The organism is Paenacidovorax caeni, from assembly GCF_001298675.1.
Lineage (GTDB): Bacteria > Pseudomonadota > Gammaproteobacteria > Burkholderiales > Burkholderiaceae_C > Paenacidovorax > Paenacidovorax caeni.
Window position 1 is genome coordinate 1 of sequence record NZ_CYIG01000031.1, and the last position, 90,068, is coordinate 90,068.

Here is a 90,068-nt window from a genome sequence, read left to right on the forward strand (position 1 = left end):
ACCGGGGCTCGTTCCCCAGCGACGAGGCGCTGACCAAGCTGTTCTACCTGGCCCTGCGCAACATCAGCCAGAAGTGGACCCTGCCCATCCGGGATTGGAAGGCCGCGCTGACCCGCTTTACCATTCAGTTCGGAGACCGCATCTCCGTCAATTGAGGTCCGACCCGTTTACACAAAAATTCGGACACGCCCGACAAACACACCATCACACCCAAGGGCGAAAAGGCGGGCGTGGAGTTTGTCGCTAAATCGCGCTTCGGCCCCTACTTTTTGTGGCCGCAAGACTTCCATCTGGTCTGACCATGTCGCCGCAGTCCATCCTCCATTTCTGGTTCTCCGAACTCACTCCTCAGCAACACTTCGCCAAAGACGCTGCCCTGGACGAATCCATCCGCACCCGCTTCGGCCCCACGCTGGAGGCCGCTGCCCGCTGTGAACTCTTCCCCTGGCGCGCCACGCCCCAGGGCCGGTTGGCAGAAATCCTGGTGCTGGACCAGTTCTCGCGCAATGTGTACCGCGACACCGCCCGCGCCTTTGCGCAAGACGCGCTGGCCCTTGCCCTGGCGCAAGAGCTGGTGGCCAGCGGGCAGGACCGCCTCCTGCCCACGGCGCAGCGCGTGTTTGCCTACATGCCGTACATGCACAGCGAATCGGCGGTGATTCACGAGCAAGCCCTGGCGCTGTTTGCGCAGCCGGGCATGGAAAACAACCTGGACTTTGAGCGCCGGCACAAGGCCATCATTGACCGCTTTGGCCGCTACCCGCACCGCAACGCCATTCTGTGCCGCCCGTCCACGCCCGAGGAGCTGGCGTTTTTAAGCACACCGGGCTCGTCGTTCTAGGAAGCCAGCCAAACACTATCGAATTCATAGCTGCTAGCGCTTGCCCATAAAGCGCTAGCAGCCTTTTTTATCCATTTTTCAACCGCAAGGGGACGCGGCCTACACTCAGGGCCATGTCATTTACCCGCCGCCCCCTGTTGGGCGCACTGCTGGCCAGTGCAGCGCCCGTGCTTTGGTCCCCGCGCAGTGGGGCGGCCCCGCCGCCCGCCGACAGCGGCCCCTGGCCGCGTGCGCTGGTGGTACCTGGGGGCGTCGCCCGGCTGGCGCTGGGCCCGGCCAACGCAGCGCCCCAGGCGTTTACCGAAGTGGGTGGAGAGCCGGTGCCAGTACTGGTACAGGGCGACGCGATTGCCTGGACGGCGCTGGTGGGCATTCCCCTGGCTGCGCCGCTGGGGCCTGCGCAGCTGCGCGTGGTGCCGGCCGAGGGCAGCGCACACGGCCTGGGCTACACCGTGACACCCAAGAAGTACCAGGAGCAGCGCCTGACGGTGGCGCCGCGCACCGTAGACCTATCGCCCGAGGACAACGCCCGCTACGAGCGCGAGCGCGCCCACCAGCAGCAGGTGATGGCCACCTTCACCACCCCGCTGCCTGCCACGTTGCGCATGCGCGCGCCCGTGCCGGGGCGGCGCTCCAGCTCCTTCGGGCTGCGGCGCGTGTTCAACGGCCAGCCGCGCAATCCGCACAGCGGCATGGACATTGCCGCGCCCACGGGCACGCCCGTGGTGGCGCCGCTGCCGGGCCGGGTCATCGACACGGGGGACTATTTCTTCAACGGCGGCACCGTGTGGCTGGACCACGGTGGCGGGCTGCTGACCATGTACTGCCACCTCAGCCGCGTCGGCGTGCAGGTAGGGCAGGCGCTGGGCACCGGCGAGCCCCTGGGCGATGTGGGTGCCACCGGCCGCGTGACGGGGCCGCACCTGCATTGGGGGGTAATGCTCAACCGCTGCATGGTTGATCCGGCGCTGTTTCTCTGAACTCTGCCGCTCCACCCGAATCGCACCCGCACATGCACACATCCACAGCCAAAACCCTGACCGCCCTGGCCCTTGCCAGCCTGGCTGCAGCCTGCAGCAGCACACCGCCCGCCGCGCCCATGCCCACCGCCTCCCCTGCCGCACCGCAGCTGCAAGCCTACGAATGGGATCTCACGGCCGCCTTCGACGGCAAGAACCAGCCCGCATCCCAATGGCTGCTGCCGGGCCAGAAGCCCGCGCGGCTGCACTTTGCCGGGCAACGCGTAGCGGTGCAGAACCTGTGCAATGCCGCAAGCGCCGCATACCGGATCGACGGTGAACGCCTGCAGGTGGAGCGTCCCATGTCCACCCTGCGCGCCTGCGCCGAGCCCGGTCTGATGCAGCTGGAGCAGCGCGTGCTCCAGCAACTGCCGCAGGTGCAGCGCTACGCCCTGCAAGGCGGCGCCGAAACGCCCCGCCTGGTTCTGCACTTTGCCGATGGCAGCCGCTGGGAAATGGCCGGCACGCCCACGCCCGAAACGCGCTTTGGCGCCGCTGGCGAGCGCGTGTTCCTGGAAGTGGCGCCCCAGCGCGTGGCATGCAACCACCCGCTCATGCCGCAGGCCCAGTGCCTGTCGGTGCGCGACCTGCACTACGGAGACAACGGCGTGCGCCAGTCGGTGGGAGCGTGGCGCGTGTTCCACGGCGAAATCGAGGGCTACCAACACGAGCCCGGCATGCGCAACGTGCTGCGCCTGCAGCGCTACCCCGCCACGCGCCCGGGCCAGCCACAGCCGGCCGATGCACCGCGCCACGTCTATCTGCTGGACATGGTGGTCGAAACCGAGCGCGTGGCCCCTTGATGCGCCAACCGCCACCGCGCCAGCGAACGCGCCCCCCGACGCCGGGGGCACCGCGCCTGATCCGCTTCAACAAGCCCTACGGCGTGCTCAGCCAGTTCACACCCGAAGGGCGCTGGCAGGGGCTCAAGGCCTTCATCGACGTGCCGGGGGTGCACGCGGCCGGTCGGCTTGACGCCGACAGCGAGGGCCTGCTACTGCTCACCGGCGACGGCGCCCTGCAGGCACGCATCGCCGACCCACGCCACAAGATGGAAAAAACCTACTGGGCCCAGGTCGAGGGCATTCCCACGGAAGAAGCACTCGCCCGCCTGCGCGCGGGCGTACTGCTGAACGATGGCCCCACGCGCCCCGCGCAGGCCCGCCTGCTCGACCCGCCCCCGGCGCTGTGGGAGCGCGACCCGCCGATCCGCACACGGCGCGCCATCCCCACGGCCTGGATTGCGCTGACCCTGCGCGAGGGACGCAACCGCCAGGTGCGCCGCATGACCGCCGCCGTGGGCTACCCCACGCTGCGCCTGGTGCGCGCAGCCATCGGCCCCTACACGCTCGACGGGTTGGCGCCCGGCGCATGGGCCGTGGTGGAGGAAGCGGCTTCGCCCGGGTGAACGGACGCCACGCCGGGCGTATAGTGGCGCGCTCCACGCAAGGGCGCCCCCGCCCCTGCGGGTGTTTTCTGATCGTTTCCCGCGTGCCTGCCTCCGTCCTTTTCTGCCTCGTTATCGCCATCGCCGATGGCGATACCCTCACCGCGCGCTGCGGCCCGCCCAGCGCCCCCCGCAAGATGCACGTGCGCATTGCCGCCATCGACGCGCCGGAGCGCCGCCAGGCCTACGGCGAGCGCGCGCGCCAGCACCTGGTGTCGCTGTGCTACCGGCAGCGCGCCGCCATCCAGCCCCTGAACAAAGACGCCTACGGCCGCACCGTGGCCCATGTGCGCTGCCGCAGCACCGACGTAAACGCTGCACAGGTGCGCGCAGGCATGGCCTGGGTGTACACGCCCTACGCCAAGGACTTCCCGCAGCTGGCACCCCTGCAGCGCCAGGCGCGCGCCCAGGGGCGGGGCCTGTGGTCGCAGCGCCGGCCCATGCCGCCGTGGGAGTACCGCCACCGCTACGCCACGGCCCGCTCCAAGCCCTAACGCGGCGCCCCTCCGCCCATGCACGAACCGCTCACCATCCTCTGGCATGACGCGCACGCCATCGCCGTGTACAAGCCCGCAGGCTGGCTGGTGCACCGCACCGGGCTGGACGCGGGCGAGACACGCTTCGTGGTGCAGACGCTGCGCGACCAGATCGGCCAGCACGTGTACCCGGTGCACCGGCTCGACAAGGGCACCTGCGGCGTGTTGCTCCTGGCCCTGCACAGCGCGGCGGCGCGCCAGCTGAGCATGGCGTTCGCGGGGCACGCGGTGCGCAAGCGCTACCTGGCGCTGGTGCGCGGCTGGGCCCCCGACACCGCCGAGGTAGACCACCCGCTGCGGCCTGACGATGCCCTGCCCGACGCCCCGGCCCAGTCCGCGCACACGCGCGTGCAGTGCCTGGCGCGGCTCGACTGGCCCGAGGCGGCTGACCCGCGCTTTCCCAGCACGCGCGTGTCGCTCGCCGAGGCCTGGCCCACCTCGGGCCGGCGCCACCAGGTGCGGCGCCACCTCAAGCACCTGGCCCATCCCATCATTGGCGACGCCACGCACGGCAAAGGCCCGCTGAACCGCTGGTGGGCGCAGCGCCTGGGCCTGCAGCGGCTGTGGCTGCACGCGTGGCAACTGGAGGTGCCCCACCCGGAGACGGGCGCGCCACTGCGGATCGACAGCGGACTGCGCTGGCCCCCGGTTGCGGAGCCCCTCGCTGCGCCAACGCTGCCCCCCAGTGCGCAGGACTGGCAGCGGCTGCTGTGCCTGCCCGGCTGGGAACGCCGGGGCGGCTGAGAACAGGCCCCCCACAATTTGGGTGAAATCGGGCTCCAGCCCTTATCTGGCAAGCGCTAGCAGCTATTCTTTTTGAGTTTCCATCGCCCGCCTGGCGCAGAAGTGCCCCCGCTCGCGGGGCACCTCCAAACCGGGCTACCCGCGCCCGCGGCCCTTGTTCTTGCGCTCGCGGTCGCGCTCGGCCTTGCGGGCCTTGCGCTCGGCTTCCTGGGCTTCGCCCACGGCCAGCCAGGCTTCAAACTCGGGCGGCGTCTCCAGGGTCACGCGGCCGATAGCACCCGCGCGCAGGTCGGTCAGCACCAGCTCGGCGGCCTTCTGGATGTTGACGCGCCCGCCCGACATGACGGCGCCGCGCTTGCGGCCGATGGCGGTGAGCAGTTCGTCGTCGTGCAGCTGCGCCACGTCCTGCGGCGCCATGTCCAGCTTGTAGCGCTCAACCAGGGCTTGCGCATAGTGCCGCTGCAGATAGCCCAGCAGCTCCAGCACCACCAGCTCCTCGTCGTAGGCGTTGCGGCCCACCGCGCCGCTGGCGGCCAGATTGAAGCCGCTCTGCGCCACGATGATGCGTGGCCAGAGCATGCCGGGCGTATCCCAGAGGTAAAAGTCGTCGGCCACGACGATGCGCTGCTCCTGCTTGGTGATGCCCGCCTCGTCGCCCGTCTTGGCCTGCGCGCGGCCGGCCAGGCTGTTGATGAGGGTGGACTTGCCCACGTTCGGAATGCCGCAGGTCAACACGCGCATGGGCCGCGCCAAGCCGCGCCGCTCGGGCGCCAGCTCCTGGCAGGCCGCCAGCAGGCGCCGCGCAGGCGCGCGCTCCGAGGCGTCGAGCGCAATCGCGCGCGTGCCTGGCCGGGCGTTGTACCAGTCCAGCCAGGCGGGGGTGCGGGCGGGGTCGGCCAGGTCCTGCTTGTTCAGGATCTTGAGCGTGGGGCGGTGGCCCGTGAGCTCGGACAGCAGCGGATTGGCGCTGGAGCCGGGCAGCCGCGCGTCGAGCAGTTCGATCACCACGTCGATGTCTTTGATGCGCTCGGCAATCGCCTTGCGCGTGAGGTGCATGTGACCGGGGAACCACTGGATGGCCATGGGAAAAACCGCTTTGTGCTGACGTCAAAGGGCGCAAGGATAATCGCCTGCCCTTGCCCCACGCCACCGCCATGCCATCCGAGCCCCCCTTCGCCACCACTCCCGCCACCGACCGGGCCAGCGCGCGCGTGCTGTTCGCCGCGCTGCAGGCGCAGGCCCAGTCGCGTGGCGTGGCGCTGCGCCCGCCCCCGCCCGAGCCCGCGAGCTGCTGTGGCCGGGGGTGCAACGGCTGCGTGTGGGAGGGCTTCTTCCACGCCGCCGAATACTGGCGCCAGGAAGCCCTGGCCCTGCTGGGGCTGGACGGTCAGGGCGAAACCCTGCCACAGTAAAAAAGGCCTTCAGCGCTCATCCATCAAGCGCTGGCAGCTCCTGATTCAGGAGCATGCACAACGGTTCGCATCGGTGATGCCCGTGCGTGCATGGCATTTTGCGGACCCATGGCGCCGGCAAAGGCCCCGCGCAGGCCATGCTGGCACACAGGTCTGCACCAAGCCGACAACCCCATCGAAGGCTCTGGGAATGCCATCACCCGAGCTGGCTCGGATCCATGTACTGCTGGCGCCACTCCTCAAACCCCAGCGTGTCGGCCGCTTCGATGGCTTTTTGCGCCGCCCAGGATTCATCGGCCAGCGCCATGTAGCGCGCCTGCTGCGCCGCGCTCCAGGGCAGCGCCAGCAGGTGGTCACGCGCGCGCTCGGACTGGGCTTGCGAGAACGCCTGGAAACTGCCGCCATACGCCTGCGTCATGGCGGCCAGCACGCGTGCGGACGGGGCACGCGCCGCGTCGGCCAGCGTGGCCTGTGCATCACGCAGCGCCGCACTGTAGGCCTGGGTGCCGTGCGTGGCGTCCAACGCGGCGGCGATCGGCGTGCACTGCGCCAGCACCTGCGCGGCCCAGTCCACCAGCAGCACGCTCTCGCCCTGGCGCTTGAGCCGCAGGCCGGGCTCGCGCCCGCGTTCGGCCGTCTGGTGCTGGTTGTGCTTGAGTTCGGCAATTTCCGCCGGGGTGTCGGGCGGGCTGTCGGACAGCAGGCAGTGCAGCAGGAACACGTCGAGCAGGCGCATGGTCTGTGCCGTGATGCCCACGGGCTCGAACGGGTCGAGGTCCATCAGGCGCACCTCGACGTACTCCACGCCGCGCTCGCGCAGCGCATGCAGCGGACGCTCGCCACGGTGCACCGTGCGCTTGGGGCGGATGGTGCCGTAGAACTCGTTCTCGATCTGCAGCAGGCTGGTGCCGAGCTGGTTGTAGTCGCCGCCAAGGTTGCGCACGCCAATGGCCTCGTAGGGCGCGTAGGGCCGCGTCAGTGCCTCGTGCAACGAGTTGGCGTAACCCTCCAGGCCGTTGTAGCTCACGTACAGGCTGGCCTGCGCGTCGCTCTGGTAGCCCAGGCGCCCCATGCGCAGCGAAGTGGCGTACGGCAGGTGCAGCGCCTGGCCCTGGCTGCCCAGCGGCTGCAGGCTGTGTTCGCGCCCCTCGACGAAGCACGGGCACAGCGCGGGCGAAGCGCCGAACAGGTACAGCAGCACGAAGGCGTGGCGGCGAAAGTTGCGGATCAGCGCGAAGTATTCCTCGCTGCCCACGCCGGGCAGCGACCAGTTGTAGTGGATGCCCGAGATGGTCTGCATGCGCCGGCCATAGCGGTGGCCCAGGCCCATGCGGTAGATGCTCTTGGCACGGCCAATGTGCGAATTGCCATAGCGGCCCAGCGGAATGGTCTCGTCCGTCGGCAGGCCGCAGGGCATGCTGGACACCCAGAGCATCTCGCCGCCCGCGCCCTGGAGCGTGCGCAGCACGTACTGGTGAACCTCGGTCAACTCGCCCAGGGTCTCGTCCACGCCCCGGTGGGCGCCGGTGATGAGCTCGATCTGCGATTCGCTGTAGTCGGTGGTGATGCTGGGGTGCGTCAGCGCGGCACCCAGCGCCTGCGGGTGCGGGGTGAGCGCCAGGCCGCCCGTTGGCAGGACGCGCAGGCCTTCTTTCTCGATGCCGCGCCGGATACCCGCGAGGCGCCCCGATTCCAGCGCGGCCACGCGCTCGTGCAATGTGTTCATAGGGTCACAACCTGTTTCTTGTTGGAGCCGGAACTTAGCACGGCACGCACCGCCCGCGCTGGAGCGGGGGGACATGCCCGTGATTCATCGCGCTACGCGCCACCCGCAGCACATGCAATCGGCGCGGCCCAAGCGTGGGCAGCCGCGCAAGGGCCGCCCCGCCGCGCTGGCTGCGTCCCCCTCCCACGCGCAGCGTGAGAAAGGGGGAAGGCGACTCAGGGGGGGCTTCCTGTCACCCCCGTGCTGCCAGTGCCTTGCCGACTTCGTTGGTGCCCTGGGCAGCGCCGCTTTGCGGCACCTGTTCGCCCGCACGGTCCGTCACCTCGGCCAGGCGGGCCGCCAGTTGCTCGGGCACGTCCGCGCCGAGGCCCAGGTGGATGCCCTGGGTCAGCGTGATGTGCGCGGCTTCGAAAGTGCCCGCGCCCGCGCACAGGATGGCGCGCGTGGGCGCGCTCTCGTGCGCCAGCACCAGCATGGCGGGCACCACGGCCTCGGGGCGCAGAGCATCAAGCACCTGCGGCGGGAACAGCGCCTCGGTCATGCGCGTGGCCGCCGTGGGCGCCAGGGCGTTGACGTGGATGCCGTGCTTGGCGCCTTCGATGGCCAGGGTCTGCATCAGGCCCACCTGGGCCAGCTTGGCGGCACCGTAGTTGGCCTGGCCGAAGTTGCCGTACAGGCCCGTGGACGAAGTGGTCATGACGATGCGCCCGTACTTCTGCTCCACCATGTGCGGCCACACCGCCTTGCAGCAGTGCGCCGCGCCCATCAGGTGCACCTGCACGACCAGGGCGAAGTCTTCCATGTCCATCTTGGCGAAGGACTTGTCGCGCAAGATGCCGGCGTTGTTCACCAGAATGTCCACGCGGCCCCAGGCATCAACGGCCTGGCGCACCATGGCCTGCACAGCGGCGAAATCGGTCACCGAGGCGCCGTTGGCCAGCGCTTCGCCGCCCGCTGCACGGATTTCGTCGGCCACGGCCTGCGCGGCCGAGGCGGAGCCGCCGCTGCCGTCCAGCGTGCCGCCCAGGTCGTTGACCAGCACCTTGGCGCCGCGCGCCGCCAGCGCCAACGCATGCTGGCGCCCCAGGCCGCCGCCCGCACCCGTCACGATGGCCACGCGGCCCTTGAAGTCCAGTTCCATATGCATTCACTCCTCTTGTCTTGATGTGATGTCGTTGCCACGCGCCGCGCGCGGCAAAGCCCGGCGCGCAGCGGCGCGGGCCACTGTACGCCACGGCGTGGGCCGCGCCAGTTCCGCGCGCGACTCCCGCGCCGCGCGTCAGCCCGCGGGGGGCGCCACGTCCTCCAGCGCCAGGCGGTGGCGCGGGTCTTGGTGCCAGTCCCAGTAGGTCTGCACCATGCGCCGCGTGACCGGGCCCACGGCGCCGTCGCCCACCGGCTGCCCATCGACGCGTGTGACCGGCAGCACGCCGCCGGCCGAGGAAGAGAGGAACACCTCGCGCGCCACGCGCAGCTCGGCCGCGGGCAGCGCGCGCACCTGCAGCGGCAGGCCGGCGGCCTGCGCCATCTCGATCACGGTGCGGCGCGTGATGCCTTCAAGCACGCCCTGCGCCGGCGTCACCAGCACGCCCTGCGCGTTCACGCAAAACACGTTGAAGCCCGGCCCCTCGACCACGTTGCCCGCGCCATCGGTCAGCACCGCGGTGTCGCCCCCGGCATCGAGCGCGCCCAGCAAGCCCATGGTCAGGTCGTTCCAGTGGTAGTTCTTGGCACGCGGATCGACGCTGCTGGCAGGAATGCGCTGCACACTGCTGACCACCAGATCCAGCCCGCGCGCACGTTGTTCGGCGTTGGCGATCCAGACGTAGGGCACGGCGAAAGCGTAGAACTGGTTCACCGCCAGACGCGGGTCGCGCGAGCCCCAGGGCGGCTGCCCGCGCGTGACGACCATCTCCACATAGGCACTGCGCAAGCCCGCCAGGCGCACGCACTGCGCCAGCACCTGCGTGATGCCCTGGGCTGACAACCCCGGGTCCAGGCGAAAACGCGCGCAGCTGGCAAAAAACCGCTCCAGGTGCGCATCAAGGCGGAAGAAGGCACCATCCCACACGGTCACCACGTCGTACGTGGCGTCGGAGCGCAGAAAACCCCAGTCGGTGATGGGAATCGCGGCTTCGCCGATGGGCACGTAGCGGCCACGCACATAGGCGGCGCCCTGGGAAAAATCGGGAAGGGTATTTGTAACCGGCATGCGGTCATTGTGGCAGTGCCAAACCGCCGCAGGTTATCCCGCGCGGGACTGGACAAGCATGTGGACAAGTTTTGACAAGTCCTGTATGAACCATGCAACCTATTGATTTCAAAAGACAATCTTTGTGATGCCCATTTTTTAATCAATCCAACCACGGGTTTTCCCGTGCCTTGTTGGACAATCATGTGGATAAGTTTTGACAAGTCCTGTATGGGTGCGCCAAGTCCTTGATTCAAAAGGAATTGGCTTGCGATGCCTAAAATTTAAGCAAACCCAACCCAATCCTCCAGCGCCCTCCACTGGCTGCCGAACGCTCCTTTTTGTGTAGCTGCTAGCGCTTGCCACATAAGCGCTAGAGCCATTTTTTATTGATTTTTTTCAGAACCTACGATGAATGCACCCCTGATGCCCCCGCTGTACACCGCCCGCCTGCAGGCCAGCGACGCCCAATGCGACGCCTGGGGCGACCAGCCTCTGCTGAACGCCCTCGAATCAGGCGGCATCGCATGGCCCAGCTCCTGCCGTAACGGCACGTGCCGCACCTGCCTGGGCCAGTTGGTACAGGGCAGCGTGCGCTACGCCATTGACTGGCCGGGCCTGTCGCCCGAGGAAAAGGCCCAGGGCTGCGTGTTGCCATGCGTGGCCTACCCCGAGTCCGACGTGGTACTGCAACGCGAAGACTGATACCCCCGCGAACCGCGCGCACTACCCGCGGTGGACTAGAATTTCATTCTTTGGGCGGTCCCCGCCCCCTTTGCGGCAGCGCTGCATCGCATGTTCTTTGGCTCTGGCAACCGTGCCCGTGGAACCTGCATGGCGCGCGCCGCGCAGGCCCCAAGGAAAGCCCCCTCCATGACATCCCCCCTCACCCCCGTGCCCGTCTCCCCCGTCGAGGAGATCGTGGCCGAGATGCGCGCCGGGCGCATGGTCATCCTCGTCGATGAGGAAGACCGCGAGAACGAAGGCGACCTGGTGCTCGCCGCCGACCACGTCACGCCCGAGGCCATCAACTTCATGGCCCGCTTCGGCCGTGGACTGATTTGCCTGACCCTGACCCGCGAGCGCTGCGAGCGCCTGCAGTTGCCTCCCATGGTGGCGCGCAATGGCACCAAGATGGGCACGGCCTTCACCGTCTCCATCGAGGCCGCCGAGGGCGTTACCACCGGCATCAGCGCCGCCGACCGCGCACGCACCGTGCAAGCCGCCGTGGCGCCACATGCCAAGGCCAGCGACCTGGTGCAGCCCGGCCACATCTTCCCGCTGCAGGCCGTGGACGGTGGCGTGCTCATGCGCGCCGGCCACACCGAAGCCGGCTGCGACCTGGCGGCCATGGCCGGCTGCAGCCCCAGCGCCGTGATCTGCGAAGTGATGAAGGACGACGGCACCATGGCGCGCCTGCCCGACCTGCAACTCTTCGCGGCCGAGCACGGCATCAAGATCGGCACCATCGCCGACCTGATCGAATACCGCAGCCGTAACGAATCGCTGGTGGAAAAAGTGGGCTCGCGCAGCGTGCAGACCGCCTGGGGCGAATTCACCGCGCATGCCTTCCGCGACGGCCCGAGCGGCAACGTGCACCTGGCCCTGGTGCGCGGCCAGTGGGACGCGCAGGCCGAGGTGCCGGTGCGCGTGCACGAGCCGCTGTCGGTGCTTGATGCGCTGGAGGTCAACCGCTCCATGCACTCGTGGAGCCTGGACACCAGCCTGGCCTACATCGCCCGCCAGGGCCAGGGCGTGGCGGTGCTGCTGAACTGCGGCGAATCGGGCGCGCAGCTGCTGGAGCAATTCGAGGGCAAGGCGCGCGCCGCGCAGGCGCCCGAGCGCGGCCGCATGGACCTGCGCACCTACGGCGTGGGCGCGCAAATCCTGCGCGACGTGGGCGTGGTGCGCATGCGCCTCATGGGCCAGCCGCGCCGCCTGCCCAGCATGGCCGGTTACGGGCTGGAGATCACCGGCTACATCCCCAAGGAGTGAACCCCTATGCAAAACGCTGACAAAGGCACCGCCGCCAGCCCGCTGGATGGCAAGGAACTGCGCATCGGCATCGTGCAGGCGCGCTTCAACGAAAGCATTACCAACGCGCTGGCCGCCGCCTGCCGCGAAACGCTGCTTGATCTGGGCGTGCAGGCAGAGCACATCACCCAGGTGAGCGTGCCCGGTGCGCTGGAAGTGCCGCTGGCGCTGATGGCGCTGGCCGAGCGCGATGAGTTCGACGCACTGATAGCGCTGGGCTGCATCATCCGCGGCGAAACCTACCACTTCGAGCTGGTGGCCAACGAATCCGGCGCGGGCGTTTCGCGTGTCGGGCTGGACTACGGCATCCCCATCGCCAATGCCATCCTGACCACGGAGAACCTGGACCAGGCCGTGGCGCGCCAGACCGAGAAGGGCCGTGACGCCGCTTACGTGGCCGTGGAAATGGCCAACCTGCTGGGCGGGCTGGCAGCATGAGCAGCGATTTCTCCCCCGCCTCGAAACGCCCGCCGCGCCAGTCGCGCAAGGGCCTGACCAGCACCGGCGCGCGCAAGGCAGCGTCCAAGTCGGCGCGTTCGCGCGCGCGCGAATTCGCGCTGCAGGCGCTGTACCAACACATCGTGGGGCGCAACGAGGCCACCTCCATCGACCTGTTCACGCGCGACCTGGCGGGCTTTCACAAAGCCGATGCCGCGCACTACGATGCGCTGCTGCACGGCTGCGTGCGCACCGAGGCGGACCTGGACGCGCTGATCGTGCCGCAGCTTGACCGCCCGCTGGCCGAAATCTCCCCCATCGAGCACGCCGTGATGTGGATCGGCGTCTACGAATTCATGCACTGCATGGACGTACCTTGGCGCGTGGCGCTCAACGAGTGCATCGAGCTGGCCAAGGAGTTTGGGGGCACCGACGGGCACAAGTATGTCAACGCCGTGCTCGGTGGCCTCGCGCCCAAGCTGCGCGCGAATGAAGTGGCCGCCGACCAGCAGCAGCGCACCCAGCCGCAGGCCGCGCCCGACGCCTGAAAGCACCCGCTTTACCGATGAAACTGTCCACACGCGCCCAGCGCATCGAACCGTTCTACGTGATGGAAGTCGCCAAGGCCGCACAGGCCCTGGCACGCGAAGTGGCTGGAGGCCACGACCCGATGGTCTTCCTGAACATCGGCGAGCCCGACTTCACCGCCCCGCCCCTCGTTCAAGAGGCCGCCGACCGCGCCATACGCGCCGGCCTGTCGCAGTACACCCCGGCGCTGGGCCTGGACGCACTGCGTGAGCACATCAGCGGCTGGTATGCCGAGCGATTTGGCATTGACGTGCCTGCGCGGCGCATCGTCATCACCGCAGGCGCCTCGGCGGCGCTGCAGCTTGCCTGCCTGGCGCTGATCGATGCAGGCGATGAGATCCTGATGCCCGACCCCAGCTACCCGTGCAACCGCCACTTCGTCACGGCGGCGCAGGGCGAGGCAGTGCTCATTCCCACCACGGCCGAGGAGCGCTTTCAGCTCAGCGCCGCCAAGGTCGACGCGGCCTGGGGCGCGCGCACGCGCGGCGTGCTGCTGGCCTCTCCGTCGAACCCCACGGGTACGTCGATCGCACCTGCCGAGCTACGCCGCATCCACGAAGTGGTGCAGGCACGCGGCGGCCTGACCATCATCGACGAGATTTACCTTGGCCTGTCGTACGACGCGGCCTACGGCCAGACGGCGCTGGCCATCGACGACCACGTCATCAGCATCAACAGCTTCAGCAAGTACTTCAACATGACCGGCTGGCGCCTGGGCTGGATGGTAGTGCCCGATGCCCTGGTGCCCGCCGTGGAACGGCTGGCGCAGAACCTGTTCATCTGCGCCAGCACCATCGCGCAGCATGCCGCGCTGGCCTGCTTTGCGCCCGAGAGCATCGCCGAGTACGAGCGCCGGCGCCTGGAGTTCAAGGCGCGGCGCGACTACTTCATTCCCGCGTTGAACCAGCTCGGCCTCACGGTGCCCGTCATGCCCGACGGCGCCTTCTACGCCTGGGCCGACTGCACGCAGGCGGCCGAGAAACTCGGCGTTCAGGGCAGCTGGGACTTCGCCTATGCGCTGATGCAGCGCGCCCACCTGGCCATCACGCCCGGACGCGACTTCGGTACGGCCGAGACGGCGCGCTATGTGCGTTTTTCCACCGCCAACTCCATGGCGCAGCTGCAGGAAAGCGTGGCACGCCTGGCACGGATCCTGGGCTGAACCAAGATAGCAGACCATGGCGGCCTTTGAATTTCCCATCCGCGTGTATTGGGAGGACACCGATGCCGGTGGCATCGTGTTCTACGCCAACTACCTGCGCTTTTTCGAGCGCGCGCGCACCGAATGGCTGCGCGCGCTGGGTCTGTCGCAGCATGCGCTGCGCGAGGAGACCGGCGGCATGTTCGTGGTGACCGCGGCACAGCTGCAGTACCACCGCCCGGCGCGGCTGGACGATGAACTCCTCGTCACCGCCGCTGTCATAGCGCAGGGCCGCGCCTCGCTGACCATGGCGCAGCAGGCGCTGCGCAAGCCCGCCCACGCGAACGAAGCGCCCACGCTGCTGTGCGAGGGCGAGGTGCGCATCGGCTGGGTGGACAGCGCCACGCTGCGCCCCGCCAGGATTCCTAACGCCGTGCTGGAAAGATTTGCATGAATTCCCAAGACATGTCCATCGTCAACCTCGTGCTGCACGCCAGCTGGGTGGTGCAGCTCGTCATGCTGTTGCTGCTCGGTGTCTCGGTCGCGAGCTGGGCAGCCATCTTCCGCAAGCTGTTCGCACTCAAGCGCGTGAAGTCGCTCAATGAGGAGTTCGAGCGCGAGTTCTGGTCCGGTACCAGCCTGAACGAGCTGTTCGCCGCCGCAGCGCAGAACGCCAAGCACGCCGGGCCGATGGAGCGCATCTTCGCCAGCGGCATGCGCGAGTACCAGAAGCTGCGCGAGCGCCGCATCACCGACCCCGGAACGCTGCTTGACGGTGCACGCCGCGCCATGCGCGCCAGCTTCCAGCGCGAGATGGACGTGATCGAGTCCAGCCTGTCCTTCCTCGGCTCGGTGGCCTCGGTGTCGCCCTACGTCGGCCTGTTCGGTACGGTGTGGGGCATCATGCACGCCTTCACGGGGTTTGCCGGCATGGAGCAGGTGACGCTCGCCACGGTGGCGCCAGGCATCGCCGAGGCGCTGGTGGCCACGGCCATCGGCCTGTTCGCGGCCATTCCCGCCGTGATCGCCTACAACCGCTTCGCCCGCGACATTGACCGCGTGGCCACACACCAGGAGACCTTCATCGAGGAGTTCTCCAACATCCTGCAGCGCAACCTGGGCGCGCACCCCGGTTCGCCCTCGGGGCACTGAAGGGAGCACCGTCATGCCCGCCATGGCCTCCCGCAGCGGCAGCCGCCGCCGCTCCATGAACGAAATCAACATGGTGCCCTTCATCGACGTGATGCTGGTGCTGCTGATCATCTTCATGGTCACGGCGCCGATGCTCACGCCCAGTTCCATTGACGTGCCCAGTGTCGGCAAGGGCAAGGCGCAGCCCAAGAGCTTTGCCACGGTCATCGTCGGCAAGGACGGCGACGTCCGCTTCAAGACCCGCGACGCCGAACGCACGCTCAACCTGCGCGAGATCGGCACCACGGCGCGCCAGTGGCAGGAAGGCCAGTCGGCCGAATCTGCCGTCATCATCGCCGCCGACAAGAGTGTGCAGTACGAGGCCGTGGTCAAAGCCATGGACGCGCTGCAGCGCGCTGGCGTGCAGCGCGTGGGCCTGTCGGTCAAGCAAGGGAACCCCTGAGAACGTGTGAAAGTACCCGCCATGCCCGCTCATTCCGCCAAAACACACCCGATCGTCGTTGCAAATGCTCGCCATAGCCCGCGCTATGGCTGCGCTTTGCGCCTAGACCGGGCGCGTTTTCGCGGCCTGCTCGGGCACGCAGGATTCATTCACACGCTCTGAGCGGCCAGGCCCCTCTACCCCGTCCATGCAGGCCTTGAACGAACGCGACCAGTTCGCCCCCCCCCGCCCGCCCGGGCGGCTGCGCGCCATTGCCCTGGCGGTGCTCGCCCACGGCATCCTCATCGGCGCGCTGACCTGGGGCGTGCAGTGGAAAACCAGCGCCGACCAGCCCGCCGTAGAAGCCGAGCTCTGGGCCGCCATCCCGCAACAAGCAGCGCCACGCGAGGTACTCCCGCCACCGCCGCCACCGCCTCCGCCCGTGGCGCCCCCCGAACCTGCGCCCGCCCCCCCGCCGCCGCCGGCCCCACCGCCACGCCAGGCGCAGCCGGACACGCACGAGGCCGACATCGCCCTGGAGCGCCAGAAAAAGCGCGAGGAAGAGAAAAAGAAACGCCTGCACGAGCAGGAGCTGGAGCGCAAGGAACACGAACGCCGCGAACGCCTGGAGCAGGAGAAAAAGGAACGCCTGCAAAAGGAAAAAGAAAAGGAAAAGGCGGCGCACGAAAAAGCCGAGCGGGAGAAGGCCGAGCGCGAAAAAGCCCAACGCGAGAAACAGCTGGCCGAGCAGAAGAAGCTGGAGCAGCAAAAGGCCGAGCAGGAAAAGCAAAAGCGGCTGACCGAGGAAAAACGCAAGGCCGAAGCCGATGCCAAGCACGCCGAGGAATTCCGCAAGGAGCAGATGCGCCGCATCGCAGGCCTGGCGGGTGCCACCGGCGGTGAAAACGCCACGGGCACGGCGCAGCGCAGCGCGGGCCCGTCAGGCAGCTACGGCGGCAAGGTGGCGGCCAAGGTCAAGCCGAACATCGTCTATCCCGACGCGGTGTCAGGCAACCCGCGCACCGAGGTGGAGGTGCGCGCCGCGCCGGACGGCACCATCGTCGGCACGCGCATCCTGCAGTCCAGCGGCAACAAGGCCTGGGACGACGCTGTGGTGCGCGCCCTGCAGAAGACCGAAACCCTGCCGCGCGACGTGGACGGGCGCGTGCCCTCGTCGCTGGTGATCGGCTTCCGCCCGAAGGATTGAGCTACGAAAAAGAGAGCTGCCAGCGCTTGCTGTGCAAGGATTTAAGACGCTTTCATGCATCAAATCCTTGCACAGCAAGCGCTGGCAGCTCCTGATTTCAGAGCATCACACACGCTGCTCGATCAGCCGGTTGATGCGCAGCGCCCCCAGCGTGCACAGCACCCCCGACAACAGGTACAGCGACACAGCCCCGAGGCCGAAGCGTGCCGACAGCCCCAGCGCCACCAGCGGCGCGAAAGCCGCGCCCAGCAGCCAGGCCAGGTCGGCCGACAGCGCGGCGCCGGTGTAGCGGTGGCGCGCCGCAAAGTTGGCCGTGACCGTGCCCGAAGCCTGGCCGTACGACAGCCCCAGCAGCACAAAGCCCAGCAGCAGGAACAGGTTGTGGCCCGCCGCCGTACCGGCGCCCAGCATCCACGGCACAGCCAGACTGAACAGGCCGATGAGCACGGCCATGGTGCCCAGCAGCGTGCGCCGCCCCACCCGGTCGGCCAGCCAGCCCGAGGCCACCATGGCCCCGGCTGCCAGCAGCGCACCGAAGACCTGCACGCCCAGCACCTGCGGCACCGGCTGGTTGGCGTAGAGCACGATCCATGACAGCGGAAACACCGTGACCAAGTGGAACAGCGCAAAGCTGGCCAGCGCCGCGAACGCGCCCAGCAGCACGTTGCCGCCGGCATCGGCCAGCACGCGCGTGGCGGGCACGGGGTGCAGCTCGCGTGCTTGCAGCAGCTCGGCATACGACTGCCCCACCACCAGGCGCAAGCGCGCGAACAGCGCCACCACGTTAATGGCGAAGGCCACGCAGAAGGGGTAGCGCCAGCCCCAGTCGAGGAACTCGTCCGGCGTCAGGCTGGCGTACAGGTAGGCGAACAGACTGGCCGCCAGGGCAAAGCCCAGCGGCGCACCCAGCTGGCCCAGCATGGCGTACCAGCCGCGGCGCTGGCGCGGCGCGGCCAGCGCCAGCAGCGAAGGCAGCCCGTCCCAGCTGCCGCCCAGCGCCAGGCCCTGGCCCAGGCGCAGCAACACCAGCGCCGTGATGGCCGGCGTGCCCGCCTGCGCGTAGCTCGGCAAAAAGGCCATGCCCACGGTACACGCGCCCAGCAGCACCAGCGCCAGCGTGAGCTTGGTGCCGCGCCCCCAGCGCCGCTGCACGGCCATCGACAGCGCGGTGCCGAACGGCCGCGCCACGAAGGCCAGGGCGAAGATGCCGAACGCAGCCAGTGTGCCCTCCAGGCGCGGCAGAAACGGGAACAGCAGGCTGGGAAAGACCAGCACGCTGGCGATACCGAAGACAAAGAAGTCGAAATACTCCGACGACCGCCCGATGACCACGCCCACGGCGATGTCGCCTGGGGCCACGTCTTCGTCGGTATGCGCCTGCGCCAGGGCTTCGCCGCCGCCCCAGGCGGGCACCTGCAGTGCCGCTTGACCATGGTTGCTCATGTGCACGCTCCTTGAAGGACGAACCGTGCCTTTCTACACCCACGGCCCCCACGCCACAAGCGTGACGAACCCCCACTTGTCAAGCGCTAAGAAAGGCCTCATTGCGTCCAGCCAAAACACATGCACGACACCAGTACACAAGGCCATTTCATTGACCTTGGACAAAATGTCCCATACGCGATTGGGATAGCCGCGCTACATTTCCGAGCCTCCGTACCCGCGTTGGCGTGCCAACGCCCACTAAGGCGTCCCTCCCCATGAGAAAACCCAAGGAACCCCGCAGGCTGGCCTGGCCTGCCGCGGCTCTGGCCGCGGCCATGGCCCTTGCCGGCTGCAGCAAAGCCGTCGTGCTCAACCCGGCTGGCGACGTTGCCGCCCAACAGGGCCAGCTGGTCATTACCGCGACGCTGCTGATGCTGGTCATCATCGTCCCGGTCATCGCCCTGACCCTGTTCTTCGCCTGGAAGTACCGCCAGGGCAACACCGAAGCCGAGTACGACCCGGAATGGCACCACTCCACCAAGCTGGAGCTGGTGATCTGGTCGGTGCCGCTGGCCATCATCATCATCCTGGGCGCACTGACCTGGGTGACGACCCACAAGCTCGACCCCTACCGCCCGCTGGACCGCATCGACGCGCAGCGCCCCGTACCAGCCGGCCTGAAGCCGCTGGAAGTCCAGGTGGTGGCCATGGACTGGAAATGGCTCTTCGTCTACCCCGAGCAGGGCATCGCGCTGGTGAACGAGCTGGCGGCGCCTGTGGATCGCCCAATCCACTTCAAGCTCACCGCCACCTCGACCATGAACGCCTTTTACGTACCTGACCTGGCGGGCATGGTCTACGCCATGCCTGGCATGCAGACCGAGTTGCACGGCGTCATCAACAAGGCGGGCGTATTCCCCGGCCTGGCCTCGCACAACAGCGGTGCTGGCTTCTCGGGCATGACGTTCAAGTTCCACGGCCTGTCGGACGCCGGGTTCGCCCAGTGGGTGCAACAGGCCCAGGCCGAGGGCAAGACGCTGGACAAGAGCACCTACCTGCAGCTGGCCAAGCCCAGCGAACGTGACCCCGTGCAGCGCTTCGCACGTGTGGATGCCGACCTGTACGACCGCGTGCTCAACCGCTGCGTCGAAGAAGGCCAGGTGTGCATGCACGAAATGATGGCCATGAACGACCGCGCACGGGCTGCGCTGCCGGCCGACCAGTGCACCCCGGCCAACGCACCGCAAACCATCGCCGCGCTGGAGCGCCCGGCCGCATCCCTGGCCCCGCAGGCCGAGGCCGCACAGTGACCGCGCGCCAGGAGAACCGCTATGACTGAACACACACCTGCCGCCGCGCCCCACTGGCTGCTCGGCCGCATTACCTGGGACTCGATCCCCATGGCGCACGAGCCCATCGTGCTCTACACCTTCCTGGCCACCATGCTGGGGGGGCTGCTTGTGGTTGCCGGCCTGACCAAGTTCCGCCTCTGGGGCCCGCTCTGGAAGGACTGGATTTGCTCGATCGACCACAAGAAGATCGGCATCATGTACATGGTCCTGGGCCTGGTCATGTTCCTGCGCGGCTTCGCCGACGCGGTGATGATGCGCCTGCAGCAGTCCATGGCCTTCGGCGAGAGCATGGGCTACCTGCCGCCGCACCACTACGACCAGATCTTCACGGCCCACGGCGTGATCATGATCTTCTTCGTGGCCATGCCGTTCGTCACGGGGCTGATGAACTACCTGGTGCCACTGCAGATCGGCGCGCGCGACGTGTCGTTCCCGTTCCTGAACAACTTCAGCTTCTGGATGACCGCCGGCGGCGCCGTGCTGGTGATGCTGTCGCTGTTCCTGGGCGAGTTCTCCACCGCCGGCTGGCTGGCGCTGTCCAACCTGGGGGCGCAGAACCCGGGGGTGGGGCTGGACTATTACATCTGGGGCCTGCAGGTTGCCGGGGTGGGCACCACGCTCTCGGGGATCAACCTGATCGTCACCATCGTCAAGATGCGCGCGCCGGGCATGAACCTGATGAAGATGCCCGTGTTCACCTGGACCGCGCTGTGCACCAACGCACTCATCGTGGCCTCGTTCCCCGTGCTGACGGCGGCGCTGGTGCTGATGTCGCTTGACCGCTATGTTGGCACCAACTTCTTCACGAACGACCTGGGCGGCAACGCCATGCTGTACGTGAACCTGATCTGGATCTGGGGCCACCCCGAGGTCTACATCCTGGTGCTGCCCTGCTTCGGCGTGTTCTCCGAAGTGGTGGCAACGTTCAGCCGCAAGCGCCTGTTTGGCTACACCTCGATGGTGTACGCCACGGTGTGTATCACGGTGCTGTCGTACCTGGTGTGGCTGCACCACTTCTTCACCATGGGCTCAGGGGCCACGGTGAACACGTTCTTTGGCATCACCACGATGATCATCTCGATCCCCACGGGCGCGAAGATCTTCAACTGGCTGTTCACCATGTACAAGGGCCGCATCCGCTTCACCGTGCCCATGCTGTGGACGGTGGGCTTCATGTGCACCTTCGCCATCGGCGGCATGACCGGCGTGCTGCTGGCCGTGCCCCCGGCCGACTTCGTGCTGCACAACAGCCTGTTTCTGATCGCGCACTTCCACAACGTGATCATCGGCGGCGTGGTGTTTGCCGTGTTCGCGGCCATCAACTACTGGTACCCCAAGGCCTTCGGCTACAAGCTCGATGAGTTCTGGGGCAAGTGCTCGTTCTGGTTCTGGCTGGTGGGCTTCTGGGTGGCGTTCACCCCGCTGTACATCCTGGGCCTGATGGGCGTGACGCGCCGCGTGAGCCATTTCGAAGACGCCTCGCTGCAGATCTGGTTCGTCATCGCTGCCTTTGGCGCCGCGCTGATCGCGCTGGGCATCGCCAGCTTCTTCATCCAGCTGTTCGTGAGCTACCTCAAGCGCGAGCAGTTGCGCGACGTGACCGGCGACCCCTGGGACGGCCGCACGCTGGAGTGGGCCACTTCCTCGCCCCCGCCCCAGTACAACTTCGCCTTCACGCCCGTGGCACACGAGATCGACGCCTGGTGGGACATGAAGAAGCACGGCTACCAGCGCCCGCTGGCGGGCTTCCAGCCCATCCACATGCCCGCCAACACAGGCGCCGGCATCGTGATCGCGGGCCTGTCCACATTGTTCGGCTTTGCCATGATCTGGCACATGTGGCCACTGGCAGCGGCCTCTTTCGCGGCCACCGTGCTGGCTTCGATCATCCACACCTTCAACTACCAGCGTGACTACTACATCCCGGCCGCCGAAGTGGCGGCCACGGAAGACGCACGCACCCAGCAGCTTGCAGCCGCCCATGTCTGATACGCACACCCTCCCCGCGGGCGGCGCCGCCGCCCTGGCTCCGCGCCAGTACCACCTCGCGCACGAGCCCCACCCCGAGAACGGCACGGCCCTGGGCTTCTGGCTCTACCTGATGAGCGACTGCCTCATCTTTGCCGCGCTGTTCGCCACCTACGGTGTTCTGGGCCGCAGCTACGCGGGCGGCCCCACGGGCGCCGAGCTGTTCGACCTGCCGCTGGTGGCGCTGAACACCGCCTTCCTGCTGCTGTCGTCCATCACCTTTGGTTTCGCCATGCTGCAAAAGCAGCAAGGCAAGGTGGGCGGCACACTCGCCTGGCTGGCCATCACCGGATTGTTCGGCCTGTGCTTTCTGGGGCTGGAACTGTACGAGTTCCAGCATCTGATCCACCAGGGCGCGGGGCCGCAGCGCAGTGCCTTCCTCTCGGCATTCTTCACGCTGGTGGCCACGCACGGCCTGCACGTGACCTTCGGCCTGGTCTGGCTGGTGGTGCTGATGGTGCAGATCGCCAAGCACGGCCTGATCCGCGAGAACCAGCGCCGCCTGATGTGCCTGTCGATGTTCTGGCACTTCCTGGACGTGGTCTGGATCGGCGTTTTCACCTTTGTCTACCTGATGGGAGTGCTGTAAATGAGCGCCTCGCACACACACACGCATGCCGCCCAGGGGCATGACGCGCACCACCACGACGACCACCACCAGGACGCCGGCCCGCACAGCACGCTGTCCGGCTACATGGTTGGTTTCGTGCTGTCGGTCATCCTCACCGCCATTCCTTTCTGGCTGGTGATGGGCAAGGTGATCGCCGACAAAGGCACCATGGCCCTGGTGCTGGGCGCCTTCGCCGTGGCCCAGATCCTGGTGCACATGGTCTGCTTCCTGCACATGAACGGCAAGATCGAAGGCGGCTGGACACTGCTGTCCACGCTGTTCACCGTGGTCTTCGTCGCCGTAGGCATCGCCGGCACGCTGTGGGTCATGTTCCACATGAACGCCAACATGATGCCAACCCACGCCCCCGGCCACATGCCCGCCGTGGAGCAGCGCGCGCCCTGATGACGCGCCCGCACGCGCCCTGGCGCCTGGCGCTGCTTGCAGCGCTGGGCTTGGTCCTGCTGCTGGGCTTTCTCAGCCTGGGGACCTGGCAGGTGGAGCGCCGTGCCTGGAAGCTGGAGCTGATCGCGCGCGTGGCGCAGCGTCTGCATGCGCCCCCCACCGCCCTGCCTGCGGCGGCGCAGTGGCCCGGCCTGGCGGTGGCGGACTACGAATACCTTCCCGTGCAGGCCGAGGGCCGCTGGCTCCCAGCCCACACGGTGCTCACCCAGGCCACGACGGCGCTGGGAGCAGGCTTCTGGGTCGTGACGCCGCTGCAGCTGGACAGTGGCGGCACGCTGCTGGTGAACCGCGGCTTCATTCCCCAAGCGCAGCGCGCACAGTGGCACCCCGACCCCACACAGGCCGGCCCGTCCGTGCGCGTGCAGGGCCTGCTGCGCGCCAGCGAGCCTGGCGGCGGCTTCCTGCGCCGCAACGACCCTGACCAGCAGCGCTGGCACTCACGCGACGTGGCGGCCATCGCGCAGGCACAGGGGCTGGCACAGGTGGCGCCCTTTTTCCTCGATGCGGGCGTGCCCGATGCCCATGCGCCCGCGCTGGCCGAAGGGGTGCTGCCCGCAGGGCCCTGGCCCTACCCGGGGCTGACCGTGGTGCGCTTCTCCAACAGCCACCTGGTCTACGCCTTAACTTGGTATGGGCTTGCGCTGCTGACGGTGGTGGGGTTCGTGCTTGTGGCACGCTACGAGCTTCGGCTGCGTGCGGCCGCAGGCCCCCTCTCCCCCGATGCTGCCCAGCCCTGACCCGTCATCCACCTTCCCTCCCCTGCGCTCGGCCAACGCGCAGGCGGGCCTGACGAACCTCTACCAACTGATTCAATGGCGCTGGCTAGCGCTGGCCGGGCAGGTGTTCACCATCGCCGTGGCGCACTACGGCCTGGGCCTGCCCCTGCCGCTGCAGGAAATGCTCACCGTGGCCGCCTGCCTGGGGGCCTACAACGCCGTGAGCCTGCTGCGCTGGCGCACCGGGCGTGGCGTGCGCAACGTCGAGCTGTTCCTCGCACTGCTGGTGGACGTGGCTGTGCTCACGGCGCAGCTCTACCTCAGCGGTGGCACCAGCAATCCCTTCGTCTTTCTCTACCTGCCGCAGATTGCCGTGGGCGCCATGCTGCTGCGCGGCAGCTACACCTGGTCCATCGTCGCCATCACGGCGGCCTGCGTGGCCCTGCTGGCACGCCACAACCTGCCGCTGCCCTTGGCGCTGGACATGCACCATGGCCTGGCCAGCCCGTATGTTCTGGGCCTGCTGGTGTGCTTCGTGCTCAATGCGGTGCTGCTGGTGGTGTTCATCACGCGCATCAGCGGCAATCTGCGGCAGCGCGATGCACGCCTGGCCGCGGCGCGGCAGCGCGCCGCCGAGGCGGAGCACATCGTGCGCATGGGGCTGCTGGCCTCGGGCGCAGCGCACGAGCTGGGCACGCCGCTGGCCACCATGGCGGTGATCCTGGGCGACTGGCGCCGCGACCCCGCCATCGCCAGCCAGCCCACCCTGTGCGACGACGTGGCCGAAATGCAGGCCCAGGTGCAGCGCTGCAAGAGCATCGTCAGCGGCATTCTGCTGTCGGCGGGCGAGACCCGCGGCGAATCCTCGAACCAGACCACGGTCTGCCGCTTCCTGGATGCGCTGGCCCAAGACTGGCGTGCCACGCGCTCGGTGGAACACTTCGCCTACGACAACCAGGTGCGCACCGACCGCCCCATGGTGGCCGATGCCACCCTGGAGCAAATGGTTTTCAATGTGCTGGACAATGCGCGCGACGCATCGCCGCACTGGGTCGGCATGGCTGCCTGGCAGGACGCGCAAGCGCTGTACATCCGTGTGCAGGACCAGGGGCCGGGCTTCGCGCCCGCCATCCTGGCGCAGCTCGGCCAGCCCTACCAGTCCACCAAGGGGCGGCCCGGTGGTGGCCTGGGCCTGTTCCTGGCGATGAACGTGGCCCGCACCCTGGGCGGCAGCGTCCAGGCGCGCAACAACCCCGAGGGCGGCGCGCAGGTCACCATCACCCTGCCGCTGGCTGCGATTGCACTGGCTGAAACATGACGAGCACCACCCCTGACGACGACCGCTGGCTGCTGATCGTGGAGGACGACGAAGCCTTCGCGCGCACGCTCGCGCGCTCGTTCGAGCGGCGCGGCTACCGCGTGCTGCATGCCGACAGCCTGCCCCGCGTCGAAGAGGTACTGGCCGCGCACACCCCGCGCTACGCCGTGGTCGACCTCAAGCTCAAGGGTGAGGCCACGGGGCTGGCCTGCGTGCGCAGCCTGCACGCGGCCAGCGAAGCCATGCTCATCGTCGTGCTGACGGGCTTCGCCAGCATTGCCACCGCCGTCGAGGCCGTGAAGCTCGGCGCCTGTCACTACCTGGCCAAGCCCTCGAATACCGACGACATCGAGGCCGCGTTTGGTCTCACCGAAGGCAACGCCGAGGTGGAGCTCACCAACCGCGCCAGCTCGATCAAGACGCTGGAGTGGGAGCGCATCCACGAAGTGCTGGCCGAGACGGGTTTCAACATTTCCGAGGCCGCGCGCCGCCTGGGCATGCACCGGCGCACACTGACGCGCAAGCTGGACAAGCGGCAAGTCAGCTGATCCCTAAAGAAAATGGCCTCTAGCGCATACACAGCAAGCGCTAGCAGCTATTTTTTTTGAAGCAAAAATTACCCGTGCGGCCTGCACCGCCATCGGTGCATCAGAGAAAATCACGCCCCATGACCCTGAAAGCCCCCGAACTGCTGTTGCCCGCCGGCTCGCTTGACAAGATGCGCGCAGCGTACGACTTCGGCGCCGATGCCGTGTATGCCGGCCAGCCGCGCTACAGCCTGCGCGCGCGCAACAACGAATTCCGCCTGGAGCAGATCGCCCAAGGCATTGAAGAAGCGCACGCGCGCGGCAAAAAGTTCTTCGTCACGAGCAACCTGATCGCGCACAACGACAAGGTGCGCACCTACCTGCGCGACATCGAGCCGGTGATCGACTGCAAGCCCGACGCCTTCATCATGGCCGACCCCGGGCTGATCATGATGGTCAAGGAAAAGTGGCCCGAGACCGAAATCCATCTCTCGGTGCAGGCCAACACCACCAACTACGCCACGGTGAAGTTCTGGCAGAAGGCGGGCGTGTCGCGCATCATCCTCTCGCGCGAGCTGAGCCTGGACGAGATCGAGAAGATCCGCCAGGAATGCCCCGACATGGAGCTGGAAGTCTTCGTGCACGGTGCGCTGTGCATCGCCTACTCCGGCCGCTGCCTGCTCTCAGGCTACTTCAACCGGCGCGACCCCAACCAGGGCACCTGCACCAACGCCTGCCGCTGGGAATACAAGACGCACGATGCGGCCGTCGATCCCAACACGGGCGAAGCGCTGGCCACCGGCATGGACAAGGGCTTCAACTTCGAGCAGGCGCGCGAGGAAGCCGACAGCCAGTTCACCAGCACCTGCGGCAGTGGCGCACGCCACCCCAAGGCGGACCAGGTCTACCTGATCGAGGAAGTCGGCCGTCCCGGCGAGCTCATGCCCATCATGGAAGATGAGCACGGCACCTACATCATGAACAGCAAGGATCTGCGCGCCGTGGAGCACGTCGAGCGCCTGGTGAAGATCGGCGTCGATTCGCTCAAGATCGAGGGCCGCACCAAGAGCCTGTATTACGTGGCCCGTACCGCCCAGGTCTACCGCCGTGCCATCGACGACGCCGTGGCTGGCCGCCCGTTCAACCCGCACCTGATCACCGAGCTGGAAGGCCTGGCCAACCGCGGCTACACCGGCGGCCTGCTGGAGCGCCGCCCCGCCAACGACTACCAGAACTACGAGACGGGCAACAGCGTGCTGCAACGCGCGCATTTCGTCGGCGAGGTGCGCGGCTATGAAAATGGCATGGCCGAGGTGGAAACGAAGAACCGCTTCCAGGTGGGCGACACGCTGGAGATCATCCACCCGCAGGGCAACCGCCAGGTCAAGCTGGAGACCATGTTCAACCTCGACGGCGCGCCCGTGCAGGTGGCCCAGGGCAGCCCGGTGCGCGTGCGCATTCCGCTCGAAGGGCCCGTGGAGGGCGCGCTGATCGCGCGGCTGCTCTGAGCCCCCGGCCTCCGCCTCCATCCAACCCGCCGCTGGCGGGTTTTTTTGCGCCTGCGACGGCCACTGCATCCATGGGGCTGGCGGGCGCCGAACCGCCCGCGCAGCCGCCTCAGCGCCTTTGTCGCGCCCTTTTCACGCCTGGAACAGTGCCTTGTACTGGTCGCGCAGCAGGTTTTTTTGCACCTTGCCCATGGTGTTGCGCGGCAGCTCGGCCACCACGTAGCACTGCTTGGGCACCTTGAAGTGGGCCAACTGGGCCTTGAGCTGGGCAATGATGGCGGCGCCGTCGAGCTGCGCGCCCGGCCTGGCCGTGACCAGGGCCACGCCGACCTCGCCGAAGTCCGGGTGCGGCACGCCGACCACGGCGCTTTCATCAACGCCGGGCAGCTCGTTGATGAAGCCCTCCACCTCGGCCGGATAGACGTTGTAGCCGCCGCTGATGATCAGGTCCTTGCTGCGCCCGACGATGCTGACGTAGCCGCGCGCGTCCTGCTGGCCCACGTCGCCGGTCTTGAACCATGGGTGCCCCTGCGCATCGACCGTGAACTCCTCGGCGGTTTTCTCGGGCATGCGCCAGTAGCCATGGAATACGTTAGGGCCGCGCACCTGGATGTTGCCAATGGCGCCCACCGCCACCGGCTGGCCCTGGTCGTCCACGATGCGCAGGCCCACGCCCGGCAAGGGAAAGCCCACGGTGCTGCCACGCCGCTCGTCCTGCCCACCGTAGCGCGCATCGGCCGTGTACGGGTTGGAGGTCAGCATGATGGTCTCGCTCATGCCGTAGCGCTCCAGAATGGTGTGGCCGGTGCGCTCCTGCCAGCTGCGAAAGGTTTCGATGAGCAGCGGCGCCGAGCCCGAGATGAACAAGCGCATGGCGCGCGCCGCCTCGCGCGTGAGCGTAGCTTCGCCGAGCATGCGCACGTACAGGGTGGGCACGCCCATGAACACGGTGGCACGCGGCATGGCGGCGATCACGGCACGGGCATCGAACTTGCCGTACCAGAGCATCTTGCTGCCGCCGAGCAGCGCCGCATGGATGGCGACAAACAGCCCGTGCACATGGAAGATAGGCAGTGCGTGGATGAGCACATCGTCCGCGCGCCAGCCCCAGTACTCCTTGAGCACCCGCGCGTTGCTCAGCAAATTGCCGTGCGTGAGCATGGCGCCCTTGCTGCGGCCCGTGGTGCCGCTGGTGTACAGGATGGCGGCCAGGTCATCCGCCTGGCGCGGCAAGGGCTGGTGTTCGTCGCCATGGTGCGCAGCGCGCTCCAGCAGGCTGCCCGTGCGGTCATCGCCGAGCGTGAAAACGTGCTGCGACCCAGCAGTAAAGGCGATCTTCGACACCCAGCCAAAGTTGCCCGGGGTGCACACCACCACGGCAGGTTCGGCATTGCCGATGAAGTATTCGATCTCGGCGCTCTGGTAGGCGGTGTTGAGCGGCAAAAAGACGTAGCCCGCGCGCAGCGTGGCCAGGTACAACAGCATGGCCTCGACCGACTTTTCCACCTGCACGGCGATGCGGCTGCCCTCGGGCAACTGCAGCGCCGCCAGCAGGTTGGCAATGCGCGCGCTGGCCTGGTCCAGGTCGCGCCAGGTGTAGTACAGCGGCGCGCCGTCGGGGCCGGCGGCTTCGATGGCCGTTTGGCCCAGGTCCGCTGGGAATGCGGCGCGCAAGGCGCTGAACAGGTTGCAAGACTCCATGCGCATCACTCCAAAAAGTCAGAAAACCGGGGCTCGCTTGGCCAGGAAGGCGCTGATGCCCTCGCGGTGCTCCGCGCTGTCGGCATAGGCGTAGGGGTCGGCGGCGCCATTCACTATGCTTTCGATAGCTGTTTGCGCTTGCCCTGCTTGGGCTGGAGGCGTTTTCAATGCCCGAAGCGTTTGCTTGTTCAGGCGCGCTGCGCCGGGCGCCAGGGCGGCAATGCGCCGCGCACTGGCCAGCACCTCGGCCTGCAGTGCCTCGGGCGCCACCACGCGGCTGAGGAAGCCCTGCGCCAGCAGGTCGGCGGCACTGAACGTGGCGGCCTCCAGCAGCATCTGCCGCGCAATGGTTTCACCCACGGCACCAGCGACGAGCTCGGCCTCGCGCGGCGCCATGGGAAAGCCCAGCTTGGCGATGGGTGCGCCAAAGCGTGCATTGGCAGCGGCAATGCGGATGTCGCAACAGCTCGCGATCTCCACCCCTGCGCCCATGCAGGCGCCGGCAATGCGCGCGACGATGGGCACGTCACACGCCAGCATGGCGGAGAGGCCGCCCCACACGTCGTTCTCGTGAAAGTCGCGCAGCAACGCGGCATCGAAGCGGAACGCCGGGTACTCGGATATATCGCCCCCGGCGCAGAAGGCCTCGCCCTCGCCTTCGATGAGCACGCAGCGCGCACTGGCGTTGTGCTGGATGCCCTCAAACACCGTGCGCAACTGGCGCCACATGGGGCGCGACATGGCATTGAGCCGTCCGTCGTTACGCAACACCACGCGCACCACACCGGGCTGCGCGCCCCCTTCTTCCACCGCGATCACTTCACCTGCCATGGGTAGCCTTCATTTTTTACGTGCCTGGCGTGCTGCTCAGTCCAGCAGCAGCGCGCTGATTTCTTTCGACACCGGAACTTGCCCCTGCGCCAGTTGGGTGCGGTGCTTGTCCAGCCGCTTGAGGTCGTAGAGGTAGTTGACCATGAGGCCAAACGACTGCTTCAGCCCCTTGGAGGACGGATCGCCCGCCCAGTTGAGCCGCTCCACGCGCGCGCCGTTGCCCAGGTGGAAGCGCGCCACCGGGTCGATCGGCTTGCCCTCGTGCAGCGCCCGGCCCAGGTAATGCGCGGCGCAGTGCAGCAGCACCTGGCGCACGGGCGACTTGGCGTCGAGCGCCTGGGCCTTGTCGGCCGTCTCCACCGCGCTGACGAGCTGCGCCGCCTGCGGCGCGTCGGCCTGCAGCGCGCGGCCCAGCTCGGTGCGCAGCTTGTCTGGCAGCTGCTGCAGCAGCGTGCCGGCGTTCTTGCCCAGCCAGGCGCGAAAGCCCGGAATGGGCGACAAGGTGGCGAAGGTGCGCAGGCGCGGAAACTCGGTCTGCAAGGTTTCCACCACATGCTTGATGAGCGAGTTGCCGAAGCTCACGCCGCGCAGCCCGGTTTGCGCGTTGCTGATGGAATAGAAGATGGCCGTGGTGGCCTTGGCCAGGTCGGCAGGGGCGGCCTGCTCGTCCAGCAACGGGGTGATGCTGCCGCACAGCTGCTCGACCAGCGCCACCTCGACGAAGATCAGCGGCTCGTCGGGCAGGCGCGGGTGGAAGAAGCCGTAGCAGCGCCGGTCGCTGTCCAGGCGGTTCTTCAGGTCGGCCCAGGAACGGATGTCGTGCACCGCCTCGTACTTGATGAGCTTTTCCAGCAGCGAGGCCGGCGAGTCCCACGACAGGCGCCGCAGCTCCAGGAAGGCCACGTCAAACCAGGTGGAAAACAGCTGCTCCAGCTCGGCGTCGAGCGCCAGCAAGCGTTTGTCGCTGCGCAGCAGCGGCAGCAACTCGGCGCGCAAATCCACCAGAAAGCGCATGCCCCCCGCCGGCACGGCAAAGCGCTGCAGCAGCCGCGTGCGCGGCGACACCAGGGCACGGCGCAGGCCGATTTCGGCCTGGCCCTCATCGGCCGTGCCCGCCGCCGCCTCGTAGTGCTGGCGCGCGTGTTTCACGCGCTCGACGTCGGGCGTGAACTGCTCACACATCAGCAGCCACAGGTCGTGCCGCTGCGCCGGGGTGGCCTGGGCGTACCAGTCGATCAGCGTCTGCGCACTGCGCCCGCCCTCCAGTTCGCTCACCTGGGGGGCGGCCACGGCCTGCAGGTCGGTCAGCAGACGGCGCAGCTGGCGCGGGGGCAGCGCCTCGTCGGCACGGCGCAGCGTGGCGGCCAGGCGTTCATGGGTGCTGCGTGGCGGGGGCGCAGGCGCAGCAGCGCCCTGGTCCTTCGCAGCAGAGCGCAGGCGCGACACATTGCGCGCGATCCAGGCAGAGGGGTTCTTCATAGGTGCTTCAATAGTTATAGCTACCTGCGCTTTCCGCAGGCGGGCTAGAGGCATTTTTCTATCAAATCCTGGCCGGCTGGCGCTGGGCCCACAGCCACAGCACCGCACCGCTGGCGATCATGGGCAGGCACAGCCACTGGCCCATGCTCATGCCCAGCGACAACAGGCCCAGAAAGCTGTCGGGCTCGCGGAAATACTCCGCCGTGAAGCGCAACGCGCCATAGCCCACCAGGAACGCCGCTGCCACCTGACCCGGCCGGCGCTCGCGCCGCGCATACAGCCACAGCAGCACGAACAGCAGCAGCCCTTCGAGCAGGAACTGGTACACCTGCGAGGGGTGGCGCGGCAGCATCGAGCCACTTTGCGGAAACACCATGCCCCAAGGCAGGTCCGGCGGCGCAAAGCGCCCCCACAGCTCGCCGTTGATGAAGTTGCCCACGCGCCCCGCCGCCAGCCCGGTGGGGACGCAGGGCGCAACGAAATCCGCCACCTGGAGCAACGGCCGCTGGCGCGAACGCGCAAACCACAGCAGCGCTACCGCAACGCCCAGCAGCCCGCCGTGAAAGCTCATGCCGCCCTGCCACACAGCAAACACCTCCAGCGGGTGGCCGAGGTAGTAGCCTGGCTTGTAGAACAGGCAGTAGCCCAGCCGCCCCCCGACGATGACGCCCAGCACGCCGAGGAACAGGATGTCCTCCACATCGCGGCGCGACCATGCCTGCGCCCCGCGCAGCGCGGAAAACGGTGCGTGCCGCAAACGCAGCACCCCAAGGAGCATGAACAGGCCGAAGGCCACCAGGTAGGTGATGCCGTACCAGTGCACGGCCAGCGGGCCTATCTGGAGGGCAACGGGGTCGATCTGCGGGTACATCAGCATGGCAGGGATTGTGCCGCAGGGCGCCCAGGGCGCGGCCCGCACAGATGCGAATGCACCTGCATCCCGCCCGCATCCCGAATGCGCGCACACGGGTATAGGCCACGCGGCTTTGCTCAGCAGCGCCATGCGCGAGATACTCCAGGCTCTGCCAACCCACAGAGAACAACACCATGCAAGGCCATCCCGCCGTCATCGACTGCCTGAACAACCTGCTGCGCGGCGAACTGGCTGCGCGCGACCAGTATTTCATCCACTCGCGCCAGTACGAAGACCAGGGCCTGACGCGCCTGTACGAGCGCATGGGCCATGAGATGGAGGAAGAGACCCAGCATGCCGACGCCATCCTGCGCCGCATTCTGATGCTGGGTGGCAAGCCCGACATGCGCCCCCTGCCCTTCACCCCGGGCGAAACGGTGCTGGAGATGCTGCGGCAGGACCTGCAGACGGAGTACAGCGTGCGCCAGCACCTGCAGGACGCCATCGCACTGTGCGAGCGCCATGGCGACTACGTGAGCCGCGACCTGCTGCTGGCCCAGCTGCGCGACACCGAGGAGGACCACGCCTACTGGCTGGAAAAGCAGCTCGGCCTGATCGAGAAGGTGGGCCTGCAAAACTACCTGCAGACGCAGGCGGGCGGCACGCCCGGCTGAGCATAAAAAGCGGCTCCAGCGCTTATACAGAAAGCGCTGGCAGCTCATCTTTCAGGAGTAAACCGCGCCATGGCAGCGCGGTTTTTTGTTTCAGAAAATGCCCATCTCCAGCCCCGTCGCCAGTGCCTCGCCCAGCGCGCGGCAGTCCGCCAGCGCCTCGGGCGCCAGGGTCTTGGGCGCGAGGATGGCATCGGGCGTTTGCGCACCGGTACACACGATCAGGGGCTCGGCCACCGCCTTGAGGCGCCAGCCGGTGGCGATGCGCTCCATCTGGCGCACGGCATTGCGGCCGTCGCTGCCGGCGCACACCAGCAACGCGAAGGCGCGGCCGTTGATGCGGTCGAGCGCGCCGTAGTAGCTGCGGTCAAAAAAATCTTTCATCACACCGCTGACGGCGGCCAGATTCTCGGGGCAGGCGAACACGTAGGCGTCAGCGGCCAACAGGTCGGCCGGCCCGGCATCGGCGGCGGGCAACAGCCGCACCGCCACCACGGCACCACAGCCCAGCGCACCGGCCTGCAGCGCCTCGGCCATCTGGCGCGTGCCGCCGGTGCGCGAGTGGTAGACGATCAGCAGTGTCTTGGCCATGCCAGCCCCCATGAAAAAAGCCGCCCCGGCCCTGTGCGCGGTAGCGGCTCGCGGTGAATGCGTGGAGGATCAGAACGTGTGAATGAATCCGGCGTGGCCGAGCAGCGCGCCACAACGCGGCCCATCAAGGCGCAAAGCGCAGCCATAGCTTGTGCTATGGCGAGCATTTGCAACGCCGAGGGGGCGTGTTTTGGCGTGATGAGCGGGCATGGCGGATTCGTTCACACGTTCTCAGTCCAACAGCGACAGGTCGCGCACCGCACCCTTGTCGGCGCTGGTCACCAGCTTGGCATAGGCTTTGAGCGCGGCAGACACCTTGCGCGGGCGCGGCTGCGCGGGCTTCCAGCCCAGGGCATCCTGCTCGGCGCGGCGGCGCGCGAGCTCCTCTTCGCTGACCAGCACGTTGATGCTGCGGTTCGGGATGTCGATGCGGATGCGGTCGCCGTTGCGCACCAGGCCGATGGCGCCACCTGCCGCAGCCTCGGGCGAGCAGTGGCCAATCGACAGGCCCGACGTGCCGCCCGAGAAGCGCCCATCCGTCAGCAAGGCGCAGGCCTTGCCCAGGCCCTTGGACTTGATATAGCTGGTGGGGTAGAGCATTTCCTGCATGCCCGGGCCACCCTTGGGGCCTTCGTAGCGCACGATGACCACATCGCCCGCCTTGACCTTGTCGGCCAGGATGTTGGCGACTGCCTCGTCCTGCGATTCGGTCACGTGGGCCGTGCCCTCGAACACCAGGATGGAATCATCCACCCCAGCGGTCTTGACGACGCAGCCATCCAGGGCAATGTTGCCCGTGAGCACGGCCAGGCCACCTTCTTTGCTGAAGGCATGTTCGTAGGAGCGGATGCAGCCCGCCGCGCGGTCCAGATCCAGGCTGGGCCAGCGGCTGGACTGGCTGAACGCCACCTGCGTGGGAACGCCGCCCGGGCCGGCCAGGTAGAAGGTGCGCACGGCTTCGTCTTGCGTGCGCACGATGTCCCACTGGTCCAGCGCCTCACCCAGGGTCTTGGCATGCACCGTCGGCACGTCGGTGTGCAGCTTGCCGGCACGGTCGAGCTCACCCAGGATGGCCATGATGCCGCCCGCACGGTGCACGTCTTCGATGTGGTACTTGTCGGTGTTGGGCGCCACTTTGCACAGCTGCGGCACGGTGCGCGAGAGGCGGTCGATGTCGGCCATGCCGAATGCGATGCCCGCCTCTTGTGCGATGGCCAGCAGGTGCAGGATGGTGTTGGTGGAGCCGCCCATGGCGATGTCCAGCGTCATGGCATTCTCGAAGGCCTTGAAGCCCACGGCACGCGGCAGGATGGAGGCGTCGTCCTGCTCGTAGTACTGGCGCGCCAGCTCGACGATGCGGCGGCCTGCGCGCTTGAACAACTGCTCGCGGTCAGCGTGCGTGGCCACCACGGTGCCATTGCCGGGCAGCGACAGGCCCAGCGCCTCGGTCAGGCAGTTCATCGAATTGGCAGTGAACATGCCCGAGCAGGAGCCGCAGGTCGGGCAAGCCGAGCGCTCAACTTCGGCCACATCGGCATCGCTGGCCTTGCTATCGGCAGCCATCACCATGGCGTCGATCAGGTCGAGCTTTTTGAACTGCACCGTGGCCGTGCCTGGCACCGCAAGCTGGGCCTTGCCCGCTTCCATAGGGCCGCCCGACACGAAGATCACTGGAATGTCCAGGCGCATCGCGGCCATGAGCATGCCGGGGGTGATCTTGTCGCAGTTGGAGATGCACACCATGGCGTCAGCGCAGTGCGCGTTGACCATGTATTCCACGCTGTCGGCAATCACGTCGCGGCTGGGCAGCGAGTACAGCATGCCGTCGTGGCCCATGGCGATGCCATCGTCCACAGCGATGGTGTTGAACTCCTTGGCCACGCCGCCCGCCGCCTCGATCTCGCGTGCGACGAGCTGGCCCAGGTCCTTGAGGTGCACATGGCCGGGCACGAACTGGGTGAAGGAGTTGACCACCGCAATGATGGGTTTGCTGAAATCTTGGTCCTTCATGCCGGTGGCACGCCACAGGGCGCGCGCACCAGCCATGTTGCGGCCAGCGGTGGAAGTTTTGGAGCGGTAGGCAGGCATCGTGGATGGAGGGAAAAATGATGTCTCGAAAGGGTCTGGGCCCTTGCGCTTCGGGGCCACCGGGCGCCGCGGCGCAGGCTTCTTGGGCCCCGCATTGCTGGATCGCGCTGTTTTGATTATGTCGCAGCCCCAATGCCCCGGCGGATGCACGAAAAACCCGGGAACCGCAGTGCCCGGGCTGGCGAGGAGAGGAAAGGCGTCAACGTGGCCGGCGCGTGCCCATGCCCAGCGCTTCCTTGTGCTTGTTCACGCGCGCCTGCTTGCGGCGCTCGATCTTTTCGACTTCCTTGCGCTTGGTGTAGCCGGAGGCGTCAGCCCAGGCCCACCACGCCGCCGTCAGCCCATAAGGCGCCAGAACCCACCACCAAGACCAGTTGGCCACCGGGCCAATTTCGAGATACTTGAGCAGTGTCAGAACAAGCGCCAGCCCTAGCATGTACATATCTGCCTCCGTAGGCGGAAAATGGTAATTCCGTAGTGCCAAAGTCAACCAAGGCCACTACAATTTCGTTCAACCTAATGTACCCCAACCACAGAGAAAGACCACGATGAACCGTACTCTGATCACTCTCGCCATGGCACTGTCGGTGGCCGCCCCGGCCATGGCCGACGAAGCCCTGGCCAAGTCCAAGAACTGCATGGCTTGCCACGCTGTCGACAAAAAGCTGGTCGGTCCCGCCTACAAGGACGTCGCCAAGAAGTACGCCGGCCAGAAGGATGCCGAGGCCACCCTGGTCTCTCATGTGCTGAAGGGCAGCAAGGACGTGTGGGGCCCGGTTCCCATGCCCGCGAACGCCAACGTGACCGAAGCCGAAGCCAAGAAGCTGGTGGCTTGGGTGCTGTCGCTGAAGTAATTTCAGGCGACTCCACCAAAAACCGCAGCGTGCGAACGCTGCGGTTTTTTTCTGCCCGGCACAAACGAAAAAAGCCCGCAGCGCGGGCTTTTTGCTTGGTCGCTGCGCCACAACTGGCGCGTGCGTCAGTTGGTCTTGGCCAACTGGTCCAAGATGGTCGGGTTTTCCAGCGTGCTGGTGTCCTGGGTAATCGCCTCGCCCTTGGCCAGCGAACGCAGCAGGCGGCGCATGATCTTGCCGCTGCGCGTCTTGGGCAGGTTCTCGCCGAAGCGAATGTCCTTGGGCTTGGCGATCGGGCCGATTTCCTTGGCGACCCAGTTGCGCAGCTCGTTGGCCAGTTGCTTGGCCTCTTCGCCAGTGGGCACGGGACGCTTGAGCACGACAAACGCCACAATGGCTTCACCGGTCAGGTCGTCAGGGCGGCCCACCACGGCAGCTTCTGCCACCAGATCGGTCTTGGCCACCAGAGCCGACTCGATCTCCATCGTCCCCATGCGGTGGCCCGACACGTTGAGCACGTCGTCGATACGGCCGGTAATGCGGAAGTAGCCGCGGTCCTCGCTGCGCACAGCGCCATCGCCGGCCAGATAGATGGTGCCCCCCATTTCCTCGGGGAAGTAGCTCTTCTTGAAGCGCTCGGGATCGCCCCAAATGGTGCGAATCATCGACGGCCAGGGGCGCTTGATGACCAGCATGCCGCCTGCACCGTTGGGCAGGTCCTTGCCGGTTTCATCGACGATGGCGGCCTTGATGCCCGGCAGCGGCAGCGTGCACGAGCCCGGGACCAGCGGTGTGGCGCCCGGCAGCGGGGTGATGACGTGACCGCCGTTCTCGGTCTGCCAGAAGGTGTCGACGATGGGGCAACGCTCGCCGCCCACATTGCGGTAGTACCACATCCAGGCTTCGGGGTTGATGGGCTCGCCCACGCTGCCCAGCACGCGCAGGCTGGTCAGGTTCCAGTTCTTGGGGTGCACCTTTTCGTCGGAGTCGGCCGCCTTGATGAGCGAACGGATGGCCGTGGGCGCGGTGTAGAAGATCGAGACCTTATGGCGCTCGATCATTTCCCAGAAGCGGCCGGCGTGCGGGAAAGTCGGCACGCCCTCGAACACCACCTGTGTCGCACCAGCGGCCAGCGGGCCGTAAGCCACGTAGGTGTGGCCGGTGATCCAGCCAATATCGGCCGTGCACCAGAACACGTCGCTCGGCTGCAGGTCAAACGTCCACAGCATGGTTTGGCGCGCCCACAGCGTATAGCCCCCGGTGGAGTGCTGCACCCCCTTGGGCTTGCCCGTCGAGCCGCTGGTGTAGAGGATGAAAAGCGGGTGTTCAGCGCCCACGGGCACGGGAGCGCACTCGGTGCTCTGGCCCGCCAGAGCCTCGGTGAAGGTGACGTCGCGGCCTTCAACGCGGTTCCAGGCGCTGGCCGTGCGCTCATAAACCAGCACGGTCTTCACGCTGTCGCAGCCGCCCATGGCCAGGGCTTCGTCGACGATGGACTTGAGCGGCAGCTCCTTGCCACCACGCAGCTGGTAGTTGGCCGTGATGATGGCCACGGCACCCGCGTCGATGGTGCGCTCATGCAGCGCCTTGGCAGAAAAGCCGCCAAACACCACGCTGTGCGTGGCACCGATGCGCGCACACGCCTGCATGGCCACCACGCCCTCAATGGTCATGGGCATGTAGATCAGTACGCGGTCACCCTTTTGCACGCCGCGTGCCTTGAGCGCGTTGGCGAACTGGCCCACACGGGCAAGCAGCTCCTTGTAGGTGACCTGCGTAACGGCGCCGTCGTCAGCTTCGAAGATGATGGCGGTCTTGTTCTCGACCGGCGTGCCGATGTGGCGATCCAGGCAGTTGGCCGAAGCGTTCAGCTCACCATCGGCAAACCACTTGTAGAACGGCGCATTGGACTCGTCCAGCGTCTGCGTGAACGGCCGGCTCCACTGCAAGTTCTCGCGCGCCAGGCGCGCCCAGAAACCCTCGAAGTCTTTCTCGGCTTCGGCGCACAGGGCCTCGTAAGCCTGCATGCCGGCAATACGGGCGTTCTTCACCGTGTCTTCGGACGGCGGGAAAACGCGGTTTTCCACCAAGACGGATTCGATCGCGGATGTGGGCTCACTCATGGTGTTGTCTCCTAAGTTTGATGAAATTCGGCTCGTACTTTGGGCGGCCGCACTTACAAGCCACTGACTGGCGCGAAACTTACATAGGCACCAAAACCCGACTCCCAGGCGACAGCGTTTATCACATCTAGGAAAACCTGTGTTTTGACTCAAAAACACTAAATTCCTATACTTACTCGGTGTTTTACAACCTGCAACGCAGGTAATTTGCCCTCACAGCCAGGGCAAATCGTTCCCGGTGGAGGCGCTCAACGCCGCCGTCCACCGGCCGGGCCGCCACTGCGGCCCTGACGCACCGAACCGTGCAGCGCCTCTCGCAGGCACCGCACGCGCCAGCCGCAGGGGCATCACCCTGCCCGGCGCACCCAGGCCCTTGCGCACCGCTGCGGTGCCATCCGGGCCGCTCTTTGCCACGACGCGAACCACCCCGCCGGCGCCCTGCCAACCGCGGGCGTGCTGCCGCATCCGGTTTTTCCAGCGCACTGGCGCTGCATTCAACCCATTTTTGAAGGGAGGACACCCACATGGCTAAACCCATCGCCATCGAACATGTGTTCAAAGTCTTCGGCGACGCGCCACAAGCCGCGCTGGACCTGGTACGCCAGGGCTGTAGCAAGCAGGAGATCCTGGAACGCACCGGCCAATCCATCGGCGTTTTTGACGCCCATTTCCACATTGAGGCGGGCGAAATCTTCGTCGTCATGGGCCTCTCGGGCTCCGGCAAATCAACCCTGGTGCGCATGCTCAACCGCCTGATCGAGCCCACGGCGGGGCGCATCCTGGTCGGTGGCGAGGACATCAACCAGCTGTCCGACCGCGCCCTGCGCGCGCTGCGCCGCAAAGACATCTCCATGGTGTTCCAGTCGTTTGCGCTGCTGCCGCACCTCACGGTGCTGGACAACACGGCCTTCGGTCTGGAGCTGGCGGGCGTGGAGCGCGCCGAGCGGCAGCGCCTGGCCGCCGCCGCGCTCGAGCAGGTCGGCCTGGCCGGCTGGGGCGCGAGCTACCCCGACGAACTCTCGGGCGGCATGCAGCAGCGCGTGGGCCTGGCCCGCGCGCTGGCGGCAGACCCGTCGATTTTGTTGATGGACGAGGCCTTCTCCGCGCTCGACCCCATCATCCGCACCGAGATGCAAAGCGAGCTGCTGCGTCTGCAGCAAGAGCGCCGCCGCACCATCGTCTTCATCTCGCACGACCTGGACGAGGCCATGCGCATCGGCGACCGCATCGCCATCATGAAGGATGGCCAGGTGGTACAGGTTGGCACCCCCGACGAGATCCTGCGCAGCCCGGCCAACGACTATGTGCGCAGCTTCGTACGCGGCGTGGACGCCGCCGCCGTCTTCAAGGCAGGCGACATCGCACGCCAGCGCCTCACGGTGGTGCGCGAGCATTCCGACCGCGGCTGCCGCGCCGCGCTGCAGCTCCTTGAGGGGCACGACGACAACTTCGCTTACGTGGTCAGCCCCACGCAGCGCTACCTGGGCACCGTCTCGGCCGACTCGCTGCGCGCGGCGCTGCACGGCCACCACGGCCCCCTGGGACTGCAGCACGCCTACCTGGCCGACGTACCGCCCATCCCGTCCGACGCCGCCGTGGCCAACCTGTTCGGCCAGGTCGCGCATGCACCGTGCGCGCTGCCGGTAGTCGATGGCGACGGCCGCTTTCGCGGTGCCATCAGCAAGACCACGCTGCTGCGCTTTCTCGACCGCGATACGCCGCCCCTTCCCCCGGATGCGCTCCGGTCGGGCCACCAAGACAACCACGCCGGGAGCCCCGCATGAACGACAACGCACCACTGACGCCCCCCACCGCCCCGGACGCCCTGCCCGCCCTGGCCACCGCCACGCCCTGGGATGCAGGCGCCAGCACCGAAGCCTCCGCGCAGCCCATGGAGCACTCGCCCTGGGACATGCCGCCGGAGCCCGCCACGGTCTCTCCCGCAACCCCTGCGGCCGAGCCTTCGGCGGACCCCTGGGCCGCCAGCGCCGCAGCGCCTGACACGGCCTACGGCAGCGCCAACGCCTCGCCCGACTGGCTGGCGGCACCAGACCCAGGCACCAGCGCCGCGCACACCCTGCAGGATGCCGCTTCGCCCGACGCACTGGCCAGTGCCGACCCGTCGGCGCTGCAGCAACTGCTGGATGGCACCCTGCCCGTCGAGGCCTGGATCAACCAGGGCCTGGGCTGGGCGGTGGAGCACTTGCGCCCGTTCTTCCAAAGCGTGCGCGCGCCCATCGACGGCACGCTCACCTGGGTCGAGGGCCTGCTGACCAGCCTGCCCGCCGCTGCCCTCATCACCCTGCTGGGGCTGCTGGCATGGCAATTCGCGGGCCGCGCCCTGGCCCTGGGCACGGTGGTGTCGCTGGCGCTGGTGGCGCTGCTGGGCATCTGGCCCGAGGCCATGGTGACGCTGTCGCTGGTGCTCACCTCGCTGGTGTTCTGCATCGCCATCGGGCTGCCGCTGGGCATTGCCCTGGCCGCCAGCGACCGCGCCCAGCGCTGGGTGCGCCCGCTGCTCGATGCCATGCAGACTACGCCCGCCTTCGTCTACCTCGTGCCGGTGGTGATGCTGTTTGGCATCGGCAACGTGCCGGGGGTCATCGTCACCATCGTGTTCGCGCTGCCGCCGCTGGTGCGCCTGACCACGCTGGGCATCCGCCAGGTGCGCCCAGACCTGGTGGAAGCCGCGCGCTCCTACGGCGCCTCGCCCTGGCAGTTGCTGGCCAAGGTGCAACTGCCGCTGGCCATGCCGTCCATCATGGCTGGCATCAACCAGGCGCTGATGCTGTCGCTGTCGATGGTGGTCATCGCTTCGATGATCGCCGTGGGGGGCCTGGGCCAGATGGTGCTGCGCGGCATCGGCCGCCTCGACATGGGCCTGGCCACCGTGGGTGGCCTGGGCATCGTGCTGCTGGCCATCACGCTGGATCGCCTCACGCAGGCCATGGGCCAAACACGCCGCGACAGCGCCAAAGGCCTGCGCCGCTGGTGGCAGACCGGCCCCGCTGGCGTGCTGCTGCGCCTGCTCGCCCCGCTGCTGCGCCCCACCCACCCCACCGCCCAGCCGGGTGCCACCACGCACACAGCGGCGCACCACTGATTTTCCCTGCCACCCCACAAACCAGGAGCACACCATGACCGACCTACGCCACATCCTGCCCCGCCTTCTGCGCCCCGCCGCCGCAGCCCTGCTGGCCCTGGGCGCCACCTTCACCCTGGCCGCGCAGGCCAGCGAGCTGCCGGGCCAGGGCGTGAAGGTGCAGCCGCTGCAAAGCTCGATCGCCGAGGAAACCTTCCAAACCCTGCTGGTCGTGCGCGGCCTGCAAAAGCTCGGCTACGACGTGCAGCCCATCAAGGAAATCGAGTACGCCACCGCCCACGTTGCGCTGGCCAACGGCGACGCCACTTTCATGGCCGACCACTGGGACCCGCTGCACGCCGACTTCTACAAGAACGCCGGCGGCGACGCCAAGCTCTGGCGCAAGGGCGCCTACTCCACCAACGCCGCCCAGGGCTACCTGATCGACAAGAAGACCGCCGACGCACACCAGATCACCAGCATCGCGCAGCTCAAAGACCCGCAAATCGCCAAACTGTTCGACACCAACGGCGACGGCAAGGCCGACCTCACCGGCTGCACGCCCGGCTGGGGCTGCGAGGCCGCCATCGAGCACCAGCTCACCGCCTACGGCCTGCGCGCCACCGTCACCCACGTGCAGGGCAGCTACCCGGCGCTGATGGCCGACACCATCGCCCGCTTCAAGGCCGGCCAGCCGGTGCTGTACTACACCTGGACGCCATACTGGGTCAGCGCCGAGCTGCGCCCGGGCAAGGACGTGGTCTGGCTGCAGGTGCCCTTCACGGCCCTGCCCGGCGACCAGGCCGGGCTGAAAACCGCCTTGCCCGACGGGCGCAACTACGGCTTTCCGTTGAACACGCAGAAAATCGTCGCCAACAAAGCCTTCGCCGAAAAGAACCCGGCCGCCGCCAAGCTGTTCGAGGTGATGCAACTGCCCGTGGCCGACATCAACGCGCAGAACCTGGCCATGAAGAACGGCCAGAAGCAGAGCGCCGACATTGAACGCCACGTGGACGGCTGGATCCGCGCGCACCAGAAGACCTTTGACGGCTGGGTGGACAGCGCCAAGGCAGCCGCGCGGTAAGCCTGGAAATTCGGATAAAAATAGCTTCCAGCGCTTGTGTATCAAGCGCTGGAAGCTATTTTTTTGATAGTCCACCGCGCCGTTGCCTCGCGCCATGCCTGCCCACGGCGTGCATTGCGCAGCGCGGCACCCGCCCCCATCGACAAGGGAACGCCCCATGACCGCCTCCATCCGCCGCCCCTGGTTCGGCCTTAGCGCCACCCTGCTCGGCTGCCTGGCCGTGCTGGCCGCCGTCCTGCCCCTGTGGGTGCTGCCGGTGCTGCAGCCCCCGGAGCCGCTGGACAAGGTGATCGTCAGCACGGCCGAAAAGGTCAAGGCGCGCATCGCCGCCCAGGCCAAGGGCGTGGCATACCAGGAGCCCGCGCGGCACACCGACTGGTACCGCGTCCTGGCAGCTGCGGCGGCCACGTTCGGCGCCCTGGCCATCGTGCTGGCGGCGGTGTCCGCCGTCGCGCGCGAGCCCCGGCGCTTCGCGGTGGTCGCGGCGGCCCTCGGGGTAGGCGCCCTCCTGTTCCAGCTGAGCGTGGCGGTGGCCACGGCGCTCATCGTCTGCCTGCTGATCCTGGCCGTGCTGTGGGCACTGGGCATCACGCTGCCGTTCTAGCGGGCGGCTGCCAGTTTTTTGTTCTTTAGCCCCTCAGCCCAAGCGGGGCAAGCGCCAGCAGCTCGCATTTGTGTAGCATGGCCGCCATGCTCATGCTGAAAACCCTGGGTCTGTTCTTGGTCACCGCGATCGCCGAGATCGTCGGCTGCTACCTCCCTTACCTGTGGCTCAAGGAGGGCAAAAGCGCCTGGCTGCTCCTGCCCGCCGCCGCCAGCCTGGCGCTGTTCGCCTGGCTGCTGTCGCTGCACCCCACGGCCGCCGGGCGCGTGTATGCGGCCTACGGCGGGGTGTATATCGCCGTGGCGCTGCTGTGGCTGTGGGTGGTCGATGGCATCCGCCCCACGGCCTGGGACGCCGTAGGCTGCGCCGTGGCGCTGGCGGGCATGGCCATCATCATGTTCGCACCGCGCGGCGGCGCCTGAGCACAGCCATGGCACGCGACTGAATGGCCTGCGCGCCCCTCACCGGGCCGGCCGCCGCCCCAGCCACAGCACCGCCCCCCACGACGCCAGCGCCATGGCCGCCAGCCAGGCCAGCGGCGCCAATGCCGCCACCAGCGGCGCGCCCATCTGGTTCAGGCGCAGGCTGGCCTGGATGCCCGCCGTGCTCGGCGAGAGCCAGCGCAGCCACTGCAGCGGCTCGGGCAGGGCCTCCACCGGCCAGCTGAAGCCGCCCAGGAAGGCCAGCGGCAGCGAGGTGAACAGCACCACCTGCATAGCGCGCTCGCGGTCGGCCAGCCACCAGCCCAGCAGGGCGGCGCAGCCGGCCACCGCAGGCACCAGCACGGCCAGCAGCAGCGCGGCGCCGCCGGGGTTGCCGCCGTGCGGGTAGTCCTGCCAGACGAAGATCCAGCCAAAGTAAAACAGCCCGGCCAGCCAGCCCGGCACGCACAGCGCCAGCAGGCGTGCCAGCCAGGTGCGCGCCCCAGCCCGCGCCTGGCTCTGCTCGCGCAGCGTGCCCACCCACAGCGCCCCGCCCATCAGCAGCGTTTGCTGCAGGATGAGCAGCGCCACGGCCGACACCACGAAGCTGCCATAGCCCTCGGTGGGGTTGAACAGCGCCACGGCCTGCAGGCCCACCGGCGCACGGCTGGCCGCCGCCTGCGGCGCGCTCTGGCCGCCGGCCTGCAGGCGGCGCAGCTCGATACCGGCCGAGACGGTGCCGAACGCCTCGGCAAAGCCGTACTGCACCTGCTTGCTGGCGATGGGGTAAGCGCCGTTGGCGTACACGGGCACGGCCACGTTGCGCGCCTGCACCACGTCGCGCTTGAGGTCGCGCGGCAGCAGCGCGTAGCCCCTGACCTCGCCGCGCAGCAGCGCGGCCTGGGCCTCGCCCTCATCGCCCGTGACCAGGCGCGGGTCGATGCGCGGGCTGGCCTGGGCGAAGCGCAGCATCTGCCGGCCGAGCGACGAACTGTCCTGCACCACCACCGCCACCGGCACGCGCTGCGCCACCTGCGTGGCGTAGAACCAGGGGTAAAAGAAGCCGTAGAGCACCGGCGCGCCCACCACCAGCAAGGCCACGCCCTTGTCGCGCAGCAGCGCACGCAGTTGCTGGGCCAGCAGGGCCAGGAAGGACGGCGCCACGTCAGCCGCCCTCCCATGATGTTTTGAACAAAAAACAGCTCCAGCGCTTATGCAGCAAGCGCTGGCAGCTATCAAAACAGAAGTTACAGCACCTCATCGCCCACCCCATCGCTGCGGCAGGCGCAGGCCACGCGCCAGGCCTGCCGTGGCCACGGCCAGCAGCACCAGCGTGGCCAGCCCCAGGCCAGCCACCACGGGCAGGCTCTGCGCCACGGGGGCACCCATCTGCCACTGCTCCAACTGCAGGCGCGCGTAGTGCGTGTAGGGCATGGCCAGCGCCCAGGTACGCGCGCCCTCGCCCATGGCCAGTAGCGGGTAGGCCACGCCGCTGAAGGCAAACGCCGGTGCCGACAGCAGGCCCGCGCCCGACAAGGCCGTGCGCAGCGACAGCGTGACGCCCGCCAGCGCGGCCCCCGCCGCCAGGCTCACGGCCACCAGGGCCGCCAGACCGGCGCTGATCCAGCCCATGCTGCCCGCCACGGCCCAGCCGCGCAGCTGCGCCAGGTACAGCAGGCAGGCCAGGGTGACGGCCCACAGCGGCGCGAAGGCCACGGCCAGCTTGCCCAGCAGCGCGCTCAGCACCTGCGTGGGCGAGGCCTGCGCGCCCAGCCACTGCGCCACAGTGCGGTCGCGCAACTCGCGCCCCACGCTCCACGCGCCCGCCGTCATGGCCAGCACATGGATCAAGGCGGGCACCAAGGCTGCGGCCAGGAATTGCTCGAAGTTGGTGGAGACGTTGAACAGCGCCACCAGCTGGGTTTTCACCGGCTCCAGGCGCGTTTGCAGGGCCTGGCTGGGCGTGCCGCGCTTGGCGGCGGCCTGCATCTCGATGCCCGCCGAGAGCGTGCCCACCACCTGGCGCAGGTCGCGCTGCAGCAAGCTGGACGCGGTGGCCAGTTGCGCGTTGTGCAGCAGCGTGATGCTGGCGCCGCGCCCCTGCTTCACGTCGCGCGCCATGCCGGGCGGGAGGTGCACCACGCCGTACACCGCCATGCGCTGCAGCGCGTCGGCGGCCTCGCCACGGTTCACTACCTGCGCCTGCAGCGCCAGGCCGGGCGTGGCCTCCAGCATGCGCACGAGCTGGCGCGAGAGGCTGGAGTGGTCTTCATCCCACACGGCGATGGGCAGGCGGTACGGTTGGCCGGTGGAAAAAATCCAGCACAGCAGCGCCATGGCCAGCAGCGGCACCCAGGTGAGCATGGCAGCGTCCCAGGGGCGCGAGCTCAGCAGTTGCACCTCGCGCCGCGCACTGGCGGCAAACAGGCTCACGGCTGCACCACCACGCTCATGCCAGGGCGCGCGCCCGCAATCGGTGCCGCAGGGCGGGCACGCACTTCAAACGTGCGTGCGTCAAAACCTTGGTTGCCGCGCGTGGTGCGCCAGGTGGCGAAGTCGGGCAGCACGCCCAGGTAGGTGACTTCAAACTCTGCGCTGTGCCCACCCAGCGCAGGCAACTGGCCGGTGAAGCGGCTCTTCAGCGCAAAGCGCTGCAGCTGGTCTTCGCGCACGTTCAGTACCACCCACTGGTCTTGCAAATCCACCACAGTGACCACGGCCACGCCCTGGGGCGACAGCTCGCCTTCCTTGGCCAGCACCTTGGCCACCTCGCCGCCCACGGGGCTGCGCAGCTGTGTCTCGGCCTCGGCGGCCTGCACTTCGGCCACCACGCCGTCCACCTGGCGCACTTGGGCGGCCGCTGCGGCCTTGTCTTCGGCGCGGGCACCGCTGGCGGCCATGTCGTACTGCGCCCGGGCGGCTTCGGCCTGGGCGGCGTTGGCGCGCCATTGGGTGTGGGCCTCGTCGCGTTTTTGCGCCGAGACCAGCCCTTGGTCGTACAGGCTTTGCACGCGCTGGTACGAGGTGTGCGCCAGCTCGGCGCCGGCCTGGGCGCGCTGCCAGTTCAGGCGGGCCATCTGCACTTCTTGCGGGCGCGCGCCGTGCTGGGCTTTGTCCGAGACGGCCTGGGCCGCGGCCTTGGCGGCCTCGGCCTGGGCCAGCTTGGCGCGCACCTCGGGGCTGTCCATTTCCACCAGCAGGTCGCCGGGCTGGATCTGCTGGCCCTCGGTCACGGCCACGCGCGCAATGCGTGCCGTGACCTTGGGCGCGATGTCGGCCTCGCGCGCCTCCATCTGGCCCTGGAAGTAAGGCGCGGGCGGCTGCGAGGCGCGCCAGAAGCCCCAGACGACGAAGCCCAGTACGGCCACGCCGAGGAGCCCCAGAACCCAGGGCTGGCCCGAGCGTGAAGAAGAGGAGGAAGCGGTCATGGTGCGTCGGAAGGGATCTGGATATCGGCCTCGGCCATGTAGCGGCCGAACGCATCGCTCTGCCCGGTGCTTTGCAGCAGCGCGGCCAGGGCCTGGATGTACTGGTGGGCGGTCTGCGCGCGCTCGGTCTGCACCTTGGCGAGGTTGACGCGCGCGTCCATCCACTCCAGCAGGGTGCCCGTGCCCTCACGCTGGCCAGCCTCGCGCAGGCGCAGCAGCTCGCGCGCCAGGTCTTCCTGGGCCTGCTGGGCCAGGTACTGGGTGCGCGCATGCTCCACGGCGAGCCAGTTCTTTTCCACCAGCAGGGCAATGTCGCTGCGCGCCTGCTGCTCGGTCAGTTCGGCCTGCTCGATCTTGCGCTGGCCCGAGGCGGCGAGCTGGTCGCGGTCCATGCTGTCCCACAGCGTCCAGCGCACAGCCACGCCGGCCACCCAGTTGGGCTTGCCGCCGCCCGTGCGGATGTCGCTCAGGCCGAAGCCCAGCACCTGGGGCTTGCGCAACGCCTCCTGCGCGTCGTGCAGCGCGGCAGCCTCGCGGCGCTTGGCCTGCACCTTGGACAGGCCGGGGTGCTGCGCCAGCGCGGCGTCAATGAAGCCCTGCAGCGCAGGCAGCGGCTGGCTGGCGACAAAAAGCGGGCTGGAGGGGCGCAGTGGCGCCACCACCTTGAGCGTGCGCGCCAGCGCCGTCGCGGCCAGTTGCGCCTCGTCGCGCGCCTTGCGCGCCTGCTGCGCGGCGTCGGCCAAAGCAGCCTGGGCCTGCAGCCGCTCCAGGCGCGAAATCACCCCCGTAGCCAGCATGCGCTCGGCGGCAGCGTCATGTTCGTGCACCGTGGCCAGCGCCGCTTCGCGCAGGCGCGCGGCGCGCTCGGCCAGCTGCGCGCCGAAGTAGCGCTGCACCAGCAGGGACTGCAGGCCCTGTGCGTCGGCGCTGGCGTCGGCCTGCGCCTCGTCGGCCTGGGCCGCGAAGCCGCTGCGCACGGCGTCGCCCAGCCCGCCGATGTACAGCGGCCACAGCAGCGAGACGCTGCCCGCGGCGCGCGCATCCTGGCGCTCCAGCGTGTAGTTGGGCGGCAGTTGCGGCAGCTGGGAGATGGCGCCGCCCAATGGCGGCGGCAGCATGCTGACGATGCCGCCCAGCGCCTGGCGCGCGGGGTCGAGGTCGATATCGGCGCTGGCGGCGTAGCGGTACGCCATGCCCGTGACGGCCACCGAGGGCCCGCCCAGCCCCTGCACGCCCGCGCGGCGCAGGCGGGCGCTTTCCACCGCCCTGGCGGCGGCAGCGAGCTGGTCGGAGTTGGAAAGCAGGAGCTGCTGCGCCTGCGCGAAGCTCAGCGAAGGCGCCGCGCTCGCAGCCGCAGCGGCGGGCACGGCACCGCCCGCCCGGGCCAAGCCCGCTCCCAAAGCCAGCAGGGCGGCAAGGCCCCAGGTTGCATGCACGTTCAAAGTAGAGGCAGGTTGCAAAGGGAACACCATTGTGCCCAAACCCTGTGCCCCAACCCGCCCCCGGCCGCGCTGAGGGCCAAGCCGCGTGAAAGCCAACCGTGGGCGCCATGCCCGGCGTGGGCGACAATGCCGCCCGTGTCTTCTTCCCTCCCTTTCTTCGACGCCGTCGTCATCGGCGCCGGCGCCGCCGGTCTGTTCTGTGCGGCCCAGGCGGGCCAGCGCGGCCTGCGGGTGCTGCTGATCGACCACGCCACGCAGGTGGCCGAGAAAATCCGCATCTCAGGCGGCGGGCGCTGCAACTTCACCAACCGCGACCTGGACGTGCGTGCGCCGCAGCGGCACTACGTGGGCCAGAACCCGCAGTTCGCGCGCTCGGCGCTCTCGCGCTTTACGCCGCAGGACTTCATCGCGCTGGTGGACAAGCACGGCATCGGCCACCACGAAAAGCACAAGGGCCAGCTGTTTTGCGACCGCTCGGCCGAAGACATCATTGCCATGCTGCTGGCCGAATGCGCCACGGGGCATGTGCAGCACTGGCAGCCGTGCAGCGTAAAAAATGTGGCATTTTCGCCCTCCAGCGCAGATAGGGAAAGCGCTGGCAGCTATCAAATTGATACCGATCGAGGCCCCGTCGCGGCACGTAGCCTGGTCATCGCCACGGGCGGGCTGTCGATCCCGAAGATCGGCGCGAGCGACCTGGGCTACCGGCTGGCGCGCCAATTCGGCCTGCCGCTGGTGGCACAGCGCCCAGGGCTGGTGCCGCTGACCTTCAGCGGCGACGCCTGGGCCCCTTACGCCCAACTGGCGGGGCTGGCGCTGCCGGTCGAAATCAGCACAGGCGTGAAGAAGGAGCGCATGGCCTTCCACGAGGACCTGCTGTTTACCCACCGGGGCCTGTCGGGCCCGGCCGTGCTGCAGATTTCAAGCTACTGGCAGCCCGGCCAGCCCCTGTCGATCGACCTGGCACCGGGCGTGGACCTGCCCGCGGCGCTGCTGCAGGCCAAAGCGCGCTCGCGCAAGCTGATCGCCAACGAACTCGCGGCCCTCGTGCCCAGCCGTCTGGCCGACGCCTGGGCGGCACAGGAGGCGCAGTGGCAGCGCCCCATCAACGAAGCCAGCGACAAGGCGCTGCACCTGCTGGCCGAGCGCCTGGCGCGCTGGCAGCTGGTGCCCACAGGCACCGAGGGCTACAAGAAGGCCGAGGTGACGCTGGGTGGCGTGGACACGCGCGCACTCTCGCAGCAGACCATGGAAGCCAAGGCCCAGCCCGGCCTGTACTGCATTGGCGAGGTGGTGGACATCACCGGCTGGCTGGGCGGCTACAACTTCCAGTGGGCCTGGGCCAGCGCCCATGCCTGCGCGCAGGCGCTGCCCAAGAGCCCGCACTAAGACTCAACTGGCGGGCGCCACGGGCACCACGGGCTCCACGGGTGCGCGCAGGTCGGCCGAAGCGCCACCCGCCGCCCAGCACTCCAACGCCGGCACAGGCAGGGGGCGGCTGAAATGGAAGCCCTGCAGTTCGTCGCACCCCAGCGCCGTCAGCACCCGGCCGGTGGCCATGTCCTCCACGCCCTCCGCCACCAGCTTCAGGCCCAGCGAGCCGCCCAGCGCAATGATGGCGCGCGTGATGGCCATGTCCGCCGGATTGGTGAGCAGTTCGCGCACGAAGGATCGGTCGATCTTGAGCTTGTCGATGTCGAAGCGCTTGAGGTACGCCAGGCTGGAATAGCCGGTGCCAAAGTCGTCGATCGACAAATGCACCCCCAGCGCCTTCAACGCCGCCAGCTGCTGCTGCGCCGCGTGTGCGTTGTCCATGAGCTGCGACTCGGTAATTTCCAGCTCTAGCGCCGAGGCCGGCATGCCCAAGCGTGCCAGCACCGCCTGCACGTCCGGTACCAGCTGCGGATCGGCCAGTTGCGCGGCCGAGAGATTCACCGACATCACCGTACGCCCCAGGGCCTGGGCGCCGGGGCCGGTGGCACGGCGCCAGCGCATCCACTGCGCACACGCTTCCTGCAGCACCCAGGCGCCGATGGTGCGAATCAGCCCGGCCTCTTCGGCGATATGGATGAACTCGGACGGTGGCACCAGGCCCAGCGTGGGGTGTGTCCAGCGCAGCAGCGCCTCCACGCCGACCAACTGGCCGTTCTGCGCCCGCACCCGTGGCTGGTAGTGCAGCGAAAGCTCATTGCGCTCCAGCGCGCGCCGCAGGTGCTGCTCCAGGCTCTGGCGCGCCAGGGCACGCTTGTCGGTCTGCACGGAGTAGAAGCACGCCATGTCGCGCCCGGTGGCCTTGGCCTCGTACATGGCGGCATCGGCACGGCGCATGAGCCCCTCCAGGTCCTGGCCGTCCTCGGGGTACAGCGCCATGCCCACACTGCACGACACATGCAGCTCATGCCCCTCCACCACGTGTGCCTGGCGGATCAGCGGAATCAGGCGCTGCTCCACCAGTTGCTGCACATCTGCACGCCCGGCCACGCCTTGCATCACCACCACGAACTCGTCGCCCCCCAGGCGGCTGACCGTATCCTGCCCGCGCACCGATTGCGTCAGCCGGGCAGCCACCGAGCGCAACAGCCCGTCGCCGATGTGGTGGCCCAATGTGTCGTTGATGCTCTTGAAGCGGTCCAGGTCGATGAACAGCACCGCCACCTGCGCGTTCACCGCCCGGGCCTGCGCCAGCGCCGCCTGCAAGCGCTGCTCGCACAGCGAGCGATTGGGCAGCTCCGTCAGCACATCATGGTGCGCCAGGAAGCGGATGCGCTCCTCGTTGAGCTTGCGGTCGGTGATGTCAATGGCGATGCCGATGTGGTTCGCCACCGCACCGCCCTTGCCGCCTTCGCGTACGGCCGACACCATGAGCCAGGCCGGATAGGTCTCGCCCGAGCGGCGGCGAAAGCGCACCTCGCCCTGCCAGGATTCGCGCTCGCGCATGGTGTCCAAGATACGCTGGCACAACGGTGCATCGCCACCGTCCTCGTCCAGCAGCAGGCCCAACCCCTCACCCAGCAATTCGTAGAAGTCGTAGTGCGTGCTGCGGCAGAACGCCTTGTTCACGCTGAGGATGTGCAAGTCCGGCCCCATGATGATGATGCCCTCAGATGATGCCTCGAAGACCTTGGCCCACAGCTCCAGGCGCTGCTCCATCACCTTGAGCACATTGATCGGCGTGAACGCCGTCAGCATCGCATCACGCCCCTGAAAACGCAGCCGCCGCGCGGACAGCACGGCCCATAGCGGCTCGCCATTGCCCTTCCAGCGCACCTCGAACTCATCGACGACATCATGGTCGGCCAACCGCTGGAAGAATCGCGCCCGCACCCCGGGCTCCAGGCCCTGGCGCCAGGGGTCGCGCTCCACGCCGTTGAGCCAGGGGCGTGCAGGCGTGTTCGCATGCAGCACCTCGTGTTCGGGAATGGAGGTCACCACCATGGGAATGGGCAAGGCTTCGACCAGTTCGCGCTGGGCCTGCGCGGCCCGTGCACTGGCCGCCAGTTCCTGCTGCTGCAGGCGTTCGCGGTCGAGCTGGGCCAGCATCTCGTTGAACGCCGTCACCAGGCGGCCGATTTCGTCGCGGCTGCTCCAGTGCGCGCGCAGACGGTGGTCGCCGCTGCGGCGCACCTCGTCGGCCACCCGCGCCAAGTGCTGCAAGGGCTTGGCAATCTGCCGCGCCACCAGCGTGACCAGGCTCAGAATGCAACCAAGCAGCAGCACCGCCGTCCCCATATGCAGCCACATGCGGTGAAACTGCAAGTCCACCCGGTTTTCCAGTAAACGGCGCATCTGCACCGTGGCCATGTTCCACGCATCGCGCAGCGCCACCAGAGACTGCTGGCTGCTGGCCTCCACCGCCGCCAGATCAGTCGGCACACCGCCCGCGGCAATCGCATGCAGTCGGTTCAAGAGCTCCGTGACGTTGACGCGCAAAGCCTCGCGCGGCACGCGCAAAGCGTCCCGCAAAGCCGCATTGCCGGCAATGAACGCCTGGCCGTGGTCTGACTCGATGCCCTGCAGCGCAGCATCCATGCGCCCCGCCAGCGTCAGCAACTGCGCCGGGCCGCCCGGACCCTGGACATGCGCACCGCTGTGCAGGAACTGCTGGGTGTCGTGCAGCACCTGCAGCAATTCGGGGTAGCGCAGGATCATCAGCGACATCACGTAATAGCTGTCCAGATCCGGGTCCAGGATCAGGTTGGACTGGTTGCCCACCGTGGTCAGCAGCTCACGCCCCTCGCGCAGCAGCTGGTGGCGCGCCCCGCCCTGCGCAAGAGAATCACCCAGCGCCGCCAGCGTGGCCTGGAAGGGGGCGCTCATCGGTGCGCTGTGGAGCGCCGCATCGTGCTCGGTCCGTACCGCTTCCAGCCGCCCGAGCAATGGCGGCATGGTGGCGGCTGTCCCCTGCGGCAGAAACCCCTGCAGCAGGCCATCGCGCACCACCTCGACATACTCGGTGCCCACCATTTCCTTGCGGGCAAAGTCGATCGCCAGGTACTTTTCATGGATCAGGATGCCGGACACATAAATCACTGCGGTGAGGTCAAGCAGGTAAATCAGCATGAGCTTGCGCCCTACGCTGAGCCGGCCCAGCCAGCCGGAAACACGATGCATGAATGCCATGGTTGCAAGGCAGCGTTGCAGATGCCCATTGGTTGTCGAGATACCAAGGGTTAGCAAGTTTCACGCCACATGCACCAAAGCAGGGCAGGCCGCGATACGTGCGAGCACCTGCACAAATCAGCTCAACTCGCTTTATAATGTCCGGCTCTGCTGGCATGCCCCGTCGGCCGGATACTAGTTACAGACGGGGAAAACCGCCGCCCATGGCTCGCAGGCCCGATCTTCCTGCAAACCCTCTGACGGCACATTTTGGAAAACATTAGCTAATGACCACCATCCGCGTTAAAGAAAACGAGCCTTTTGACGTTGCCCTGCGCCGCTTCAAGCGCACCATCGAGAAGCTGGGCCTGCTGACCGACCTGCGCGCCCGCGAGTTCTACGAGAAGCCCACGGCCGAGCGCAAGCGCAAGAAGGCTGCTGCCGTCAAGCGCCACTACAAGCGCGTGCGCAGCATGCAGCTGCCCAAGAAGCTGTACTAAGCACACGGCCTTCTCAAAAACCCGCGCTAGGGACGCCAAGCGCGGGTTTTTTGTTTTTCCCTGTGGAGATACCGACATGAGCCTCAAGGACCAGATCACCGAAGACATGAAGAGCGCCATGCGCGCCAAGGACAGCGAGCGCCTGGGCACCATCCGCCTGCTGCAGGCTGCGATGAAGCAAAAGGAAGTGGACGAGCGCATCACCCTGGACGATGCGGCCATCGTCGCCATCGTGGACAAGCTCATCAAGCAGCGCAAGGACAGCATCACCGCCTTTGAGGGCGCAGGCCGCCAGGACCTCGCCGACAAGGAGAAGGCCGAACTCTCCGTGCTGCAGGCCTACCTGCCTGCGCGCATGTCCGAAGCCGAAATTCTGGACGCCGTGAAGGCCATCGTGGCCGAAGTGGGCGCCGCCGGTCCCGGCGACATGGGCAAGGTCATGGGCGTGGTCAAGACACGCCTGGCGGGCAAGGCCGACATGGGCCAGGTGTCGGCTGCGGTGAAGGCCGCGCTGGCAGGCTGAGCGTTCGCATCGCTCTCAAAAAGAGAGCTTCCAGCGCTTACCCCATAAGCGCTGGAAGCCTTTTTTATGCACTTTTCATCTTCCAGCGCTGCACCAGCCAGCCGTGGCTGCTGACCAGCATCACACCGGCAAGCACCAGCACCGCCCCGGTCAAAAACCCCGGCGCGATGGGCTCGGCCAACAGCCACGCCCCGAGCGCCACGCCGAACAGCGGCGTGAGGAATGAAAACACCCCCAGCCGCGACGCCAGGTAGGTACGCAGCAGCCAGAACCACAGCAGGAAACTGGCGAAAGACACCACCACCGACTGGAACGCCAGGCTGGCCCACACCGCCGGCGTGCCATGGAAGGCGCTTACATGCCCCGCACCCCAGGCCAGCGGCACCAGCAGCGCGAAACCCACCACCAGCTGGTAAAGCAGCGTTTGCGACGCGGGCAGGCTGCTCAGCCGTGTGACACGGATCAGCACCGTCGTGGCGCCCCACGCCGCCCCGGCCAGCAACCCGAGCAAGTCGCCCCACAGCATGCGCTGCCAGTCCGGCCCCGCGCCCTGGCTGCCGCGCAGGAAAAACGCCACCACGATGCCCGTGAAGGCCAGCGCAATGCCGGCCCACTGCAGCGGCGCCAGCCGCTCGGCCGGCAGCCACCAATGCAAGCCCAGCGCGGCGAAGATCGGTGCGGTGTAGAGGAACACCACCATGTGCGCCGCCGAGGTGTAGCGCAGCCCCTCGCCCGCCAGCAGAAACTCCAGCGCAAACAGCGCACCCGCCGCCACGCCCGGCTGCCACACGCCGTGCGCCAGCGTCAGGCGCTCGCGCCGCCAGGCCATCCACAGCCCGACGAGCAGCGCGGCCACGCCCGAGCGCACCGCAATCTGCAGCAGCGGCGCGCAGTCTTGCGCGGTGGCTTTGAGGGCGATCTGCTGCGCACTCCAGATGAGGCACAGCACCACCATCAGGCCCACGGCGCGGGCATCAAGGGCATTGCGGGTATCCATGGCGTTCGGCTTCGTCGATGAAAGCGCGCATTGTGGGGCCGTGCGCAGGCCGGCGCATGACGCCGGGTCGACACCCGCGCGCCAGCCCGGAGCAGGGCAGATTGCCGCGCGCGGCATTCTCCTGAAGAATCGCCCCCTTTGCCCACCCAGGAGCCCCATGCCCCCCACCTACCAGATCGCCGTAATCGCCGGAGACGGCATTGGCCGTGAAGTCATGCCCGAAGGCCTGCGCGCCGTGCAGGCCGCCGCACAGCGTTTCGGCCTGACGCTGGCCTTCCACCCCTTCGACTGGGCCCACTGCGACTACTACCTGCAGCACGGAAAAATGATGCCCGACGACTGGAAAGAACAGCTCTCGGGCATGGACGCCATCTTCTTCGGCGCCGTGGGCTGGCCCGCCACCGTGCCCGACCACGTCTCGCTGTGGGGCTCGCTGCTCAAGTTCCGACGCGAGTTCGACCAGTACATCAACCTGCGCCCCGTGCGCCTGTTCGAAGGCGTGCCCTGCCCCCTGGCCGGCCGCAAGCCGGGCGATATCGACTACCTCGTGGTGCGCGAGAACACCGAGGGCGAGTACACGTCGCTGGGCGGCATCATGTACGAGGGCACGGAGCGCGAGATCGTGATCCAGGAATCGGTCTACTCGCGCCACGGCGCCAAGCGCCTGCTCAAGTTCGCCTTCGACCTGGCGCAAAGCCGCCCACGCAAGCACGTAACGCTGGCCACCAAGAGCAACGGCATCGCCATCAGCATGCCCTGGTGGGACCAGCGCGCCGACGAGGTCGCCAAGGACTACCCCGAAGTCACGCTGGACAAGCAGCACATCGACATCCTCACCGCGCGCTTCGTGCTGCAACCCGGCCGCTTTGACGTGGTGGCCGCCACCAACCTGTTCGGCGACATCCTCTCGGACCTGGGCCCGGCCACCACGGGCACCATCGGCCTGGCGCCTTCGGCTAACCTGAACCCCGAGCGCACCTTTCCCAGCCTGTTCGAGCCCGTGCACGGCTCGGCGCCCGACATCTACGGCCGCAACATCGCCAACCCCATCGCCATGGTCTGGTCGGGCGCACTGATGCTGGACTTCCTCACCCACGGCACAGGCGCCGGTCGCCAGGCGCACGACGCCATCGTGGCGGCAATTGAAGCCGTGCTGCGCACCGGCCCGCGCACGCCCGACCTGGGTGGCAGCGCCAGCACCAGCGACGTGGGCCAGGCCATCGCCGCGCACATCGCCCAGGGCTGAGGTGGCGCGAACGCTCCTTTTTCAGGAGCTTCCAGCGCTTACCAGCAAAGGGCTAGAAGGCTTTTTGACCTCAACCTGGCCCAGTCGCATGTGAAGGGGCCAGGTGACCCGCCTCTGCCCGGCCGGATCGCCCCACAGCGCGGCGATATCGTCGGCAAAGGCCGCCAGCCGTGCCTCCTGGCCCAGCTGGCGCGCTTTCTTCACCGCCGACCAGGTGCCAACGTAGCCCAGGAACTGGCCCAGGTTCCACGACTGCACAATGGCCAGTTCGGGCGGAGGGCATTCCGCGAAGGGAAAGTCGATGCCGGCGTAGCCGTTGTCCACGAGCTTGCGCTCCGGCGGCCAGAAGGGGCCGATTTCCGCGCTGTAGAAGCGCTGAAAGCGCGCGCCCAGGGCCCCCTCCAGCACCAGCACGCCGTAGCTGATGAGTGCGACCACCGCGCCCGGGCGCGCAATGCGCCGCACCTCGGCGTAGAACGTCGGCAGGTCGAACCAATGCGCCGACTGGGCGGCGGTGACGGCGCTTGCCACCCCATCGGCGAGGGGCAGCTTCTCGGCCCGCGCCACGGCGTAGGCCACGCCAGAGGCGGGCTTGGCGTGCGCAATCTGGTCCGCGCTCGGGTCAACGCCCACCACCTGCGCGAAGTGCCGGGCCAAAAGCGTGGTCAGCTGCCCGTTGCCGCAGCCCACGTCCACCGCCAGCCCGGTAGCGGGCGCGGCTGCAGCAAAAAATGCCGCCAGGGCCTCGGGGTACGCGGGGCGGAACTGCGCGTACGACTGCCCGCCTTGGTCGAACCAGTTTCTTTTCTCCACCATGGCGTCGGACTCCTTCCTAGAACCTGCACCGCTTTGTACATCCGATAACACCACCGCCCTCTCCAACCACCCCCTGCCGATACACTGCAGTGTTTTCCCTGACAGCAAAGCATCCTGCCATGCGCCTGGCCTTCCCGTTGCGCCCTCTGGTACTTTCCAGTCTTCTCGGCCTTGCCGCCTGCGGCAGCAACCCACCGGCCCCGCCCCCGGCGGCGCAAGCGCAGCCCGCCCTCACCACGCCCGCGCCAACGCCAGCGGCGCCGCCCGTCAAGGTGGGGGTGGCACTGGGCGGGGGCGCCGCCAAGGGGTTTGCCCATATTGGTGTCCTCAAGATGCTGGAAGCCAACGGCTTTGCACCCGCCGTGGTGGCGGGCACCAGCGCCGGCAGTGTGGTGGGTGCGCTGTACGCCAGCGGCATGAATGCCTTTGAGCTGCAGGAAAAGGCCGTGGCGCTGGACGAAGCCAAGATCCGCGACCTGCAGTTGTCCTCGGGCGGGCTGGTGCAAGGCCAGAAGCTGGAGGACTACGTGAACGCGCAGGTGCGCCGCAAGCCCCTGGAGCAGTTGCCCAAGCCTTTCGTGGCCGTGGCCACACGGCTGGAGGACGGCGAGCGCACCGTGTTCGCGCGCGGCAATACGGGCCAGGCGGTGCGCGCATCGAGCAGCGTGCCGGGGGTGTTCCAGCCGGTGGCGATCGGCAAGCACCATTTCGTCGATGGCGGCATCGTCAGCCCCGTGCCAGTGGATGCTGCGCGCCAACTGGGCGCCGACGTGGTGATTGCCGTGGACATCTCCAACAAGGCCCGCGGCCAGACGCCTGGGCATCTGCTGGGCGCACTGGGCCAGTCGATCGCCATCATGGGCCAGAAGCTGGGCCAGGCCGAGCTGGCGCGGGCCGACGTGGTCATCCGGCCCCAGGTGCGGGACATCGGCCCGGCCGACTTCAGCCAACGCGCCCAAGCCATCGTGGAAGGTGAAAAAGCCGCTCTCGCGGCAATGCCGCAGATCCGCGCGCGCATCGCGCAGCTGCAGGCCGAGCGCGCACAGGCCGCCCGGCAAGTGGCGCAGAAGGCACAGCAGCAGGCCGCCCTGGCACGCCAGCAAGAAGCCCAGGAGCGCCACCAAGCCTGCCTGGATAATCGCTCGCGCCTGCAAAAACTCGCCGGCATGGCCGGGCTGGACGACTCCTGCGCTGCGCCGTGAGGCTGGCGCCCCAGAAAAAAAAGACACACCCGATGACCACATCCTCCTCCTGGCTGCTGGCGGAAGCCCGCCGCACCAGCCGCAACCGCTGCATCGTCGCGGCATTGGTTCTGGCCTGCGTAGCGGGCTGGCTCGGTGCCCAGGCCCCCTACCTGCGCGAATTTTTCCGCGGCCCCACCACAGTGACAGCCCAGCACCTGGACACGCTGTCGCCCACCAACGCCAAGGCGCCGCACTGGGTGCGCCTGCGTGCCGAGGAAATGCTGGATACCGGCATCGAGGAGATCACGGTACGCAAGAAACGCGGCGTGGAGACCGGGCGCAGCGTCTCAGGCCACTACTTCGCCGCGCGCTTGGGCGAGCAGTTCGTGCTGGTGAAAGCGCACGGCGACAGCGCCCCCGGCAAGGAACTGGTGGGCGAGGTGCGCGCCCTGCCCACAGACGTGGCGCAGCGCCTGTTTGCCCACCCCAACGCGCAGAAGTTGCGCCCGCATTTCATGCCGCTGCTGCTGGACCTGCACGACTTCCGCACCAAGGGCTGGTGGATGCTGGGCCTGGCGGGGGTGCTGGTGCTCGCGGCGGGTGGCTGGGGACTGGTGGCCTTGGGGCGCATGCAGAACCCGCAAATCCACCCGACCATCGCGCGCGCCAGCCAGTGGGGACGGCTGCATGCGGTCACGCGCATTCTCGACCAGGAGCTGCGTGCGCCCGACACGCAAAAGATTGGCGGCTGGACACTGACGGCCAACCACCTGCTGCGCAAGCAGTGGCTGAACCTGGACCTGTACAACCTCAACGAGCTGCTGTGGGCGCACCCGCAGGTGACGAAGAAAAAGCTGTACTACGTAATTCCGGCGGGCGAGACGCACGCGCTGGTGCTCAAGTGGCGCGATGCCAGCATCACGCTCCAAGGCAAGGAGGACGCGGTGGCCACGGCATTCGCCCACATCGCCACGCACCAGCCCTGGATCCTGCTGGGCTGGAACGAAGGCTACGAAAAGCTCTATGGCCGCCAGCGCATGCAGATGGCGCGCGACGTGCAAAAGAACCGCCAGCGCTGGCAGGCGGCGCAGGCGGGAGTACCCGCCGGGGCGAGCGCCTGAATTGCTGCGTTTTCAGGAGCTGCCAGCGCTTACCTGGTAAGCGCTAGAGGCCTAAAACCCTCTTAACTCCCAGCCACCTTCATGCGGTTGATGAGCACCGAGCCCACGGTCTTGGCGCCGTAACCGTAGGCGTCGGCGCCCACGGCCTCGATGCCCTTGAACATGGTCTTGAGGTTGCCGGCAATGGTGATCTCGTGCACCGGGAAGGCGATCTCGCCGTTCTCCACCCAAAAGCCGCTGACGCCACGCGAGTAGTCGCCGGTCACGTAGTTCACGCCCTGGCCCATCAGCTCGATGACGAACAAGCCCGTGCCGAGCTTGCGCAGCATCTGCGGCAGGTCGTCTCCCGGCAGGGTGCGGCGCGAGGTCAGCGCCAGGTTGTGCGAGCCGCCGGCGTTGCCCGTGGTGCGCATGCCCAGCTTGCGCGCCGAGTAGCTCGACAGGAAGTACCCCTGCACGCGCCCGCCTTCGACCACCTTGCGCTCCTGTACACGCACGCCTTCCTCGTCGAACGGCGAGCTGCCCTTGCCGCCGAGGATGAAGGGGTCTTCCGTGATGTCGATGTGCTTGGGGAAAACCTGCTTGCCCAGGGAGTCGAGCAGGAAGCTGCTCTTGCGGTACAGCGCGCCGCCGCTCACCGCCTGCACGAAGCTGCCCAGCAGCCCCGCCGCCAGCGGCGCTTCGAACAGTACCGGGCATTCGGTGGTGGGAATCTTGCGGCTGCCCAGGCGGCTGAGCGCGCGTTGCGCGGCGTAACGGCCCACGGCTTCGGGCGCGGCCAGGTCGGCGGCATTGCGCTGCGAGCTGTACCAGGCGTCGCGCTGCATCTCGCCGTGGCGCCCCGGCAGCGAGGCAATGGGCGCCACCGAGATGCTGTGGCGCGAGCTGGCATAGCCACCGCGAAAGCCGTGCGTATGCGCGCTGAAGAAATGGCTTTGCTGCGCCGACACGCCCGCGCCCTCGCTGTTGGTGATGCGCTTGTCCGTGGCCAAGGCCGCCTGCTCGCACACCAGCGCCAGGCGCGCGGCCTCCTCGCTGGTGATGGCCCAGGGGTGGAACAGCTGCAGGTCGCGGTGGGTCTTGGGCGGGGCGATGTCGGCGGCATCGGGCAGGCCTGCCACCGGGTCCTCGGCCGTGAAACGTGCGATGTCGTAGGCGGCCTGCACAGTCCGCTCGATGGCCGCCTTGGAGAAGTCTGACGTGCTGGCATTGCCCCGGCGCTGGCCCAGGTAGACCGTGACGCCCAGGGACTTGTCGCGGTTGCGCTCCACCGTCTCGAGCTCGCCCTTGCGCACATTGACGGACAGGCCGCAGCCCTCCGAGGCCTCGGCGCCCGCATCGGTGGCGCCCAGCTTCTTGGCATGGCGCAGAGCCTGATCCACCAGGTCGGCAAAGTGGTCTTGGGTGTAGCTGAAGCCGCTTTCGGGCGAAGAAGCTTCGGCGCGCACGGCGCGGGAACGAGAGGTTTTCATAGCGGCGGCTATGATACTTGCCGCTTCATCAGGCTGCTGCGCCGCTGCGCCCTTTCTCCCCCTGCTTCACCCATGTCACGCAAACCCAAAAAAGGCTATTACGTGAAAGGCCGCTTCGTTGCCGAAGGCAGCGACCTGGACCTCGAACTCAAGGCCCAACTCAAAGGCACCCCGGACGCCAGCAAGACCGACCTCAAGCGCGAAAGCGAGGCGCTGCAGGCGCTGGGCAATGCGCTGCTGACGCTGCGCGCCGACCTGTTCGCCCGCCTGCAACTGCCCGAAAAGCTGCAGGAAGCGCTGCAGGAAGCCAAGCGCATCACCAACTTCGAGGGCAAACGCCGCCAGATGCAGTTCATCGGCAAGCTGATGCGCAAGCTGGACGAAGACGACGTCGCCGCCATCGAGTCCGCACTGGACGAGCAGCAAAGCGGCTCGGCTGCGGAAAAGCTGGCGCTGCACCAGGCCGAGCACTGGCGCGACCGGCTCATCGCCAGCGACGACGCCCTGGCCGCATGGCTGGCCGAGTACCCCGGCACCGACACACAGCAAATCCGCGCACTGATCCGCCAGGCACGCAAGGACGCACCCTCGGCCCACGATGCCCAGGTGGCCGAGTCGCAGGGCCAGGCACCACGCAAAGGCCGCGCCTACCGCGAGCTGTTCCAGCTCGTGCGCGCGCAGATGGACAGCGCCCAGGCGCCGGCCGACAATGCCTCTCCATCCCCCGAAGACGACGAGGAGTCCGGCCATGCCTAACACCCCGCAGTACGCACCGGTCAAGATCGGCATCGTCTCCATCAGCGACCGCGCCAGCAGCGGCACCTACGAAGACAAGGGCCTGCCCGCACTGCACGACTGGCTCAAGCGCGCGCTGCACAACCCCCTGCAATTCGAGCCGCGGCTGATTCCGGACGAGCAGGCGCGCATCAGCGCCACGCTGATCGAGCTGGTGGATGCGGGCTGCAGCCTGGTGCTGACCACTGGCGGCACGGGCCCGGCGCTGCGCGACGTGACGCCCGAAGCGACGCTGGCCGTGGCCGACAAGGAAATGCCGGGCTTCGGCGAGCAGATGCGCCAGATTTCGCTGGCGTTCGTGCCCACGGCCATCCTCTCGCGCCAGGTGGCCGTGATCCGTGGGCAGAGCCTCATCATCAACCTGCCCGGGCAGCCCAAGGCCATCGCTGAAACGCTGGAAGGACTCAAGGACGAGAGCGGTGCACAGCGTGTGCCAGGCATCTTCGCGGCCGTGCCCTACTGCATCGACCTGATCGGCGGCCCCTACCTTGAAACGCGCCCCGAGGTCTGCAAGGCATTCCGACCCAAGAGCGCCGTGCGCCCACGCTAACGCACTGGAAAAATGTGAGCGAATCCGGCAAGCCCGCCGCACCCCAGGGGGGCGGTGTCCTGCTGGCGGGCCTGGCGATTGCCGGGCTGCTGGTGCCCGAGGCCGTGGCCTACGCGGCCATCGCCGGCGTGCCGCCGGTGCACGGCCTGGCGGCGGCCCTCGCGGGGCTGCTTATTTACCCTTTCATCGGAACAAGCCGCTTCGCCACCCTGTCGGCCACCTCGTCGGCGGCGGCCATCTTCGCCTCGGTAGTGGCCGCCAATGGCGCCGCCAGCGCTTTCGCGCTGGTCGGCATCACCGGCGGGCTGTTCGTCATCGCCGCCCTCGCCCGGGCACACTTCCTGGCGGCCTTCGTCTCGCGCCCCGTGCTGCGCGGATTCGCCTGGGCCCTGGCGGTCACCATCGTCATCAAGCAGTTGCCCGGCCTCACTGGGGTGCCCACCAGCAGCACGGACACGTTGCCCCTGCTGTGGGAATGGCTGGGCGGTCTGCTTACGCTGCATGGCGCAGCCACGGCCCTGGGCGCAGGCGCGCTCGCCCTGTGGCTCGTGTTGCACCGTCTGCAGGCGCTCCACGCCTGGATTCAACCCTCGGTACTAATTCTGGGGCTGGGCATCGGGCTGTCTGCCATGCTGCCGCTGGCGGCGCAGGGCGTGGCGCTGGTCGGCCCCGTCACCCTGCAAGGCCTGCGGCTGGGCTGGCCCCAGCTGGACTGGGACAGCTGGGTACGCACCCTGCAAGTGGCGCCCGCGCTGCTGATGATTCTGTTCGCCGAGTCATGGGGCTCGGCACGCTCACTGGCGCTGCAGGCGGGCGATGTCGTCGATGCCCGGCGCGAAATGCTGGCGCTGGGTGCCGCCAACATCGGCAGCAGCCTGTTGCAGGGCTTGCCCGTGGGCGCGGGGTTCTCTGCCTCGTCAGCAAACTATGAGGCGGGAGGCCGCAGCCGCTGGACCGGCCTCGTGGCCGCCGCCGCGATTGCCCTGCTGCTGGCGCTGGCCCAGGACGCCCTGGCGCTGCTGCCCTTGCCGGTGCTGTGCGCGGTCGTGATCGGCATCGTCTCGCACAAGCTGGGGCCGCGCCCGCTGTGGGCCACGCTGCGCTGGAACGGTGACGCCTGGATGGCGCTGGCCGCCGCTGCCGGCGTACTGGCCCTGGGGGTGCTGTTCGGCATGCTGCTGGCCGTGGGCCTGTCGCTGCTGCTGGCGCTGCGGCGCTTTGCACAGCCCGCCTCCAGCGAGCTGGGCCGCCTGCCTGGGACGCGCGATTTTGTCGCCCTGCGGTTGCATCCGCAGGCCGAACGCACGCCGGGCGTGCTGGTGCTGCGCCCGGACGAACCCATGTTCTTCGCCAATGCCGAGGCCATGGCGCACACCGTGGCCGGGCTTGCACGCACTCCTGGCCTGCATGCCGTGGTGCTGAGCGTGGAATCCAGCGACGACATGGATGTGACCACCCTCGAAGCCATGCAGGAGCTGCACGCCCACCTGGCGCGCAGCGGTGTGGCGCTGCTCCTGGCGCGGGTCAAGGACCACCCACGCGCGGCGCTACAACGCGCTGGCCTGGGCCACATTGCCACGTTCTGGAGCGTGGACGACGCGGTCTGTGCGGCACAGGCACCGGCCATACCCGAGCAGCCCGCTGCGAAGTAGCCCCGCGCGCGGGCACGAGGGGTATGGTGGATCTTCCACCACTGGAAAGGAGCCTCCCATGACCGCCATGATGAAAGCCGCCGTCTTCGTGGAAAAAGGCCGTATCGCGCTGGTCGACAAGCCGATTCCCGACGTCGGGCCCAACGATGCGCTGGTGCGCATCACCACCACCACCATCTGCGGCACCGACGTGCACATCCTCAAGGGTGAATACCCGGTGGCGCCAGGCCTGACCGTGGGCCACGAGCCCGTGGGGGTGATCGAGAAACTCGGCAGCGCGGTGCAGGGTTACCAGGAAGGCCAGCGCGTGATTGCTGGCGCCATCTGCCCCAACTTCAACAGCTATGCGGCGCAGGATGGCTACCCGAGTCAGGACGGCAGCTACCTGGCGGCGCGCGGCCTGTGCGGCTGCCACGGCTACAAGGCCACGGCGGGCTGGCGCTTCGGCAACCTGATCGACGGCACGCAGGCCGAGTACGTGCTGGTGCCTGACGCCCAAGCCAACCTCGCGCCCATTCCCGACGGCCTGACCGACGAGCAGGTGCTGATGTGCCCGGACATCATGTCCACCGGCTTCAAGGGGGCGGAAAACGCCAACATCAAGATTGGCGACACCGTGGTGGTGCTGGCCCAGGGGCCCATCGGCCTGTGCGCCACCGCCGGCGCGCGCCTGCTGGGCGCGACCACCATCATCGCCGTGGACGGCAACGACCACCGCCTGGGCATCGCCCGGAAGATGGGCGCCGACGTGACGCTGAACTTCCGCAATGTGGACGTGGTGGACGAGGTGATGAAGCTCACCGGCGGCAAGGGCGCCGACAGCTCCATCGAGGCGCTCGGCACCCAGGCCACATTCGCGCAGGCCATGAAGGTGCTCAAACCCGGCGGCACGCTCTCCAGCCTGGGGGTGTATTCAGAGGATCTGTCGATCCCGCTGGCGCAATTTGCCGCGGGCCTGGGCGACCACACCATCCGCACGGCCCTGTGCCCCGGCGGCAAGGAGCGCATGCGCCGCCTGATGAACGTGATTGCCGCCCAGCGCCTGGATCTGGGGGTGCTGGTCACACACCAGCGCAAGCTGGATGAGATCGTCGAGGCCTACGACCTGTTCGCGCACCAGCGCGACGGCGTGCTGAAGATTGCCATCAAGCCGTAGCGGCCGCACACGTCCCGCGCCGCCTCAAGCAAAACCGCGCAGTTGCCCCCACTCGGCCCAGGGCGCGCGCGGGGTGCGCAGGGTATTGATGGGCGCGGTTGTGTCTTCATAGCCCAGCGCCACGCCCACAGCCACGCGATAGCCCTCGGGTAAGCCGAGCTGCTGCTGCACGGCGGCGGTGTAGCGGCGCCAGAAGCCCTGGGCGCAGGTCGCCAGCCTGTGCTGCACGGCCAGTAGCATCAGCGACTGCAGGTAAATGCCCAGGTCAGCCCACTGCGGCATGCCCATGCGCTCGTCCACGCACACGAAGATGCCCACGGGGGCACCGAAGAACTCGGCATTCTTGGCCAACTGCTTCAGGCGACCTGCCTTGTCCTCGCGCGGAATGCCCAGCGTGCGGTACAGGTCCTCGCCATTGGCGAAGCGGCGCGTGCGGTACGGCTCCCACAGGTTTGGGGGATAGGACTGCGGGCTCTCATCCTCCCCCGGCTGGGTCTGCGCCACGGCAGCCAGCAATGCGCGCAGGGGCTCCCCGGTCAGTGCCACCACGCGCCAAGGCTGCAGGTTGCCCCCCGAAGCGGCCTGGGCGGCCTCCTGCAGCAAGGTCTGCACCAGCGCACCCGGCGGTACTGCGGGCAAAAAAGCGCGCACCGAACGGCGCGCGCGCAAGGCGTGGGAAACGTCCATGGAACTACTTTCCGATGATGTCGTTGAGCTTGGCGGCCTGGAACTGCTCGCAGCGAACGGCCTCGAGGGGCACGCAGCCAGCGCTTTGCGGGGTGGATTGCGAGAGCTTTTCGATGGCCTGCCACAGCAGCGCGATCTGGTGCTCTTGCGAATCGGCGGAATCGATCAGGCCACGCATGGCCTGGGTCACGGGGTCGTCCTGCTGCTGCGTCACGCCGTAGGCGCTGAACTGCGCCTCTTGCGCCTTGGTCGACTCGGTCACGTCGGCGCTATGCCCTTCCTTGGAGGGGATGATACGCGCCGGAATACCCACTGCCGTGGCGCCAGCGGGCACGGGTTTGATGACCACGGCGTTGGAGCCAATTTTTGCCCCATCGCCCACCTCGAAGCCCCCCAGCACCTTGGCCCCGGCACTGACCACCACATTCCGGCCCAGTGTGGGGTGGCGCTTGGTGCCTTTGTAGAGGGACGTGCCGCCCAGCGTGACACCGTGGTAGATGGTGCAACCATCGCCCACCACCGCCGTTTCGCCAATCACCACGCCCATGCCGTGGTCGATGAAAACGCGCTCGCCCAACACCGCCCCGGGGTGGATCTCGATGCCCGTGAGCCAGCGGCCAACATGCGAGACAAAGCGTCCGAGCCACTTCAGGCCGTGGTGCCAGCACCAGTGCCCCAGGCGGTGCAGCCAGATCGCATGCAGCCCCGGATAGCAGGTGACCACCTCCCACAGGCTGCGCGCGGCGGGATCGCGGTCGAGGATGCACTGGATGTCGGAGCGCAGGCGGGCAAACATTGTTTTTTGTTATATCTAAAGACGAAAGCCAGTCAGTCTAGCGGCTTCGCCGGGCGCGCCTGGAGCATGGATTTGGCGACACCGCGCAGGATGTGGATTTCCTCGGCCGTGAGCTGCGCGCGGTTGAACAGCTGGTTCAAGCGCGGCATCAGCTTCTTGGGCGCCGCCGGGTCGAGAAAGCCGATGGCCGTGAGCGCCTGCTCCCAGTGCGCCAGCATGCCCGCCACCTGCGCGGCGTCGGCACGCAGCGGTGCGGCCTGTGCATCCTGCACCGCGAAGCCGCCCAGGGCCTGGCGCCAGTCGTAAGCCACCACCTGCACCGCCGCGCCAAGGTTGAGCGAGCCGAAACGCGGGTTGGTGGGGATGGAGAGCGCGACATGGCAGCGGTACACGTCCTCGTTGGCCATGCCGAAGCGCTCGGAGCCAAACAGGAAGGCCACGCCCGTTTCTTGGGCAATATTTGCCTCCAGCGCTTGCCCATCGCGCGCCAGCAGCTCATTTTTCAATAGCAAATCAAAATGCGCGCGTGGCGTGCGCGTGGGTGGACCGAAGTCGCGCGGCGTCATCGCCGTGGCACACAGGTGGCTCATACCGTCGAGCGCCTCGTCCAGGGTTTCCACAATGCGTGCGTTGTCCAGCACATCCAGCGCGCCGCTTGCACGCTGGATGGTTTCCTCCTTGCGCAGCACGTTGGGCCAACGCGGCGCGACCAGCACGAGGTCGTCGAACCCCATGGTTTTCATGGCGCGCGCGGCGGCGCCGACGTTGCCGGCATGGCTGGTGTGAATCAGAATGAAGCGTGTGCGCATGGCAGCAAAAAAACGGCAAACTGCGATTGTCGCCGCCCAGCCCCCTGCGCACGGTACACCGCATGGCCTGCTCGTGCGTTGAAACCCGAAACCGTTTTCCGGAGACCCTCTGATGCACAGCCTCGCCCCCCGCCCTTCCAGCACAGCCCGCTTGCGGCTGTCCTTGCAGTCCCTGTGGCTGCTTGGCCTGTTCACCTTGCTGCTGCTGGCGTTGAGCGGCCCCGCCCGCGCCCAGCGCGGCGGTGAATACCAAGTCACGCGCGCCACCTACGGCACATCCTGGCAAGGCATGGACGTCACCCAGCGTGTGCACCAATTGACACAACAAGGCGGCAGCTTTCAGGTGAGCAACGACCTGTTCGGCGCCGACCCCGCCCCCAACCAGCGCAAGGTGCTACGTATCGAGGCCCAAGGCTGGGACGGGCGTGGGCGCACCTTCGAGGTGGCCGAGTCGCAGTGGCTGGACACCACGCCCTTCGCCCCGCAGGGCGGTGGCGGCTGGTACCCCGGCCAGGGTCAACCTCCCGGCCAGGGGCATGGCCAAGGCCACTGGAACCACAACGGCCAGGTTGTCCAGGCCACCTACGGCACCCCCTGGCAGGGCATGGACGTGACCGAGCGCGTGCGCCAATTGGCACGCCAGGGCAGCGGTTTCAGTGTGAGCAACGACCTGTTCGGCGCCGACCCCGCACCCAACCAGCGCAAAGTGCTGCGCGTGCAAATCCGTGGCCGTGACGGACGCACCCAGACGGCGGAGTTCGCCGAATCCTCCTGGGTCAGCCCCTCGCAGCTGGTGGATGGCTATGGCGGCAATGGTGGCTACAACCCCGGCGGCCCAGGCTATGGCTACCTGACCATCCACCGCGCCACCTATGGCGATGGCTACCGCCAAGTGGATGTGACGCAGCGCCTGCGCGCCTACGTTTACGACGGGCGGCTCAACGTGGAGGCCAGCAACGACCTGGCGGGCACCGACCCCGCGCCCAACCGGCGCAAGCAGCTGTACGTGGAGTACTCGGTGGGCAACAACGGCCTCATCCAACGGGTCACCGTGGGCGAGTCGGATCGGCTGCGCCTGCCCTGACGCACCACCCCGCCCGCTGCGCGCTGGCGCGCAGCGGGTAGAATTAGCGCCCTTTTCCAGTTTCCTACCGCATCGCCGGTTCCGCCCCGCGCCTCCTGGCCGGGCCATCGCCCTTCCTCGCACAATCCATGTCGTCCAACCTGCACCCCATGCTTAACGTGGCCATCAAGGCCGCACGCGCCGCTGGCGCCATCATCAACCGCGCTGCACTCGACGTGGAGGCGGTGCGTATTTCGCAAAAGCAGGTGAACGACTTCGTGACCGAGGTGGATCACGCGGCAGAGCAGGCCATCATCGAGACGCTTCTGACGGCCTACCCCGGCCACGGCATCCTGGCCGAGGAAACTGGCAACACGCACGGCGCCAAGCATTCTGACTACGTCTGGATCATTGATCCGCTGGACGGCACCACCAACTTCATCCATGGTTTCCCTGTGTACTGCGTGAGCATTGCCATGGCTTTCAAGGGCAAGATCGAGCATGCCGTGGTTTACGACCCGACGCGCAACGACCTGTTCACCGCCACGCGTGGGCGCGGCGCCTTCATGAACGACCGGCGCATCCGCGTGTCCAAGCGCACCCAACTCAAGGACTGCCTCATCTCCACCGGCTTTCCGTTCCGCCCGGGCGACAACTTCAAGAACTACATGGCCATGATGGCCGACCTCATGCCACGCACCGCCGGCCTGCGCCGCCCTGGTGCTGCGGCGCTCGATCTGGCCTACGTGGCTGCCGGTTTTGCCGACGGTTTCTTCGAATCCGGCCTGTCCATCTGGGACGTGGCCGCCGGCTCGCTGCTGGTGACCGAGGCCGGCGGCCTCATTGGCAACTTCACCGGCGAAGCCGACTTCCTGGAACAGAAGGAATGCCTGGCCGCCAGCCCGCGCATCTATGGCCAACTGGTGCCGCTGCTGGGCAAGTACAGCAAGTTCGCCAGCGCCGGCGAAAAAGCGGCGCTGCGCCAGGCGGGTGAGCGCCCGGCTACTGCCGAGGAAGCGGACGAAACCAAGACATCCGAAGCGTCCGACATGCCTCCCGCCCAAGACGGCGAGAGCGCCTAAGCACCCCGCGCTAGGGTACGACCAGGCCCTGCCGTACGGTGGGGTAGCGCAGCACCAGGCGCAGTTCGCTGCGCATGCGCCGCGTCTCCAGGCGGCGCGACTCCTCCATGAAACTCAGCAGCATGGGTGGCAGCTCGCTCTGCGCCTGCGCGCGCGCAATGCGCCGCGGGCGCGGCAGGCCATACAGGTCAGCCGCCCAGTCGAAGTAGTCGCCCATCTTCATGTCGCTGGCATCGCTCACATGGCAGGTGCGCTGCGCCCGCCCGCGCCACAGCGCCAGCGCACAGGCACGGCCCAGGTCATCGGCGTGGATGTGGTTGGTGTACACGTCGTCCTGCGCCGCCAGCACCGGAGTGCCTCGGCGCAGGCGCGCTTCAGGCGTACCCCCCTCGCGGTCGGGCGCATAGATACCCGGGATGCGCAGGATGCTCACGCGCACCCCGGCACAGCCCCAGGCGCGCAGCGCGCACTCGGCGTCCACGCGGCGGCGCGCGCGCGCTGTCCGAGGCGCCACGGGGCGCGCTTCGCTTACCCAGGCACCGCCACAGTCCCCATAGACTCCGGTGGTAGAGCCATAGACCAAGGCGCGCGGCGCCTGGCGTCGGCGCAGAGCGCAGACCAGCGCCCAGGTTCGTGGATCGCCCTCCCCCTCGCTGGGAGGGGGGGCCAGATGCAAGACACGCGTGGCCAAGCCCGCCAGACGGCGCAACGTGCTGGCATCGTCCAGGTTGCCCACCAAGGGGGTGATGCCTGCACTGCGCAGCGGCACACGGCGTGCGGCGCTCGAAGTCAGCGCCAGCACGCGTGCATGGCGCAGTTCGCGGGCGGCACGCAGGCCGACGTCGCCGCAGCCGACGACAAGCACGCGCTCGCGCCGAAAACGGGCCGGAAGCGCACCCAGAGGGTTTTGGTTAGAAGGCACAATGCTCGGTTGGCTTTGTTTGACAACGACTCCAAGGATACCCACTCCATGATGCCCCCTGCCGACACCGCCTTCCAGATCACTGTGCAGCCCAGCGGACGCGGCTTCCAAGCCAATGGCGGCGAATCCATCCTCGCGGCGGCGATCCAGCACGGCGTAGGCCTGCCCTACGGTTGCAAGGACGGCGCCTGCGGCTCATGCAAGTGCAAGAAGCTCAGCGGCACCGTCAGCCATGGCCCGCACCAGGACAAGGCCCTGAGTGCCGACGAAGAAGCCGCCGGCTACGTACTGACCTGCTGCGCACACCCCCAGTCCGACGTGGTGCTCGAATCGCGCCAGGTGACCGACGAACGTGCCTACCCCGTGAAGAAGCTGCCGGTGCGCGTGGCGGCACTGGAGAAGAAATCGCACGACGTGATGCAGCTGCGCCTGCAGTTGCCCGCCACGGACGTGTTCCGCTACCACGCGGGCCAGTACATCGAATTCGTGCTCCAGGGCGGCCTGCGCCGCGCCTATTCCATGGCCACGGCGCCGCACCAGCAGGAGAGCGCCCCGGGGCTGGAGCTGCACATTCGCCACATGCCGGGCGGTCGCTTCACCGACTATGTCTTCACGGCCATGAAGGAAAAAGAGATCCTGCGCATCGAGGGGCCATTCGGCAGCTTCTTCCTGCGTGAGGACTCGGACAAACCCATCGTGCTGCTGGCCTCGGGCACCGGCTTTGCGCCGGTGAAGGCACTGATCGAGCACATGCAGCACAAGGGCATTACGCGCCCCACCGTGCTCTACTGGGGTGGGCGCCGCCCACGCGACCTGTACATGCACGACTGGATGCTGGCGCGCACGGCCGAGATGCCGAACTTGCGCTACGTGCCGGTGGTGTCCGACGCACTGCCAGAAGACGGCTGGACTGGCCGCACAGGCTTCGTGCACCAGGCCGTGCTGGACGATTTCACCGACCTCTGCGGCCACCAGGTGTATGCCTGCGGCGCCCCCATCGTGGTCGATACGGCGCGCGAGCGCTACACCGCCGCACGCGGCCTGCCGCCGGAGGAATTCTTCGCCGACGCATTCACTTCCGAGGCCGACAAACACTGAAAGGACGACGCACCATGCACCGCAGAACCCTTCTGGTCCATACCGCCGCAGCCACCATGGCCCTGGCCGCACCGCTGGCCCTGGCGCAGAACGCACCCATCCGCCTGATCGTGCCCTACCCGCCCGGTGGGCCGCTGGACGTGACGGCGCGCGTGCTGGCCGAGCGTGTGCGTGACACGCTGGGCACCGTGATCATCGAGAACAAAGCCGGCGCAGGCGGCAACATCGGTGCCGATGCCGTGGCCAAGGCCGCGCCGGACGGCTTGACCATTGGCCTGGCCGCCACGGCCACGCATGCCGTCAACCCCTGGCTGTACCAGCGCATGCCCTACGACGCGGGCAAGGATTTCGCAGCCATCACCCAGATGGCGCGTGTGCCCAATGTGCTGGTGATGAACGCGGCCCGGGCCGAGCAGCTCAAGATCCGCAGCGTGGCCGACCTCATCGCCTACGCCAAGGCCCATCCCGGCAAGCTCAACTACGGCAGCGGCGGCAATGGCAGCGCAGGCCACCTGGCGGGCGAGATGTTCAAGCAAAAGGCCGGCATCTTCGCGCTGCATATCCCGTACCGTGGCGCGAACCCGGCGCAGCTGGCGCTGCTGGCCGGCGAGGTCGATTTCAACATCGACAACCTTGCCGCCGCCGCCCCCAACATCAAGGCGGGCAAGCTGAAGGCGCTGGCCGTCACATCGACCGCCGCCAGCCCCATGCTGCCGGGCGTGCCGCCACTGGCGGACACGTTCAAGGGCTTCACCATCGACACCTGGTGGGGCCTGGTGGCCCCCGCGCACACGCCGCCCGCCACCATCGCGCGGCTGAACAAGGCGTTCACCGAGGCCCTGAAGGCCCCAGAGACCCAGACCCGCTTCGCCACGCTGATGGCAGAGCCCGTGCCGACCACGCCGGAGCAGTTCGAGGCGTTCATGGCCAGCGAACGCGCCAAGTACCAGCAGGTGGTAAAGGCCTCGGGCGCGCAGGTCGATTGATCCCACGCCAGAAAGTACCCGCCATGGATGCCATCACCAACCTGTGGAGCGGCCGCGCTGGCCTGGCCCGGACGTACTGGGGCTACGGCGTCGCGGCCAGTGTGCCGTGGGCGCTCGCGCTGTGGCTGCTGACGCCCGGCAGCCAGGCCGCCATCACCGTGGTCTTTGCCTTCTGCGCCTACGCTGCACTGGCGAACATCGGCATCTGGCGGGCCGCCTCGGCCTACGCGGGAGCCACCCTCTGGGCCATGCTGGGCAAGGTGGTTTCCGTCCTGGGGCTGCTGGCCGCGGCGGGCGCAGCGACCATGGTCGCCGTGGCGCTGGACGGCGGGGACATGCAGGTGCCCAGGGCCCGACTTCCCGCTTACCAGGGCCAGGGGGCCACAGCGCCCGCCGGCCCGCACGACCCCGTGGATGTCGAGCTGGCCCGGATGGACAGCACCCACCCAGGGTGGCGCGACACCCTGAAGTCGCAAGACTTCCACGACTGGCTGGCCACGCAGAACCCCCGGATGAAGGCCGCCGTCGATACGGCGGACACGGCGCAGAAGCTCTCCGACATCCTCCGGATGTACGAGGCACAAAAGAAGTAAAAAAGGCCTCTAGCGCTTACCAGGCAAGCGCCGGCAGCTATCAAACCAGGAGCCTCCCCATGGGCTGCAGGCGCACCTTGGCCTGTTCCAGCAGCGCACCGAACTCTGGCCCGCCGATGACGGCAAATTCATCCTGGCGCGCGCCGGCCAGCACATCGCGCAGCGTGGTGGGCAGGCCTACATGGCACATCAGCAGGTCGCCCTGGCGCGCCGCATGCAGCCAGCGCGCCAGGCGTGCGCGGTAGCCATCTGCCCCGCCTGTGAAGTCGTACACCCCGAGCAGGCAGGCGTTTTGCCGCAGGCCCTGGCGCCGCGCCAGCGTGGCCAGCGCACGGCTGCCCAGGGTGGCAATGACCTGGCTCTTGAAGGCCGTGCGCGCATCGGCGTGGGCGGCGCGCGGCGCACTGCGCGTGGCGCGCAGCCACAGCCCCCCCTGGGGATAGCGGCGCGCCAGTTCGGCCAGCAGCAGCGTACGCACCACCGGCAGCTGGTGCACATGCTGGTGGCCATCCACATAGGCCGGCGCCCGGCCCATGGCGTGTTCGAAGGCGTCAAGCTGCGCAGCGATTTCGCGCTGCAGGGCGTTGCGGTCGAGTTGCCCCAGGTAAGCCCGCGCGATCAGCCGCGACAACGGAAAGCGCAGCGCCGGGTCGAGCGCACACTCGGTCAGATCCAGATGCAGCCCGACTTCCACCGCCGCACCGTCCAGGGCACGCAGTGCGGGTGCCCCCTGGCGCCAGGCCGGCCCCCCCACCATGGCCGAAACCGCCTGCACTCGCCCCAACTGCGCCAGCGCCAGCACGGCCTGGTTCACGCCGTCGTTCAGACCATAGTCGTCCACGCACAGTGCGATGGCACGCCAGCTGCTGCTATGCTGCGGCGCCTCATGCACCGTATCGACCGCCGTCACCGTTTTACTCATTCCTCATTCCTGTTCAAGCGCCAGCGCGGGCGCGTGGCCTGGTTCATCGTCGTGGGCTGCGCCGCTGCCGCCGTGCACTGGAGCGTAGCCACCGCCTGCGTAGCGCTGGGCGGGCTGGCACCGCTGCAGGCCAACGTGGCAGGCTGGTTGGTGGCATTCGCCGTCTCGTTCAGCGGCCACCACTTCCTGAGCTTTCGCGGCCATGGCAGCGGTATGGGCCGGGCCGCGCTGCGCTTCTTTGCCATCTCGGCCGGGGGCTTCGCCATCAACGAGGCCGCCTACGCGCTGCTGCTGCACTGGACCCGCGCGCGCTACGACATTTTGCTGGCGATCGTGCTCGTCGGTGTGGCCGGGCTCACTTACCTGCTGAGCCGCCATTGGGCGTTTCTGCGCACGCAGTGAGCTGCGCGGCGCGCACGCGCCACAGCGTGACCTCGTGCACCGTGCGCACCGCCTCGGCCTGCGCCAGGAAGGGGTAGCGCGGTGCCAGGTACTGCTCGGCCATCACCCAGCTCACGGGCGCTGCGCACAGCGCGGGCAGCAGTGCCTCGGGCCGCAGCAGCAGGCGCTGCGCGGCGGCGGTGTCGAACTCGCCTGCATCGGCAATTTCCTTGCGCCAGTTGTCGCGCTGCTTCACGGCGGGCGTTCCCCAGTCGTCCACCACACGCACCGGCGCGCGCAGGTGGGCGTAAAACGGCACGTCGTAAAAGTATTCCTCCAGCATGTAGACCGGCTCATCCGCCTGGTGCTGGGCGCGCAATGTCTGGCCCAGGCCACGCAGCGAATAGTCCTGGTGCAGGGTCAGCCACCCCACCACGGCCAGCGCCAGAAGCCCGCCGCTGGCAACGCTGCCAGCCCAGGCGCGGCGACGGCCCGGGGTGGTTGCCAGGCGCTGGCTGGCATCCGCCAGCAACCAGGCCAGCGGTGCCACCGCGGGCAGCACGTAGCCCACCAGCTTGGACTTGGGGATGGAGAAGAACAACAGCACGCTGCCCACGGCCACCAGCATCAGCAGGCGCACGGCCCCCTGCTGCGTGGCACGTGGCCCGAAAGCACCGGCCCAGTAGCCGCGGTCAAGCAGGTGCGGGCACCAGACGAGACTCGGCAAGCTCAGCAGCGCCAGCACGGCAGGGTAGAACCACACCGGCATGACGTTGTTGAAGCCACCGACAGAGAAACGCTGGAAATGCTGCACCACGAAGAAGTAGTGCAGAAAATCATCAAAGCGCATCTGCATGGCCACATACCAAGGTGCCGCCACCAGCAGAAAGATGGCCACGCCAGGCAGCGACAGCAGCGCCCACAGCGTGCGCCAGCGCCAGCGCAGCAGCAGCCACAGGCCGAGCGTGAGCGCCGGGATGACGAAGCCGATCAAGCCCTTGGCCAGCACGCCCAGCCCCGCCAGCGCATAGCCCAGCCAGAGTGCACGGCGGTGCGGCTGGCCCTGCTCAAAGCGCAGCGCCGCGTGTGCCAGCGCCAGCACCGTGGCGGTGATGCAGCCGGCCACCAGCATGTCCAGGTTGGCGAACTGGCCACCGATGAACAGCAGCGGCTGCAACAGCAGCACCCACAGCGTGCGCCGCGCCGCCGCCTGCCCGCACCAGTGGCGGGTGAACAGATACAGCGCCATGCTGCCCAGCGTGGCGCCACACAGCGAAGCCGCGCGCCCAGCGATCTCCACCAGCCCGAAGAGCGACAAAGCAGCCCCTGAGAGCCAGTAGAACAGCGGCGGCTTGTGGAAGAACGGCAGACCGTTGAGCGTGGGGGTGAGCCAGTCGCCCGAGCGCACCATCTCCCAGGCAACGCCAGCGTAGCGCCCTTCGTCAGGCACCATGAGGGGGCGCAGCCACGCCGTGGCCGCCAGCCAGGCCGCTACCAGTGCCAGGGTGGCGAGGACGTCGCGCCAGGCACCACTGGGGCCGGCGCCATGTTCGGGGCGGCTCATGCCTCGTCCCGCAGGCCCCGGCCCAGCTCGCGCTTGACCAGGTACAACGGCCGGCACTTGACCTCTTCGTAGATGCGCCCCACGTACTCGGCCACCACGCCGAGCGACACGAGCTGGATGCCGACAAACAGCATCAGGCTGACGACGATGGTGGTCCAGCCGCTGACGTTGTGGCCGTGCAAGAAGTATTCGAGCGTCAGGTACGCGCCGTAGCCAAACGCAGCCAGCGCCAGCACAAAGCCCAGCCCGATCACGGCGCGCAGCGGCCAGACCGAGAAAGCGGTCAGCCCGTCGATGCCGAAGCGGATCAGGCGCCGCTTGCTGAAATGGCTGGTGCCATGGGCGCGCTCGTCGGGCAGGTAGGGCACGGCCACCGCATCGAAGCCGACCCAGGCGTACAGCCCCTTCATGAAGCGGTTGCGCTCGGGCAACGCCAGCAGCGCCTGCACCACCTTGCGGTCCATGAGGCGGAAGTCGCCCGCGCCCGGCGGCAGGCGAAAGCGCTCGCCGCCGTTGATGAGGCCGTAAAACCAGTCGGTGCCCACGCGCTTGAAGGCCGACTCGGCCTCGCGGTGCTCACGCACGGCGTACACCACGTCGGCCCCGGCGCGCCAATGGCGCACAAAGGTATCGAGCAGCGCTGGCGGGTGCTGCATGTCGGAGTCCATCATCACCACCGCGTCGCCCGCGGCGGCTTCGAGGCCGGCGCTCAGCGCCGCTTCCTTGCCGAAATTGCGCGACAGGATCACGGCACGCACGCCGGGCTCGCGCGTCCACTCGCGCATGCGCTCGGCCGTTGCGTCGGTGCTGCCGTCGTCCACCAGCACGATCTCCCAGCGCGGTGCCAGGCTGGCCAGTTTGGCGCGCAGCAGCGGCAGCAGCTGCTCCAGGTTGCGCGCCTCGTTGTAGCAGGGCACCACGCAGGACAGGGACGCCAGTTCGCGCGGCGGCTGCATGGCGGTAATCGGATGGTTCATGGCGCACTCCCGCGCAGCCGGGCGGCTGCGCCTGGATAAGCATCAAATTGCCCTCTAGCCCTTTGTGGACAAGCGGTAGCCGCTATCAAAATTGAGAACATAAAACGCAGGGCGCAGACGGATGGAAAAAACGGGTAAGCATCGTAAGCCACAGTCACCATGCCCCCAAACACTCGATGCGCTGCCCGGCCACGGCCCGCAACTGCGCGGGAGTCGCCCATCCCGGGCGCAGCTCGGCCAGCGGCAGCAGCACAAAGGCGCGCTCCCACAGGCGCGGGTGCGGCACGGTGAGGGTGGGGGTGGCAATGGATTGGCTGCCATAGAGCAGCACGTCGAGGTCCAGCGTACGCGGTGCGTTGCGGTAAGGGCGCTCGCGGCCGGCCGCCAGCTCCAGCGCCTGCAAGGCCTGCAACAGGGCCTGCGGCGCCAGCGTGGTGCGCAGCTCGGCCACGGCGTTGAGATAGTCGGGGCCGGTGGCATCCACAGGCGCGCTGCGGTACAGCGAGGACACGCGCACCACCTGGGTGCCAGCCAGCCGCCCCATGGCCTGCACTGCGCCCGCCAGCGCGGCGCGCGCATCGCCCAGGTTGGCGCCCAGGCCGATCCAGGCCGGGACCGCGGCAGGGTCAGTCACCCTGCCCCGCATCGCTGGCGCCACCCTGCCCGCCACCGGGCTTGCGGCGACGGCGGCGGCGCTTTTTCGGCGCATCGGCAGCGGGCACGGCGTCGTCAGCCGGGGGGGGCGACTCGGCGCCATCGGCCCTGGGCAAGCGGTGCACCACGGGCTGGGCCTTGCGCTGCTGGGCACGCTGGGCCTGGCGCTGCTCCTCGCGCACCTGGGCCATCATGTCTTCGCGGCGCGCGTCGTCGGTGAGAGAGAACTCCTGCCACCACTCCACCAGCTCCTCGCTGGCCTCGCCCACGTCGGCGCGCAAGCGGAAGAAGTCGAACCCGGCACGGAAACGGATGTGCGCCACCATGCTGAAGGGCTGGTTGCCCGAGCGCTTGTCAAAGCGCGGCTGCATGACCCAGATCTCGCGCATGTCGGCGGCCAGCTTGCCACGGCCCGAGACATCGCCAATGCGCTGCTCGAACGCCTCGTCAATAGCATCCTGCAGCGCCGGGAAGGCGTGTTCGCCGCGCGCCAGGCGCTGCTCCCAGCCGGCCTTGACGTCCTGCCAGAGCACACAGGCCAGCAAAAAGCTCGGCGCCACGGCCTTGCCCTCAGCGACGCGGCGGTCGGTGTCTTGCAGCACGGCGCGCACCAGCGGATTGCTGGCACGCTGCACCACCACGTCCAGCAGCGGGTAAATGCCTTTTGCCAGCCCCAGCTTTTGCAGCTGCTCGACCGACGCCAGGGCGTGGCCGGTTTGCAGCAGCTTGAGCATCTCGTCAAACAGGCGGCTTTGCGGCACCTCCTGCAGCAGGTGCTGGCTGGCTACCAAAGGCTTGCCGGTCTTGGGCTCGAGCGCAAAGCCCAGGCTGGAGAGCTTGGCGGCGAAGCGCACGGCACGGATGATGCGCACCGGGTCTTCGCGGTAGCGCGTGGCCGGGTCGCCAATCATGCGCAGCACGCGCTTTTGCGCGTCCTCGATGCCCTTGTGGTAGTCCACCACGACCTGGGTTTCGGGGTCGTAGTACATGGCGTTGACGGTGAAGTCGCGCCGCGCCGCGTCCTGGTCCTGCGGGCCCCAGACGTTGTCACGCAGCACGCGGCCCGAAGCGTCCACCGCATGCTGCATGCCCGAAAGCTGGGCCTTGCTGGTGCGCTCGTTGCCACTGACCTGCTCGGCCGCGCTGTTGTCCAGGTAGGCACGGAAGGTGGAGACCTCGATCACCTCGTGCTCGCGCCCGCGCCCATGCACCACGTGCACGATGCGAAAGCGCTTGCCGATGATGAAGGCGCGCCGGAACAGCCCCTTGACCTGCTCGGGCGTGGCGTTGGTGGCCACGTCGAAGTCCTTGGGGCGCAGGCCCAGCAGCAGGTCACGCACGGCGCCGCCAACGATGTAGGCTTCAAAACCGGCGTCCTGCAGCGTGCGCACCACGTCCACGGCACGCCGGTCCACCAGCTCGGGGTTGATGCCGTGCACGCTGGCGGGGACTTCCACACGCTTGCCAAAGCGGGGCTTGCGAGACTTCGCGCCATCTGCCTTGCCCAGCAGCTTGTCGATGAAAGTTTTGATCATGGTTGCGCAGAAAACAGGTCAAGAATGGGCCAGCCGCGCTCTTGCGCGATGGCACGCAGGCGCGCATCGGGGTTCGTGGCCACGGGGTGGTTCACGGTCTCCAGCAAAGGCAGGTCGTTGGTGGAGTCGCTGTAAAAGGTGCTCTCCACGGCGTCCCAGGCCAGGCCGCGCTCGGCCAGCCAGCGCGCCATGCGGCGCACCTTGCCCTCGCGCATGGTGGCTTCGCCAGCGATCTCGCCGGTGTACCAGCCATCGGGGCCGCGCTCCAGCTCCAGTGCCAGCAATTCGGGCACGCCCAGGGCCTGGGCAATGGGGCGCGTCACAAATTCGTTGGTGGCGGTAATGATGAGCACCTGGTCGCCCGCCTCCTGGTGGCGGCGCAGCAGCGCCAGGGCCTGGGGGCGGATGGCCGGGACGATGACCTCTTGCATAAAGCGCGCGTGCGCCTGAGCCGCCTCCTGCGGGCCGCGCTCGCGCACGGCCTCCGTGGCAAAGCGCACGTAGTCGGGCACGTTCAGCCGGCCCGCCTGGTAATCGGCGTAAAACGCGGCATTGCGCCGGCCAAACTCGGCCGCGTCGCGCCAGCCAATGCGGATGGTGAACTCGCCCCACTCGTAGTCAGAATCGAGGGGCAGCAAAGTATGGTCAAGATCGAACAGGGCCAGCCGAGGGCGGCCAGCCTGCGTGTCAGTGTGTACCAAGGTGTTGGCGCCGCGTACAGCGCTCCTCCTGTTTTGATAGCTTCCAGCGCTTGCCTGGCAATGGCTGGAGGCCTATTTGATGCATAAAACTCACTCCGTCTCCAGCATGGTCTTGAGTAGCGGAATGGTGATGGCGCGCTGGGTGCGCAAGGCAAAGCCGTCGAGCTGCTCGAGCAGTTGCATCAGGCTGCCCAGATCGCGCGAAAAGCGGCGCAACATGTAGTCCATCACGTCGTCGCCCAGGAAAATGCCGCGCGCGTCGGCCTCCTGGCGCAGCACGGCGCGGCGCGCCGTTTCGTCGGGCAGGTGCAACTGGAACACATGGCCCCAGCCCAGGCGCGAGCGCAGGTCGTCGCGCAGCGGCAGATCGGCAGGCGGCAAGCTGCCCGCTGCCAGCACCCAGCGCGGGGTGCCGGTGGCGGGGCTGGTGGCGTTGACGAACCAGTTGAACGCCATGGCCTGCTGCGCGCAGGTGTACAGGTGCACGTCGTCAAGCAACACCGCCGCCCAGGACTCTTCGAACGCAGGCGGCTGCGCGCTGCTTGCGTCGAGCCAGCCCACAGCCAGGCCGCGCTCGCGCAGCGCCTCGCGCACGGCCTTGAGCAAATGCGTCTTGCCACAGCCGGACTCGCCCCACAGGTACATAGGCACAGCAGCGCGCAACGCGCCGCCGTTGTCGCTCTCCACCGCCAAGCGCAGGTGCTGCAGCACCGCCTCGTTGGGACCGGGAAAGAAGCGCGCCAGCGTGGGCACGGGGGCCAGGCCGATGTCCAGCGCCAATTGCTTCATGTGGCTCATACCCCCGCCCCTTCAGAGCGAAGTGCGGCAAAGACTGGCATGAGGGAGGGTTGCGGCATCACAGGGGGTCGGTAAGAGCAGTCCCGGCCGTAGGCGGCTGCGGCGGGTGCAAAACGGGGCATAAGATGTTGATTTTAGTCTGGCCTGGACTCTCGCCGACGCCAACCCTTCCACCCCGACATCGCAAGAGGCCGCAAGGGTATCCATCTACCGCCCGCGGCCCCGCGCTTTGCTAATCTCGTCCAGCCCGTAGGGTTCCCGCCAGAAATGCTGTCCAGCCCACGAGACCTGCGCGCCTGGATGGACCTAACACACCGATGGAGCGGAATATGCGCAAGAATGTTTTGTGGGTCATGGCGCCGCTGGCAGCGTCGCTTCTCCTGGCCAGCTGTGGCAGCAGCCACAGCCCTGACCTGATCGTAGATGACGACCCCAACAGCTGCTCAGTACTCAGCAGCAACGGCGCTCCCGTGGTCGTTGGCTCCGGCGTCAGCGGCGACCCCGCGGCCCCCGAAAAGGCATCGGGCTACAGGCTAGGCCTGACGGCCAAATATTCCAGCAAATACATGGTCGTTGCCAATACGCCGTTGGCCACCAAGGCGGGGTGCGACGTCCTCAAGGCCGGTGGATCGGCAGTGGATGCAGCCGTGGCCATGCAGGCCGTTCTGGGCCTGGTGGAGCCACAGTCCAGCACCATCGCAGGCAGCGCGTTCATGCTGTACTACGACGCCAAGAGCAAGAAGGTGGTCGCCTATGACGGGCGCGAGACCGCTCCAGCCGCCGCCACCGGCTACTACCTGGCGCGCCAGGACCAAGCCAACCCTGATTCGCCCCCACCCGTGCCGTCGGCGCGGCGCAGTGGCCGCTCCATTGGCGTGCCTGGCGTGATGCGCATGCTCGACATGGCGCACAAGGAACATGGCGTACTCGCCTGGAGCGGCCTGTTCGACTACGGCATCAAGCTCTCGACCAACGGCTTCCAGATCCCCGGCCGCCTGGGCGATGCCATCGCCAGCAACGCCAGCAATCTGGCGCTGGACGCCAACGCGATGGCGACCTATTTCAATGCCGATGGCTCACCCCGCAAAACGGGCGACACCATGACGAACCTGCCCTACGCGAGGACGCTGAAGGCGCTGGCCTCGCAGGGCGCAGACGCCCTCTACACGGGGGACATCGCCAAGGCCATTGTCGCCAAGGCCGCCCAATCTGTAGGGGACGACGCCGCCAAGACGCCCATCACCCCCAGCCTGATGACTTTGACCGACTTGGCCGCCTACCGGGCCAAGAAGCGCGACCCGGTTTGCACCACCTACCGCGACGCTTACCACGTATGCACCATGGCGCCCCCCTCCTCCGGCGGCATCGCGATCGCGCAGTCGCTGGGCATCCTGGGCCAATTCAACCTGGCGCCCTACGCGCCGACGAACCCCAGCAACGAAGGCGGCGTGCCCGGCGTGATGGGCGTGCATCTGGTATCCGAGGCTGAGCGCCTGGCCTATGCCGACCGCGACAAATACGTGGCCGACACCGACTTCGTGCCGCTGCCGGCCCAAGGCCTGGCTTCGCTGCTGAGCCCCGACTACCTCAAGCAGCGCGCCCGCCTGATCAATCCGGACAAGAGCATGGGTACAGCCACCGCCGGCGATTTCGGCACGGTGCCCGTGGGCGTCGACAAGACGGTGGAGCACGGAACCACCCACTTCTCCGTGGTGGACGCCTATGGCAACGTGGTGTCGATGACGACGACGGTGGAGTCGAGCATGGGCTCCTTTCACATGGTCGAAGGCTTCCTGCTGACCAACCAACTCACGGACTTCTCTGCCACGCCAGTGGATGCGGCTGGCCTGCCCGTTGCCAACCGCGTGGCCCCTGGCAAACGCCCGCGCAGCACCATGGCGCCAACGCTGGTATTCAAGGGCAGCGCGCCAGGCGACTTCCTGATGGCCACCGGCTCGCCGGGCGGCGGCGCCATCATCCAGTACGTGTTGAAAACCGTAGTAGGGGCGCTGGACTGGCGGCTGGATGCCCAACAGGCCACGTCGCTGGTCAACTTCGGTGCGTCTAACAGCGCCAACACAGGCGTAGACGGCTCCAACACCACGCTCGACGCGGCAGGGCTGGTCAACGGCCTCAAGGCCAAGGGCCACACAGTATCCACAGCCGCCCAGTCCAGCGGCGTGGCCACCATCATCCGCGTAACCAAGGACGGCAAGCCGCAACTGGAGGGCGGGGCCGACCCTCGGCGCGAAGGCATCGTGCTGGGCGACGGGGCCCTCTGAGCCCACCAGTCCCCTGCAATCAAGCCCTGCACGTGCGGCAGGGCTTTTTTCTTGCACTACCGCTGCCAACGGACATTCCAGCACCTTAGGATGCCGCCGCCCCTAAAATCGCTGGTTTGGGCCGACCCGCCAACCACGCTTTGAATTCCATGAGCTCCTCTGCCACCCCTCCCATTTCGTACAAAGACGCCGGCGTTGACATCGACGCGGGCGACGCGCTGGTCGAGCGCATCAAGCCGCTGGCCAAGAAGACCCTGCGCGAAGGCGTGATGGCCGGCATCGGCGGCTTCGGCGCGCTGTTTGAGGTGCCCAAGCGCTACCAGGAGCCGGTGCTGGTGAGCGGCACCGACGGCGTGGGCACCAAGCTCAAACTGGCCTTCGAGTGGAACATGCACGACACCGTGGGCATTGACCTCGTGGCCATGAGCGTGAACGACGTGCTGGTGCAAGGCGCCGAACCGCTGTTTTTCCTGGACTACTTTGCCTGCGGCAAGTTGGACGTGGACACCGCAGCAGCGGTGGTGGGCGGCATTGCCAAAGGCTGCGAGCTGAGCGGCTGCGCGCTGATCGGCGGCGAAACCGCTGAAATGCCCGGCATGTACCCCGCCGGCGAATACGATCTGGCTGGTTTTGCCGTTGGTGCTGTGGAAAAGTCCAAGATCCTCACTGGCGCCAATGTGCAAGCGGGCGACGTGGTGCTGGGCCTGGCCTCCAGCGGTGTGCACTCCAACGGCTTCAGCCTGGTGCGCAAGTGCATTGAACGTGCAGGTGCCGACGTGCCCGCCACCCTGGACGGCAAGCCGTTCAAGCAAGCCATCATGGAGCCCACCCGCCTGTACGTGAAGAACGTGCTGGCTGCGCTGGCCGCCCACCCCATCAAGGCACTGGCCCACATCACGGGTGGCGGCCTGCTGGAGAACATCCCACGCGTGCTGCCCGAGGGCCTGGCCGCGCACCTGCAAGCGGGCAGCTGGCCGCAGACCGAGCTGTTCGCCTGGCTGCAAAAGACGGCGGGTATCGACGACATCGAAATGAACCGCACCTTCAACAACGGCATCGGCATGGTGGTGGTGGTGTCTGCTGACGCCGCCGAGGCCACAGCCGCCACGCTGCGCGGCCTGGGCGAGAGTGTGTACACCATCGGCACCATCGCCGCACGCGGCACCGGCGCAGCCGTCACGGTGGGCTGACCCGGCGCCATGCCACCGAACACCGCGCACAACGCGCGCGGCGTGCAGATCGCCAGTTACCTGCTGATGGCCGCAGCCCTGCTGCTGGTCATGGAGCGCGGCTTGCTGCCCGGGCTGTTGTGCGCCTGCCTGGGCTTTCTGGTCACGCGCTGGCTGGCGCCGCGCCTGGCGCGGCTGCGGCGCAAGCTCCCCGGCAGCAAAGGTGCCTCTCGCGCTGGCCAAATAGCCGCCGCCACATTGGTCATCCTCGCACCACTGCTGCTGATGGCACTGGCGCTGTCGCACTCGCGCTCCTACATCGTCTCGGCGCCAGCGCAGTACCGCGAACTGCTCGACTTCATGGCACGCACCGTGCTGGAGCTGCGGCTGAAGCTGCCGCCCGACATCGCCACACAACTGCCCGAGGGCGCAGCCGACATCCAGCGCAGCATCGCCAGCTACCTGGCTGCCAAGTCCGGCGCCCTGGCCACTGCTGGCCGAGCCTGGCTGGGCGGCCTGTTGCACGCTTATGTCGGCCTGCTCATCGGAGCCCTGGCCGCCGTGCGCCAACCGGGGCTGGCGCGCAGGCCGCTGGCGCAGGCACTGTCGCAGCGCATCCGCTTGCTGGGCGAGGCCTTCCGCCAGATAGTGGCTGCGCAGTTCTGGATTGCGGCTTTCAACACCGCGCTCACCGCACTGTTCCTGCTCGTACTGCTGCCGCTGTGGAAACTGGAGCTGCCCTACACGCCGGCGCTCATCACGCTCACTTTCCTGGCCGGGCTGATCCCCATCGTGGGCAACCTGCTGTGCAACGTGGTCATCACCATCGTCGGCCTCTCGGTATCGCCCATGGCGGCGCTGGCCTGCCTGGGCTTCCTGGTGCTGATTCACAAGGCCGAGTACGTCATCAATGCCAAGGTCGTGGGACGGCGCACGCACATGGGCGTGTGGGAGTTGCTGGCGGTAATGTTCACGGCAGAGGCCGTCTTCGGCCCGGCGGGGCTGGTGGCCGCACCGCTGATGTACGCCTACCTCAAAAAAGAGCTGCAGGCGACGCATCTCGTATAGACGCCTTGCGACAGCGCCATGCCTAGCGGCAGCATGGGTGCCCAAGCACTATTTCGCTGGATGCGCTGCGCTGACCGCGACAGCCGGGTCTTCGCAAACCCCTTGGCATTGGGCTATGCTGGCTGGCGGTGCCACAGGCACTTTTGTATTTCCGTCAGACCCTTCAAGACATAAGTTAAGGAAGACAACGCATGACCATTCTCGTCGCCTATGTGGCCCGCCCGGAAGGCCAGGCCGCGCTGGACAAAGGTATCGAAATCGCCACCCGCCGCAATGAGCGGCTCCTGATCGTCAACGCCGGCCCGGGCGGCGGGCAGGACGAAGCCATCGTCAACGGCTACGAAGTCGAGCGCGTCGAAGAACGCCTGGCGAAGCTGCCCGTTCAGGCCGAGTTCAAGCAGTTCGTGCGCGGCAACAGCACTATCGACGAAATCATTGGGCTGGTGGAGTCGCAGCAGGTGTCTGTGCTCGTCATTGGCCTGCGCAAGCGCACTGCCGTAGGCAAGCTGCTGCTGGGCAGCATGGCCCAGGAAATTTTGATGACTGCACCCTGCCCGGTGCTGGCCGTCAAGGCAAGCTGAGTTTCAGCCTCCGCGCAGTGCCCCCAGGCGCTGCGCGATTTCCCCGGCCTCGGTGCCCTGCCGCACGGCATGGGCCAGGTAGGCCTCCAGGTCGGCGACAGCCTGCTGTGTATGCCCGCAGGCCGCATGCGCCAAACCGCGGTCGCGGCGCTCGTCCCACATCTCTGGCTGCAGTATGACCAGGCGGTCAAGCACCGACAGCAAGCGCGGATAGTCCTTCTGCGACTGGTGAATTTCCTTGAGGTTACGCAGCATGCGCGCCAAGATGTCACGCGGCGTCGCAGCCTGCAGGTACAAGCCTAGCGGAGGCTCCTCATCGCCCAGCACACCTTCGCGGCGCTGGTAGGGCGCAAGCCGCTCCAGCAGTTCCTCGCGTGAGAGCGACTGTCCTGTGAGCGGATCCAGCACGGCCTGCCCCAGGGGCAGCAGCGCCTTCACCATGAAATGCCCCGGGAACGCAACGCCGCGCACCTGCAACCCTAGGCCCTGGGCCAGCTCCATCCACAGTACCGCCAGCGAAACCGGTATGCCCCGGCGCGTGCGCAACACGGCGTTGAGGTAGCTGTTCTCGGGATCGTAGTAGTTGTTGACGTTGCCGCCAAAGCCCAGGTCTCCATAGAAGAACTGGTTCAGCACCTGCAGGCGCTGCAGCGACGCAGCATCCGGCGCGAGCCGTCGACGCAGACGCGCCTGCAGTTGGTCAACATCCCCCAGGAGCTGCTGCACGTCGAGTTCTGGATACTCATCATGGGCCACGCAGGCAGCGGCCTCAAGCAGCGGGAAGTGCTCGTCGCTCTGCACCAGGGTGGCGAAATATTCAAGTGCCGTGGGGGCGCTGTAGCGCAAGGTCATGGCTTGGTTGTAAGGTGGCGGCGGGGCTGCGTCAAGCCAAGCCCCCCGAAAAAATCAGCGGCGCAGCAGCTGCCGCAATTTCAGCCCAGCGGCCCACAGGGCACCAAAATACAGCAGCACGGCAGCTGCCAGCACGCCCGCGAGCAAGGCCACGCGCTGGCCGGCATGCGCGCGCAAGCCGATCCAGTCGAAGGACTGGGACGCCGCCACCAGCAGCAGCGCCATGAGCGTACTCGCCGCCACAACCTGTAGCACATAGCGCCCCCAGCCCGGCTGAGGCCGGTAGCTGCCACGCCGCAGCAGGCCGATGAGCAACCACACAGCATTCACCAGCGCCGCCAGGCCAATCGACAAGGCCAGACCGGCATGCTGCACCCAAGGCACAAGCGCCAAATTCAGCACCTGCGTGATGACAAGCACAGCCATGGCAATGCGCACCGGTGTGCGGATGTCCTGGCTCGCGTAGTAGCCCGGTGCCAGCACCTTGATCGCTACGAGCCCGAGCAGGCCCACGCCATAGCCCGCGAGAGCGCGGCCAATCTCGCCGACATCGGCATCACGCAGCGCACCGTAGTGGAACAGCGTGGCCACCAGCGGATCGGCCAGTGTCAGCAGCCCCACGGCGCAGGGCACCGCCAGCAGCACGACGATGCGCAGCCCCCAGTCCAGCATGGCCGAATAGCGCGCGGCGTCACCCGCTGCCTTGGCTGCCGCCAACTGGGGCGTAAGCACCACGCCAAGCGCCACACCCAGCAGGGCCGTCGGGAACTCCATCAGCCGGTCCGCGTAGAACAACCAGGTCACGCTGCCCGGCGCCAGGTAAGAGGCAATCTGGGTATTGATCATCAGCGAAATCTGGGCCACACCCACGCCGAGCAGCGCAGGTGCCATCAGCTTGAGGATGCGGCGCACGCCCTCATCGCCATATGCAGCACGCACTGCAGCCCACGTCACCCCGATGCGCGGCAACAGCCCCATGCGGTACAACGCAGGCAGCTGCGCTGCCAGCTGCAGCACCCCGCCCAGCACCACGCCTCCAGCCATGGCATAGATGGGCTCTATGCCACGCGCGGCGAATTGCGGCGCACCAAACCAGGCCGCCGCGATCATGCACAGGTTGAGCAGTACCGGGGTGGCCGCCGGCACAGCGAACCGCTTCCAGGTGTTCAGCACCCCGGCGGCCAACGCCACCAGCGACATGAAGCCGATGTAAGGAAACATCCAGCGCGTCATGAGTACCGCAGCCTGGTAGCTCTCGGGGTTTTGGCGCAGGCCGCTCGCCAGCAGCCACACCAGCACCGGCGCCCCCACCACGCCCAGCACACAGGTCAGCAGCAGCACCCAGGCCAATACCGTCGCCACGCTGTCAATGAGATGGCGGGTGGCCTCCTCCCCATGCTGTGCCTTGGAGGCTGCAAGTACAGGCACGAAGGCCTGGCTGAACGCACCTTCGGCAAACAGGCGTCGAAACAGGTTGGGAATGCGGAAAGCGACGTTGAACGCGTCGGTGAGCGCATTAGCGCCGAAGATCGACGCCATAAGGAGATCGCGTGCCAGGCCCGTCACCCGGGAGGCGAGGGTCAGCAGCGAAACAGTGGAGGCAGCTTTGAACAGAGACACCGGCGGGAGTGTATGCGCAGGACTGGCGCCTGCCCGCCGAACAGGCCCGGGTTATAATGCTCGGCTTTGCTGACATCATCCTCAGACACAAGGAACACATACCATGGCATCTGCTAAGCCGAAGAAAAAGAACCCCCGCCTGGCATCGGGCCGCAAGCGCGCGCGCCAAGGCGTCAAACTGAACGCAGCCAACACCTCGCTGCGCTCGAAGTACCGCACCGCCGTCAAGAACGTCGAGAAGGCCGTCCTGGCCGGCGACAAGACCAAGGCCACCGAACTGTTCGCCAAGGCCCAGTCCGTGCTCGACACCATCGCCGACAAGGGCATCTTCCACAAGAACAAGGCTGCTCGCGACAAGAGCCGTCTGTCCGCAAAGGTCAAGGCCCTGGCACTGGCCGCCTGACCCTTTCAGGCAATCGCACGGGTGGCCCCGGCCACCCGCCGTTTGTAACGGGTGCGCTGTCAGCAAAACGGAAAAACCGCCTTCGGGCGGTTTTTTTGTGGGTGTTGGGTGTTAATACGCAGATGACCAAAACCCCATAAAAACAACAACTTGCGGCGTTTTTCGTTAGGTCCGAAAGAACATTAGAGTCCAGCAAGTAGCCCCTTGGAGCAGGGTGTCTCAGTCAGGCGTAAGCAGTGCGTGGGGGCTGCAGTCGAGGAAGCCAAAGCGGCCTGGGCGACTCGGAGTAGCTACACGACACAACATCACTTCAGGTAGCCCTTCTTGAGCGTTCCCCATCGTCGATGCTTGCTAGCTGCGCTTTCCGCGAGCTTGCTCACGGCTGGCTGTGCCAGCCTTTCAGGAGACCCGTCTGCGTCTATTGGAACAGGGGCTCGTCACATGCTCACAGCCTATGCAGGCTGGGACAGCCCTGATTTCGTGTTCTTGGATTTTCGCTACTTTCTGGACGGAAAGCAGATTGCGGGAGACAACCGCAGCTTTGTTAAAAGGGTCGAAAGCCGCGGCTATTCAGGCCCAGGGGAAGAGAGCACTCGGGTAGGTGACACCGTGTACATCAAGTGGCGGCACAAGCCCACCGGCACCGTGCATGAAAACACCATTGACTTGCGAGGGCGCTTGCCTGCCCCCGTGAAAGATGGTGGTGCCCTCTATTTCGTTCTTGCGCACGAAACCGTTCACATTTATTTAGCGGGCCCCGCTCAGCACTGGGAAAACCGCAAGCCTATTTACGGCTGTAGTGCGCTGCACGCCGCTTCAAAAGCAAGTCCGTCCCCAGATAACAGTGCTCGCGCCTATTACTGCGCCCGCACGGTGTGGAAGGTATTCCCCGAACAAAAACTCATCAACGTCCCCCAGATGACACCGTGATTCAGCAAGGCTAGCGGGTTAGTGACTACTCATGGTCATCTGCTTATTAACACCCTGGGTGTTCGGCATTCATGCGCAGGTAAAAAATCCAATAGAAACATAGCCTTAGCATTTTTTAGCGCAGCTGCAAAGACGGCCTACCGTACACTGCAATGCAAGGGCACACGCTCCCCAGGGGCCTTGAGGGCGGCAAGGTAAGTCATTGAGCAGCAGCGGCATCAAAATTCTGACTTGGAACTGCAACGGCGCGCTACGCCGGAAGTGGTCGCGTAAGCTCCCCCACCAAGTAGACATCTGAAATCAGAGAATGCGGCCCAACCCGGAAGGAAGAGGCCGATGAGGAAGAGCAAGTTCACGGAGAGCCAGATCGTGGCGATCCTCAAGGAAGGTGAAGCTGGCATGCCGGTGGCCGAGGTGTGCCGCAAGCACGGCATCAGCTCGCCGACGTACTACGCTTGGAAGAGCAAGTACGCGGGGGCGACGGTGTCGGACCTGACACGCATGCGTGAGCTGGAGGTGGAGAACGCCCGGCTCAAGCGCATGTACGCCGACCTGGCGCTGGAGAATGCAGCCATCAAGGACGTGCTGACAAAAAAATTCTGACGCCGTCCGCGAAGCGGCAGGTGGTTGAGGTCATGGTGACCGAGCACCGGCTGTCGATCACGCGAGCCTGCAGGACTGCTGGCTTGTCGCGGGCGGCGTACTACAAGGCGCCGCGGTTGCCTCAGGAGAAAGATGCCGAGGTCATCGACGCGCTCAACGGCGTCGTCGAGCGCAACGCCCGTTGGGGCTTCTGGAAGTGCTTTGACCGGCTGCGTCTGGATGGTCGGCCTTGGAATCACAAACGGGTCTGGCGGGTGTACTGCGAGCTGGGGCTGAACATTC

The 90,068-nt window shown here is 67.5% G+C and carries 87 protein-coding genes and 2 pseudogenes; 55 read left to right on the forward strand and 34 right to left on the reverse strand.

The window, feature by feature from the left end:
- The 7 genes and pseudogenes from BN2503_RS20090 to BN2503_RS12910 all read left to right on the forward strand — a co-directional run.
- Positions 1-155, forward strand: a pseudogene (locus tag BN2503_RS20090) (IS256 family transposase); the annotation flags it as partial.
- A gap of 146 nt (positions 156-301) precedes the next feature.
- Complete coding sequence (locus tag BN2503_RS12885) at positions 302-841, forward strand: DUF924 family protein (RefSeq protein ID WP_054257068.1); 540 nt, start codon at positions 302-304, stop codon at positions 839-841.
- 113 nt (positions 842-954) lie between these two features.
- Complete coding sequence (locus BN2503_RS12890; RefSeq protein ID WP_082366594.1) at positions 955-1,821, forward strand: M23 family metallopeptidase; 867 nt, start codon at positions 955-957, stop codon at positions 1,819-1,821.
- Positions 1,822-1,853: 32 nt separating this feature from the next.
- Positions 1,854-2,663 (forward strand): META and DUF4377 domain-containing protein, encoded by an 810-nt coding sequence (locus BN2503_RS12895; RefSeq protein WP_054257069.1) that lies wholly within the window; start codon positions 1,854-1,856, stop codon positions 2,661-2,663.
- On the forward strand, positions 2,663-3,268 hold the full coding sequence (locus BN2503_RS12900) for a pseudouridine synthase (protein WP_054257070.1): 606 nt from the start codon (positions 2,663-2,665) through the stop codon (positions 3,266-3,268). The genes BN2503_RS12895 and BN2503_RS12900 overlap by 1 nt, the downstream gene beginning before the upstream one ends.
- An 83-nt stretch (positions 3,269-3,351) precedes the next feature.
- Positions 3,352-3,801, forward strand: a complete 450-nt coding sequence (locus BN2503_RS12905) for a thermonuclease family protein (protein WP_054257071.1) — start codon at positions 3,352-3,354, stop codon at positions 3,799-3,801.
- A gap of 18 nt (positions 3,802-3,819) precedes the next feature.
- Positions 3,820-4,587, forward strand: a complete 768-nt coding sequence (locus BN2503_RS12910) for a pseudouridine synthase (RefSeq protein ID WP_054257072.1) — start codon at positions 3,820-3,822, stop codon at positions 4,585-4,587.
- A gap of 135 nt (positions 4,588-4,722) precedes the next feature.
- On the opposite strand, the gene ylqF is transcribed toward BN2503_RS12910, so the two are convergent.
- Positions 4,723-5,670 carry a ribosome biogenesis GTPase YlqF gene (gene ylqF, locus BN2503_RS12915; RefSeq protein ID WP_054257073.1) on the reverse strand — a complete coding sequence of 316 codons (948 nt, stop codon included), beginning with the start codon at positions 5,668-5,670 and terminating at the stop codon, positions 4,723-4,725.
- Between the two features lie 71 nt (positions 5,671-5,741).
- On the opposite strand from ylqF, the gene BN2503_RS12920 reads away from it, so the two are divergent.
- Complete coding sequence (locus BN2503_RS12920; RefSeq protein ID WP_054257074.1) at positions 5,742-5,999, forward strand: oxidoreductase-like domain-containing protein; 258 nt, start codon at positions 5,742-5,744, stop codon at positions 5,997-5,999.
- A 196-nt stretch (positions 6,000-6,195) separates the two neighbouring features.
- Here BN2503_RS12920 and gshA read toward each other — a convergent pair whose 3' ends face one another.
- From gshA to BN2503_RS12935, 3 genes are all read right to left on the reverse strand, one after another.
- Positions 6,196-7,725 carry a glutamate--cysteine ligase gene (gene gshA / locus BN2503_RS12925; protein WP_054257075.1) on the reverse strand — a complete coding sequence of 510 codons (1,530 nt, stop codon included), beginning with the start codon at positions 7,723-7,725 and terminating at the stop codon, positions 6,196-6,198.
- A gap of 232 nt (positions 7,726-7,957) precedes the next feature.
- Positions 7,958-8,866: an SDR family NAD(P)-dependent oxidoreductase gene (locus BN2503_RS12930; RefSeq protein ID WP_054257076.1), complete on the reverse strand. Its 909-nt coding sequence runs from the start codon at positions 8,864-8,866 to the stop codon at positions 7,958-7,960.
- Positions 8,867-9,004: 138 nt separating this feature from the next.
- Positions 9,005-9,937: an aminotransferase class IV gene (locus BN2503_RS12935; RefSeq protein ID WP_054257077.1), complete on the reverse strand. Its 933-nt coding sequence runs from the start codon at positions 9,935-9,937 to the stop codon at positions 9,005-9,007.
- A 390-nt stretch (positions 9,938-10,327) separates the two neighbouring features.
- On the opposite strand from BN2503_RS12935, the gene BN2503_RS12940 reads away from it, so the two are divergent.
- The 9 genes from BN2503_RS12940 (at position 10,328) to tolA (ending at position 16,897) form a co-directional block, all read left to right on the forward strand.
- Positions 10,328-10,621, forward strand: coding sequence for a 2Fe-2S iron-sulfur cluster-binding protein (locus BN2503_RS12940; protein ID WP_054257078.1), 294 nt, complete (start codon positions 10,328-10,330; stop codon positions 10,619-10,621).
- Between the two features lie 168 nt (positions 10,622-10,789).
- Entirely contained in the window at positions 10,790-11,911 is a 1,122-nt protein-coding gene (gene ribBA, locus BN2503_RS12945; protein ID WP_054257149.1) for a bifunctional 3,4-dihydroxy-2-butanone-4-phosphate synthase/GTP cyclohydrolase II, read from the forward strand.
- Between the two features lie 6 nt (positions 11,912-11,917).
- Positions 11,918-12,388 carry a 6,7-dimethyl-8-ribityllumazine synthase gene (gene ribH, locus BN2503_RS12950; protein WP_054257079.1) on the forward strand — a complete coding sequence of 157 codons (471 nt, stop codon included), beginning with the start codon at positions 11,918-11,920 and terminating at the stop codon, positions 12,386-12,388.
- Positions 12,385-12,936: a transcription antitermination factor NusB gene (gene nusB, locus BN2503_RS12955; RefSeq protein WP_054257080.1), complete on the forward strand. Its 552-nt coding sequence runs from the start codon at positions 12,385-12,387 to the stop codon at positions 12,934-12,936. The genes ribH and nusB overlap by 4 nt, the downstream gene beginning before the upstream one ends.
- A 17-nt stretch (positions 12,937-12,953) precedes the next feature.
- A complete protein-coding gene (locus tag BN2503_RS12960) occupies positions 12,954-14,138 on the forward strand; it encodes a pyridoxal phosphate-dependent aminotransferase (RefSeq protein ID WP_054257081.1) in 1,185 nt (394 codons plus the stop codon).
- Between the two features lie 16 nt (positions 14,139-14,154).
- Complete coding sequence (ybgC, locus tag BN2503_RS12965) at positions 14,155-14,571, forward strand: tol-pal system-associated acyl-CoA thioesterase (RefSeq protein ID WP_054257082.1); 417 nt, start codon at positions 14,155-14,157, stop codon at positions 14,569-14,571.
- Positions 14,568-15,269 carry a protein TolQ gene (gene tolQ / locus BN2503_RS12970; protein ID WP_054257083.1) on the forward strand — a complete coding sequence of 234 codons (702 nt, stop codon included), beginning with the start codon at positions 14,568-14,570 and terminating at the stop codon, positions 15,267-15,269. Before ybgC ends, tolQ begins: the two co-directional genes overlap by 4 nt.
- Before the next feature lie 13 nt (positions 15,270-15,282).
- On the forward strand, positions 15,283-15,711 hold the full coding sequence (locus BN2503_RS12975) for a biopolymer transporter ExbD (protein ID WP_054257084.1): 429 nt from the start codon (positions 15,283-15,285) through the stop codon (positions 15,709-15,711).
- Between the two features lie 187 nt (positions 15,712-15,898).
- Positions 15,899-16,897, forward strand: coding sequence for a cell envelope integrity protein TolA (gene tolA / locus BN2503_RS12980; protein ID WP_054257085.1), 999 nt, complete (start codon positions 15,899-15,901; stop codon positions 16,895-16,897).
- Positions 16,898-17,002: 105 nt separating this feature from the next.
- Here tolA and BN2503_RS12985 read toward each other — a convergent pair whose 3' ends face one another.
- Positions 17,003-18,340 (reverse strand): MFS transporter, encoded by a 1,338-nt coding sequence (locus tag BN2503_RS12985; RefSeq protein WP_054257086.1) that lies wholly within the window; start codon positions 18,338-18,340, stop codon positions 17,003-17,005.
- 257 nt (positions 18,341-18,597) lie between these two features.
- Between BN2503_RS12985 and cyoA the strand changes: the two genes are divergently transcribed.
- From cyoA to trhP, 8 genes are all read left to right on the forward strand, one after another.
- Positions 18,598-19,632, forward strand: coding sequence for a ubiquinol oxidase subunit II (gene cyoA / locus BN2503_RS12990; protein ID WP_054257087.1), 1,035 nt, complete (start codon positions 18,598-18,600; stop codon positions 19,630-19,632).
- Between the two features lie 21 nt (positions 19,633-19,653).
- Complete coding sequence (gene cyoB / locus BN2503_RS12995; RefSeq protein WP_054257088.1) at positions 19,654-21,663, forward strand: cytochrome o ubiquinol oxidase subunit I; 2,010 nt, start codon at positions 19,654-19,656, stop codon at positions 21,661-21,663.
- Entirely contained in the window at positions 21,656-22,291 is a 636-nt protein-coding gene (cyoC, locus tag BN2503_RS13000) for a cytochrome o ubiquinol oxidase subunit III (RefSeq protein WP_054257089.1), read from the forward strand. Before cyoB ends, cyoC begins: the two co-directional genes overlap by 8 nt.
- On the forward strand, positions 22,292-22,717 hold the full coding sequence (gene cyoD / locus BN2503_RS13005; RefSeq protein WP_054257090.1) for a cytochrome o ubiquinol oxidase subunit IV: 426 nt from the start codon (positions 22,292-22,294) through the stop codon (positions 22,715-22,717).
- Positions 22,717-23,514 (forward strand): SURF1 family protein, encoded by a 798-nt coding sequence (locus BN2503_RS13010; RefSeq protein ID WP_054257091.1) that lies wholly within the window; start codon positions 22,717-22,719, stop codon positions 23,512-23,514. The genes cyoD and BN2503_RS13010 overlap by 1 nt, the downstream gene beginning before the upstream one ends.
- Complete coding sequence (locus tag BN2503_RS13015) at positions 23,498-24,811, forward strand: ATP-binding protein (protein WP_054257092.1); 1,314 nt, start codon at positions 23,498-23,500, stop codon at positions 24,809-24,811. Before BN2503_RS13010 ends, BN2503_RS13015 begins: the two co-directional genes overlap by 17 nt.
- The gene (locus tag BN2503_RS13020; RefSeq protein WP_054257093.1) at positions 24,808-25,359 is read left to right on the forward strand and encodes a response regulator transcription factor; all 552 of its coding nucleotides are present in this window, start codon (positions 24,808-24,810) and stop codon (positions 25,357-25,359) included. Before BN2503_RS13015 ends, BN2503_RS13020 begins: the two co-directional genes overlap by 4 nt.
- Positions 25,360-25,478: 119 nt before the next feature.
- Positions 25,479-26,846 carry a prephenate-dependent tRNA uridine(34) hydroxylase TrhP gene (gene trhP, locus BN2503_RS13025; protein ID WP_054257094.1) on the forward strand — a complete coding sequence of 456 codons (1,368 nt, stop codon included), beginning with the start codon at positions 25,479-25,481 and terminating at the stop codon, positions 26,844-26,846.
- A 132-nt stretch (positions 26,847-26,978) separates the two neighbouring features.
- On the opposite strand, the gene BN2503_RS13030 is transcribed toward trhP, so the two are convergent.
- The 4 genes from BN2503_RS13030 to lgt form a co-directional block, all read right to left on the reverse strand.
- Positions 26,979-28,547 (reverse strand): malonate--CoA ligase, encoded by a 1,569-nt coding sequence (locus tag BN2503_RS13030; protein ID WP_054257150.1) that lies wholly within the window; start codon positions 28,545-28,547, stop codon positions 26,979-26,981.
- Positions 28,548-28,565: 18 nt separating this feature from the next.
- The gene (locus BN2503_RS13035; RefSeq protein WP_054257095.1) at positions 28,566-29,378 is read right to left on the reverse strand and encodes an enoyl-CoA hydratase/isomerase family protein; all 813 of its coding nucleotides are present in this window, start codon (positions 29,376-29,378) and stop codon (positions 28,566-28,568) included.
- Between the two features lie 36 nt (positions 29,379-29,414).
- Positions 29,415-30,857 carry a malonyl-CoA decarboxylase gene (locus tag BN2503_RS13040; protein ID WP_054257096.1) on the reverse strand — a complete coding sequence of 481 codons (1,443 nt, stop codon included), beginning with the start codon at positions 30,855-30,857 and terminating at the stop codon, positions 29,415-29,417.
- Between the two features lie 61 nt (positions 30,858-30,918).
- A complete protein-coding gene (lgt, locus tag BN2503_RS13045; RefSeq protein ID WP_054257097.1) occupies positions 30,919-31,734 on the reverse strand; it encodes a prolipoprotein diacylglyceryl transferase in 816 nt (271 codons plus the stop codon).
- A gap of 170 nt (positions 31,735-31,904) precedes the next feature.
- On the opposite strand from lgt, the gene bfr reads away from it, so the two are divergent.
- Positions 31,905-32,384: a bacterioferritin gene (bfr, locus tag BN2503_RS13050; RefSeq protein WP_054257098.1), complete on the forward strand. Its 480-nt coding sequence runs from the start codon at positions 31,905-31,907 to the stop codon at positions 32,382-32,384.
- 90 nt (positions 32,385-32,474) lie between these two features.
- On the opposite strand, the gene BN2503_RS13055 is transcribed toward bfr, so the two are convergent.
- The 3 genes from BN2503_RS13055 to BN2503_RS13065 form a co-directional block, all read right to left on the reverse strand.
- Entirely contained in the window at positions 32,475-32,972 is a 498-nt protein-coding gene (locus BN2503_RS13055; RefSeq protein WP_054257099.1) for a flavodoxin family protein, read from the reverse strand.
- Positions 32,973-33,203: 231 nt separating this feature from the next.
- The gene (gene ilvD, locus BN2503_RS13060) at positions 33,204-35,060 is read right to left on the reverse strand and encodes a dihydroxy-acid dehydratase (RefSeq protein ID WP_054257100.1); all 1,857 of its coding nucleotides are present in this window, start codon (positions 35,058-35,060) and stop codon (positions 33,204-33,206) included.
- Between the two features lie 199 nt (positions 35,061-35,259).
- Positions 35,260-35,502 (reverse strand): TIGR04438 family Trp-rich protein, encoded by a 243-nt coding sequence (locus BN2503_RS13065; RefSeq protein WP_054257101.1) that lies wholly within the window; start codon positions 35,500-35,502, stop codon positions 35,260-35,262.
- 106 nt (positions 35,503-35,608) lie between these two features.
- On the opposite strand from BN2503_RS13065, the gene BN2503_RS13070 reads away from it, so the two are divergent.
- The gene (locus BN2503_RS13070) at positions 35,609-35,914 is read left to right on the forward strand and encodes a c-type cytochrome (protein WP_054257102.1); all 306 of its coding nucleotides are present in this window, start codon (positions 35,609-35,611) and stop codon (positions 35,912-35,914) included.
- A 125-nt stretch (positions 35,915-36,039) separates the two neighbouring features.
- On the opposite strand, the gene acs is transcribed toward BN2503_RS13070, so the two are convergent.
- On the reverse strand, positions 36,040-38,037 hold the full coding sequence (acs, locus tag BN2503_RS13075) for an acetate--CoA ligase (RefSeq protein ID WP_054257103.1): 1,998 nt from the start codon (positions 38,035-38,037) through the stop codon (positions 36,040-36,042).
- A 524-nt stretch (positions 38,038-38,561) separates the two neighbouring features.
- On the opposite strand from acs, the gene proV reads away from it, so the two are divergent.
- The 5 genes from proV (at position 38,562) to BN2503_RS13100 (ending at position 43,229) form a co-directional block, all read left to right on the forward strand.
- The gene (gene proV / locus BN2503_RS13080) at positions 38,562-39,821 is read left to right on the forward strand and encodes a glycine betaine/L-proline ABC transporter ATP-binding protein ProV (protein WP_054257104.1); all 1,260 of its coding nucleotides are present in this window, start codon (positions 38,562-38,564) and stop codon (positions 39,819-39,821) included.
- Positions 39,818-41,140, forward strand: a complete 1,323-nt coding sequence (proW, locus tag BN2503_RS13085; RefSeq protein ID WP_411914291.1) for a glycine betaine/L-proline ABC transporter permease ProW — start codon at positions 39,818-39,820, stop codon at positions 41,138-41,140. Before proV ends, proW begins: the two co-directional genes overlap by 4 nt.
- Positions 41,141-41,174: 34 nt before the next feature.
- Positions 41,175-42,203, forward strand: coding sequence for a glycine betaine/L-proline ABC transporter substrate-binding protein ProX (gene proX / locus BN2503_RS13090; RefSeq protein ID WP_054257105.1), 1,029 nt, complete (start codon positions 41,175-41,177; stop codon positions 42,201-42,203).
- Between the two features lie 157 nt (positions 42,204-42,360).
- Complete coding sequence (locus tag BN2503_RS13095; protein ID WP_054257106.1) at positions 42,361-42,807, forward strand: hypothetical protein; 447 nt, start codon at positions 42,361-42,363, stop codon at positions 42,805-42,807.
- An 86-nt stretch (positions 42,808-42,893) separates the two neighbouring features.
- Positions 42,894-43,229 (forward strand): YnfA family protein, encoded by a 336-nt coding sequence (locus tag BN2503_RS13100; protein ID WP_199445257.1) that lies wholly within the window; start codon positions 42,894-42,896, stop codon positions 43,227-43,229.
- A gap of 39 nt (positions 43,230-43,268) precedes the next feature.
- On the opposite strand, the gene BN2503_RS13105 is transcribed toward BN2503_RS13100, so the two are convergent.
- The 4 genes from BN2503_RS13105 to BN2503_RS13120 form a co-directional block, all read right to left on the reverse strand.
- Positions 43,269-44,393, reverse strand: a complete 1,125-nt coding sequence (locus BN2503_RS13105) for an ABC transporter permease (protein WP_054257107.1) — start codon at positions 44,391-44,393, stop codon at positions 43,269-43,271.
- A gap of 93 nt (positions 44,394-44,486) precedes the next feature.
- Positions 44,487-45,662 carry an ABC transporter permease gene (locus BN2503_RS13110; RefSeq protein ID WP_054257108.1) on the reverse strand — a complete coding sequence of 392 codons (1,176 nt, stop codon included), beginning with the start codon at positions 45,660-45,662 and terminating at the stop codon, positions 44,487-44,489.
- On the reverse strand, positions 45,659-46,657 hold the full coding sequence (locus BN2503_RS13115) for an HlyD family secretion protein (RefSeq protein ID WP_054257109.1): 999 nt from the start codon (positions 46,655-46,657) through the stop codon (positions 45,659-45,661). Before BN2503_RS13115 ends, BN2503_RS13110 begins: the two co-directional genes overlap by 4 nt.
- Positions 46,654-48,129, reverse strand: a complete 1,476-nt coding sequence (locus tag BN2503_RS13120) for a TolC family protein (protein WP_054257110.1) — start codon at positions 48,127-48,129, stop codon at positions 46,654-46,656. Before BN2503_RS13120 ends, BN2503_RS13115 begins: the two co-directional genes overlap by 4 nt.
- 105 nt (positions 48,130-48,234) lie before the next feature.
- Here BN2503_RS13120 and BN2503_RS13125 point away from each other — a divergent pair, with 105 nt between their 5' ends.
- The gene (locus tag BN2503_RS13125) at positions 48,235-49,488 is read left to right on the forward strand and encodes a BaiN/RdsA family NAD(P)/FAD-dependent oxidoreductase (protein WP_233495073.1); all 1,254 of its coding nucleotides are present in this window, start codon (positions 48,235-48,237) and stop codon (positions 49,486-49,488) included.
- 3 nt (positions 49,489-49,491) lie between these two features.
- Here BN2503_RS13125 and BN2503_RS13130 read toward each other — a convergent pair whose 3' ends face one another.
- Positions 49,492-52,719, reverse strand: a complete 3,228-nt coding sequence (locus BN2503_RS13130; RefSeq protein WP_054257112.1) for an EAL domain-containing protein — start codon at positions 52,717-52,719, stop codon at positions 49,492-49,494.
- Between the two features lie 266 nt (positions 52,720-52,985).
- On the opposite strand from BN2503_RS13130, the gene rpsU reads away from it, so the two are divergent.
- A complete protein-coding gene (rpsU, locus tag BN2503_RS13135; protein WP_007833691.1) occupies positions 52,986-53,198 on the forward strand; it encodes a 30S ribosomal protein S21 in 213 nt (70 codons plus the stop codon).
- Between the two features lie 76 nt (positions 53,199-53,274).
- Positions 53,275-53,721 carry a GatB/YqeY domain-containing protein gene (locus BN2503_RS13140; protein WP_054257113.1) on the forward strand — a complete coding sequence of 149 codons (447 nt, stop codon included), beginning with the start codon at positions 53,275-53,277 and terminating at the stop codon, positions 53,719-53,721.
- Positions 53,722-53,785: 64 nt separating this feature from the next.
- Here the strand turns inward: BN2503_RS13140 and BN2503_RS13145 are convergent, their stop codons facing one another.
- Positions 53,786-54,718: a DMT family transporter gene (locus tag BN2503_RS13145; RefSeq protein WP_054257114.1), complete on the reverse strand. Its 933-nt coding sequence runs from the start codon at positions 54,716-54,718 to the stop codon at positions 53,786-53,788.
- A gap of 157 nt (positions 54,719-54,875) precedes the next feature.
- On the opposite strand from BN2503_RS13145, the gene BN2503_RS13150 reads away from it, so the two are divergent.
- Positions 54,876-55,964 carry a tartrate dehydrogenase gene (locus BN2503_RS13150; RefSeq protein ID WP_054257115.1) on the forward strand — a complete coding sequence of 363 codons (1,089 nt, stop codon included), beginning with the start codon at positions 54,876-54,878 and terminating at the stop codon, positions 55,962-55,964.
- A 21-nt stretch (positions 55,965-55,985) separates the two neighbouring features.
- Here BN2503_RS13150 and BN2503_RS13155 read toward each other — a convergent pair whose 3' ends face one another.
- Entirely contained in the window at positions 55,986-56,780 is a 795-nt protein-coding gene (locus BN2503_RS13155) for a class I SAM-dependent methyltransferase (protein WP_054257116.1), read from the reverse strand.
- 119 nt (positions 56,781-56,899) lie between these two features.
- Here BN2503_RS13155 and BN2503_RS13160 point away from each other — a divergent pair, with 119 nt between their 5' ends.
- The gene (locus BN2503_RS13160) at positions 56,900-57,982 is read left to right on the forward strand and encodes a patatin-like phospholipase family protein (protein ID WP_054257117.1); all 1,083 of its coding nucleotides are present in this window, start codon (positions 56,900-56,902) and stop codon (positions 57,980-57,982) included.
- A 32-nt stretch (positions 57,983-58,014) separates the two neighbouring features.
- Complete coding sequence (locus tag BN2503_RS13165) at positions 58,015-59,085, forward strand: hypothetical protein (protein ID WP_054257118.1); 1,071 nt, start codon at positions 58,015-58,017, stop codon at positions 59,083-59,085.
- A 62-nt stretch (positions 59,086-59,147) separates the two neighbouring features.
- On the opposite strand, the gene pmbA is transcribed toward BN2503_RS13165, so the two are convergent.
- Complete coding sequence (pmbA, locus tag BN2503_RS13170) at positions 59,148-60,557, reverse strand: metalloprotease PmbA (RefSeq protein ID WP_054257119.1); 1,410 nt, start codon at positions 60,555-60,557, stop codon at positions 59,148-59,150.
- A gap of 72 nt (positions 60,558-60,629) precedes the next feature.
- Here pmbA and yjgA point away from each other — a divergent pair, with 72 nt between their 5' ends.
- From yjgA to BN2503_RS13190, 4 genes are read left to right on the forward strand one after another with little or no spacing between them, the layout of a single operon-like run.
- Positions 60,630-61,313: a ribosome biogenesis factor YjgA gene (yjgA, locus tag BN2503_RS13175; protein WP_054257120.1), complete on the forward strand. Its 684-nt coding sequence runs from the start codon at positions 60,630-60,632 to the stop codon at positions 61,311-61,313.
- Positions 61,306-61,902: a molybdopterin adenylyltransferase gene (mog, locus tag BN2503_RS13180; RefSeq protein ID WP_054257121.1), complete on the forward strand. Its 597-nt coding sequence runs from the start codon at positions 61,306-61,308 to the stop codon at positions 61,900-61,902. Before yjgA ends, mog begins: the two co-directional genes overlap by 8 nt.
- Before the next feature lie 14 nt (positions 61,903-61,916).
- Positions 61,917-63,554 (forward strand): SulP family inorganic anion transporter, encoded by a 1,638-nt coding sequence (locus BN2503_RS13185; RefSeq protein ID WP_054257122.1) that lies wholly within the window; start codon positions 61,917-61,919, stop codon positions 63,552-63,554.
- Positions 63,555-63,612: 58 nt separating this feature from the next.
- Positions 63,613-64,710: an NAD(P)-dependent alcohol dehydrogenase gene (locus BN2503_RS13190; RefSeq protein WP_054257123.1), complete on the forward strand. Its 1,098-nt coding sequence runs from the start codon at positions 63,613-63,615 to the stop codon at positions 64,708-64,710.
- 24 nt (positions 64,711-64,734) lie between these two features.
- On the opposite strand, the gene BN2503_RS13195 is transcribed toward BN2503_RS13190, so the two are convergent.
- Genes BN2503_RS13195 through BN2503_RS13205 form a run of 3 tightly spaced genes read right to left on the reverse strand, consistent with a single transcriptional unit; the run spans position 64,735 to position 67,002 of the window.
- Positions 64,735-65,397: a nitroreductase gene (locus BN2503_RS13195; RefSeq protein WP_054257124.1), complete on the reverse strand. Its 663-nt coding sequence runs from the start codon at positions 65,395-65,397 to the stop codon at positions 64,735-64,737.
- A gap of 4 nt (positions 65,398-65,401) precedes the next feature.
- On the reverse strand, positions 65,402-66,193 hold the full coding sequence (cysE, locus tag BN2503_RS13200; protein WP_054257125.1) for a serine O-acetyltransferase: 792 nt from the start codon (positions 66,191-66,193) through the stop codon (positions 65,402-65,404).
- A 32-nt stretch (positions 66,194-66,225) separates the two neighbouring features.
- Positions 66,226-67,002, reverse strand: coding sequence for an RNA methyltransferase (locus tag BN2503_RS13205; protein ID WP_054257126.1), 777 nt, complete (start codon positions 67,000-67,002; stop codon positions 66,226-66,228).
- Between the two features lie 112 nt (positions 67,003-67,114).
- On the opposite strand from BN2503_RS13205, the gene BN2503_RS13210 reads away from it, so the two are divergent.
- Entirely contained in the window at positions 67,115-68,086 is a 972-nt protein-coding gene (locus BN2503_RS13210) for a DnaJ-like protein C-terminal domain-containing protein (RefSeq protein ID WP_054257127.1), read from the forward strand.
- A gap of 128 nt (positions 68,087-68,214) precedes the next feature.
- Complete coding sequence (locus BN2503_RS13215; protein ID WP_054257128.1) at positions 68,215-69,147, forward strand: inositol monophosphatase family protein; 933 nt, start codon at positions 68,215-68,217, stop codon at positions 69,145-69,147.
- Between the two features lie 10 nt (positions 69,148-69,157).
- On the opposite strand, the gene BN2503_RS13220 is transcribed toward BN2503_RS13215, so the two are convergent.
- Positions 69,158-70,069 carry an NAD-dependent epimerase/dehydratase family protein gene (locus BN2503_RS13220; RefSeq protein WP_054257129.1) on the reverse strand — a complete coding sequence of 304 codons (912 nt, stop codon included), beginning with the start codon at positions 70,067-70,069 and terminating at the stop codon, positions 69,158-69,160.
- A gap of 51 nt (positions 70,070-70,120) precedes the next feature.
- Here BN2503_RS13220 and BN2503_RS13225 point away from each other — a divergent pair, with 51 nt between their 5' ends.
- From BN2503_RS13225 to BN2503_RS13235, 3 genes are read left to right on the forward strand one after another with little or no spacing between them, the layout of a single operon-like run.
- Positions 70,121-71,167, forward strand: a complete 1,047-nt coding sequence (locus BN2503_RS13225; RefSeq protein WP_054257153.1) for a CDP-6-deoxy-delta-3,4-glucoseen reductase — start codon at positions 70,121-70,123, stop codon at positions 71,165-71,167.
- 14 nt (positions 71,168-71,181) lie between these two features.
- Positions 71,182-72,153, forward strand: coding sequence for a Bug family tripartite tricarboxylate transporter substrate binding protein (locus BN2503_RS13230; protein WP_054257130.1), 972 nt, complete (start codon positions 71,182-71,184; stop codon positions 72,151-72,153).
- A 23-nt stretch (positions 72,154-72,176) separates the two neighbouring features.
- Positions 72,177-72,746: a hypothetical protein gene (locus BN2503_RS13235; protein ID WP_054257131.1), complete on the forward strand. Its 570-nt coding sequence runs from the start codon at positions 72,177-72,179 to the stop codon at positions 72,744-72,746.
- Between the two features lie 40 nt (positions 72,747-72,786).
- Here the strand turns inward: BN2503_RS13235 and BN2503_RS13240 are convergent, their stop codons facing one another.
- Entirely contained in the window at positions 72,787-73,668 is an 882-nt protein-coding gene (locus tag BN2503_RS13240; RefSeq protein WP_054257132.1) for a ChbG/HpnK family deacetylase, read from the reverse strand.
- On the opposite strand from BN2503_RS13240, the gene BN2503_RS13245 reads away from it, so the two are divergent.
- Entirely contained in the window at positions 73,633-74,070 is a 438-nt protein-coding gene (locus BN2503_RS13245) for a GtrA family protein (RefSeq protein WP_054257133.1), read from the forward strand. The genes BN2503_RS13240 and BN2503_RS13245 overlap by 36 nt on opposite strands.
- On the opposite strand, the gene BN2503_RS13250 is transcribed toward BN2503_RS13245, so the two are convergent.
- The 6 genes from BN2503_RS13250 to hda form a co-directional block, all read right to left on the reverse strand.
- Entirely contained in the window at positions 74,024-75,613 is a 1,590-nt protein-coding gene (locus BN2503_RS13250; protein ID WP_054257134.1) for an ArnT family glycosyltransferase, read from the reverse strand. The genes BN2503_RS13245 and BN2503_RS13250 overlap by 47 nt on opposite strands.
- On the reverse strand, positions 75,610-76,590 hold the full coding sequence (locus tag BN2503_RS13255; protein WP_054257135.1) for a glycosyltransferase family 2 protein: 981 nt from the start codon (positions 76,588-76,590) through the stop codon (positions 75,610-75,612). Before BN2503_RS13255 ends, BN2503_RS13250 begins: the two co-directional genes overlap by 4 nt.
- A gap of 154 nt (positions 76,591-76,744) precedes the next feature.
- Entirely contained in the window at positions 76,745-77,236 is a 492-nt protein-coding gene (gene folK, locus BN2503_RS13260; protein ID WP_139235393.1) for a 2-amino-4-hydroxy-6-hydroxymethyldihydropteridine diphosphokinase, read from the reverse strand.
- Positions 77,217-78,779 (reverse strand): polynucleotide adenylyltransferase PcnB, encoded by a 1,563-nt coding sequence (gene pcnB, locus BN2503_RS13265; RefSeq protein WP_054257137.1) that lies wholly within the window; start codon positions 78,777-78,779, stop codon positions 77,217-77,219. The genes folK and pcnB overlap by 20 nt, the downstream gene beginning before the upstream one ends.
- Positions 78,776-79,480, reverse strand: coding sequence for a histidinol-phosphatase (locus tag BN2503_RS13270; RefSeq protein ID WP_054257138.1), 705 nt, complete (start codon positions 79,478-79,480; stop codon positions 78,776-78,778). Before BN2503_RS13270 ends, pcnB begins: the two co-directional genes overlap by 4 nt.
- 90 nt (positions 79,481-79,570) lie before the next feature.
- Complete coding sequence (gene hda / locus BN2503_RS13275; protein WP_054257154.1) at positions 79,571-80,269, reverse strand: DnaA regulatory inactivator Hda; 699 nt, start codon at positions 80,267-80,269, stop codon at positions 79,571-79,573.
- Positions 80,270-80,607: 338 nt separating this feature from the next.
- On the opposite strand from hda, the gene ggt reads away from it, so the two are divergent.
- The 4 genes from ggt to BN2503_RS13295 all read left to right on the forward strand — a co-directional run bounded on the left by ggt (position 80,608) and on the right by BN2503_RS13295 (position 85,378).
- On the forward strand, positions 80,608-82,560 hold the full coding sequence (ggt, locus tag BN2503_RS13280) for a gamma-glutamyltransferase (protein ID WP_054257139.1): 1,953 nt from the start codon (positions 80,608-80,610) through the stop codon (positions 82,558-82,560).
- 149 nt (positions 82,561-82,709) lie between these two features.
- Positions 82,710-83,750 (forward strand): phosphoribosylformylglycinamidine cyclo-ligase, encoded by a 1,041-nt coding sequence (gene purM / locus BN2503_RS13285; RefSeq protein ID WP_054257140.1) that lies wholly within the window; start codon positions 82,710-82,712, stop codon positions 83,748-83,750.
- 9 nt (positions 83,751-83,759) lie between these two features.
- The gene (locus tag BN2503_RS13290; protein WP_054257141.1) at positions 83,760-84,797 is read left to right on the forward strand and encodes an AI-2E family transporter; all 1,038 of its coding nucleotides are present in this window, start codon (positions 83,760-83,762) and stop codon (positions 84,795-84,797) included.
- Positions 84,798-84,988: 191 nt separating this feature from the next.
- Positions 84,989-85,378, forward strand: coding sequence for a universal stress protein (locus BN2503_RS13295; protein WP_054257142.1), 390 nt, complete (start codon positions 84,989-84,991; stop codon positions 85,376-85,378).
- A gap of 3 nt (positions 85,379-85,381) precedes the next feature.
- Here the strand turns inward: BN2503_RS13295 and BN2503_RS13300 are convergent, their stop codons facing one another.
- Together BN2503_RS13300 and murJ are read right to left on the reverse strand one after the other, a co-directional pair.
- Positions 85,382-86,230: a SirB1 family protein gene (locus BN2503_RS13300; RefSeq protein ID WP_054257143.1), complete on the reverse strand. Its 849-nt coding sequence runs from the start codon at positions 86,228-86,230 to the stop codon at positions 85,382-85,384.
- 54 nt (positions 86,231-86,284) lie between these two features.
- Entirely contained in the window at positions 86,285-87,850 is a 1,566-nt protein-coding gene (murJ, locus tag BN2503_RS13305; RefSeq protein WP_054257144.1) for a murein biosynthesis integral membrane protein MurJ, read from the reverse strand.
- Positions 87,851-87,953: 103 nt separating this feature from the next.
- Between murJ and rpsT the strand changes: the two genes are divergently transcribed.
- The 3 genes and pseudogenes from rpsT to BN2503_RS20970 form a co-directional block, all read left to right on the forward strand.
- Complete coding sequence (gene rpsT / locus BN2503_RS13310) at positions 87,954-88,253, forward strand: 30S ribosomal protein S20 (RefSeq protein ID WP_054257145.1); 300 nt, start codon at positions 87,954-87,956, stop codon at positions 88,251-88,253.
- A gap of 441 nt (positions 88,254-88,694) precedes the next feature.
- Positions 88,695-89,183 carry a hypothetical protein gene (locus tag BN2503_RS19445; RefSeq protein ID WP_074930202.1) on the forward strand — a complete coding sequence of 163 codons (489 nt, stop codon included), beginning with the start codon at positions 88,695-88,697 and terminating at the stop codon, positions 89,181-89,183.
- Between the two features lie 336 nt (positions 89,184-89,519).
- A pseudogene (locus tag BN2503_RS20970) lies at positions 89,520-90,068 on the forward strand (transposase); the annotation flags it as partial.

Excerpts from the sequence above, each read along its gene's own strand:
- BN2503_RS12960 (WP_054257081.1), top strand. The coding sequence starts at position 12,954 with ATGAAACTGTCCACACGCGCCCAGCGCATCGAACCGTTCTACGTGATG.
- proX (WP_054257105.1), top strand. The coding sequence starts at position 41,175 with ATGACCGACCTACGCCACATCCTGCCCCGCCTTCTGCGCCCCGCCGCC.
- BN2503_RS13240 (WP_054257132.1), bottom strand. The coding sequence starts at position 73,668 with ATGAGTAAAACGGTGACGGCGGTCGATACGGTGCATGAGGCGCCGCAG.
- BN2503_RS13290 (WP_054257141.1), top strand. The coding sequence starts at position 83,760 with ATGCCACCGAACACCGCGCACAACGCGCGCGGCGTGCAGATCGCCAGT.
- folK (WP_139235393.1), bottom strand. The coding sequence starts at position 77,236 with ATGCGGGGCAGGGTGACTGACCCTGCCGCGGTCCCGGCCTGGATCGGC.
- BN2503_RS13160 (WP_054257117.1), top strand. The coding sequence starts at position 56,900 with ATGCGCCTGGCCTTCCCGTTGCGCCCTCTGGTACTTTCCAGTCTTCTC.
- BN2503_RS13190 (WP_054257123.1), top strand. The coding sequence starts at position 63,613 with ATGACCGCCATGATGAAAGCCGCCGTCTTCGTGGAAAAAGGCCGTATC.
- BN2503_RS13070 (WP_054257102.1), top strand. The coding sequence starts at position 35,609 with ATGAACCGTACTCTGATCACTCTCGCCATGGCACTGTCGGTGGCCGCC.
- BN2503_RS13250 (WP_054257134.1), bottom strand. The coding sequence starts at position 75,613 with ATGAGCCGCCCCGAACATGGCGCCGGCCCCAGTGGTGCCTGGCGCGAC.
- BN2503_RS13115 (WP_054257109.1), bottom strand. The coding sequence starts at position 46,657 with ATGACCGCTTCCTCCTCTTCTTCACGCTCGGGCCAGCCCTGGGTTCTG.
- BN2503_RS13055 (WP_054257099.1), bottom strand. The coding sequence starts at position 32,972 with ATGGCCAAGACACTGCTGATCGTCTACCACTCGCGCACCGGCGGCACG.
- ybgC (WP_054257082.1), top strand. The coding sequence starts at position 14,155 with ATGGCGGCCTTTGAATTTCCCATCCGCGTGTATTGGGAGGACACCGAT.
- BN2503_RS19445 (WP_074930202.1), top strand. The coding sequence starts at position 88,695 with ATGCTCACAGCCTATGCAGGCTGGGACAGCCCTGATTTCGTGTTCTTG.
- cyoB (WP_054257088.1), top strand. The coding sequence starts at position 19,654 with ATGACTGAACACACACCTGCCGCCGCGCCCCACTGGCTGCTCGGCCGC.
- purM (WP_054257140.1), top strand. The coding sequence starts at position 82,710 with ATGAGCTCCTCTGCCACCCCTCCCATTTCGTACAAAGACGCCGGCGTT.
- BN2503_RS13035 (WP_054257095.1), bottom strand. The coding sequence starts at position 29,378 with ATGGCAGGTGAAGTGATCGCGGTGGAAGAAGGGGGCGCGCAGCCCGGT.
- hda (WP_054257154.1), bottom strand. The coding sequence starts at position 80,269 with ATGAAGCAATTGGCGCTGGACATCGGCCTGGCCCCCGTGCCCACGCTG.
- ylqF (WP_054257073.1), bottom strand. The coding sequence starts at position 5,670 with ATGGCCATCCAGTGGTTCCCCGGTCACATGCACCTCACGCGCAAGGCG.
- BN2503_RS13215 (WP_054257128.1), top strand. The coding sequence starts at position 68,215 with ATGTCGTCCAACCTGCACCCCATGCTTAACGTGGCCATCAAGGCCGCA.
- nusB (WP_054257080.1), top strand. The coding sequence starts at position 12,385 with ATGAGCAGCGATTTCTCCCCCGCCTCGAAACGCCCGCCGCGCCAGTCG.
- BN2503_RS13120 (WP_054257110.1), bottom strand. The coding sequence starts at position 48,129 with ATGGTGTTCCCTTTGCAACCTGCCTCTACTTTGAACGTGCATGCAACC.
- BN2503_RS13195 (WP_054257124.1), bottom strand. The coding sequence starts at position 65,397 with ATGGACGTTTCCCACGCCTTGCGCGCGCGCCGTTCGGTGCGCGCTTTT.
- BN2503_RS12900 (WP_054257070.1), top strand. The coding sequence starts at position 2,663 with ATGCGCCAACCGCCACCGCGCCAGCGAACGCGCCCCCCGACGCCGGGG.
- BN2503_RS13245 (WP_054257133.1), top strand. The coding sequence starts at position 73,633 with ATGCACCGTATCGACCGCCGTCACCGTTTTACTCATTCCTCATTCCTG.
- pcnB (WP_054257137.1), bottom strand. The coding sequence starts at position 78,779 with ATGATCAAAACTTTCATCGACAAGCTGCTGGGCAAGGCAGATGGCGCG.
- BN2503_RS12895 (WP_054257069.1), top strand. The coding sequence starts at position 1,854 with ATGCACACATCCACAGCCAAAACCCTGACCGCCCTGGCCCTTGCCAGC.
- ggt (WP_054257139.1), top strand. The coding sequence starts at position 80,608 with ATGCGCAAGAATGTTTTGTGGGTCATGGCGCCGCTGGCAGCGTCGCTT.
- BN2503_RS13230 (WP_054257130.1), top strand. The coding sequence starts at position 71,182 with ATGCACCGCAGAACCCTTCTGGTCCATACCGCCGCAGCCACCATGGCC.
- BN2503_RS13155 (WP_054257116.1), bottom strand. The coding sequence starts at position 56,780 with ATGGTGGAGAAAAGAAACTGGTTCGACCAAGGCGGGCAGTCGTACGCG.
- BN2503_RS12975 (WP_054257084.1), top strand. The coding sequence starts at position 15,283 with ATGCCCGCCATGGCCTCCCGCAGCGGCAGCCGCCGCCGCTCCATGAAC.
- tolA (WP_054257085.1), top strand. The coding sequence starts at position 15,899 with ATGCAGGCCTTGAACGAACGCGACCAGTTCGCCCCCCCCCGCCCGCCC.
- BN2503_RS13030 (WP_054257150.1), bottom strand. The coding sequence starts at position 28,547 with ATGGAGTCTTGCAACCTGTTCAGCGCCTTGCGCGCCGCATTCCCAGCG.
- BN2503_RS13300 (WP_054257143.1), bottom strand. The coding sequence starts at position 86,230 with ATGACCTTGCGCTACAGCGCCCCCACGGCACTTGAATATTTCGCCACC.
- BN2503_RS13095 (WP_054257106.1), top strand. The coding sequence starts at position 42,361 with ATGACCGCCTCCATCCGCCGCCCCTGGTTCGGCCTTAGCGCCACCCTG.
- BN2503_RS12935 (WP_054257077.1), bottom strand. The coding sequence starts at position 9,937 with ATGCCGGTTACAAATACCCTTCCCGATTTTTCCCAGGGCGCCGCCTAT.
- BN2503_RS13225 (WP_054257153.1), top strand. The coding sequence starts at position 70,121 with ATGCCCCCTGCCGACACCGCCTTCCAGATCACTGTGCAGCCCAGCGGA.
- cyoC (WP_054257089.1), top strand. The coding sequence starts at position 21,656 with ATGTCTGATACGCACACCCTCCCCGCGGGCGGCGCCGCCGCCCTGGCT.
- BN2503_RS13100 (WP_199445257.1), top strand. The coding sequence starts at position 42,894 with ATGCTCATGCTGAAAACCCTGGGTCTGTTCTTGGTCACCGCGATCGCC.
- BN2503_RS12910 (WP_054257072.1), top strand. The coding sequence starts at position 3,820 with ATGCACGAACCGCTCACCATCCTCTGGCATGACGCGCACGCCATCGCC.
- BN2503_RS13235 (WP_054257131.1), top strand. The coding sequence starts at position 72,177 with ATGGATGCCATCACCAACCTGTGGAGCGGCCGCGCTGGCCTGGCCCGG.
- bfr (WP_054257098.1), top strand. The coding sequence starts at position 31,905 with ATGCAAGGCCATCCCGCCGTCATCGACTGCCTGAACAACCTGCTGCGC.
- ribBA (WP_054257149.1), top strand. The coding sequence starts at position 10,790 with ATGACATCCCCCCTCACCCCCGTGCCCGTCTCCCCCGTCGAGGAGATC.
- cyoA (WP_054257087.1), top strand. The coding sequence starts at position 18,598 with ATGAGAAAACCCAAGGAACCCCGCAGGCTGGCCTGGCCTGCCGCGGCT.
- BN2503_RS12890 (WP_082366594.1), top strand. The coding sequence starts at position 955 with ATGTCATTTACCCGCCGCCCCCTGTTGGGCGCACTGCTGGCCAGTGCA.
- BN2503_RS12985 (WP_054257086.1), bottom strand. The coding sequence starts at position 18,340 with ATGAGCAACCATGGTCAAGCGGCACTGCAGGTGCCCGCCTGGGGCGGC.
- mog (WP_054257121.1), top strand. The coding sequence starts at position 61,306 with ATGCCTAACACCCCGCAGTACGCACCGGTCAAGATCGGCATCGTCTCC.
- BN2503_RS13040 (WP_054257096.1), bottom strand. The coding sequence starts at position 30,857 with ATGAAGAACCCCTCTGCCTGGATCGCGCGCAATGTGTCGCGCCTGCGC.
- BN2503_RS13130 (WP_054257112.1), bottom strand. The coding sequence starts at position 52,719 with ATGGCATTCATGCATCGTGTTTCCGGCTGGCTGGGCCGGCTCAGCGTA.
- rpsU (WP_007833691.1), top strand. The coding sequence starts at position 52,986 with ATGACCACCATCCGCGTTAAAGAAAACGAGCCTTTTGACGTTGCCCTG.
- BN2503_RS13145 (WP_054257114.1), bottom strand. The coding sequence starts at position 54,718 with ATGGATACCCGCAATGCCCTTGATGCCCGCGCCGTGGGCCTGATGGTG.
- lgt (WP_054257097.1), bottom strand. The coding sequence starts at position 31,734 with ATGCTGATGTACCCGCAGATCGACCCCGTTGCCCTCCAGATAGGCCCG.
- BN2503_RS12920 (WP_054257074.1), top strand. The coding sequence starts at position 5,742 with ATGCCATCCGAGCCCCCCTTCGCCACCACTCCCGCCACCGACCGGGCC.
- BN2503_RS13165 (WP_054257118.1), top strand. The coding sequence starts at position 58,015 with ATGACCACATCCTCCTCCTGGCTGCTGGCGGAAGCCCGCCGCACCAGC.
- BN2503_RS12940 (WP_054257078.1), top strand. The coding sequence starts at position 10,328 with ATGAATGCACCCCTGATGCCCCCGCTGTACACCGCCCGCCTGCAGGCC.
- ilvD (WP_054257100.1), bottom strand. The coding sequence starts at position 35,060 with ATGCCTGCCTACCGCTCCAAAACTTCCACCGCTGGCCGCAACATGGCT.
- cyoD (WP_054257090.1), top strand. The coding sequence starts at position 22,292 with ATGAGCGCCTCGCACACACACACGCATGCCGCCCAGGGGCATGACGCG.
- BN2503_RS13150 (WP_054257115.1), top strand. The coding sequence starts at position 54,876 with ATGCCCCCCACCTACCAGATCGCCGTAATCGCCGGAGACGGCATTGGC.
- acs (WP_054257103.1), bottom strand. The coding sequence starts at position 38,037 with ATGAGTGAGCCCACATCCGCGATCGAATCCGTCTTGGTGGAAAACCGC.
- trhP (WP_054257094.1), top strand. The coding sequence starts at position 25,479 with ATGACCCTGAAAGCCCCCGAACTGCTGTTGCCCGCCGGCTCGCTTGAC.
- cysE (WP_054257125.1), bottom strand. The coding sequence starts at position 66,193 with ATGTTTGCCCGCCTGCGCTCCGACATCCAGTGCATCCTCGACCGCGAT.
- BN2503_RS13255 (WP_054257135.1), bottom strand. The coding sequence starts at position 76,590 with ATGAACCATCCGATTACCGCCATGCAGCCGCCGCGCGAACTGGCGTCC.
- proW (WP_411914291.1), top strand. The coding sequence starts at position 39,818 with ATGAACGACAACGCACCACTGACGCCCCCCACCGCCCCGGACGCCCTG.
- yjgA (WP_054257120.1), top strand. The coding sequence starts at position 60,630 with ATGTCACGCAAACCCAAAAAAGGCTATTACGTGAAAGGCCGCTTCGTT.
- BN2503_RS13065 (WP_054257101.1), bottom strand. The coding sequence starts at position 35,502 with ATGTACATGCTAGGGCTGGCGCTTGTTCTGACACTGCTCAAGTATCTC.
- proV (WP_054257104.1), top strand. The coding sequence starts at position 38,562 with ATGGCTAAACCCATCGCCATCGAACATGTGTTCAAAGTCTTCGGCGAC.
- BN2503_RS13015 (WP_054257092.1), top strand. The coding sequence starts at position 23,498 with ATGCTGCCCAGCCCTGACCCGTCATCCACCTTCCCTCCCCTGCGCTCG.
- rpsT (WP_054257145.1), top strand. The coding sequence starts at position 87,954 with ATGGCATCTGCTAAGCCGAAGAAAAAGAACCCCCGCCTGGCATCGGGC.
- BN2503_RS12930 (WP_054257076.1), bottom strand. The coding sequence starts at position 8,866 with ATGGAACTGGACTTCAAGGGCCGCGTGGCCATCGTGACGGGTGCGGGC.
- tolQ (WP_054257083.1), top strand. The coding sequence starts at position 14,568 with ATGAATTCCCAAGACATGTCCATCGTCAACCTCGTGCTGCACGCCAGC.
- BN2503_RS13020 (WP_054257093.1), top strand. The coding sequence starts at position 24,808 with ATGACGAGCACCACCCCTGACGACGACCGCTGGCTGCTGATCGTGGAG.
- BN2503_RS13010 (WP_054257091.1), top strand. The coding sequence starts at position 22,717 with ATGACGCGCCCGCACGCGCCCTGGCGCCTGGCGCTGCTTGCAGCGCTG.
- BN2503_RS13210 (WP_054257127.1), top strand. The coding sequence starts at position 67,115 with ATGCACAGCCTCGCCCCCCGCCCTTCCAGCACAGCCCGCTTGCGGCTG.
- BN2503_RS13295 (WP_054257142.1), top strand. The coding sequence starts at position 84,989 with ATGACCATTCTCGTCGCCTATGTGGCCCGCCCGGAAGGCCAGGCCGCG.
- pmbA (WP_054257119.1), bottom strand. The coding sequence starts at position 60,557 with ATGAAAACCTCTCGTTCCCGCGCCGTGCGCGCCGAAGCTTCTTCGCCC.
- BN2503_RS12885 (WP_054257068.1), top strand. The coding sequence starts at position 302 with ATGTCGCCGCAGTCCATCCTCCATTTCTGGTTCTCCGAACTCACTCCT.
- BN2503_RS13205 (WP_054257126.1), bottom strand. The coding sequence starts at position 67,002 with ATGCGCACACGCTTCATTCTGATTCACACCAGCCATGCCGGCAACGTC.
- ribH (WP_054257079.1), top strand. The coding sequence starts at position 11,918 with ATGCAAAACGCTGACAAAGGCACCGCCGCCAGCCCGCTGGATGGCAAG.
- gshA (WP_054257075.1), bottom strand. The coding sequence starts at position 7,725 with ATGAACACATTGCACGAGCGCGTGGCCGCGCTGGAATCGGGGCGCCTC.
- BN2503_RS13140 (WP_054257113.1), top strand. The coding sequence starts at position 53,275 with ATGAGCCTCAAGGACCAGATCACCGAAGACATGAAGAGCGCCATGCGC.